Source organism: Flavobacterium cellulosilyticum, assembly GCF_004349355.1.
Lineage (GTDB): Bacteria > Bacteroidota > Bacteroidia > Flavobacteriales > Flavobacteriaceae > Flavobacterium > Flavobacterium cellulosilyticum.
On record NZ_SMFK01000016.1, the window covers coordinates 1 to 89,910 of the forward strand.

Here is an 89,910-nt window from a genome sequence, read left to right on the forward strand (position 1 = left end):
GCATCTTTGAGCTTTCTTTCAAGTTCCGAAATGCGTTCCTGTTCTGGCGTTTGCTTTAAATTGCCGTTCCCTGGAAAACTTCCTTGTCCGAACTCTTCATATTCTTTTCTCCATTTATACAACTGTGGAGCAGTAACTCCTAACTCTCTGGCCAGTTCTGAAATATTTGTTCTTTCAAAACTCAACTGGACTGCTTTCTCTTTAAAAGCTCGGTCATAAATTATTCGCGTTTTTTTCATAAATTAAAATTAAGGTTTTTATTCTTAACTTTTTATGCGGGTAAAGTTAGCATGTCCAAGTATAGGATTCAATGTATAACACTTAAGTTGCTTATTTTCAAATATACCTCTTTAAAAAAGGAATTAAAAGTCATTTCTACGTTTTGTGAAAGGTCTTAAACAAATGAAAACTTCATTTTACAATTCTTATTCTTCGTTTTTATATCTTTCACTTTCAATATAACGTCGGGTGAAGTGATCAGTAAGCAAATAGATTTTTCGATAGATAGATCTTACCTCCAATATGGGTCTTTATGCTTTTTTGAAAATGTAGCATATAAATAATTAAGAAAATTTAAATTAAAAAGAATGTTTTTAAACTTAATCTTAACGATTAGAACATATCCAAACTCGTAACTTTACATTTCTTAAATCGTTGAAACTAAAAACCAAATCATATAATTCCAATGTCAAAACATCATTTTAGAAAAGCCGAAATTTCTGAAGCTTCTACAATATGGGAAATTTTACAACAAGCCATAGTTCGAAGGAAAAAAGACGGCAGCAACCAATGGCAAGACGGATATCCCAATCTGGAAGTGGTGCAAAAAGATCTTGCAAAAGGAGTAGGATATGTTTTGACCCATGGAACTAGTATCATTGGTTATTGCGCTGTTGCAATCAATGACGAACCGGAATACACTAAAATTGAGGGAAAATGGGTAACGAATGAGGACTTTGTAGTATTTCATCGTTTGGCTATTTCTGAAAAATATTTAGGAACAGGTTTTGCTAAAATGATATTTCAATTTATTGAAGAATTCGCTATTGAGAACAACATCTACAGCATCAAAGCCGATACTAATTTTGACAACTTTGCTATGTTGGCTATCTTTAAACAATTAAGCTACTCGTATTGTGGGGAAGTCTATTTCAGAGGAAGTCCAAGAAAAGCTTTTGAAAAAATACTTGCAAAAGTTGAATAAGCAACTTTTTTGAAAAATAAAAGGACTGTTCTAAGCTAGAACAGTCCTTTCATAATTAACAAAGTAAACTCTTAAGCCATAAACAAGACCTTTTTATTATAATTATATAAAACCAAATCGTAAGGTGCTAATTTAGGCACTACTTTTTCTGATGAAGTCACAAAATCGATATGATTGTGTTTCCTGAACAAGTAGATTTCTTTTAAGCAATTGGACAAACTCTTGTGAATTGCAGATTTAAAAAGAGGTAATTTATTGTCACCAACATATAATGCAACTTGATAATTAGAACTCGTTCTTGATATGTTGTTATTAATAATTTTTATTGTAAATTTTGTCGATTTTCCTTTTTGTTTACCTTGATACTGTACTTCCATACTTCTATATTTAAATGGGTTTAACTTACTATTCTTATTTTCAACCACTATAACTGTTGAATTCTTTGATAAAGTTATGAAATAAAATGGATAATTTAAAATGAAACAGTATTTAAATTTATCAATAAAAAAACCAAATTCGATTAACAAACTGATTTAGAACCTTATTTAATGTATAAATCTTTCAAAATTTACAATAGAAAACTAGATGGATTACATTTGATATTCAAAATTGAGAATCTATCAATAACACAGTTATACATTTCTTTCTTACAACAAATAAACCGCTACTTTATCGCCTTTTTTCAACTCATAATTTCCCTCAGGAACAAATACCAAACCGTTAGAAACTGAAAAAGAATTCAACATCGAAGAAGCTTGGTGCGACAATACACTCACTTCGTCATTAACGAAAGTGGCTTTTAAAAACTGAGCACGGGTATTCAGAACCGAATAATCGTGAGCTATAGCAATTGTTTTTGACTGATTGTAATTGGCGGCTTCGCCCGAAATCACTTTTATGGTGGGCAACACATACACATAAAAACAGGACAATGCAGCTGCCGGATTTCCAGGTAAAGCAAAAATTATTTTATCTTCCCGTTTTCCTGCAAACAAAGGTTTTCCAGGTTTTTGATTGATTTTATGAAATAGTGTTTCCACTTGCAATTCTTCTAATGCATGAGCCACAAAATCATAATCTCCTACTGATATCCCTCCCGAAACCAAGACAACCTCATTCTCAGATAAGGCTGTTTGAAGTTTACTTTTAGTATTTTCAAAATCATCGTTTACTTCATACCTATTGATATTTTCAAAAAAAGCGTCTCTTAAAGCTGATTCAAGCATAATCCCATTACTCTCAAATACTTTTCCATACTCTAATGGCTGGCCAGGTTTTACCAATTCGTTTCCCGTTACGACAATTCCTAGTCGGGGTTTTTGAAATACTTTAGCTGTAGTTAATCCCAATCCTGCCAAAAAACCAATAGCAGCAGCATTGAGCAAAGTCCCTTTTTCTAGTGCCAATTCACCAACTTTAATTTGTTCGCCAAGTGGCCTCACATTAGTTTCTGGTTTTACAATTTCTTCTAAAACTAATTTTGCGTCTTTTACAGTAACTTTTTCGATTTGAATCACCGCTTGTGCAGAATCTGGAACTGCAGCACCTGTAAATATTTTTATGGCTTGACCTGGAGATAAATTCACTTGATGTGAATCGCCTGCTTTTATTTCGCCAATAATTTCATATTCTAAACCATCAAAAAGACAAAGTGCAAATCCATCCATCGCCGATTGTTGGAACGGAGGCATATTTACAGGAGAAAAAATATCCTGAGCCAAAATATGCTTTCGAGCTTGAATAAGCGGACAGTCAACTTGCTGGAGTGCAGGTAAATTATTTTGTAAAATCGTAAAGGCGTCTTGAACTGAAATCATAAGGTTCTTATTTTGAAATTCAAAAATACAACTCAAATGTGATTAATCCATATCCAAAATAAAAAAGACTGCGATATTAAATACCATAGCCTTTCGATTGAATTAATAAACCTTTTATTTTGCTAAACTACTCCCAATTCAATAATCATTTTTCACCTTCAATATTTTTAATATCCGTAATATCCTGCGACATTTCAATTGCACCTTTGTACTTTTTATAGGCATCCCAAACGGCAAAATAGCGAATGCAAATCAACCTTCCTTTAAAATTGATCCAAAACGAAGCTTCATTTTGCTGACCGTTTTTAAAACTATCGATTATTTTTATCTCTATTCCCACGCTTTTTGGTGGATGACAAAATTTCCCTTCACGACCAATGATTCCTGCACTTCTAGGAAAAACACGTTCTCAACCACGATTATAAAAAATCACTTTGTCATTTTCATCTACAAAAGTTAAATCGAGTGGCATGGTTCGTAACAACAAATTCACTTGCTCCACCGTCATATAACCCTCATCAAAATGAGAGGTGTTTTCGAGCGAAAAGATCATTTCGCTTTTAGTGATATCTTCACTTGGATGAATGTAAGCCACTTCTGGAAAAACAACAGGCGTTTCATTTAACATCCAGCCTATTTCTTATTCTCCTTGACGCATTGTAATCCAATCTTTTTCAGTTAGCAAATCCATTGCATTGGGAAACAAAACCATTTCTTCTATTTTCATCAATCGGTAAATTCCATCGACTAAAAAGGGTGTGTTTTTTTGCTAATTAGTCAAATTCGTTAGCATCAAGATGTTGGCGTAACAATCCAAATTGATCTCTTAAATTATCACGAAAAGACCACATTCATTGTGAAGGACCATTCCATCCTTTTTTTCTAAAAAAGGAAACAGTTGATTTACCTTGCGAGCAAATCGCTTCTCTATAGTTTGTAGTTGGTTGAAAATATTGGTGTATTTCTGGGTTTCTGCTTTTGAATCTATTGTTGAATTTTCGTCAAGAAGGCTAATTATTTATTCTTTTTCCTGAAAATAAACATTTACTGGATGTCCTTCCGGAAGTGTTGTTGTATCTGTCGTATCGTACATTGTATTTTATTTATTTATGAATACAAAGGACGTATAGAAATATTTTTTTAAATATGACTCAAATCATAAATTATAAAAACTGAAACTGAAATTAAAAATTTCATTTAATTCTAAAAAAAACCATTTTCAGTTCTCCTTTTTTATCAACAACTGTTAATAAAAAAAGCGAAGTATGATTTAAATCATATTCTACACTAATTATTATACTTAAAATTATACTCTTGAAAAAAACCAAAACAAAATAGCACAACATACTGATTATAAATCAATAATGATTTTATTATATATCTATTTTTAATTTCAGATAAACCTCTCTTTTATTAAAAACAGATAGAAATTTGCATTAGAAATTAAATTTAAAAACAACAAATTATGACACTATTAGAAACAAATACCATTGGAGAATATGTAGCTCAAGATTTTAGAACAGCAGCAATTTTCACAAAATACGGAATCGATTTTTGTTGTCGAGGAAACAGAACATTACAAGAAGTTTGTACAAAAAACGAACTTAATGAATCCCATTTATTAGCTGAGATCAATGCAGTTTTAACTTCAAAAAATGATACTGGAATAGATTTCAATTCTTGGTCGTTGGATTTATTGATTGATTATATTGAGAAAACGCACCACCGATATGTTGAAGAAAAAGCTCCAATTATAATTCAATTTCTAGATAAATTATGTAGTGTGCACGGAAGCAACCATCCTGAATTGTTTGAAGTTTACGAACTTTTTAAAGGAAGCGCAGGAGAATTGGCATTGCACATGAAAAAAGAGGAGTTGATTTTATTTCCTTTCATTAGAAAAATGATGGGTGCAACAAAATCACATGAAGCAATTAACCAACCTCAATTTGGAACAGTAGACAATCCTATTGCTACGATGATGGACGAACATGATAATGAAGGACTACGATTTAGAACCATAGCGGCTTTGACAAACAATTATACACTACCAGAAGATGCTTGTAACACTTTTAAAGTGACCTATGCCATGTTAGAAGAATTTGAACAAGACTTACACAAACACATTCACTTAGAAAACAATATTGTGTTTCCTAAATCAAAAGCATTAGAGAAATTTTTCTCTTTCGAGAAATAAAAAAACACTCAACCATTACAAACCAAATTAATAAATACTATGGAAAAATACGTTATCAAAAGGAATGGAGATTACAAACCGTTTGAAAGTTTTAAAATTGAAGATGCCATTGCACGAAGTTTTGAAAGTACTACTATAGTATTTGATAAGAGTGTTTTTGAAGATGTGATACAAGGATTGCAAGTAAAAGAAACTTGGGCTGTCGAAGAAATTCAAGATTTAATTGAAAAAAGTCTCTTCGAAAAACAGTATTTTGAAGTAATGCGATCATTTATGTTGTTTCGTCACACTCGAAAATTACAAAGGGAACATGTTGAAGGGTTAAATGATGACACCACTTATGTAGACAGTTCCCAAACTATTGCTGAATATATTGAGCAAACAGATTGGAGAATTAATGCCAATGCCAATACTTCTTATTCTAATGCTGGTTTGGTAAATAACGTTGCCGGAAAAATTATTGCTAATTATTGGCTTGATCGAGTTTACACAAAAGAAGAAGGATATGCTCACAGAAACGGAGATATTCACATTCACGATTTAGATTGTCTAACCGGTTATTGTGCTGGATGGAGTTTGCGAGTTTTGCTTAACGAAGGTTTTAATGGAATTCGTGGTCGTGTCGAAAGCAAACCTCCTTCCCATTTCAGGGAAGCTTTGGGACAAATGGCCAATTTCTTAGGAATATTACAAAGTGAATGGGCCGGTGCACAAGCGTTCAGCTCTTTCGACACTTATTTGGCACCTTATGTTTTCAAGGATGATTTATCTTTTCCAGATGTTTTGAAAGCCATTCGTACTTTTGTTTATAATTTGAATGTTCCAGCTCGTTGGGGGCAATCACCATTTACTAATATCACTTTGGATTGGGTAGTTCCTGAAGATTTAAAAACTCAAATTCCAACTAAGAATGACCATCATTTTTTCGAAAATAATAGCAATCCAAATTTATTGGTTCGAGCAAAAGAACGCGGGGTTTCAAAAGTAACGGATTTGCGTTACGAACATTTCCAGAAAGAAATGAATCTAATTAACAAAGCCTATTATACCGTAATGACCGAAGGCGATGCCAACGGCCAACCTTTCACCTTCCCAATTCCAACAGTGAATATTACCGAAGAATTTGATTGGGACGGTGAAAACACCGATTTACTATTCGAAAATACGGCAAAAATAGGTTCGTCTTACTTCCAAAATTTTATAGGAAGCCAATACAAATTAGACGAAGATGGAAAGAAAATAGAAAATGAAGAAGCCTATAAACCCAATGCTGTCCGGAGTATGTGTTGTCGTTTGCAATTGGATTTACGAGAATTATTAAAACGTGGAAACGGGCTTTTTGGAAGTGCTGAAATGACAGGAAGCATAGGCGTAGTAACGATAAACATGGCGCGTTTAGGATACTTATATAAAGGAAACCGCGGGGAATTATTCAAACAATTAGACAAACTTTTATATATTTCTAAATCTACATTAGAGAAAAAAAGAGTGTTCATACAGGAAATGTATGATCGTGGATTGTACCCATATACAAAACGTTATCTACAACATTTTAGAAATCACTTTTCGACCATTGGCGTTAATGGAATGAACGAAATGATTGTAAATTTTAGCGAAAACACAGACACCGTAACTTCATCAACTGGGATTGAATTTACTTCGGATATTTTGGAACATATTCGAAATAGGATGAAAGAATTCCAAGAAGAAACTGGCAATTTATACAATTTGGAAGCTACTCCGGCTGAAGGAACTACGTACCGTTTTGCCAAGGAAGATAAAAAACGCTTTCCTAATATTTTGCAAGCTGGACAAGATGAAAATATTTATTATACGAACAGTTCTCAAATTCCAGTTGACCATACCGAAGATCCTTATGAAGCTTTACTGTTGCAAGATGAATTGCAATGCAAATATACGGGAGGAACAGTTTTGCATTTGTATATGAGTGAAAAAATCAGCTCACCAGAAGCATGTAAGCAGTTTGTTAAAAAAGTGCTTACTAATTTCAGATTGCCTTATATAACTGTAACGCCCGTATTTAGTGTTTGTCCTGTTCATGGTTACTTGAATGGAGAACACGAATATTGTCCAAAATGTGATGATGTTATAATCGAAAAGTCTAGAAACACAGTAAACGACTTAGTCGTTTAACATATTTATAAAAAATGTAATCACATATAATCTTAAAAACTATTCCTTTATGAAAACAGAAAACAATCCTATTCTAGAAAAAAATGCGCATTTAAGAACCAAATGTCTTGTTTACACACGTGTAATGGGTTATCACAGACCCGTAGAAAGTTTTAACATTGGAAAAAAAGGAGAACACAAACAACGAACACATTTCAGCGAAGGCACCTATTAGTAGACCTATTTATAGTATAACCCCTTTCACTTTATTGGATTATCCGCATAACTCAGCTTGCATACTTTGGTTTGCAGGCTGCAATATGCGCTGTCTTTATTGCTATAACCCCGAAATTGTTCTTGGAAAAGGTCGTGTTTCAAATGAGGAAACGATACGCTTCTTGCAATCCAGACAAGGCTTACTCGACGCAGTAGTTTTTAGCGGAGGAGAATGTGTCTTGCATAAAAACATAATTCCGTTGATCGAAAAGGTCAAAGAAATGGGTTTAAAAGTAAAAATTGACACCAACGGAAGTTCCCCTGATATTCTAAAACAATTGCTGGATAAAAACCAAATTGATTATATTGCTTTAGATTATAAAGCTCCCCAATCAAAATTTCAAAACATTACACAATCTGATTTGTATGATTCTTTTGAAAAATCATTAGAATTGATTTTAGAATATCAAATTGATTTTGAAGTAAGAACCACCTATCACTCTGATTTAATAACAGAAGAGGATTTAATAGAGATGGTTGCTTTTTTAGAAAGCAAAAATTATGTTGGCAAGTATTACATTCAATTTTTCAAAAACAATGTCAACACAATTAGTAAACTGGAACGTTCAATAAATAAAATAGATCACGAAAAATTATCAACCCCAACTATTAAAGTCATTTTAAGAGAGTGAAAAAGACAGCAAAATTATAACAAATGTTTTCAAAAACCTGTGAATACGGAATACGTGTCTCTTTTATATAGCTGCAGAATCGCAGAAAGGCAATAGAGTGGGATTGTAAGATATTGCCAAAAAGATGGATTCTCTGGAGGCTTTTACGGCAAAATTTCTACAAATTCTTGCTCGAAACCAAATTATTCATTCCATTAAAGGTGTAGGTGGCGGATTTGAAATTCCAAAGGAAACATTGAGTCAAATCAAACTTGTTGAAATTGTATTGGCAATAGATGGAGATGTGGTTTTTACAGGTTGCGGACTTGGGCTTACTTATTGCTCCGGTGACCATCCATGTCCAGCTCACGAAAAGTTCAAAGCAATACGTAGTGAATTGGCTTTAATGCTAGAAAACACTACTTTAGAAGAACTCGCATTAGGAATAAAATCAGGTGAAAATTTTTTGAAGTATTAATAAAGGATTACCATTATATTTACGAGATGAAATTTGTATAAAACTTAGTTGCTTTATTCGAAATTCATCTTTTTTGCATTAAATACATTCGACTGCACGCTAAATTAAAAATAGAGAATTTAATTATAATAAAAATGACACAAACTGATCTTGTAGGATTTATTGGAGTGACCATTCTTCTGGTTGCGTTCTTTTTAAATTTAACTAACAAAATAAAAAAAGACAGCGCAACTTATTTAACAATGAATTTTATTGGAGCTGGAACAGCTTGTTTTGCTTCGATATTAATGAATTATTTGCCCTTTATTATTCTTGAAGGCTGTTGGGCTATCGTATCTGCCTTCGGCATTTTTATCTATTTTAAACACAAATAAAATGAGTGGTGAACTAAACTTAGAAAAATTACTAAAAACCATGAAACCCAAACAAAATTTGGGCGAATATGTGTTTTGTGTAATTGAAAATTTAGATATCGTTAAGTTTGAGGACATACTAATGACTTTCAAAGAAGAGGAAGGAATTACAATCATTTTAAGAAAAGAAATTGCAGATTCCTTGCTCCTAAATTATTCGTTTATTGCCTCTTGGATCACATTAACTGTTAATTCTTCCTTAGAGGCAGTTGGCCTTACCGCAGCATTTTCTAAAGCACTTTCTGATAATCAAATCAGCTGTAATGTAGTTGCAGGATTTTATCATGATCACATTTTTGTAGATATCAAAGACATCGAAAAAGCACTGCGTGTTTTGAATGCTTTTTCTCTATAGCTAATAGTTAAAAAATATTGAATCTAACCCTTCTAAAAGAATAAAAAAGGACATTTTACCGTATCTTTGATATAGAAAAAAAAAAGCGTTTTTATACATTAAATTCATAGTGGATCCATAAATATGTTAAGCGTTTTTTTAACTGTATTCATATAAAAAAAATTAAAATGAAAAACTTAAACGCAATTGGATTAGATTCCGTCAAATCAGAAGAATTATCAAACAAATTGAACGAGTTATTGGCTAATTACTCGATTTTTTATCAAAACACACGAGGATACCACTGGAATATTAAAGGACAAAAATTCTTTGAACTTCATGTTAAATTTGAAGAACTTTACAACGACCTTCTATTAAAAATAGACGAAGTAGCAGAACGTATTTTAACGCTGGGACATACACCAAAACACAATTACACGAAGTATTTAAAATCTTCAAAAATAGTAGAAAGCAATCAAGTTTCTGATGGAATAAAAGCAGTAGAAGACATTCTAAACTCATTCAAAACAACGATTTTACTTCAAAGGGAATTACTTGTATTATCCGCAGAAGCAGATGACGAGGGTACAAATGCATTAATGAGCGATTACATTAGAGAACAAGAAAAATTAGTTTGGATGTATTCTGCTTTTTTAAGCGAATAACAAACGTTAAAAATATATACAAAAAAAGCCCGCTCAAAAAAATTGAATCGGGCCTTCTCACTTTACAAATTGCGTTTTTTTTACACTAGTTTCAATTCTGGAATTTCTACTCGATTTAATTCGGAAATTGAATTTTCGAGCTGGTTTAAAATATCTTTTATATTGTTTTCAAAATAATTTGTGTTTGAAAAAAAAGTTTGATAAAATGAAATTCCTTCAAATAAATTCGATTTAAAAGCATTCCATTTTTTTATTTGACCTGCTGTTAGTTCATTCGAAAAATTGCGTATTTCATTTATCAAATAATCGATATACATTTTCAATTCCTTTATGAAAAAATTCGGACGGTTCATATCACACATAACAATTGCATGACCATATATATGTTTTACCATTTCAGAAAGCGAAACTTCCTTGTCAAAATAAGCCATATTAGGTCCAGGGCAAACAATAACTCCTTGAGATTGTCCTGATATTTTAATGTCATTTTCTAAATAAGCGGCATTAGCAAGACCTACACAAAGACATGATTTTTCTGTAATATCAAATTTCTTTTTATCGAAAACTTCTTTTGAAAGCAACTCTTTTTGAGCATATAAATCGGCTAGCTTAATATCCTGATATTTTTTCGAAGCAGTACAAATATTAGCTCCAAATTCTTTACTTAAAGCCAAAAACTTTTTCGGGCAAGAACTTCCTGCTTTATTATCATCAATACGTCGTTGTTTAAACATTTCATTTGTTGTTCCTCTCAAAGTATTAAATGGCACTCCCAAAGGCGAAATATGACTCAAATACAAATCTTTTTCATTGGCATTTATTAACAATTTTCTTGTTTCTGCATCTACAGAAGTCGCTTCTGGAACCAATAAAAATGGAGTTCCCCAACCTACAGAATCTACTTTGTAATAATCCAATAAGAAATTGTGTTCTTCAGCTGTTCCTACTCCTCCTTGAACAGTGATTTTCAAATCCATTGGCGTTGCTGGAACATGCATTTCTTTTTGCCCTAATGCTTTCACCATTAAGCCATGTGCTGACTCAACTAATTGTTCTTTTTTCTGCTTGAATTCTTCTAAAATCGGTCCTAATAAATAACCCTCAGTTGCAAAAGCATGTCCGCCACAATTTAATCCAGACTCAATTCGGTATTCAGAAACCCAAAGTCCTTTTTTAGCCAAGTAATTTCCTTGTATCATTGCTGAACGGAAATCGCTTACTTTCAAGATGATTTTTTTCTTCAAAACATCGTTACTATCCGGGAAAAAGGCTGTGAAGTTTTCGAAATAACTAAACAACCTTGGATTCATCCCAGCAGAAAGAACTACTGAAGAAGTCAAATCACTTTTTGCAAATCCACGAAGTGCAGCGTGAGCATCATTAAATTCAACTGGTAATTGCTCATTATTACTAAAGTTATCCTTATCAAGCTTGGTCATGATATTCACATCGATATCTCCGGGAGAAAGATTATTTTCAAGATATTTTTTGATGTTTTCCTTGAATTCAATCCCATCTTCTATTAAGCTTTCTAATCCTTGCTTAATTTCGGATTTATTAGGCAACATTGCAATAAAATTAGCTAATGCTAATTTGCTTTCCGCCAATTCTGTTTTGAAATTTTCAAACTTTTCATTTACTATTTTATTGACTAAATTCAAGTAAGACGTAATTCGTTCCGCACGATAATCGTGAAATTTTTGAGTAATTTCTTGATATGGAACGTCAAATTTTTTGCTATAAAAAGCCCTCATTTTTTCAATAAGATCATCATCTGCAATAGAAACAACTGATGATATACCATACTTTGCTACTCGGATAGGACTATCAATCGTGTAAGCCAATCCCATCACCGGAATATGAAAGTTATGTATTTGTTTTTTTGTGCTCATAATCTATTTTGGTTTATTTATAATAAGATACAAAGGTCGGGAATGACATTAGTAAAAAAACTGATATTTATCATACTATAAGTGTCTCTAAAAACCTTAAAAAAAACAACAAATTCGATATAAATTGAATTCTTTTATTTTTTTAAATATGTGTATCTTTGTGTAAATATTATTTTTATAAAAATAAAGATGATATTAAATTGAAAAATTAAAAATATTGACAATGAAAAGTCTAAAAGAAAGAATATTGGAATTAAAAAAAGAGAAGAATGCTGTTATTTTAGCACATTATTATCAGGAATCCGACATTCAAGATGTAGCAGATTATGTAGGAGATAGTTTAGGATTATCGCAAGAAGCCATGAAGGTTGATGCCGATATTATCCTTTTTGCAGGCGTGCATTTTATGGCTGAAACTGCAAAAATTCTGAACCCTAGCAAAAAGGTAATTCTTCCCGATTTAAAAGCTGGTTGTTCTCTTGCTGAATCTTGTCCTGCTGATTTATTTCAAAAGTTTACTGAAGCACATCCAGACCATGTCGTTATTAGTTATGTAAATTGTTCTGCCGAAGTAAAAGCCTTGACTGATATTGTAGTAACTTCATCAAATGCTGTTAAAATTGTAGAATCAATTCCAAAAGACAAACCTATTATTTTTGCTCCTGATAAAAATTTAGGAAAATATGTAATGGAACAAACTGGACGAGATATGTTACTTTGGGACGGTGCCTGTGTGGTGCACGAAGCTTTTTCCCTAGATAAGTTAATTGCGCTTTACAAAAAAAATCCAGATGCAAAAATTATTGCACATCCAGAATCTGAAACCCATATTCTAAATACAGCAGCTTATATTGGTTCCACCTCAGGAATGATAAATTTTGTAAAAACGGATCCTAGTCAGAAATTTATTGTTGCTACCGAAGCTGGTATTCTTCATAAAATGAAACAAGAAGTTCCTGATAAAATATTAATTCCTGCTCCTGCAAAAGAAGATAACACTTGTGCATGTAGCGAATGTGGCTATATGAAAATGAATACATTACAAAAAGTATACGATTGTTTACTGAACGAAACTCCAGAAATTCACGTTCCTGAAGCCATTATGAAAAAAGCATTAATTCCAATTCAAAGAATGCTTGAATTATCAAAATAATGATCCAAACAAATTTTTTAATCATAGGTTCAGGTGTAGCGGGATTGACTTTTGCAGTGAAAATTGCAGAACAATTTCCTAATAAAAAAGTAACCATTGTCACCAAGGCAAACGAAAACGAATCCAATACTAAATATGCCCAAGGCGGTATTGCTATCGTGACAGATAAATTAGAGGATTCATATCAAAAACACATTGAAGACACTATAATTTGTGGCGACGGATTGTGTGATGAGGCCGTTGTAGAAATGGTAATTACCGAAGGTCCAAAAAGATTAAAAGAACTAATTGAATGGGGGGCGAAATTTGATAAAAACAATCAAGGAACTTTAGATTTAGGCAAAGAAGGCGGCCATTCAGAAAACAGAGTGGTTCACCATAAAGACCAAACAGGTCAAGAGATTCAACGTGCCATTTTAACGCAAGTACATAGAAAAGAAAATATTTCTGTTCTAGATTATCACTTAGCATTGGACTTAATTACTGAAAACAATCGTTGCTTAGGGGCCTATGTTTTAGATCAAAAAACGAACGAAGTACTTACCTTTCAATCCGATTTTACCTTGCTAGCCACCGGAGGAATTGGTCATATTTATGGCCATACTACAAATCCAGTAATTGCTACAGGAGACGGAATTGCGATGGCACATAGAGCAAATGCAAGCATAAAGGAGATGGAATTCATTCAATTTCACCCTACTGCTTTATACGATTCTAGGACGGGAACTTCCTTTTTAATATCTGAAGCCGTTCGGGGATTTGGCGCTCATTTGCGTACTAAAAACGGGCATCAATTCATGCTTGATTATGATCCAAGAGGCGATTTGGCCTCAAGAGATATTGTCTCGCAATGTATCGATTTAGAATTGAAGAAAAGTGGCGAGGAATGCGTATATTTAGATTGCACTCACTTAGATTTAGAACCTTTTGTCAAACATTTTCCAATGATATATAATCATTGCAAAAACTTAGGAATTGACATTGCCAAAGATTGGATTCCTGTAGTTCCAGCCCAACATTATCTTTGTGGCGGTATTGAAGTAGACAAAACGGGACGAACAAGTGTTGAAAATTTATTTGCCTGCGGCGAATGTTCTCGAACTGGATTACATGGAGCGAATCGACTGGCTTCAAATTCCCTTTTGGAAGCCTTAGTGTATTCAGACAAAATTTATCATTTTCTAGCAGAAAACCCTTTTGAAAACAAACCATTGGAATCGAAAGTGACAGATTGGAAAATTAGTCAAAAACCCAAAATAAATCCGGATTACGTTAGTAATAGAAAAGCCGAATTACAACTTTTAATGCGTCAAAATGCTGGTATTGTTCGTAATGATATTGATTTACTAAAAGCCAAAGAAACACTCGTTGACTGGCAAAAAGAAATTAAAAACACAATCGAAAACCATCAAGTTAACGCAGAATTATACGAATTACACAATATGATTACTATTGGGCTTTTAATCGTCCAAATGTCTATTGATCGTAACTTTAACCGTGGCGGTTTTGTAAAATTGAGAATCGAAAATTAAATTTCTTAAAATCATTTTATTATATAGCCAAGTCAACTGCTTTTTTGTTGTAACTAATGGCGTAAAATTTGAATAGGCATACTATTCAATGAAATTTTATTACCAAATCAAGATTTGACTTCAATAAACTACCTACTATTTTCTTACATTAATAAATTCCAATTTGTTGCTGCAGTTGTTTCACTTTTTGGCATAAAAAGCACCTACATTTGTTTTCTAAAAAAAATTAAATACTGCTTTTCTATCATTTTAAGCACTACTTAAAGCCATTACTAAATGCAACTCAACTTCGTGAAATGTTAAATTTCATAATCAATGACTTCATAATCATTCTTTGTTTACTAGTTATCTATTTAACTAGCATGGACTAATTACAGATAACCATTAAAAAAAACGCATTCTGATTTAATTTGGAATAAATAAATTATTTTACACCTTGAATTTTCCCCCTTCGGAATCCATAGCTACATCTACTTTATCACCAAGTACTTCAACAGTAAATTTACCTAATCCACGATTTGAATCACAACTAGACAGATTTCCTGTTTCAGTTTTTTTTGCACCTATTGTTAAAAAGTCTTTCGCTTCTTATTCCTTCTTATCACATGAAATAAAAATGGTTAGTGCAAATTAAATAAAGATAATTTGTAGATATAATTTGTTTTTAAATTCCATTGACAAATTACCGAATAGAAAGCTTGAATAAATATGATTAATATCTTACTATCTAAATTTGAACTGGATCAAAATTATAATTACATAGTATAAAATTATGTTAATGATTAAACCTTTTTAAGCTGTAATCGTCTTACTACTATAATTTAAATACATAGAAAAATGAAAAAATTAGTTTTAGTAGTTTTCTTAATGGTTGGTACTATCATTGTAGCACAAGAAAGAAATAGAAGACATCAAGGTGAAGAAAGAACTCCCTTCACTTCAGAACAACGAAGCCAATTGATGTTAAAAAAAATGACTTTGGAATTGGATTTGAATGATACTCAACAAAAAGAGTTTAAATCTATTATTGCAGAAAAAATGGAAAAAATGGAAGCCAAAAAAACAGCAATGAAAACAATGAAAGAAAAAGGAGTTCGACCTACAAGTGACGAACGTTTTGCTATGGAATCTAAAATGTTAGATGAACAAATTGCAACTAAAAAAAGAATGGAAAAAATTCTTAATCCTAAGCAATATGAAAAATGGACTGCTATGAATGAAAAACTTCAAGAAGAACGTAAGGATAATTTTCGTGGTCAACACAAAGGCAATAGAAAAGGAAATCACCCAAGAAATTATCAATTTAACAAAGGGTAGTAAGAAAGAAAAGATTGAAAATTGTTTGTTTAGTTAGTTAAACTTCCGGCTGGTTACCGGAAGTTTTTTTTATGTCTACAAACAACTAGAATTTTTTTGAAATTGTATCTACTGCTTGAATGGTATAATCCAAGTCTTCATACGTTAAAGCATCAGTGATAAACCAAGTTTCGTAGGATGATGGCGCAATATAAATTCCTTCTTGTAGCATTCCATGAAAGAATTTTTTGAAGGTTTCGTTATCACCTTTTGCAGCACTTTGAAAATCGACAACAGGATTCGCATCAAAATGAATTGAAATCATAGAACCAATGCGATTAATGGTATAATCAACCTTATTTTCTTTTAAAACCTTGTTAAATCCAGACTCTAAATAAGCAGTTTTTTCTTCCAATCGTTTAAAAATTGCACGATCATTATCCAATGCCAGCAACATTGCCAATCCAGCTGCCATTGCTAGTGGATTTCCCGATAAAGTTCCACCTTGATACACTGGTCCAAGTGGAGCCAGATGATTCATAATCTCGTTTCTGGAAGCAAATGCACCAACAGGCAAACCACCACCAATTACTTTTCCGAAGCAAACAATATCCGCTTTGATGTTGAATAATTCTTGAACTCCACCTCTGGCCAATCTGAAACCAGTCATTACTTCATCAAAAATCAAAAGAATATCATTGTCAGTACACAATTGGCGTAGCCCTTCAAGAAAACCTTTTTTTGGTGGAATACAACCCATATTCCCTGCAACTGGCTCAATAATAATGGCAGCAATTTCGTTTTTGTTGGCTTCTATTAAAGCAGCAACATTATCTAAATCATTGTATTTTGCTAGTAAAGTATCTTTGGCAGTTCCAGCTGTAACCCCAGGACTATTGGGTGTACCAAAAGTTACTGCTCCACTTCCAGCTTGTATTAAAAATGAATCAGAATGTCCGTGATAACAGCCAGCAAATTTAATGAACTTGTCTTTTTTGGTAAATCCACGAGCCAAACGAATGGCACTCATACAGGCTTCGGTTCCTGAATTTACAAATCGTATTTTATCTATATTTGGCACCATAGAAACCGCTAGAGCGGCGATTTGCGTTTCTAATTCCGTTGGCATTCCAAAAGAGGTTCCTAATTTGGCTTTCTCAATAACTGCATCAACAACAGGCTGAAAAGCGTGCCCCAAAATCATTGGTCCCCAAGAATTAATATAATCTATAAATTTGTTTCCGTCTTCGTCATATAAATAAGCTCCTTTGGCACTTTTTACAAAAATTGGGGTTCCTCCTACTGCTTTAAAGGCACGAACTGGTGAATTTACTCCTCCTGGAATTACTTTTTCTGCTTCAGCGAAAAGCTGACTACTTCTTTGATATAGCATTTAAATGTATGTTTTCGATTTTATATTTGATTTTGAATTGGCTAAATAAATCATGCAAACTATTTGACTCGTATCGTTTGTCCGATAGCAATTGAATTGTCTTCAAAATTATTTTTTTGCTTCAATTCATCAACTGTAAGGTTGAATTTTTTTGAAATAGAATATAAAGTATCCCCTTGTTGCACTTTATAATCTCTATTATTGTTATATACTCTCGCATTTGAATTGTTTGCAAGTCGTTCACCTACAAATTCAACATTATCATAATTATACAATTCGTATCGTTCGATTAAAGTGATTAATTTTGAAGGATACTGAGAATCAGTCGCATATCCGGCAGCTTTTAGTCCTCTTGCCCACGCCTTATAATCTTTTATATCTAAACTAAAAAGTTGGGAATAACGGGATCCCGAAGTTAGAAAAACAGCATGATCACGAAAGGAATCAAAAGGATCATTGTACTTTCTAAAACACTCTCCTTTAGTGTCATCATCATATTGCACAGAGGATCCTGCCCAATCTTTGTGGCATTTTATTCCAAAATGATTGTTGGCTTGCAGGCATAAAGCTGCAGTTCCATAACCTGATTCTAATAAGGCTTGTCCTAAAATTATACTTGCTGGAATACCGTAAGTTCTCATATTAGACTGAGCAATAACACTGTATTTTTCGATATAATTCAAAATCAAGTCATTGGTTACTTTTACTCGAGGAGTCGATTCAATGGTTTTTGATCTTTTTGAGTAGTTTCGGGACACTGTATTTTTTGATCCTTTTCTAGTTGTTTGAATGACTGATTTATTCGTATTACAACTTACGAAAAGTACTGCCAGAATTAAAAGCACATTTATTTTTTTCATTAAAAATTTATTATGGGTATTTTTTTTGCACTCAATTTTAAATTCATCCCTTGAATTCCTTGAATTCCGCCAGTATGAATGAGTAAAATTTTTGAGTTTTCAGGAAAATAATTTTTATTAATCAAGTCTATAACGCCAAAAACCATCTTTCCTGTATAAATTGGATCCAAAGGAATTGTATTTTCTTTATAAAACTGATTTATAAAGGCAATTAATTCTGGATTTACTTTTCCGTATCCACCAAAATGGTAAGCTGTAATTAATTCCCAGTTTTGATCTTGGACAAATTTACGAATTTCATCTTTTAAAAAATCCCCTTTTAAAGAAGGAAATCCCAAAACTTTTTGATGAGGCAAAATACTACGTATAATCCCACTAATTGTACCACCCGTTCCTACGGAACAGCAAATAAAATCGTAATGAGCATCTTCTTTTGTTAAAATTTCCTCGCAACCTTTCACAGCATATTCATTAGTTCCTCCTTCGGGAACTAGATAGAAATTGCCGAATTCCTGTTTTAAATTTTCCAAAAAATCAGGTTCTGTTTTCTGACGATAGGATTCTCGACTGACAAATTTGAATTTCATACCACATTCCTGAGCAAATTGTAAGGTTGGATTTTCAGCAATCTTACTTTCTAATTCATCACCACGAATAATGCCGATGCTTTTGAAACCATGCTCTTTTCCGGCAAAAGCTGCTGCTGCAATGTGATTCGAGTAAGCGCCACCAAAAGTGAGCAACGTATCTTTATTTTCGGCTTTTGCCTGAAGAAGATTGTATTTTAACTTTCTAAACTTATTTCCTGAAATAAAGGGATGAATAAGATCTTCGCGCCGTATCGATAACGAGATATTCTTTGTGTTTAATTGTATTTCTTGTGTAATTATTTCTTGCAAACTAAATTGTATTTAATGCAAATATACAACACAAAATGATTTTAGTAATTATTGCTTAAAATCCCAATCAAAATACGATTATGTTTTTATTATCCGTATTTCAAAAATTCCCAAAATGGTCTTTGTTTTAAATAGTCCAAATTGCGCTCATTGCTGTAAGCTTCCTTTTCAAAACTGATGTTCCTATATGCCAAATCCTTGCTTTTAAATTGAATCAATCGTATAAAAAATGCTATAATATACCAGACATAAAAGGGAATAATAAGCAATTCTAGTTGTTGGCGAAGATGAATTCGTTCATGATTAATAAAAACCAAATTATCTATATCGAATCGATATTTTACAAATACAAAAGGAAAAAGGGTTAGTCCACGATATCCTTTAGGTATTAAATATTTGCTAACTATTAGAAACATTGCTATAAAGTGTATAAATTTGTTACTATGCACGAACAAAGTAATGAAAATAAATTAATAGAAGGCGAAGATTTTTATTATACACCTGAAGGGTATAAATGCTTCACTGAAAAATACCATCTTAAAAAAGGGTATTGCTGCAAAAACGGCTGTCGTCATTGTCCTTATGGATTTGACAAGCGAACTGGTACAATCAAAAAATAAGTCCTTTTGAAAATAGCATAACAAATATAAAAATGACTTTCAAAGAACAAATTCTAGCAGGAATTCCAAAAGTATTGCCACAGCCAAAACCTTTTGATGCATACATCAATCATGCTCCAAAACGAAAAGACATTCTTTCGGCAGCCGAAAAAAAGTTAGCATTGCGCAATGCACTTCGCTATTTCGAACCGCAACATCATGCGGAATTACTAAAGGAATTTACCCAAGAATTGACTACTTGTGGCCGAATCTACATGTACCGTTTTCGACCTGATTATACCATGTTTGCGCGCCCTATTACTGATTATCCTGGAAAATGCGAACAGGCAAAAGCGATCATGCTGATGATTCAAAATAATTTGGATGATGCAGTGGCACAACATCCTCATGAATTGATAACCTATGGCGGAAATGGTGCTGTTTTTCAAAATTGGGCGCAATATTTATTGACCATGCAGTATTTATCTGAAATGACCGAAGAACAAACTCTTACCATTTATTCTGGTCATCCAATGGGATTATTCCCTTCCCACAAAGAAGCGCCTAGAGTTGTAGTTACGAATGGAATGGTAATTCCCAACTATTCGAAACCCGATGATTGGGAGAGAATGAATGCACTTGGTGTTTCACAATATGGGCAAATGACAGCCGGAAGCTATATGTATATTGGTCCACAAGGCATTGTTCATGGCACTACAATTACAGTTTTGAATGCTTTTAGAAAAATAAATCGCAGTCCAAAAGGAGGATTATTTGTCACTTCGGGATTGGGTGGAATGAGTGGCGCTCAACCAAAAGCGGGAAACATTGCAGGCTGCATCACCGTTTGCGCTGATGTAAATCCAAAAATTACTCATATCCGTCTAAGTCAAGGTTGGGTAAATGAAGTCATAGAAGACATTGATTTATTAGTTGAAAGAGTTTCTTTGGCGAAAGCCAATAACGAAATTGTTTCCATCGCTTATTTAGGAAATGTGGTAGATGTTTGGGAAAAATTCGACGAAAAAAATATTTATATTGATTTAGGTTCCGACCAAACTTCGCTTCATAATCCATGGGCTGGTGGGTATTATCCCGACAATCTTTCGTTTGAAGAGTCTAATGAAATGATGAATACAAATCCCGATTTATTCAAAGAAAAAGTTCAGGAAAGTTTACGAAGACAAACAGCTGCTATTAATAAACACGCTGCTAAAGGAACGTACTTTTTTGATTATGGAAACGCCTTTTTATTGGAAGCTTCACGCGCTGGCGCAGCTGTAATGGCGGAGAACAAAATCGATTTCAGGTATCCTAGTTACGTACAGGATATTATGGGTCCTATGTGTTTTGATTATGGGTTTGGTCCTTTTCGTTGGGTATGTGCTTCAGGAAATCCAGACGATTTACACAAAACAGATGCAATTGCTTGTAAAGTGCTAGAAGAAATGGCAAAAACAGCTCCAAAGGAAATCCAGCAACAAATGCAGGATAATATTCGATGGATAAAAGGTGCGCAAGAAAACAAATTGGTTGTGGGCTCCCAAGCCCGAATATTGTATGCCGATGCCGAAGGAAGAATGAAAATCGCAGAAGCTTTTAATCAGGCTATTGCCAATGGAGCAATTGGAATTGTGGTTTTGGGTCGAGATCATCACGATGTTTCAGGAACCGATTCACCTTATAGAGAAACCTCAAACATCTATGATGGCTCCAGTTTTACTGCCGATATGGCAATACAAAACGTGATTGGTGATAGTTTTCGTGGTGCAACCTGGGTATCAATACATAATGGCGGCGGAGTTGGCTGGGGCGAAGCAATTAATGGAGGATTTGGTATGGTTCTTGATGGTTCTAAGGAGAGTTCAAAACGTATAGCATTAATGCTTTTTTGGGATGTTAACAATGGAATTTCAAGAAGAAGTTGGGCTCGAAATGAAGGTTCTATTTTTGCGATAAAAAGAGCAATGGAGACGCAACCTTTGTTACAAGTTACCTTGCCAAACTTGGTAGACGAAAATTTATTTTAAATTAAAATATAAAACAATTAGATATGAAAACCTTTAAATTAATCCCTGTTTTACTCCTTTTTATATTGAATTCTTGCAGTTCAGTAAATGTATTTTCTGATTTTGACAAAAATGTTGATTTTAGCCAATATAAAACATATGCCTTTCACAAGTCAGGAATTGATAAAGTTCAAATATCTGACTTTGACAAGAAACGAATTCTAAATGCAATTGACACCGAACTTTCAAAAAAAGGAATGATAAAAAGCGAAAACCCTGACTTACTAATTAATTTTTCAACTAAAGAAAAAGAACGTGTTGATGTAAACCAATTTTCATTTGGAATGGGATACGGTTGGGGATATGGCTGGAATCCATATTTATGGGGAGGACAACCTATTGTTAGCACTTCGACAGAAGGAACTCTTTTTATTGATTTAATCGATGCCCGAAAAAAAGAATTAATTTGGCAAGGTGAAGGTGTAGGTTATTTAACAAAAAGTCGCAACGATAAAGAAGCTCGAATAAATGAATTTGTCGCCAAAATATTATCCCAATATCCTCCAGTGAAAAAGTAGGTCCTGATTATAAATAGGTTAAACCGCAGCAGTATTGTTGCGGTTTTTTTATAACCATAATTTAATGCAAAAACTTATAAATATATAAGTATCCGTTCTACCTTTACACAAATTAAATTGTAGCACTTTCACTTTACATTATTTTAAAAAAAAACCAATTAATAAGCGAGAGAGCTACCCTATTTAATAATTATCTATGAACAAATTAGCATTCTTTGCCGTTATTCTTTTTTGTATTGTTTCTTGCTCAAGTATACAATCTACCGCAACTTCTTCTGCAACTCTTCAATTGAAATTCCTCAATTCAATTGAAATTCCCTCTGATCAGGAATTTAAAAACACCCTTGTTGGAGGTTTATCTGGCATTGATTATGATGCGAAAAACGATATATATTACCTCATAAGCGATGATCGGTCGGAGTATAATATAGCACGTTTTTACATTGCTAAAATTCTTTTGACCACCGATAAAATAAAAAGTATTAAGTTTGAAAATGTGGTTTCCTTCAAAAATAAAGCTAAGGAAAATTACAGCAATTGGCAGAAAAAACCTGCTACTTCTATTGATCCAGAAGACATTCGTTACAATCCAAAAACAAAAAATATTGTTTGGAGTAGTGAAGGTGCAAGAGTGATTTCGGACCAAACTACTATATTACAAAACCCAAGTATTCAAACCACTACATTAGAAGGAAACTTTGTCAATAATTATAATTTATCTTCTAATCTAAAAATGCAAAAAGAAGATAAAGGGCCTCGTAGTAATGCTGTTTTAGAAGGAATTACTTTTGATAAAAAATACCGCACACTATTTGCCAATATTGAATCGCCATTATTTGAAGATGATAAAGAAGCCACTACAACCAAAGGAGCCTTAATTCGTATGTATCAATATGAGGTAAAATCGAAAACGAATACTGCTCAATACGCCTATCTTTTAGACCCAGTTGCCCATTTTCCCATACCTGAAAACGGATTTTCAATTAATGGTGTTTCGGCGATACAGTATTATGACAAAAACCAACTTTTGGTAGTAGAACGTTCCTACTCTGTGGGGACTCAAAAATGCACTATAAAAATTTATTTATGCGATTTTACTAAAGCAACCAATGTGAAAGACTTTACCTCATTACAAAACCAAAAATTCATTTTAGCTTCCAAAAAATTAGTGCTAAACATGGATGATTTAAATGTGTTTGTAGACAATATCGAGGGAATCACTTTTGGTCCAAAACTCGCCAGCGGCAAACAGTCTTTGCTTTTTGTTACCGATAACAACTTCTCGAAACTTCAAAAAACACAAATTTTACTTTTCGAAGTGGAATAAGTAATCTCTCTTTAAAGCTTTATTTTTTGATTAAAATCAGTTTCTTTTTGAATTTCTAGTCCCTCGTATTGTAATTTCCAACCCATGGTGTTGGTGATGATAAGGATTTTTGACAACTCTGAAATCAATCTGTTTTGAGCATTGGATTTTAAGGAAGATTTTTCAATTTTCTTAGCCAAATTAGCTTTAACTATCTTATTGATTTTATTATAATCTTCAGCGGTAAACGGATTCATTTTGCTTTGTTGCACATCAAAATACTGCAAATCAGGACTAATTTTTATTTCTTCTTTTGGGATATTTTTAATCGTAATAGTTTTGTTTTTTTCATCGATATCATATTTTATAAGATGCAAATCGTAGGCAACGGTTACATCGGCATTAACGATTACAATGGCTTTCTTCTCGAAAGAAATCATATCCATTAAATATTTATCTTTATCCTTATAGGTGATCACCTCGGCAAAATGACCTTCTGTAACAACCAGCTTTCCTACGTTTAGAATTTGTTGCTGAATGAGATTGGTATTGTAATCTAAGGTGGAAGTGTCCTCTTTATTTGAATTATAATAGCGATATCCCAAAAATAAAAAAATTACTAAAAGGGCTAGCAATATTAGTTTCCTGTTTTTTGCTATAGTTCTAAAAAAGTTGGGTTTGTTATCCTTATTTTGTGTCATTTTAAAACTGTATTTGAGGGAATTTTGATTCTAAATCCCTTGTTTTTCTGCCTAATTTTTCCATAAATTGCATATGACTTTTTGAATCAGGATTAAAAGGTCTATGCGCTAATCCTTTCTTGATCATACCCACTTCCTCCATAATAGAATGAGTTTCCGGAGAAATATGAGTTTCAGCAAATTGTTCCCAAATATAATCTATCGCTATTTGACTCGGATGAATCATATCCTCAGCATAAAAACGATAATCGCGCAATTCGTCCATCATTATTTCGTAAGAAGGAAAATAATTTAGGTTTTGAGATTTAGGATTTAGAATTTGTTGGATCGCGGTAATTAAGTGTGCTTTACTAAGCTGATTTTCTACAAACCCATCTTTGAGGTGACGCACTGGCGAAATGGTGAAAATAATTTCACAATCGGGATTTATTTTTTGGATGCTTGCAATGGTGTTTTTTATCGATTGGGCAATCGTATCAACTCCTAAAATTTCTTTTTCAAATTCCTTTTGAGGTACTTTATGGCAATTGGCTACTATCGAATTACTGGATCGATTTCTATAAACCCAAGAGGTCCCATAAGTGATAATAAGATGTGTGGAATTTGAAATTTGCTTCAACATTGACGTAATTACCATATTCAAATTAGCAATTAATTCCTCTTTATTAGCATTACTTAAATCCGAATGAGCATCATAACAATGCCAGAGTTCATTTTGAAAAAAAATAGCTGACTCTGAAAATTGTTTTTGGGAAACTGCAAAATGAATTAATTTTTCGATAGCCAATGGGTGAAATAAAATCCCAAAAGGATTGCAGGTGTTTTGAAATTTAAAATAATCAAATTTCTCTGATATATTAACCGCAAAACAAGACCCCAAAGACATAATTTTAGAATTATAATCTATTGGATTTTTACTTTTTAATAAAGGAACTTTTGTGGTGAAATTCATAATTTAATTGCTAATAAAGCATCACAATTTCTTAATATGTTTTTTAATTTTATTCCGTTTTTTTTTACATTAAAAAAAAACAATATAAAAAACACATTTAAAAATTACAAATTTACATGATTTATTAGTTTTAAAACCTGCTTGAATATTTATCTTTCTTTTTAAAAGATTAATAATTTCGGAAAGTTAAACTTTAGATTATAATAATTTGCAATTATAAATTAACTTAAGCAGTAATTGTTCAACTGAAAACATACAAATGGTCAAAAGCAATAAACTCTTTCGACAGAAGAAAATTCAGCTGTAAAAGCTTTCAAAGGAGCTGATCTTTAAGATATTTTTCTAAACTGCACAAACTGCAGCCTAAATTAAAATTAGAACATCTCATAGACAATACTAATTCTTTAAAAAAATCTTAAAATTGATCCTTCCTTAAGTGAAGATGATTTTAAAGTCAAATCTGAAGAATATACCACATCTCAGGATGCTGAAATTAAAACAGCATAAAAGATGATGGGAGTATAAAACTCATTAAATGTCAGTCAAAATACACAAAAAGAAGCGCAATTATAGGCCAATTTAGAATGTATCCCAAATAAAAAACAATCGTGATTTAGCATCTGAACTTTGTTTTTTGTGCGATTTTATTCTATGAAATAGAAAAATAAGTAAATTAATCATAATACAGTTTTGTTTTTAAATGAATTGAACTTCCTCCGTTACCTAAAACTACCTTCTCTGAAATTATTTCTATTGGAAAACCTCCAGATTTATATTTGTATTCGCTTTTAAATAGTTTAATTGACGAAATGACTTGATTAGTATCTAAATTTTTAACTTCAGTTACTTCAGTACTGAGTATGCTATTATTTAATGAAATTGATTTATAATAATTTAGCAATTTATTGAACCCTAAAATATTCCGCAATGCATTGTTTTTATAATCATATTCTAGAGTACTAGATTTCCGACGTAACACTTTATCACTAGTATCGTCAAAAATCAAATCATCTTTAATAAGATTCGCGTCTAGAAAATATAAAATTCCGTGAAAAACTCTAACATCATTGTTGTTTGAATTTTTCATCAATTTTTCATAAGAAATAGAACCATCCGTATTATAGGTATAATTCATAACATCGTTATCAGAAGAAATTATTTTTACTAAATCATTATTAGAATAAATATATTTCAAAGTGTTTTCATGCTTATTTACTTTGTCAAACTCTTCGATTTTTGTTATTAAATCACCAGTATAAAAAAAGTCAGAACGTATAACATTATTATCTATACTTGAAATTTTATTTCCATCATAACTAAGTACTGTAGTAGTTGAAGAACCATCAACATTAACTTCAACTATTTGTTTAAGAAGCTGTAAGTGGTCATCTATATCATTAGTACAAGAACATAGTATCGTTAAAAAAAGGAAAACAATCCAATGGTAGGCTTGAAAGATTTTCATCATAAATATTGATTCAATAATATAACTGAATGGGGCAACTCAGATACAATATCAAAAATATATCAATTCAAAAAAACCCACAAAATTTTCCGCTATTTAGCCAATTTATCAGACCAACAGCGCATTAAAATGATTTTGAATTGAAAAAAAGAATAATATCGCAATAGAATTAAAAATCAAAAACCCCTTTTGTATTTGATTACAAAAAGGGTTTTTGATTTTTTTTTTAAATTGGATTATTTGATAAAGTCAATTGCATGGGTTAATGCTTCCTGAATTCCTTCTACTTTTTTTCCTCCAGCTGTTGCGAAAAAAGGTTGACCACCTCCGCCACCTTGAATGAACTTTCCTAATTCACGAACCACTTGACCTGCATTCAATCCTTTATCAGCAACCAATTCTTTGGAAATATAACAGGATAACATGGGTTTATTTTCATCGGCTGTCGCCAAAACCAAAAAAATATTAGTTCCTAAAGTTCCCAATTCATAAGCCAAATCTTTAGCTCCTTCTGGACTTAGATCAACCTGCGTAGCCAAGAACTGTACTCCGTTTACTTCCTGAAGTTCTTGTGCCAATTCCCCTTTCATATTCTTTGCCTTATCTTTCAATAGCGCTTCCAATTGCTTTTTCAATTTTGCATTATCCTCTTGCAAGGAATGAACTGCCTTTATCACATCTTGAGGATTCTTCAGCGCCACTTTAATTTCACCTAAAGTAGTTTCTTGACTTGCAAAAAAGGCTTTCACCGCATCCGACGTTATGGCTTCGATACGACGAATACCCGCCGCAACTGCCCCTTCAGACACAATTTTGAAATGCCAGATATCGGCAGTATTATTTACGTGAATTCCACCACACAATTCTATGCTTTCGCCAAATTTAATCGCACGAACTGAATCTCCATACTTTTCTCCAAACAAAGCCATTGCACCTTCGTCTAAAGCTTGTTGGATAGGAATGCTTCTTCGTTCTATTAAAGGTAATTGATCTTGGATTCTTGCATTGACAAACTGCTCTACTTCTTGCAATTCATTTTCCGTCATTTTTGCAAAATGCGAAAAATCAAAACGCAAATAATTTGGATTTACTAAAGAACCTTTTTGTTCTACATGAGTTCCCAAAATGCTGCGCAAAGCTTGGTGCATCAAGTGTGTTGCCGAGTGATTTCTAGAAGATAAACGTCGCAAATCCTGATTTACTTGAGCAACAAAACTACCATTGATATTCTCTGGCAACTTTTTGGCAAAGTGCAGAATTAAGTTATTTTCTTTTTTAGTATCTATAATTTCAATCGTTTCATTGGCTGAAACTAAACTTCCTTTATCTCCAACTTGTCCACCACCTTCTGGGTAAAATGGAGTCGCATCTAATACAATTTGGTATAAAACACCGTCTTTTTTAGAATCTACTTTGCGAATACGTGTGATTTTCACCTCATTTTCTGCTTGGTCATAACCTACAAATGTTTCCACATTTCCTGGAATTAAAACAGACCAATCTTCAGTCGAAACTTCTGAAGCGGCACGAGAACGCGTTTTTTGTGCTTGCATCGAAGCGTCAAACTCGGCTTCGTTGAAAGTCATTCCTTTTTCTTTTAGAATCAAAGCTGTTAAATCTTTTGGAAAACCAAAAGTATCATACAATTCAAAAGCTTTTACTCCCGAAACTTCATTTCCTTTTGTGGCTGCAATTACATTTTCGAGCAATTGTAATCCTTGGTCTAAGGTTCTTAAGAATGAAGCTTCTTCTTCACGTATTACATTGGTAACTAAATTTTGTTGTGATTTTATTTCTGGAAAAAAATCGCCCATTTGATCCGCCAAAACAGTTACTAGTTTATAAATAAACGCTTCTTTAGTATTCAAAAACGTAAATCCATAACGAATAGCACGACGCAAAATACGACGAATTACATAACCTGCTCCTGTATTGGATGGCAACTGACCATCGGCAATAGCGAAAGCAACAGCGCGCACATGATCTACGATTACACGAATGGCAATATTGGTTTTGTTTTGCTCTTCGCTAACGTCTATTATTTCGTTTGAACTGTATCTATATCCTGTGATTTCCTCGATTTTTTCAATAAGCGGTGTAAACACATCGGTATCATAATTGGAAGTCACGTCTTGCATAGCCATACACAAACGCTCAAATCCCATTCCGGTATCTACGTGTTGTGCTGGTAATTTTTCAAGTGATCCATCGGCTTTACGATTGAATTCCATAAATACGTTATTCCATATTTCGACAACTTGTGGATGATCTGCATTCACAAGGCTTCGTCCTGAAACAGCTGCTCTTTGGGCATCAGTACGCAAATCGATATGAATTTCTGAACAAGGTCCGCAAGGCCCTTGGTCTCCCATTTCCCAGAAATTATCTTTTTTGTTTCCTAATATGATTCGATCTTCGGGAACGAATTGTTTCCATATATCAAAAGCTTCTTGGTCGAATGGTACGTTCTCCTCTTCGTTTCCTTCAAAAACGGAAACATATAAACGGTCATTGTCTAATTTCAGCACATCGGTCAAGAATTCCCATGCCCATGGCAATGCTTCCTTCTTGAAATAATCTCCAAATGACCAATTACCCAGCATTTCGAACATAGTATGGTGATAAGTATCAAAACCTACATCTTCTAAATCATTGTGTTTTCCTGAAACACGAAGGCATTTTTGAGTATCAGCAATACGATTGCTTTTAGGGGTGGCGTTCCCTAAGAAGTATTCTTTGAACTGAGCCATTCCTGAGTTATTGAACATCAAGGTTGGATCGTCTTTTAGAACTATAGGAGCAGAAGGAACAATTAAATGTCCTTTACTTTCAAAGAATTGTAGATACGCTTTGCGAATGTCTTGTGATTTCATTTTTGTTGTTTAATCGGTTAATGGGTTAATTGTTTAATCGGCTGTCTCGTAAAAACGAATAACCAAATCATCGAAATAACTTTTTATGCCCCAGATAACAGTGGAAAGCTTAGAAGTTTTGAAATTTATTTTTTCTTGAGTTAGCAGAGCGACCGAAGGAAGCTCCTGCTGGCTCATTAGAAAAAAAGATTTCAGGACGAGAACTTGTAACGAATAGCTGGAAAAGGCACATTAAAATAATTATTCTTGAAAAAAGGGTGTAACAAATGAAACATTCATTAAATTTGTTCGACTAACTTTTTACAAGGTGCAAAAATAGGGTATTTTAAAATATGGCGAAAGTAAAATATTATTACGATTCCGAAAATCTAGCATATCGAAAAATTATAACAAAAAAGAGGAAAAAATTTGGATTTGCATTCCTGTTTTTATTGGCTTCGGCATTGTTTGGATTATTGAGTTTCTTAGTATTATTGAACACCCCTTATTTTGAAACTCCAAAAAACAGATCGCAAGCTCGAGAAATCGAAAATTTGAAATTGCGTTATGCTATTTTAGATAAAAAAATGGATGAAGTAGATAAGGTAATTTCATTTATTGAAGATCGCGACAATAATCTTTATAGAGTCTATTTTAATGCTTCTCCGATACCTGAAGTGGAAAGAAAATCTGGTTTCAAGGATATGAATCGATACAAAGATTTAGAGGGTTATAATAATTCGCAACTGGTTATCAATACAACAAAACGTATTGATATATTGCAAAAAGAATTGTCGGTCCAGTCAAAATCATTGGATGATATTTTGAAATTAGCAAAAGCAAAAGACAAATTACTTGCTGCAATTCCTGCCATTCAACCGGTGAGAAACGAAAACTTGAAAAGAATGGTTTCAGGTTTTGGATATCGAACAGATCCATTTACCAAGGCCAGAAAAATGCATGAAGGCATGGATTTTACATCTAAAACTGGAACACCTATATACGCAACGGGTGATGGCGTTATTGCAAAAGCAGATAATACTGCCTCTGGTTATGGGAATCACATCGTCATAAATCATGGATTTGGATATGAAACATTATACGCTCATTTAAGTCGATACAATTGCAAAGCTGGGCAAAGAATAAAACGCGGAGACGTGATAGGTTATGTAGGAACTACTGGTAGATCTGAAGGGCCACATTTACATTATGAAGTACATAAAAACGGAAAAGTGGTTAATCCGCTGAACTTTTATTACGGAAATATTTCGGCGGTGGAATATGTTGCCATTGCACAATTAGCAAACCAAGAGAATCAGTCATTTGATTAATACTGAAATAGTAGGCAGTGGTCAGATAGAAAAAAATAAAGTAAAGATATGCACATAGAACTTTCTCAAGACAAAAGATATTATAGTATTGGCGAAATTGCCAAAGCTTTCGACGTTAATGCTTCACTTATTCGATTTTGGGATAGTGAATTTGACATTCTTAAACCAAAGAAAAATGCCAAAGGCAATCGAATGTTCACGCCCGAAGATGTGAAAAATTTAAAATTGATTTATCATTTGGTCAAAGAAAGGGGTTTTACTCTCGAAGGGGCTAGAACACATTTGAAAGAAGGTCAAAAGAAAACTTTGGATAAATTTGACATTATAAGTAAACTGGAAACGATAAAAGCGCAGTTGATTGGGATTAAAAATGAAATCTGAAAAAAGCAATGATACTAGAAATATCAATGACAATGGCAATTAAAAAAATAAACAAAAACAAATACTAAACTTTAAATTAAACAAAAAAATGGATTTTAAAAAATTTTTACCTTGGATTATTGCAGCTGTTGTGATTTTTGGAATTTACGGCTGGGTTAAAGGAATTAACAATACTGCCGTAACTTTAAATCAAACTATAGAGCAAAGTTGGGGAAATGTACAAACAGCTTATCAAAGAAGGAATGACCTTATTGGCAACTTAGTTAACACCGTAAAAGGGGCAGCTGATTTTGAAAAAAGTACTTTGACAGCAGTAATCGAAGCTAGAGCAAAAGCTACTCAGGTAACCATTGACCCAACAAACATAACTCCTGAACAATTATCACAATTTAATGAAGCCCAAAGTGGAGTGAGTAGTTCATTATCAAGATTACTAGTTTCCGTTGAACGCTATCCTGAATTGAAAGCCAATGCTAATTTCCTGAAATTACAAGATGAATTAGCCAGTACTGAAAACCAAATTCTAACTGCCAGAACACGTTTTAACGAAGCTGTAATGCCTTACAACACCCACATTAAAACGTTCCCGAATTCTATATTCGCTGGAATGTTCGGTTTTAAAGAAAAAGCTTATTTCCAAGCGGTTGCAGGAGCTGAAAAACCAGTTGAAGTAAAATTCTAAAAAAAAATTAAAAATTCATGAGTACCGATTTTTGATTCCAGAATGTTAATTCTGAAATATTTTGCCAGTTCGCTGGCTCTCGAATCAAAAATTGTTACTCTACATTCAAACACAATTTACATGTCAAAAGTTGAAAATTTTTTAACCCAAGAAGAAGAACAAGCGATTGTTGCAGCTATTTGCGTGGCCGAAAAAGAAACTTCTGGCGAGATCCGAATTCACATAGAGAAAACAACTTCCTTAGCGCATTACGATAGAGCTTTGGAAGTTTTTCATTTATTAAAAATGGATGAAACCGACCTCAAAAATGGTGTTTTAATTTATATTGCTGTAAAAGATAAGGCTTTTATTATTTGTGGAGACAAAGGTATAAATGATGTCGTTCCCAGTGATTTTTGGGACTCAACGAAAGATGCTATGGCTACTCAATTTAAAATTGGAAATTTCAAACAAGGAATCATCGATGGTATCACCAAAGCTGGCCAACAATTACAGAAAAACTTTCCGTATCAAGAAGGTGACATTAATGAACTATCTAACGAAATATCAAAAGGATAACCAATGAAAATTTCCAAAAATAAAAATTCAAATTCTAAAGGACTTTTTCAATTCTCTTTTTTGTTAGTCATCTTTTTAACTTTCAATAGTCTTTTTGCCCAATATACCATTCCTGAAATTCCTAAACTTCAAACTTCGGTTTATGACTATGCCAACATTTTAAGTGCTAATGAAAAAGCCCAATTAGAAGAAAAACTCATTCGTTATTCCGATTCTACTACTACTCAAATTGTCGTTATCACAATCGAAAGTTTGAAAGGCGAAGATGTAAGTCAACTCGCGACAAAATGGGGACAAACTTGGGGAATAGGTGGAACTGCAAAAGACGATAACGGCGTTGTTATTTTGGTTGCCAAAGATGAAAGAAAAATTGCCATTAATCCCGGTTACGGACTTGAAGACCGATTGACTGCAGGAATTGGCGGTGAAATCATACGAAATATCATTGTCCCAGAATTCAAAGCCGGAAGTTATTATAATGGATTAGACAAAGGTGCTGATGCGCTGTTTGATGTTTTCAAAGGAAAATACAAAGGCGAAAGAAAAAAAAACAAACAAAAAGACTTTCCTGTTTTACCTATAATAATTATTGTAATTGTTATTCTTGTTATTCTTTCTAAAAACAAAAAAGGGGGTGGAAATTCTGGTAGCTCAGGTGGTGGACCAAGCTTGCTAGATGTAATAATCTTAAGTAGTTTAGGTAGAAACAGCGGCGGAGGCGGATTTGGAGGAGGTTCCTCTGGTGGTGGATTTGGCGGAGGCGGAGGTTTTGGTGGCGGGTTCGGTGGCGGAGGTTTCTCTGGCGGCGGAAGCAGCGGTGGATGGTAGATTAGTGAGCAGTGAGCAGTAAAAGTGGTCAGTGATGAGAAATTAATCAAAAAGCAACAAGATTATTTACATTCATTTTTATCCACAAATTACGCAGCCGAGTTTCGCGAACTTTTAATTAAATTAGCCCAAATAAATCTGAACTAATTTCTGAATAACTTTTTAATCTCTTAAATGAAATTATTCAAAAAAAATCAAATACTCCCCTGTCTCACGGCAGGGTTTTAAAATAAATTTTGAACCATAAATATGTTATCTCACAAAGCCAAATACGCACTTAAAGCATTGCTTTATTTAGCGCAGCAAGAGGAAGGATTCATTGCTAAAACAATGGATATTTCTCAAGGTGCAAATATTCCAAAAAAGTTTTTGGAACAAATTTTATTGGAACTAAAAAGAGGTCATTTTGTGAGTAGCAAACAAGGGAAACTGGGTGGATATTATCTTCTAAAATCTAAAAACGAGATAACATTAGCGGATATTCACCGATTATTTGATGGTGCAATTGCTTTACTTCCTTGCGCCTCTCTTAATTTTTACGAACCCTGTTCTGACTGCACAACCGAGTCTGAGTGCTCACTAAGACTCGGATTATTAACTATTCGAGATGAAACTTTAAAGGTGATGAAGAACATTACAATAGGTTCATTGATAAAAAAATAAAAAAATATTTCATTAACTCTACTAATTATATAGAATTAATTATATATTTGCACGGAAATTAATTTTTAATTCTACTAATTACATGTAATTGGTTATATAGTAAAACAAATAAAATGGGTATATCAATTTTTAAATCTAGGTATGAAAATATAATCATGTGCCCAAGGGCATAGTATAAAACAATTGGAACTTTTGTTCATGAACAAAACCCTACAGCTTAAAAAAACATAAACATATCTAGAATTAAAAAAACAAAAAATGAATTCAAAAAAACAATTCTTAATCATCCTTACCTTTTTTAGTATTGGAACAGCAATTGCACAATCTACAGATGATTTATTCAACATACTAATACAAAAAGGGCTAATTAAACAAACCGAAGCAGATTCCATAAGAGCTAATTACGCGATAAATCAACAAGCAAAACCAAAAGACAAAACGTTTCAGATTGATTTGCAAATTAAAAACCGATTTGAATACCGAGATGGATATGGATCTATTCCAACCGATGCAACTGTACCAGCTGCTTTTGTAAACCAACGTAGTAGGTTAAACTTTAGCTATCAACATGGAGACGCCTTTAACACCGTACTTTCATTACAAGACGCACGTGTTTGGGGTTCACATGATCCAAGAGGCTTAGATGGCACTATACAATTATTTGAAGGTTATGTAGAGCCTTTTATAACACCTAACTTCTCAATCCGTATAGGTCGACAACGTATCGTTCTTGACAATCAAAGGCTTTTTGCTGAAAATGAGTGGCGAGTAAATGCAAATGCACATGACGCAATAAATTTTAGATACTATAAAGGAAAAATAAGTTTAGAATTAATTGGAGCCTTTAATCAAACCTCCGAGCGTATTTTTGGGACTGACTATTCCCCTAATCAATTGAGTCTTACACCAGCAAATGCAACACCAAGTGCCTGGACAAATTACAAAACACTTGCTGTAAGTTATGTGAAATATGAATTTACACCAAAATTTACAGCAACGAGCATTGTAGCTGCAGATGGATATCAGAGTAAAACAAATTCAGAAAAAACAGTTTGGAGACTAACTTATGGAGGTCGTTTAGAATACACCTATGGAAACTGGTATGCAACAACTAGCGGGTATATTCAATCGGGTCGAAATAATACTGAAAAATCACTTAAAGCTTGGTATGTACAACCAGAAATTAAATTTAACAAAACAAACAGTATTTCAATCCGTTTAGGAGCCGAAATCATGAGTGGAGACAATGGAACTATCGGAAATGTAGATCATAATTTTGTGCCTTTATATGGTGTGGCACATCGATTCAATGGATTCTTGGATTTATTTACAAAATTCCCTGCAGATCTAAATAACGCAGGTTTAGTAAATCCATATTTATACCTAACAAAAGTCATTAGTCCAAAATGGGAGGTAAGTTCCAATAGTCATTTATTTTATACTCAAAAAACAGCTATTCTCACTCCAAATCAAAAACTTTCAAAATTCATGGGATATGAGCATGATTTAGTAATTGGCTACAAGCCGAATAACTATACACATGTTGAAACTGGATTTGCATTTGCTTTGCCAACCGAAACCATGACAGCAATCAAAAAGTCTGGGGATGCGGGCAAAATACCAACATGGTTTTACGTACAATTAAAATTCACTCCTCGAATATTCAAAACAGTATTTAACTAAATAAAACAACAGACTAAAGCAGAAAAAACACTGCTTGATTTAAAACCTAAAAAAAAATGAAAACATTTAAAATAGTAGCATTAGCCATTGCAATAGTAACAATAGTCCAAACTGCAAAATCACAAGAATTAAAAGGAAACATCACTATTTCTGGAGCATTTGCCTTATATCCTATAACTGTAAAATGGGCTGAAGAATTTAAAAAAATACATCCAAATGTAAAAATTGACATTCAAGCAGGTGGAGCTGGAAAAGGAATAACCGATGTATTATCTAAAGTAACAGATATTGGATTGGTGTCTCGTGAATTGAATAGTGCCGAATATAAAAAAGGAGCCTACGCAGTAGCGGTAACTAAAGATGCAGTTATTCCTGTAATTAGTGCTTCAAGCCCTTATAAAAAAGCATTGTATGAAAAAGGGGTGCGAAAAGAAACTTTCAACAATATTTTTATTACCGGAAAATATAAAACTTGGAATGCTTTAGGCCTGAAAAGTGATGCTCCAATTCATGTTTATACTCGTTCAGACGCTGCAGGAGCAGCAGAAACTTGGGCAAGCTATTTTGGCAAGAAACAAGAAGATTTACTGGGGGTTGCCGTTTTTGGAGATCCTGGACTGGCACAAGCTGTTAAAAGAGATCCAATTGGTATAGGTTTCAATAACATTGTATACATCTATGACATGAAAACGAATAAAGCTACTAATGGAGTTGTTCCTGTGCCAATTGACCTGAACAACAATGGAAAATTAGATCCAGATGAAAATTTTTATGGTGATATTGACCAATTAATTGCTGCAATTATTAGTGGAAAATACCCTTCGCCACCTGCAAGAGATTTATATTTTGTAACCTCAGGCAAACCAAATAATCCGATTGTTAAAGCATTTATAAAATATATTTTGACTAATGGCCAACAGTTTGTTAATGAAGCGGGATACATCAAATTTTCAAAGGAAAAACTAAGTAAAGAATTAGAGAAAGTGAAATAAGGAAATCTAATTCAAATATTAAACCTGCATCTCGTCATTACTAAAACAAACCAAAGGTTTTGAATAAATTCACGAGTTGTCCTTAATAACAAATAAATGAAAAACATACGATTAGTAAAAGACAATGTATTCGGAAAAATATTCTTTACGCTTACCATTCTTTCCATATCTACTGTAGTCTTTCTTGGAATAGGTTTGTATTATAAATCTATTCCTCTATTAAACAATAGTTCATTATGGAATTTGTTATCATCATCTGAATGGAAACCCTTTAAAGAAGCTTTTGGTTTTTACCCCTTTATTATGGGAACGCTATGGGTAACTGCGATTTCCATTGTGATAGCTTTACCATTATCGCTCTTTACAGCCATCTATTTATCGGAATATGCTTCTATTAGAATTCGAAAAACGGTGTTGCCATTGATCGAATTATTGTCAGGGATCCCACCTGTGTTATTTGGAGTTTGGGGAGTTTTAGTTATTATTCCAATAATCCAAGATCATTTAGCACCTCATTTTGTGGAATTTACAACAGGATATTCTGTTTTGGCAGGAGGAATTGTATTGGCAATTATGATTTTTCCTTTAATAATAAGCATCTTAATTGAGGTATTCGACAATGTTCCGCAAGAATTGAGAGATGCTTCATTATCGGTTGGAGCTACAAAATGGCAAACCGTTAAAAAGGTATTACTTCGAAAATCAGTTGATGGCATCGTTGCCGCCACAGTGTTGGCAATTTCGAGAGCATTTGGTGAAACCATCGCCGTTTTGATGGTTTGCGGAAACTTGGCACAAGTTCCCAATAGTATCTTTGATTCTGGTTATCCATTGCCTGCTTTAATAGCTAATAATTATGGAGAAATGATGTCAATCCCGATGTACGATTCAGCCTTAATGTTTGCTGCATTACTCCTATTTGTCATTATCTTTTTGTTTAATGCAATAGCGAGATTGATTTTATTTCGAATTGAAAAAAGCAACAATTAATAATTAAAGAAATGAGAAAATTAGAAGAAAATATATTTAAAATCATAATGATAGCGTGCACTTTAATAGTTAGCAGCACTTTATTTATGATAGTTTACACCATATTTTCAAAAGGCTTGGGATCTTTAAATTGGGACATGGTTTCAAAAATTCCCGAAGGAGGTTTTTATATTGGAAAAGGCGGAGGTATTCTAAATGCCATTATTGGATCCCTTTATATCTCAATTGGAGCGACTATATTGGGACTTGTGATTAGTATTCCAATAGTAATTTACATCAATATCTATGCAAAGAAAAATTCGATGTTAACTACCATAACTCGATTGAGTTATGACATATTATTTGGAATTCCATCTATTGTTTATGGAGCTTTTGGATTTACAATTATGGTATATATGGGTTTAAAAACCTCATTATTAGCGGGAATAATAACCGTAACATTACTTATAATTCCAATCTTGGTGCGAACAATGGACGAAGTTGTAAGAGTCGTTCCGGAAGACATGAAGAATTCTGTTTATTCATTAGGAGGCACACGATATGAAACTGCAAAAATTGTTTTGCGACAGTCAATTCCAGGGATTATAACCGCCATATTATTATCCTTTGGTAGAGCAATAGGTGATGCTGCTTGTGTATTATTTACAGCAGGTTTTACAGATAGTATACCAACTTCTTTAGACCAACCTGCAGCCACATTACCATTATCCATTTTTTTTCAATTGAGTAGTCCAATTCAAGAAGTACAAAACCGAGCCTATGCCTCAGCGGTAGTGCTTACAATAATTGTATTAATCGTTAGTATAACAGCAAAAACAGCAAGTAAAAACCTTTCAAAAAATAAAATATGATCCTACAACCTCATATCAGCATACAAAATTTAAATGTGCATATTGGTGACAACCATATCCTTAAAAATATTAATCTTGACTTTCCAGATAAAAAAGTCACAACACTAATCGGCCCTTCCGGCTGTGGGAAAACTACGTTATTAAAAACTATGAACCGATTACTAGACCATCAAACAGATGTTCGTGTAGAAGGAAAAGTATTGGTTGACGGTGAAAATATTTATGACCCAAAAGTGGAAGTCACTCACATCCGAAAAAAAATGGGTTTACTTTCTCAAAGACCTTTTCCTTTACCAATGAACATTTATGATAATGTTGCCTATGGTCATCGAATTCACGGAAAACATAAAAAAAACGAATTAGATGCAATAGTCGAAAAATATCTTCGAGGGGTTAACCTTTGGGACGAAGTAAAAGACCGACTTAAATCACCTGCCACTCGACTTTCTATAGGCCAACAACAAAGATTGTGTTTGGCTAGAGGGCTTGCAATTGAACCTGAAATTATCTTGGGTGATGAACCAACTTCAGCATTAGACCCGATTTCGACTCAAGCGATAGAAGAATTGTTTATGCAATTAAAAGACAAATATACCATTGTATTAGTAACACATATTCTACGCCAAGCCAGAAGAGTTTCTGATTACATCGGTTTTGTTTATATGGGTGAAATAATAGAATTTGGTCCGACTGAAGAAATTTTACTTAACCCTAAAGAAAAACTAACCAAAGAATATGTAAAAGGTTTTTTGAGTTAACCCAAAAACCACATAAATCTAAAAAAGTCTCAAATTTGAAATATTTTCAAAATTGAGACTTTTTAGTTTCATTAGCAAAAGAAAGACAAAAACCTATTCTCCACCCGCATTATTACCCATTCGTTCTTGCATTCTTTCTTGCATTTTTGCTCTATTGGCTTCCTCCATCGCTTTGTATTTTTCAAATTGCGTTGGGTTCAATACCGCTTTTATTCGATTATCCATTTCCGTTTTTTCTTCATTTCTTTTCGCTCTCATGGCTTCGCGATCTTCTTTAGAAGGTTTAGCATTGTCTTTATTAGCCATTCGTTCTGCTCTCATCGCTTCCATTTTACTGGTTTGCTCCGTAATAATTAATTTGATTTGAGCTTGTTGATTGGCATCTAAATTCAAATCGGCTGTCATTTTTTTTAATCGAGCTTCGTTTCTTTCTTCGGGTGACCTCATTTCACGAGAGCCATTATCCGATTTGTTTTTCATTCCAGTGCTTTCCTGTGCAAAAGTGGATACACTTACAACTAACAATGCAGCAATAATTAATTTTTTCATTTTATAAATTATTTAAGTTTGAACAAATAAGACAGTAGTTTTTAATAAAGGTTTAATCTTAGTTTATAAAATAAATCACTAAGCTTAAACGAATTAGAGGAAGACTTAAAATCAATCCTCTTCTCTGTCTCTTCCTCTTGACCCTCTTTCTTTTTTCATAAAATTCCCTAATTTATAAGATACGGAAAACATAGCATAACGCTTTAAAACAGTATTCTCTTCATCTCGAATCGATGTTGCAGAGATAGTCCTTGTAACACTTTGATTTTGATTTAAAATATCATAAACCTTTATTTTTAAATACATTTTTTTATCGAAAAAACCATAAGACAAACTGGTATTCCATAAATAAAAGTCTTTTTTGAAATCATTAGAAATTTTGGAATTGTAAGTATAACCAAAATCGTTACCAAAAATCCAGTTTTTAGGCCAATAGGATGTCGTTTGCAAATTAATTCTGTGAACTACATTTGAAGAAGCAGCTCTTGATGAATTTTCATATTTTGTTTCATTATAGGATAAACTATAAGCAGGTACAATGGTAAGTAACTCACCATAATCATAGGACAAATAAGCTCTAGGAGTAATTCCTATCGCTCTTGCATTAAATAAAACAGCATTTGTATATCCCTTGTCAAAAGAATAATTTCCGCTTAATCCCAATCCATATCTAAAAACATGAGCTTCTCTTTTGATGGTCTGATTCCAATTTGCTCCGATTGAAGCAGAATAGGTTCCTGAAATATTGACATAGGTAGTATTTCTAGCTCCATCGGCATCATAAACAGAGGTGGCAACAACTTCATTGTTACTATAATCTCCATTTATATACAAGGAATACCCAGATCGAGTTCGAAAATCATAATTTCTAAAATTAATGTTTGCGGTGTTTTTCTCACTAGGATTCAAATTTGGATTTCCTATGATAGTATTTAATGGATTAGACAAATTCAATACAGGCATTAATTGGGTTGGTGTTGGAAGACTATTAGAATAATCATACTTAAAAGTAATAAATTTAGATCTTTCAAATTTATATCTTAGCTGAAACCTAGCATAAGGCAACACATATTTTTTATTCAAATCCGTATTAGTATTCAAGTAAAAGGAATGATTGTCATAATCAATAATTGTTGTACTTGAATTTAAATTCACTGTGAATTTATTTTTTTCGAAAGAAATCCCCACTTTTGGACTTATCGAATTTTTACGTGAAGTAGTATAATTACTCAAAGATCCGTTTAAGTCTGAATACATTTGAGTACTTGTATCAAAATTATACGTCTTGTGGTCATTCTTTTCACTATTCCAATCAAAATCAGAACCAAATCGAATACGCAACGAATCCGTTATTGGTTCTGTGTATTCAATATCGGCTGAATAGGAATTATAAGAGTTGTCATTACTACTGTTTTGATTTCTTTCGTCATTGGGCTTCGTATTTTGGTAAAAAATAGTTTTTGAAAGATTGAATCCATTAGAATCCGTTTTTGAGTTGTTATTATTAAAAACCAAACTAACATTACGTGCTTTTCTTTCAAACGCCTTATTGAAGTTAATGGAATTTGAAAAATTAGTGTTTGAATTTTCATTGTTTGAATTAGAAGCACTTTCGTTTAATGATTGCCCATTTTCATCTTTTGAAAAACTGGAGGAATCCGAACTATTATTAGAACGAGATTGATTGAGTTTTGGCGAAACTACAAGTCTTGTTTTTGGATTTATATTATATTCCAATTCAAAATTAGCTTTATTTCCAGTATTATCATTTTTGGTTTTAGAACCTGATTCAGTCAAAATATTTCCTGTAGGCAAGAAACTCGTCTGACTTGATTTACTTTCGTTTTTGGTACTGGAATCATTAAAATTATAACTGCTTGAAGCTAATAATTTTTTAGTCCAATCGTCTGAATAGTTGACTCCAATTAAATTGGATTGGGTAATTCCTTTTCCGCTACCTGTATTTCTCCCTCCTCTACTATTCCTTCCACCGCTCATATTATCAAAAACCTCATCCATTGAAAATCCAGTAGCATTAATATTATTGGAGGAGGCCAAAACACTTATTTTTTGCTTTCCTTTAAAGAAATTTACTATCGCACTACTTTCATAATGATCATCGGTACCATAACCCGCAAGAAATTTACCAAAATAGCCTTTGTTTTTCTTTTCGTCAATGGTTAAATTAATACTAGAATAATCAGAAGTAGAATCTTGTTTCGATAATTCTTCTTTTTTAGTTTTAAAGTCAGAAACCTGGACTTTATTAATAATATCAGCTGGCAAATTTTTTAGAGCCATTGCTCCATCTTTATCAAAAAAAGCTTTTCCGTTTACCAAAAACTGCGTTACTTCTTTTCCGTTAACAGTGATTTTACCATCGTTATCCACTTCGAAACCAGGCAATTGCTTCAACATAATCTCAACATTAGCATCGGGTCGAACCTTAAAAGATTGCGCATTAAATTCTAAAGTGTCTTTTTTAATACGAATGGGGGGCGCTGTGGTAATTATTACATCTTCTAAAGTATTTACATTTTGAAGTAAGTATATTTTACCAAAATCCTTAGATTCAAAAAGTCCTTTTTGCTCCTCTATAAAGGTCTGGTATCCCATATAATTCACCTTTAAATAAAACGGTTTTTCATATTTTTTGGTGTTAAATATAAATTCACCATTTTTATCCGTATTAGAAAGTTCTAAAACTGTAGAATCTTTGACATTCATAAAATATACTGTAGCTAATTCTAACGGTAATTGGGTATTAATATCTAAAACTGTTCCCTTGATTCCAATGGTGTTCTGAGCATTTATAGAATTAAAAATAATAAAAGAAAAAAGGAACAAAAAAGAATGAAATTTTATCATAAGGTGCTTTATTAAACGATTAAGACTAGATAAAATACCAAAGGTTTAATTGTAGTACTAACACTTATTTAAATTGGGTTCAAATTGAGGGGTAAGAATTCAAACAATAATGTCGTAAAAATTATCTAAAAAAGCATTCCATAAAAAAATACCCCAAAAAGAAGTTAACTTTATGGGGTATTTATTTCTAATTAGGAGTGTGAATTTTATTTTTCTCTAATATAGATATCAATTGGCACACCTGATAAATCCCAATTCTCACGGATTTTATTTTCAAGGTAACGTTTGTAAGGTTCTTTTACATATTGTGGCATATTGGCAAAAAACACAAATTGAGGAGTTTTTGTTGGCAATTGCATGCAATATTTAATTTTTACATATTTCCCTTTTGTTGCCGGTGGCGGATAGGCTTCAATCACTTTCAACATGTATTCGTTGAATTTTGAAGTCGCAATACGCTGTTGTCTGTTTTCATAAACCTGAACTGTTGCTTCTAAAGCTTTCAACAAACGCTGTTTCGTTAATGCAGAAACAAAAAGAATAGGCACATCAGTAAATGGCATCAATTCTTCTCTAATTTTAGCTTCATAATCACGGGTTGACATCGTTTCTTTTTCGACCAAATCCCATTTGTTTACCAAAATCACAACTCCTTTACGGTTTTTTTCGGCCAACCAAAAAATACTTTGATCTTGACCTTCAAATCCACGAGTGGCATCAATGATCAAAATACATATATCGGCATGTTCTATCGCACGAACCGAACGCATAACCGAATAAAATTCTAAATCTTCTTTTACTTTCGCTTTACGACGAATTCCTGCTGTATCTACCAAGTTGAATTCAAAACCAAAACGGTCAAATTTAGTATCAATAGCATCACGAGTGGTACCAGCGATGTCTGTTACCATAAAGCGTTCTTTACCTATAAGTGCGTTTATGAAACTTGACTTTCCAGCATTAGGACGACCTACAACTGCAAAACGAGGCAAAGCAATTTCTTCTTGAGTTGGTTCTGGTTTTACAGGAAAAGCTTCAATCACAGCGTCTAATAAATCTCCCGTTCCACTTCCAGAAATACTGGCAAATGTATAATAATCACCTAAACCTAGGTTATAAAACTCGATAGCATCTTTTTCACGCATCGCATTATCCACCTTATTTACAGCTAAAAGTACTGGTTTTTTTACTTTACGCAAAAGTCTCGCAACGATATCATCCATTGGAGTAATGCCTTCTTCAACATCAACCACAAAAATAATTACATCCGCCTCATCAATGGCTAATTCCACTTGTTTACGGATTTCACCTTCAAAAACATCGTCAGATCCACGAACATATCCACCTGTATCTATTACAGAAAATTCCTTTCCGTTCCATTCGCTTTTTCCGTAGTTTCTATCACGGGTAACTCCCGATACTGAATCTACAATCGCTTCTCTTCTTTGTATCAATCGATTAAAAAGGGTCGATTTTCCTACGTTTGGTCTTCCTACTATGGCTACAATGTTGTTCATTTTTATTATTTTAGAGTGCAGATTTTAGATAGTAGATTCTGGAGATACCAAAACTATAATTCCTTAAAATGCAGGCAATATGATATTTTAATTTTTTGCAAAGGTAGTGTTAAATCCCGTACTATCAATTTTTTTACTATTTTGCAATATTAATAATACTTTCGAATTAAAAATTTCTATTATGGATGATAAAAATGACATCAGACTTCGCTTGCGTTTTTATAAAGATGTAGAAGAAAACATAGATACTGTTCGTGAAAAATTCGAGAATTACACTATAAATGGCACTTCTGATTGCCTTTTAAAGATAAAACACAATCATATTTGGATGGATATGCCAGAATCAAAAAAAGAATTTTGGTCTCCTCATTTGCATCTGGAATTGGATTCAAAAGAAAATAATGAAACACATATCAGTGGATTATTTGGTCCCGAACCCAACTTATGGACGTTTTTTATATTTCTGCACTTTATGATAGCCGGAATATTTATTATTTTTAGCGCTTTCGCCTACTCCAATTATGTGTTGGCGCTACCTAATTCCACTGATTTAATCGTGATGTTGCTCATGGTGATTGTTTGGTTATTACTCTATTTCATTGCCAGACAAATCCGATTTAAAGGCTATGGTCAAATGAATGAATTGGAATCAAAATTTATAGAGATTTTAGAATCGTAGTTATTTTAGGAGCTTTATACTGCTATTCGCTATATTCCCGATTAACAAAAACTACGACAAAAAAGCCCTGTTTTTCTAAAACGGGAGATGCCGCTACTATCAGGGCTCATTTGAACTCTAAAACACGTTTTACAACCCCTATTCATACGTGAAGGATAGCGGTCAATGTCATTTAGTTAAGGACTTTTTTGTCATTACTGACCACTAAACACTGAATACTGACCACTAATTATTACTGATTATACCCAAAACGTTTCAACATATTGGCGTTACTTCTCCAGTTTTTGTTGACTTTCACATACAATTCAATATGAATTTGTTTACCGAAAAATTTCTCTAAATCGGCACGAGCTTCCATTCCTACTTGTTTCAAAGCAGCTCCTTTATGACCAATAATAATTCCTTTTTGGGTTTCACGTTCTACCATAATAAGGGAACGAATTCGGATAATGGTATCCGTTTCATTAAATTCTTCAGTTACAATTTCGACAGCATAAGGAATTTCTTTGCTGTAATTCAACAAGATTTTTTCACGAATAGTTTCGTTTACAAAGAAACGTTCCGGTTTGTCCGTCAATTGATCTTTTGGATAATACGCTGGAGATTCTGGTAACAATGAAATTATTCTTTGAAAAACTTCAGGAACATTGAAATTCTGCAAAGCGGATATTGGATAAATTTCAGCATTCGGCACTTTCTCTGTCCAAAAGGCCACTTGGGTTTCTAATTGCTCTTGATTAGAATTATCGATTTTGTTTAGCAATAACAAAACCGGAATTTTTGAATGGATAATTTTATTGAAAAACGCTTCGTCTTTAAGTTCTTGTTCGCCAATTTCAACCATATAAATCAAAATATCAGCATCTTCAAAAGCGGATTTCACGAAATTCATCATTGATTCCTGCATTTCATAGGCAGGTTTGATGATTCCAGGAGTATCAGATAAGATCAATTGAAAATCTTCACCGTTTACAATTCCAAGAATTCTGTGACGGGTAGTTTGCGCTTTTGAAGTAATGATGGACAATCTTTCGCCAACAAAAGCATTCATCAAAGTCGACTTCCCTACGTTTGGATTTCCGATTATATTTACAAAACCTGCTTTATGTGTCATATTGTATGTTCGTTTCACTTATTTAAAGCCAAAGGATTTTAATAAGTATTGCTATTTATTTATTTTTGCAAAGGTAGGTAAATTAACGATTCTATTGAACTTTTCAGTAAATCCATACAGGAGATAAAAAATAGAATTTAAAAAAATTGTCTTTATTATCATCTTGAATCTAAAAATACGTATATTTGCATAAGTATTTTTACTTAGTTTTGTATAAAATATCCGAATATGAAAAATTTCATTCAACCAAGATTAACAATTGTAGGCGCTGGACCTGGTGATATTGAATTAATTACCATTAAAGCGATTAAAGCATTAGAAAATGCCGATGTCGTTTTGTATGATGCCCTGGTAAACGAGGAATTATTGCAGTATGCAACGAAAGCGGAATGTGTTTTTGTTGGAAAACGAATCGGTTGTCATGCTTACAGTCAAGACCAGATTAACGACCTTATCGTTTCAAAAGCGAAAAAAATGGGTCATGTGGTGCGACTAAAAGGAGGTGATCCTTTTGTATTTGGAAGAGGGAGCGAAGAAATTGAATTTGCACAACAATTTGGAATAGAAACTGCGATTGTCCCAGGAATATCCTCCGCATTAGGGGTTCCTGCTTCGAATGGAATTAGCCTTACGCAACGTGGAATATCTGAGAGTTTTTGGGTAATTACGGGCACAACATCCAACCATAAAATATCAAAAGATGTTCATCTTGCGTCACAATCATCGGCAACCGTAGTGATTTTGATGGGAATGAATAAACTAGCTGAAATTGTTTCAATTTATCAAAATAATAGAACAGACGATTTAGCAATTGCCATTATTCAAAATGGAACACAAAGCACCGAAAAAAAGGTAGTTGGAACCATAAGTAGCATTTCTAAATTAGTTGAAGAACATCAAATTTCGTCACCTGCCATTATTGTTATTGGCGAAGTAGTAAAACATTCTTCTCAACTGACTACTTTTAGTCAGGAAGATTTTTCGAATGATGAGTTTGTTCTTCAGAATTTGGATATAATGGTATAATTAAAAAAACTGCCAATTCGTAAATTAAACACATTGGTACTGTATTACTAATTTCCGAATTTGCAGTTAATACTTATGATTTAAATTGAAGTCTTTTATTAATTTAATCCTTTCTCCATTTTTTAGTTTCCTCAAAAACGTGTTCCAAAATAGCAGCTTCTTTTTCGTCAAAATCAATGTTTCTGCGACTCATTACTAATCGTGCCGTTTCAAAAGCTTTCTTTGTAATATAAGTTGAAAAACCTGAAGCACCACCCCAAGAGAAACTCGGAACAAAATTACGAGGAAATCCAGTTCCAAAAATATTAGCACTCACACCTACAACAGTTCCTGTATTAAACATGGTATTAATTCCGCATTTACTGTGATCTCCCATCATTAAACCACAAAATTGAAGTCCTGTTTTTGCAAAACCTTCTGTTTCATAACTCCATAACTTCACCTCTTCATAATTATTTTTAAGGTTCGAATTGTTACTATCAGCTCCAATATTACACCATTCGCCAAGAACAGAATTCCCTAAGAAACCATCGTGACCTTTATTTGAACAAGCGGATATTACCGAGTTATTTACTTCACCACCAATTTTTGAATACGGGCCAACAGTCGTTGCGCCATATATTTTTGCAGCCATTTTTACTACTGCTCCTTCGCATAAAGCAAATGGCCCACGAATAACAGAGCCTTCCATAATCTCAGTATTTTTGCCAATGTAAATTGGACCTGTAGCAGCATTCAAGGTGACAAATTCCAACTTTGCGCCTTCTTCGATAAAGATGTTTTCTTTTGCAATGGTATTGACACTTTTAGGAATCGGTTGTGATTTTCTATCTTGAGTCAATAGTTCAAAATCTTCACGAATAGCGGCATCATTTTTAGAAAAAATATCCCAAGTATTTTCAACTCGGATACATTCTCCTTCAAATTCAATGATATCATAGGTGTCAAAATTTACTTCTTCTTGATTTTCATTGGTATAAAATGCAATTACATCATCCCCTTTAAAAATAGCCTGATTCACGTTCAAATCACTTACCATTTCTGCTAAAATTTCATTTGGAAGAAAGGAAGCATTGATCATCACATTGTCCTCCATTTCAACCATTGGAAACTTATCTGATAAATAATCCTCGGTCAGCGTTGTTGTTGTAGAACCCAATCGCATTTCCCATTTTTGACGAATCGTCATTATTCCAATAAGAATATCAGCAACTGGTTTTGTAAAAGTAAAAGGCAATAGAGCGTTTCTTGATGGTCCGTCGAAAAGTATATAATTCATTTGAGATTTCAGATTTTAGTTTTAGATTTCAGATTTCAGCTGTTATTCGACTGAAAAATGAAATTAAAATCACTATTTAATTTTGTCAAAGTTACAAAGTTAATTCCATAAAAAAACTCCCCAAAAATGGAGAGTTTCATATAATTGATAAACTGATAAATATTATTTACCGTGTTTAGCGTATTTAGTTTTGAATTTATCGATACGTCCCGCAGTATCAATAAGTTTAGATTTCCCTGTGTAAAAAGGGTGAGAAGTTCTTGAAATCTCCATTTTTACAACTGGATATTCAACACCATCAACTGTAAGTGTTTCTCTTGTATCTGCAGTAGATTTAGTAATAAAAACGTCTTCGTTAGACATGTCTTTAAATGCAACTAATCTGTAATTTTCTGGGTGAATTCCTTTTTTCATCTTTATTTTTATTTATTTTTTGAGCGTTTTAATTTTGAAGCTTTCTCACTTTACGAAAAAGGTGTAAATGCAACTACTCTTTTTGTTTAAAACTATTTATTATTTTGAGTGTGCAAATTTACACTAATTTTTTAATAAACAATTCTTTGTATCGCTTTTTTTATATAATTGTAAAAAACGATTTTTATGGGTGAATAAATTGGGAATTACTATATTTGTCAATTAATAAATGAACACTTTCAATAATGAATGAAATTATAAAGAAAAACGGGATTTCTTTTGGGATAATTACAGGTGTTGTTGCCGCATTAATCACAGCAACAATATACGCTATTGATTTAAATCTCTTTACGGCTTGGTGGGTAACAGTTATTAGTATCACCATTTCTATCACAATCGCAATAGTGCTATTATCTAAAACCAAGAATGAATTAAATGGTGTTTTTACTTTTAAAGATGCTTTTACAACTTATTTTATTTCTGCAGTTATAGGAATTATGATTTCCGTATCCTTTAGTATTATCTTATTCAACGTAATTGACCCGTCAGCTAAAGATGCAGTTAAAGAAATCTCCATAAAATATGCCGTTGGAATGATGGAAAAATTCAACACACCAACAGCTGCAATTAACGAAGCTGTGAAAAAATTACAAGAAAATGACCAGTTTTCAATTATTGAGCAATTAAAAGGATCTGTATTTAGTATTGTATTTAGTGCTCTTTTCGGATTATTATTAGCTTTAGTTTTTAAAAGCAAACCTTCTCAAGAATAAAATTATAAATGAATTTATCCCTACTTATTCCACTTCTTAACGAAGACGAATCATTAAGAGAGCTTTACACTTGGATTGTTTCAGTGATGAAGTCAAAAAACTATTCCTATGAAATCATCTTTTTAGATGATGGAAGCACGGATAAATCTTGGGCTATAATTGAAGAGCTAGCTGCCGAAAATCCAAATGTAAAGGGCATCCGTTTTATGAGGAATTATGGAAAATCACAAGCCTTACACGCTGGTTTTGCAAAAGCACAAGGAGACGTGGTGATTACAATGGATGCAGACTTGCAAGATAGTCCTGAGGAAATTCCTGGATTATACGAGATGATTGTAACTCAAAATTATGATTTGGTTTCAGGATGGAAAAAGAAACGCTATGATTCTATTATGGCAAAAAACCTGCCTTCAAAATTATTCAATTGGGCTGCTAGAAAAACTTCTGGTGTTCAATTAAATGATTTTAATTGTGGTTTAAAAGCATATAAAAACGTAGTGATCAAAAATATTGAAGTTTCAGGTGAAATGCACCGATACATTCCTGTTCTTGCAAAAAACGCAGGTTTTGGCAAAATAGGAGAACAAATAGTCCAACATCAAGCCAGAAAGTACGGAGAAACAAAATTTGGAATGGAACGTTTCATTAATGGGTTTCTCGATTTAATAACGATTTGGTTTATTTCTAAATTTGGAAAAAGACCCATGCATCTCTTTGGGGCTTTAGGTTCTTTGATGTTTATCATAGGTTTTGTTTCAGCTGGATATATAGGGTTTTCAAAATTGTACCACATGTATAATGGCATGCGATATAGCTTAGTAACAGATAATCCTTGGTTTTACATTGCACTAACCACAATGATATTAGGCACTCAATTGTTTTTGGCAGGTTTTCTAGGTGAAATCATTCTAAGAACAAAAAACAATGAGAAACGCTATAAAGTTTCAATGGAATTAAATTAAAGAAACTTGAGGATACAATTTGTGATTTCAATTATTAATAACAATGGAGATAGATGTTATTCAAAATAAAATATTTGAAATAAGAGGAATCAAAGTAATGTTTGATTTTGACTTGGCTTCTTTATATAATATCGAAACACGTGTTTTAAAACAAGCTGTAAAAAGAAACAGCAACCGGTTCCCCGAAGATTTCATGTTTAGACTTACTGAGCCTGAGATAAATCAAATGGTACCACAATCTGTGATACCATCAAAAAGCAATCGAGGTGGCGCTTTACCTTTCGCATTTACAGAACAAGGGATCGCAATCTTATCTAGCGTATTAAATAGTGAAAAAGCAATTGAACTAACTATTTCAATTATTAGAGCATTTGTAACTTTTAGACAATTTTCATTGACTTACAGTGAATTAAAAGAAAGATTTACAGCTATAGAAAGCCAATTCCCGGATATTTACAAAGCCATAAATTACCTAGTTGACAAAGAGGATGTTTCATAAACTAACAAGGAAAGAACCCAAATAGGATATAAAAAATAATAAAAAATAACTTTCAAAACGAACCAAGATGGAAATTAAACAAAACATTTTAGACGCAGTAAACGAATGGCTTACTCCTACTTTTGACGCAGCAACACAAAAAGCAATTGAAGAAATGATGACTTCTTCACCAAAAGATCTTGAAGAAAGTTTTTATAAAAACTTAGAATTCGGAACTGGCGGAATGCGAGGTATCATGGGAGCTGGAAATAATCGAATTAATAAATACACGCTTGGAAAAAGCACACAAGGACTTTCGGATTATTTGCACATTGCATTCCCTAAGCAACCTTTAAAAGCAGTAATTGCCTTTGACTGTCGCCATAACAGTAAATCATTAGCAAAAGTGGTTGCCGATGTTTTCTCGGCAAATGGAATAGAAGTGTATTTGTTTTCTGATTTGAGACCCACACCAGAATTGTCTTTTGCACTTAAATATTTAGGTTGCCAATGTGGAATAGTTTTAACAGCTTCTCACAATCCACCGGAATACAATGGTTACAAAGTATACTGGGAAGATGGCGGACAAATCGTTCCTCCGCAAGACGGAGCCATTATTGACACTATTGAAAACCTAAATTACAACCAAATCAAGTTTGACGCAAACGAAGATTTGATACATTACATCGACACTGATGTTGATCAAGCTTTCATAAAATCAACAATCGAAAATGCAAGTTTTGGAACTTCGCAAGAAGCCAAAGACAATCTTAATATAGTATTCACTTCATTACACGGAACTTCAATTACATTAGTTCCCGATACTTTTGCTCAAGCTGGATATAAAAACGTGAACATTGTTGAAGAACAAAGAGTTCCAAATGGCGATTTCCCAACGGTAAAATCTCCAAATCCAGAAGAACCAGAAGCATTAGCTATGGCAATGGCATTGGCAGACAAAACCAATTCTGATATCGTTATTGGAACCGACCCTGATTGCGATCGTTTAGGTGTAGCTGTTCGCAATAATGAAGGAAAAATGACTTTGTTAAACGGAAATCAAACTATGATTTTAATGACTGCATTTTTATTAAAAGAATGGAAAAAAGCGGGAAAAATCAATGGCAATCAATTTGTAGGATCTACAATTGTTTCTACTCCTATGATTGCTGAATTGGCATCTGCTTATGGAGTTGGTTTCAAAGTAGGTTTAACTGGTTTCAAATGGATTGCCAAAATGATTAAAGATTTCCCAGAACAAGAATTCATTGGCGGAGGTGAAGAAAGTTTTGGATACATGGTTGGAGACGCTGTTCGTGATAAGGATGCTGTGGCAGCTACTTTATTGATTTGCGAAATGGCGGCTCAAGCAAAAGCACAAGGCAGCACTGTGTACAAAGAATTATTACAATTATATGTAGAGCATGGTTTTTATAAAGAACACTTGATTTCTATTACTAAAAAAGGAATGGAAGGATTAGCTGAAATCAATCAAATGATGGTTACCATGCGTAACAATCCTGTGAAAGAAATTAATGGCCAACGTGTAATTATGTTAGAAGATTACAAATCATCTGTAGCTAAAAATTTACTTACTGGCGAGGAAGAAACGATGGACATGCCAAAAGCAGATGTATTGATTTATTATACTGAAGATGGTTCTAAAATTTGTGCAAGACCAAGCGGAACTGAGCCAAAAATTAAATTCTACATTAGTGTTAATGCTGAATTGGATAGTGTTGAAAATTTCACTAAAGTAGAAAATCAATTAAATGAAAAAATTAAAAATATTATTGCTTCAATGCAATTGAACTAATGGATAAAAACTTAATAAAATTACTTCCCTATACTAAACCGTATAAATCACATATTATTTGGAATGTGATTTATAATATTTTATATGCCTTATTTAGCACTATTTCAATGTTAACTATTTTCCCAGTTCTTGAAGTTCTTTTTGGCAAAACCAAAACAATACTAAAAGAACCGATATATACGGGAATAGGAAATTTAAAGGAATTTGGTTCCGATTTTTTTTATTATAAAATTTCAGAATTAACAAAAGAAAATAACATTCAAGTAGTTCTTATGTTTGTTGTTTTAATGGTAATCATTACTTTTTTATTCAAAAACTTGTTTAACTATCTCGCTTCACACCATATCATGCATTTAAAAAATGGTGTTTTAAGAGATTTGAGAAAATCAATGTATGATAAAATTGTAGAGTTACCTATCTCCTATTATTCCGAAAAAAGAAAAGGAGATATTATGGCGCGAATGCTTGGTGATGTCAATGAAGTACAAAACTCCTTTTTCTCTATATTAGAATTAGTTGTAAAAGAACCATTGACAATTATTTTCGCATTAGTAACCATGTTTATAATAAGCACAAAACTCACTTTATTTGTTTTGATTTTTATGCCAATATCGGGATATATCATTTCAAAAGTAGCCAAAAACCTAAGAGCGAAATCGCTACAGGCTCAAAATGAAAGTGGCTTCCTGATATCTATCGTAGACGAAACTTTAGGAGGTTTGAAAGTCATTAAAAGCTATAATGCTGAAACAAATTTCAAAGGCAGGTTTAACAATTCAGTAACCCGATTATTGAATTTAACCAATAGCATAGGGAGTAAAAATAATTTGGCAACTCCTCTAAGTGAATTTTTAGGTGTCACCACAATTGCAATCTTACTTTTTTATGGAGGAAACTTAGTTTTAGTAGATAAAACGCTAGAGGGTGCAGCCTTTATTGTGTATCTGACTTTAGCTTTCAATATTCTTACTCCAGCAAAAGCGATTTCTAAAGCTTCCTATTCCGTAAAAAACGGACTTGCCGCTGCAGAACGTGTTTTTGAAGTTCTAGAAGTTGAAAATGAAATTACTTCAAAAGAAAATGCTATTAAAAAAAATACTTTTGAAGATACTATTTCCATAAAAAACATCAATTTTAAATACGAGAAAGAAGCTGTTTTAAAAGATTTTTCTCTTGAAGTTAAAAAAGGCCAAACTGTGGCACTTGTAGGTCAGTCCGGAAGTGGAAAAAGTACCATTGCCAACTTATTAACTCGTTTTTATGATGTAAACGAAGGCACTATCACTATTGATTCTGTCAATATTAAAGATATGAACTTACAATCGCTTCGAGGATTGATGGGATTAGTAACACAAGACAGCATCTTATTTAACGACTCGATAAAAGCCAATATTTCATTAGGAAAAGACGACGCAACCGATGATGAAATTATTGAAGCTTTAAAAATAGCCAATGCTTATGAATTTGTAAAAGATTTACCTTTAGGAATTCACACTAATATTGGCGATAGTGGAAACAAGCTTTCAGGTGGTCAAAAACAAAGATTATCAATTGCAAGAGCAGTTTTGAAAAATCCACCAATAATGATTTTGGACGAAGCCACATCAGCATTGGACACTGAAAGCGAAAAATTTGTGCAAGTGGCCTTGGAAAACATGATGCAAAACAGAACTTCGATTGTAATTGCACACCGTCTTTCGACCATTCAAAAAGCGGACCTGATTGTGGTAATGCAAAAAGGTAAAATTGTAGAACAAGGAACTCACGACGAATTAATTACTTTAAATGGCACTTATAATAAATTAGTGACTTTACAATCTTTTGAATAAAAATAAAAACCCCCAAACCCCTTGGGGGAATTTAGGGATAAAAACAATTTTTTGATAAATGTACCTCAAAAACCCAAGCATAAAGCTTCCTCAAGATCCAGATACCATTGTTTGGAAATACTTAGACTTGTCAAAGTTTCTCGAATTGTTACTGTCTAAAAAACTATTTATGTCACGTTCGGACAAATTTGAGGACCAATACGAGGGTACTTTTAGTGAACCAACTTTTGAAGAAATCAAAAAATTATCCATAAACAATCCTAAATTTCTCTCATACTATAAATCCCATCGTGAAAAAGTGGTTATAAGTAGTTGGCACATCAATGAATATGAATCGTTCGCCATGTGGCAAATCTTTACTGGAAATAGCGAAGGTTTAGCCATTCAATCCACAATTGGCAGACTAGAAAATGCCTTAATTCCCGACAAAAAATTCAAACAATATATTGGAGAAGTCAATTACATCGACTACAAAAAAGAATACATTCCGTTTGACGATATGTTTTTTCCTTTTTTATTCAAGCGAAAAAGTTTCCAATATGAACGTGAAGTGCGTATCATTTCAGATATTTCCGATAGCAATATCAAAATTAATGATGGGATGAAAATTGACGTGGATATCGACCAATTAATCGAAAAGATCTACATTCACCCAAAATCAGAAAACTGGTACAAAAACCTCGTTATCGAACTAGTTTCAAAATTAGGATTTGATTTTACGATTGAAAAATCGGATTTGGAAAGTGATATTTTGATTTAGATTAAAACCTTGCATTGACCTTAATATTAAAAACCCTGGTGGTCATATAATTTGGAATCGCATATTGATTTTTGGTGTACACATCGCGAACCCAAGTATTGGTAATTGCATTTTGATTGTCGAAAAGATTAAAAATTTCAAATCCAATAGCCAATTCCTTGAAGCTTCGTAACCATCTTTTAGTAGTAGGATTTTGATTATCTATTAAAACCTTAGAAAAACCAACATCGGCACGACGATAATCTCTCAATCTATTTTGATACAAATAAGGATCTGAATAAGAAGGCGAACCTCCTGGCAATCCAGTGTTATACACCAAATTTAAATACAATTTTAAACTTGGAATATTAGGCATATAATCTTGAAACAAAAGTGCAAATTTCAACCGTTGGTCCGTTGGTCTAGAAATATATCCTTTGTTATCAATATTCTCTTCCGTTTTTAGGTAACCAAAACTAAACCATGATTCGGTTCCAGGCACAAACTCACCATTTAGCCTATAATCGAATCCTTGGGCATAAGCAACGGCATTATTAGCAGCAGCATAACGAATGCGAACATTGTCTAATGTATATGGATTAACATCTGTTAACGATTTATAATAGATTTCCGAAACCATTTTGAATGGACGGTTCCACATTTTGAAACTATAATCATTACTCAGAACTATATGAATGGATTGTTGGGCTTTGACATCCGAATGTACTACCCCATCTGCATCCCTAAGTTCCCTAAAAGTTGGCGGTTGATGATACATGCCTCCTGAAAGTCTAAAAAACATATCCATTCTCCAATCCGGTTTCAATGAAATTTGACCTCTTGGACTAAATGTAAATTGTGTTGTACTAACGATATTTTCTCCAGAAACGGTCCAGTTTTGCGAACGCACCCCAGCATTAAACCATATTTCATTATTTCCTATATATCCTTTTCGACTCCATTGCGCATAGCCTGAAAAACGATTAATATCAACAAAATTGGTCGCTCTCACATTAGTATATGGAACTAATGGTCCGGTGTAAGAGACATAAGGTTGGTCGTTTTTGGGCAGAATTTTAGGTGGATTTATGGAAAAACCTGCAGAATCAATTACTTCCCATTCAATTACTCTATCTCGAATGGATTCTCTGGTAAATTTTACACCCCATTCCAATTGGTTCTTTTTTAAATTATGAATCCCTTTTAATTCGGTATTTATAATTAATGCGTCTAAATCATTTCTAGCGTGATTAATTTCTGAACCGATTCCTCTTGAAAAAGTAACATTGCCAAAAGTCTGAGAACCAAAATTAGAATCCACTTCTCCTAATCGATATTGAGCCAAAATATCAAAATATTCTTTTTCTTGCGTATGATAGGCAGATGTTATCAGTTTGTAGGTTGAATTTTTAGAAGCGGTATAAGTAGATTTTACTGCACCAAAAACAGTAGTGTATTTATCTTTTTCTTGTCCTTCATAATATATCAGCAAAGCCTTTGGTTCATCAATAGTTCCAAATTTTGTTTGTCTGGTCAATGGTTGGTATTGATAATCGTTTTGTGAAACATTCCCCAGAAAACTAAACTCCCATTTATCTGAAGGATTGAAATTTATATTTGTTTGCAAATCAACAAATGTCGGTGTGTAATTGGTTTGGGTTTCCTGACTATTTACTAACAAGGAATTGTTTCTATATCTTACACCTGTTATTCCTGACCATTTTTTATTTTTAGAAACGGCATCAACAGCTAGACTTGTCCCTAGAAAACTAGCTTCGGCGACAGCTCCAAATTTTGTGGGTTTTCGATAGGTAATATCCAATACAGACGATAATTTATCACCAAATTTAGCTTGAAAACCTCCAGCAGAAAAATCAACATTTTGAACCAAATCGGTATTGGTAAAACTTAATCCTTCTTGTTGACCAGAACGAATTAGGAATGGACGATATACTTCTATTTCATTTACATAAACTAAATTCTCGTCGTAATTTCCACCACGTACGGCATATTGTGTACTTAATTCATTATTTGAATTTACACCAGGCAAAGATTTCAATATATTCTCGACACCAGCATTGGCGCCAGGAATTTTGCGGATAAGTGCCGGTTCAATTATTGTAATTCCCTGAACTCTTTTCTTATTATTTACAGTGATAACAACTTCTCCTATTTGCTCATCTTTGTCATTCATCACTAAGTTGAACTCATACTCTTCGTTTGGTTGAAGTGTAAAGGATACCGTGGCTTTTTTTAGGGATATATGTGAAAAGACAAGTACAATCTTTTGATTTGAGGGCACATTTATTTCGTAAAAACCATTTTTATTTGATTGAGTATTAGTACCATTATAGGATACATTTACATGATCAATAATTTGATTATCCTTATCAAGAATAACTCCTTTTATATGGGCAGATTGAGCAAAAGAAACAAACCCAAAACAGAAAAAAAAGACAGCAAGTAATAATTTATTTGTGCTCAAAGAAATTGATTTATATTATTTTTGGCTTCTAAAAAAATGCGTTTCAAAGATAGTGGAATTTCCTAAATTATCTGTTACTATTAATTTTAAATCATTGGCACCTTCAGCTACAATTCCGTCACTAAAAGCATGCGTTATTTTTCTTGTTTTATTGTCATATTCAAATAAAACCCATTTCCCATTGAGATAACCATTGTAAGATTTTATTCCTGACAATGCATCACTTATTGTAAATTGAATGGAATTTACATTACTTAACCATTGACCCTCTATTGATTTAGCAATCGAAACTATAGGCGGACTTGTATCTAAAACCAAAGCAAATTTCCCTAGTGTTTTTGTTTTAGCAGTTAACATTTTTTCTTTTCTAGTTGTCGGTATATAATTAATTTTAGTTCCGTTAATGGACCCAATGAATACTTTGTCTCTTTGTGACTCTGAGAATTTTATATCTTCAATTGAAATAGTAAAATTAGAATGAACTGGAACAGTGTCGTCATGAAGAAACAAGGTGTCATTGTTTACATCAAAATTCATGTTGAAATTATCATAAAATGTTCCAGCAGGAAAGAAAACTGACATGTTATCTTTAGTAAAATTACAGTCATTATTCGCTTTTATATAATATTTTGAAATAACAGGTTCTGACGGAACGATTGTCGTTAAATTATCATACTTAATTGGAATAGTAACTGTCGTTTTATTTCCATAAAAATCAGCCACTTCTATGCGATATTGCGAACTCAAATTTGGAACAACAGAAACAATTCCGTTAGAAGCTGCGGCCTTTATTATACTTAATTTATAGGGATTAATCATAAATAATTTCATTATTCTTTGTCCCGTTTTCTTATATCTAGGATAATCAATTAATGCATTAATATACCGCATTTCATCAAAGGAATAAGTATTGAATTGAAATCCAAAACTTGGCGTTCCATTTTCAAAACTTTGCACATTGAACACCCCATTTCTGTTAAATGAAACATCATCATAATCATAAGTATTGATACCAAAACCTATTTTCCCATTTGAAACAACTTTGTCTGAAATATAGGTTCCGTCTTTTTGTAACGCTAAGTTTAACAATAATGGTCGTTTGGATTGATTCACAACTGTTTTATCATCTATTGGATAAACATAAATGGTTGAAATAATTGGTTTTTTAGTATCTTTAAAAAACTGATCAAAACCAAAAAACATTGGATTAATAATATTTTCAGTTAAATTATCACGAAATTCAAAATGCAAATGCGGCCCTTCTGAACCACCTGTATTGCCGGAAAGTCCTATTATTTGACCCTTTTTAACCTCCAAATCACCCGGTTTCAAATACATTTCAATTTCAAAAGATTGTTCTGTATAATGTGTTTTTTTAATGAAATCTTCAATAACACCTACCGCTTTTTGTAAATGTCCATAAACTGAGGTGTACCCATTTGCATGTGTAATATATATGGCTTTTCCGTTTCCAAAAGTTGAAATTTTTATTCGTGACACATAACCATCTGCAACAGCATAAACATTTAAACCTTCTTTTTGAAGTGTTTTTATATCAAAACCAGCATGAAAATGATTAGGCCTAAGCTCACCAAAATTTCCTGATAATTGCAAAGGGATATCAAGTGGTGATCTAAAATAATCTTTTGGATAATCCTTTTGAGAAAAAAGCGAACTACTAAATAATAAAATAAACAAGTAAAATCTCATCGTATACATTTTTGCTAAGATAAAAAAAGTGTTTTAGAAAACTAAATATAACTTCACAATTTTCAAACTTCTGTCATACTGTAGATTACGTTTTTTAAAATAAAAAAGGCAATAAAATATTGTATTAATAAAAAGGAATACTAACTTTGTAAGATTAAGTAATACGTAGGATATATTATGAGTGTAATTACAGAAATAATTGATGCTCTTGAAATTAAAATTGAAAAACTTTTTATTAAATCAAAAAGTTTAGAGAAAAAAAATCAAGATTTAAAAATTGAATTATTAAAATCTGAAACTATCATACAAACTCAATCTAAAGAGATTGAAGCCTTAAAAGCACAGTATGAAACACTTAAAATTGCCAACTCGTTACTAGGCAGTGAAGACAACAAAAGAGATACAAAGCTTAAAATAAATTCATTAATTCGTGAAATTGATTACTGTATAGCACAGCTTTCAGATTAGTAAAAAACATGGACGAGAAGCTTAAAATTAAAATATCAATTGCAGATAGAGTATATCCACTAACAGTAGATTTATCTCAAGAAGAAGGTCTTAGAAGCGCTTCTAAAAAAATTGACGTAATGATAAAGCAATTTGAAGAAAATTATGCTGTACGTGACAAGCAAGATGTATTAGCCATGTGCGCTTTGCAATTTGCATCACAATCTGAACAAAAACAAATTGATAACGCAATTGATGGAAATGACACCATTGAAAGAATTAAAAAAATTAATTTGCTTTTAGATCAATATCTCAATGAATAAACACGTTCTTTAAAAAGACTAAGATACTGCCTACATTAGTTCATATTTGGTAAACTCAACACTAACAATTTAGAATGAGCAAATCATCGTTACTATAGCAAGCCAATTCAGTTTGGAAGCTTGAACAACGAGTTAGCTCAAAACTTGTCTTTCAGAGTTTATACAAGCAATCTAATGTAGGCTTTTTTTATATATTAATTTTAAATAAACTATGGACATTATAACAATAATTATTCTAGGCATTGCGGGCATTGCAGGTGGATTTGGCATAGCCAAAATTATAGAGAAAAGCAACATTTCTAATTTGATTAAAAGCGCAAAAAAAGAAGCAGCTTCTATTTTAAAAGATGCCAATTTAGAAGCCGAAAACATTAAAAAAGATAAAATTCTTCAAGCAAAGGAAAAGTTTATCGAATTGAAATCAGAACACGAGCAAGTTATTCTTTCTCGAGATCAAAAAATGGCTGAAGTTGAAAAACGAATTCGTGATAAAGAATCGCAAATTTCAAACGAACTTTCTAAAGCCAAAAAAATAAATGATGATTTTGAATCAAAAACAGTGGAGTTTTCAACTAAAGTTGAAATCCTAGAGAAAAAACAGGCAGAAGTAGACAAACTACACAAAAGTCAACTGCAACAATTAGAAGTTATTTCAGGATTATCTACTGAGGATGCAAAAAATCAATTGATTGAGGGCCTTAGAGCAGAAGCCAAAACACAAGCGATGTCTCACATTCAAGACACGATTGAAGAAGCTAAACTTACCGCACAACAAGAAGCCAAGAAAATCATTATTAACACTATTCAAAGAGTTGGTACAGAAGAAGCGGTAGAAAACTGCGTATCTGTTTTCAACATTGAATCGGATGATGTAAAAGGTAGAATTATTGGTCGTGAAGGAAGAAACATTAGAGCTATCGAAGCTGCAACTGGTGTAGAAATCATTGTAGACGACACTCCAGAAGCAATCATACTTTCTTGTTTTGACCCAGTTCGTAGAGAAATTGCTAGACTAGCTTTGCATAAATTAGTTACTGATGGTCGAATTCACCCAGCTCGAATTGAAGAAGTAGTAGCTAAAACTACCAAACAAATTGACGATGAAATCATAGAAGTTGGTAAACGTACTGTAATCGATTTAGGAATTCACGGTTTGCATCCTGAATTAATAAAAGTTGTGGGTCGAATGAAATACCGTTCTTCTTATGGACAAAACTTATTGCAACACTCTCGCGAAGTTTCAAAACTTTGTGGAATTATGGCTGCCGAATTAGGGTTGAACGTAAAACTTGCCAAAAGAGCTGGTTTGCTACATGATATTGGTAAAGTTCCAGATGCCGAAAGTGATTTACCTCACGCTTTATTAGGAATGCAATGGGCCGAAAAATATGGTGAAAAAGAAGAAGTTTGCAACGCTATTGGGGCGCATCACGATGAAATCGAAATGAAATCATTGTTATCACCTATTATTCAAGTTTGCGATGCAATTTCAGGAGCTAGACCAGGTGCAAGAAGACAAGTTTTGGATTCTTATATTCAACGTTTAAAAGACCTAGAAGAAGTGGCTTATGGTTTTAATGGAGTGAAAAACGCTTATGCTATTCAAGCAGGTAGAGAACTTCGTGTAATTGTTGAAAGCGAAAAAGTTTCTGATGAACATGCTGCTACTTTATCATTTGATATTTCACAAAAAATACAAACAGAAATGACGTATCCAGGTCAGGTCAAAGTAACTGTAATTAGAGAAACGAGAGCGGTGAATATCGCGAAATAATAGTTTGCAGTAATCAGTTTCAGTTTACAGTCGCGGTATTGAATCATTAATGGTGATTTAATACCGCGATTTATTTTTAACTGCAATGCCAATTTTTATATTAACTATCAGTACTCCAACATCTGCCAACTGAATACCAAACACTGACCACTGACCACTATTTCCTAGGGTGAAAAGAATTAATAACTTGTGTTAAAAACTTTCGATCCAGATGAACATAAATTTCGGTTGTAGTAATCGATTCATGCCCGAGCATTAATTGAATTGACCTTAAATCGGCACCATTTTCAAGTAGATGAGTGGCAAAAGAATGTCGGAAAGTATGCGGGCTTATTTTTTTATTCAAATCAATTTGGGTGGCCAAATCTTTTATTATTGTAAATATCATAGCTCTTGTAAGCTGGCTACCTCTCCTATTTAAAAACAAAGTATCTTCATGACCTTTCTTTATATTTAAATTAGTTCTAATCGAATTTTTGTAAATTAGAATGTATTTTTGAGTTAAACTTCCAATTGGAACAAAACGTTGTTTATTCCCTTTTCCCGTGATTTTTACAAACCCTTCCTCGAAAAATAAATCAGAAATTTTAAGAGAAACCAATTCCGAAACACGAAGTCCACAACCATAAAGCGTTTCTAACATCGCTCGATTGCGCTCTCCTTCCTTTGAACTTAAGTCTACAGCCGCAATAAGAGCATCTATTTCACCAACAGACAAAGTATCTGGAAGCTTCCTACCAGTTTTAGGTGTTTCAATTAATTCCATTGGATTGTCAATTCGATAATCTTCAAATATCAAATAACTAAAAAAACTTTTAAGTCCTGAAATCATCCTGGCTTGGGAACGAGGATTTACTTCTTGAGAAACACTATATATAAATTGTTGAATCGTTTCTTCACTTATTGTTAATGGAGAAACTGAAATGTGGTTGTTTTTTAAAAAAAGGCATAATCTTTCAATATCAAAAGAATAATTAGTGATCGTGTTTTTAGACAAACCTCTTTCGATTCTAAGATACGATTGATAATTTTTGACATAAGTGCTCCAACTCATAACACAAAGTAAAGCTATTTTTAGACATAAAAAAACCACGCGTTTTGAGTGGTTTGAAAAAAAAGTAGCTTTGTTGTTTTTTTAAAATAATTGAGCAATTTCTTCAATTAAAAATAATTGATTTTCAATATTTTGACAATTTTTTAACTGTATTTTTTATATTATTTCCAATCATTATTCATGTTAAATTATAAATATTTGTAATACTATTATCAATTTAATTTGCATTTTAAAAGAAATCGTACAATAATTATTATATATGAGAGTTTATATATACTCCTAAACTCAACAAATTAATTTAAAAAATAACCTTATGAAAAATTCAAATTTTGCTTTAATTTTATTGACATTAATTTCTTTTTCTATTCAAGCACAGTCATTACGTTTTGGATTAAAAGGAGGATTAAATTACGCCAATCAAACAGGTTCTGATATTACAATAAACAGTACTAATTACAATACTGATGCAATTACAAGCTACCATGTAGGATTAGTAGCTGAAATCAAATTATTAGATAAATTCGGTATTCAACCCGAACTATTATATTCAACAAAAGGTGCTACTTATAAAAATGCCGTTGAAGAATTTAAAAATGAATTGGGCTACATTTCTATTCCGGTACTGTTAAAGCTAGGTCTGAGTAAGAGTTTAAGTTTAGAATTAGGCCCTCAAGCTTCATTTTTGTTAAGTGAAAGAAATAAATTTGATTATAAAAATGCAGAAACATTCGAATTTTCAGCAGTAGGTGGCTTAGGTTTAAATTTAACCAAAAATATTTTCATACAAGCCCGTTATGGCCTTGGATTAACCAATGCTTCAAAGGATGCAGAAATAAAAAACTCCGTAGTACAAATATCGGCTGGATTACTGTTTTAAGAAAAATAACATATATTAATAGAAACCGTTCTTTAATTAGAACGGTTTTTTTATTTTTACAAAAATATAATTTATGAAAATCATCATCATCAATGGGCCAAACCTTAACTTATTAGGAAAAAGAGAACCCGAAGTATACGGCACACAAACTTTTGAAGATTATTTAGAAATTTTGAGAAGCAAATTTCAATCAATTGAATTGAATTATTTTCAAAGCAACATTGAAGGCGAATTAATCGATAAAATTCAAGAATTTGGCTTCTCTTATGATGGGATAATTTTAAATGCTGGCGCTTACACCCACACTTCCATTGGTATCGGTGATGCCATAAAAGCCATAACAACTCCAGTAATTGAAGTACATATTTCGAATACTTTTTCACGCGAAAGTTTCCGTCATCAATCCTATATTTCCGGTAATGCAAAAGGCGTTATTTTGGGTTTTGGAATGAAAAGCTATGAATTAGCCATTCAGTCGTTTTTGTAGAGCAGCTATATTATACTATTAAACCATACCAATTTAACTGTTTTTTTATTCAACACTTTCTTTCTTTTTGTACACTTGTAAAAAAAAAGAGAATGAAAAGATTTCCCTTGATTCTTATTCTGATAATTTTTCAATCGAATTATGCTCAAATTATTGGTAAAGTAACCGACGATAAAAGCGTAGCGCTTTCACTCGTCACAATTTTAGAAGAGAATACTTATAATGGTACTTCATCAAATGAGCAAGGAAATTATGAATTGAATATTAAAACAATGGGAAACCATACATTAGTTTTCCAATATTTAGGATTCAAAACTAAAAAAATAACAATTACAGTTGACAGGCTCCCTTTTACTCAAAATATTAAATTAGTTGAAGAAAACGTATCGCTTTCCGAGATTGTAATTAATACAAAAGAGAATCCTGCCAATGCAATAATTAGGGAAGCAATTGCCTACAAAAAAGAAAATTCAGATAAAACAGCTCGTTTCAAAGCAGATTTTTATTCTCGTGGCATTTTTAAAGTCAAAGATTTACCTAAGAAAATATTGGGGCAAAAACTGGGCGATTTAGACGGCGCAGTAGACTCGACAGGAACAGGAATCATCTATTTATCGGAAACGGTTTCAAAAATTATTTTTGAAAAACCAGATCATTTAAAAGAACGAATTATTGCTTCAAAAGTAAGTGGCAACGACAATGGTTTTAGTTTCAATACAGCAAGAGCAACAACTTATGATTTTTATGATAACACTTTAACCTTTAACAGCAACATGATTTCTCCAATTGCTGATAATGCATTCAACTACTATAAATACAAATTAGTAGGTACTTTTCAAGATGAAAACAACTTGATGATTAATAAAATAAAAGTAATTGCAAAACGTGATGCCGAACCAGTTTTTGAAGGATATATTTATATTGTTGAAAATTCTTGGGCAATTTACGCTGTAGATTTAGAAATAAAAGGCTACCGAATGCATCAGGAATTTGTAGACGTAATGCATTTAAAACAAAACTTCAATTACAACAAAACCAACCAAATTTGGGCTAAAAACACACAAAGTCTTGAATTTTCGGCAGGCATTTTTGGAATAAAATTCAACGGAAAATTCTCTTATGTTTACAGTAATTATCAGTTTGAAAAAGTGTTTACCAAAAAAACGTTTACCAATGAAATTGTAAGTTTTGAAGACAATTCCAATAAAAAAGACACGCTGTTTTGGAGTGAAATTCGCCCCATTCCACTTACAAGAGAAGAAAATACTGATTACATAAAAAAAGACAGCATTCACATCGTTAGAAATTCTAAAACCTATTTAGATTCTATTGATAAAAAAGAAAATAAGTTCAAATTCCTTAATCCGATTTCGGGTTATAAGTGGAAAAATAGTTTTGAAAAAAAATCCTTTTCTTATGATGGATTGTTCCATTTATCTTCTTTGAACTTCAATACTGTTCAAGGTTGGAATATGGATTCTGCTTTTTCCTTTAGAAATTGGAAAAACGAAGAAGAAAAAGGTAGCACCACTTCGATAAAAACGAAATTTAATTATGGTTTTGCCGAAGATAGACTTCGGATAACCGCAGATTATCAACAAAAATTCAATAATCAAAATTATGCAACTCTTACGGTTTCTGGCGGAACACAAATAACACAGTTTAATGCTAATGAACCCATATCAAAATTTTTAAACTCAGTGAGTACTTTATTCTTTAAGGATAATTATATGAAATTGTACAACAATGAATTTGTGAATATTACTTACGGTCAAAATGTGGGAACGAATTTTTATTTAAAAGGAAAATTAGAATACCAACAACGAAATCCTTTGTACAATACAAGCGATTACACGTTTTTTAAAAATGAAGATCAATATAGTTCAAACAATCCTTTGCTTCCTTATGATTATACGACACCCTCTTTTGAAGAACATCATCTTACCAAACTTTCTATTTCTACAAGAATAAATTTTGGAAACAAATACATTTCAAGGCCAGATAGAAAAATAAACATTCCAAATCTTAAATATCCCTCTCTATTTTTAAATTATGAAAACGCGTTTGCGTCCAATGAAAAGAAATACGAATACCAATCTTTTTTTGCACAAATAAAATATGATTTAAATGCCGGTATCAAAGGGACATTAGGCATTAATCTGAAAGCGGGAACGTTTATTCAAGGTAAAAAAATCTCCTTTATAGACTACAATCATTTCAATGGAAATCAAACCCATATTGGAACCAGCGACCGCTATTTGAATGTTTTTAATTTATTGCCTTATTATTCGAATAGTACCAACAAATCGTATTTTGAAGCCCATTTAGAGCATAACGACAAAGGATATATTATGAATAAAATTCCTTTTTTGAACAAATTAAACTCCTCATTAGTCGTAGGATTTCATTCCCTTGTAGTTGCTAATTCAAAACCATATTCTGAGTTCACAATTGGTTTGGATAATTTAGGTTTTGGGAAATTAAAAATTTTCCGTTTCGATTATATTCGTTCTTATCAAAGTGGGTTTAAAGAAGGGGGAGTGATTTTTGGGCTTAAAATTTTGAATTTTTTAGAGAACTGATATAAGTAAAATCAAGAATATGTTGGTTCAATATGAATCAAAACGTGTCCTAAAGCTGGAATTTGTTCCTGTAAAGTATCTTTAAGCAGATGCGAAATTTCGTGACCTTCCTTCACAGATATATTGGCATTGACAATGGCGTGCAAATCTACGTGGTATTTCATACCTGCTTTTCGAATAAAACATTTCTCAGTATTTACTACTCCATCTACTTGTTGGGCCACTTTTCTAATTTCTACAATCAAGTCTTCATTCAATTGTTCATCCATTATTTCACCTAAAGCAGGTCTAAATATCATGTAGCTATTATAAATTATAAATCCCGAAGCAAATAGCGCTGCCCAATCATCAGCCGATTCGTATCCTTTTCCTAAAACTATGGCAATCGAAATTCCGATAAATGCCGCTATTGATGTTATTGCATCACTTCTATGATGCCAAGCGTCCGCTTTTAGGGAAGAACTGTTGGATTCTATACTTCGTTTCATTACCAACCGATACGAATATTCTTTCCATAGAATTATAGCGCCAAGAACAAAAAGTGTCCATGATTTTGGCAATTCGTGAGCGGTTCCAATATTAATAATACTTTTATACGCAATAATAGCAGCAGATGTAATTAAAAAAACTACCACTAAAAAAGTAATTAAAGGTTCAGCTCTCCCATGTCCATAGGGATGATTTTCATCAGGAGGTCTATTGGAATATTTGATCCCAAACAAGACTAATAATGAAGAAAAAATATCAGTAGTGGATTCTATTGCATCCGCTATCAACGCATACGAATTACCAAAAAAGCCAGCCAAGCCTTTAATAAAGGCTAAACAAATATTGCCAATTATACTAAAATAAGTGGCTTTTATGGCTGTTTGTTCATTTGTCATTTTGATAGTTTATTTTTTAAATAACAGGAGTATTTTATGATATAAAAAAACACTGATTCCACCTCGAAAATTGTAGTTGAGGAATCAGTGTTTCATTTTTTACTTTTAAGTATTCTTATGCTCTAACGATCTTTGCACCTATGGCTCTCAATCGTTCGTCTATATTTTCGTATCCACGGTCTATTTGTTCTATATTCTGAATCGTACTTGTTCCTTTCGCAGAAAGTGCTGCAATTAATAAGGAAATCCCAGCTCTAATATCAGGAGAAGACATGGTAGTTGCCTTGAGTGTTGATTTAAAATCATGACCAATTACAACCGCTCTGTGCGGATCACATAAAATAATTTTAGCTCCCATGTCAATTAATTTATCCACAAAGAACAAACGGCTTTCGAACATTTTTTGATGAATAAGAACATCCCCTTTGCATTGCGTTGCCACAACAAGAACAATACTCAACAAATCCGGAGTAAATCCTGGCCAAGGCGCATCTGAAATAGTTAATATTGAACCGTCAATATCTGTTCTTACTTGATAACCCTCTTTATGTTCTGGAATATAAATATCATCGCCTCTTTTTTCTAAAGTAATCCCAAGTTTTCTAAATACATTTGGTATCAATCCAAGGTTTTCCCAGCTTACATCTTTTATAGTGATTTCACTTCGAGTCATTGCAGCTAGACCAATCCAACTCCCTATCTCGATCATATCAGGAAGAATTCTATGAGTACAGCCGCCTAATTTATCCACACCTTCGATAGTAAGTAAATTGGATCCAATACCAGAAACTTTCGCTCCCATAGCATTCATCATTTTACATAATTGTTGCAAATAAGGCTCACATGCAGCATTGTAAATTGTCGTTGTCCCTTTTGCCAAAACGGCTGCCATTACAATATTTGCTGTTCCAGTCACAGAAGCTTCATCTAATAACATATCAGTTCCAGTTAGACCATCAGGTGCTTCAACACCATAAAAATGGTCTTCTCTATTGTAACGGAATTTAGCTCCAAGATTAATGAATCCTTCAAAATGGGTATCCAATCGTCGTCTTCCTATTTTGTCACCCCCAGGTTTTGGAATATATCCTTTTCCGAAGCGTGCCAAAAGTGGTCCAACGATCATAATAGAACCACGAAGTGAACCGCCTTCTTTCTTAAAAGCTTCCGTTTCTAAGTAGCTTATATTTACTTCATCAGCTTGAAAAGTATAGGAACCTGAGCCTACTTTTTGGATTTTTACTCCTAAATTCCCTAATAAAGTTATCAATTTATTGATATCAATTATATCTGGGATATTGTTGATTGTTATCTTTTCTTCGGTCAATAATACAGCGCACAATATTTGCAACGCTTCGTTTTTAGCTCCTTGCGGTGTAATATCACCTTTTAATCTTACGCCACCTTCAATTTTGAAAATTCCCATTTTTTATGATTATGAGTTATTAATTTTAGCTGTAAAATATGAATTGTGAAAAAATGAATTTTTTACTATTAATTCATTTATTCACAATTCATTACAGTATTACTATGGTTTTCTATTCTGGTTTTTATGAGTCGGATTTGACTTACCCGTTTTTGTGTTTTTATTACTTTGAATCTTTGGTTGACCTGCAGGAGTTATTTTATTAGAAACTCGTTTGTTCGTTCGCATCAAGTCTGTAGTAGTCAATAGTTCTTCGGTGCTTTCCCGTAAATCAAATTTTCCATCGGATAATTCATAAAGATGCTCAAAAATCACATCGTCTTTTACGGTGTCTTTATTCCAACTTAAATATGATTTTTTCATATGGTTGGCAATAACTTTCACCAAAGCATTTTTCATTTCGCCTTCTTCCCATTTATTGGCAACATCAATCATATATTTGATATTGTTCCCATAATACCTGTATTTTGGAAAATTCTGAGGGTAATTTAAAACATCTGGTTTCAATTGGAGTACCTCGCGAGTAGGAACAGGATATGGAGATTCGACATCCAATTTAAAATCAGACATAATGAACAATTGATCCCATAATTTATGCTGAAAATCGGGTACGTCACGCAAATGAGGATTCAAAGTTCCCATTACCTGAATAATGTATTTTGCAGCCTTATTACGCTCAACACTGTCATCAATTGCAGTAGCTTGATCTATCAATTTTTGCAAATGCCGTCCGTATTCGGGAATAATTAAATGTATTCTTTCAGAATTATATTCTAAATTAAAAACAACATCATTTGCTATTTCTTTTATATATTTTGTCATCGTATTAAAGTGAAATTATACCTTCTATTGTTGAAAGTTCAAGGTATTTATCGATTATTTCTTGAGGATTTTTCATCTGTACATCAACAGATATACTGGTAAATTTACCAGTTTTAGATTTGGTGGTTTTGATCACTGCTCCCATGCAATCAAAAGCCAGTTCTACCTGTTCTATATTTTCTTGTAATGATGGAACAATAAATTTAAACAAATACAAAGCCGGCCAAGTGGAACTATTTTCCAACTCAACTTTCAGCCTTTCATAAAATTCTTGGGTGTTCTTATCCATTATATACTTAAAATAATAGCAAATATACAGTTTTGATTTTAGTTTTAGGATTTAGGATTTAGGATTTTTATAAATAAGAAAAAGCAAACTAAACTATTTTGTATAAATCCCACTTAGATTAATTAATTTCACATACTTATTTACATATCGTGAACAAGGAAATTGGATTCATTATTGGCGGACCAAGAACTAGAAAAAGCACAATTATTAATGTTCATTTATAAAATTCGTATTGTTGATATCCAGAAATTTCCAGACAAAATATAGAAAATATTGAATCGAAAGTCTACTTACTTTTTGTAAATTATTATTAAATAAAAAATTGATGATGCAGAAAAATAATCTCAACAAATTATTTCTATAAATCGTGGAATTCCAGTTGTTTTTTTGTTGATGGTATTGCAAAGGCAACCGTTATCTTACTCATTTGATATGGCTTGCCGTCAAAATTTTTATCTAAAAATAGTTACTCTAACGTCATGTGAAGAAATATACCCAATCAAATATAAAAACTATGAGATCCTCAAAACAACTACTCCAATTCACAATCATCTCGCAGAAACCGATTAAAATCACAGCTTTTAAAATATCGAAGTTCAAAGAGAATAGCCGACATAATAGAATTTTATTTACCTTAGGGCGAATTTAACTGATTGTTTAAAGCTTAAACTTACAAATGCAAACAGCATTAGAAATTCTTCAGAAATACTGGAAACACGACAAATTTAGGTCTCCTCAGGACGAAATAATAAATTCAGTGTTGGAAGGAAAAGACACTTTTGGTTTGATGCCAACGGGTGGCGGGAAATCAATTTGTTTTCAAGTTCCTGCTTTAATGCTAGACGGAATTTGTTTAGTCATTTCACCATTGGTAGCTTTAATGAAAGACCAAGTGCAACGTCTACAAAAACTCGATATCAAAGCAATAGCTCTAACTGGCGGAATCAAATCGGACGAGATGATCACGCTTTTAGATAATTGTGAATTTGGTAATTATAAATTCTTGTATTTATCGCCCGAACGATTGCAATCTGATTGGATTTTAGAGCGAATAAAAAACTTACCCATAAACCTAATTGCCATCGATGAAGCCCATTGTGTCTCGCAATGGGGGCATGATTTTAGACCCGCTTATTTAAAGATTAGTAACTTAAAAACTTATTTTCCAAGAGTTCCTTTTCTGGCACTTACTGCATCGGCTACAAAAACAGTTCTTGAAGATGTAATTATTCAATTAGGATTAGAGCAACCGATACTGTTTAAAAAATCATTCGCTCGAAAAAACATTGCTTATATGGTTTTCGAAGTAGAGGATAAATTGTATCGAATGGAGCAAATCTTGAAAAAAAATCCACAGTCCTCTATTATTTACGTTCGAAACAGAAAATCCTGTTACGACATTGCTTCACAATTACAAACCTTAGGATTCAAAACCACATTTTATCACGGAGGTTTATCCGCTAAGGAGAAAGAAAAAAACATGAATCTTTGGATAAATGAAGAGATTCAAATTATAGTTGCCACCAATGCTTTTGGAATGGGGATTGATAAATCGAATGTAAAAACGATAATTCACATTCATCTTCCGGAAAGCATCGAAAGCTATTATCAGGAAGCAGGTCGTGCCGGAAGAGATGGTAATAAAGCTTTTGCTGTACTACTTACCAGTCCTTCTGATAAGGCTCAAGCCCAAAGTCAATTTATAAACGTCCTTCCAGACAAAAAAATCCTGACTCAGATTTACATTAAAATGTGCGCCTATTTTCAAATTGCTTATGGCGAAGGAATTAACGAACAGTATTCCTTTAATTTAAACCACTTTTGTCATAAATATGGGTTTCCAACCTTGAAAACCTACAATGCTATTCAGTTCTTAGACAGACAAGGTATTCTCAGTTTATCACAGGAATATTCCGAAAAAATCACCATACAATTCATAATTCCGTCTAAAGAGGTGATTCGGTATATGAGTTTGAATCCAAAAGAGGAAAATGTAATAGTTACATTATTACGAACATATCCCGGTATTTATGAAACTCAAACATCAATAAACGCAACTCTAATAGCTAAGAAATCAAATAATGAAGAAAATATGATTCTTTCTATTTTAGAAAAGTTAAAAAATAATGAAATAATAGATTACCACAAAAAGAACAATGATGCTTCTATTACGTTCCTTGAAATTAGAGAAGATGAAAGAACAATTAATCGTGTTTCTAAATACCTAGAAAAACAAAATTTACAAAAAGTCGCCCAATTTGAATCGGTTTTAAATTATGTCAATGAAAAGAAGGTGTGCAAAAGCAAATTAATTTTGGGCTATTTTGGAGAAAAAACCAATGTCGATTGCGGAATTTGTTCTTATTGTATTTCAAAGAAAACAAAACCCGAGAGCACTACTTTAATTGCAAATCAAATTATTGAAATATTAAAAACCCAGGATTTAAGTTCAAGAGAAATTCAAAAATTAACTAAAAAGACAGAAGACGATGTTATCTTTGCCTTACAAAACTTATTGGATAAAGATAAAATAGCGGTAAAACCGAATAATAAATATACTTTAAAACGATAAAAATCCAATCTCCACCACTCCCAGAAGGGAAAGGAGCCGAAACTTAAAAAAAGTTATTTATCCTACTATGTATATTTCATAGTTATAAAAAATAAAACATAATGAATCAATTAAGAATCGTATTTATGGGAACGCCAGAATTTGCAGTTGGTATTCTGGATACTATAATCAAAAACAATTACAATGTTGTAGGAATCATCACCGCAGCAGACAAACCAGCAGGTCGAGGACAAAAAATAAAATATTCGGCGGTAAAAGAATATGCTTTGGCCAATAAGTTGACTTTACTTCAACCGACAAGTTTAAAAGACGAAGGGTTTTTAGCGGAATTGAAAGCTTTAAACGCCAATTTACAAATTGTCGTTGCTTTTAGAATGTTGCCAGAAGTAGTTTGGAAAATGCCTGAATTAGGAACTTTTAATCTTCATGCTTCCTTATTACCTAATTATAGAGGTGCAGCCCCGATAAATTGGGCAATAATTAATGGAGATACAAAAACTGGGGTAAGCACATTCTTTATCGATGATAAGATAGATACAGGAGCAATTATTTTAAGTGCGGAAACTGATATTGTATCAGATGAAAATGTGGGCCATTTGCACGATAGATTAATGGTTTTAGGAAGTGAAACAGTTTTAGACACATTGAAACTAATCGAAAAAGGAAATTTTAATACCATTATTCAAAAAGACAATCCCGAAATAAAAACAGCCTACAAGTTAAATAAGGAAAATTGTAAAATTGATTGGTCAAAATCAGCCTTTGAAATATATAATCTAATACGCGGACTGAATCCCTATCCTTCAGCTTGGTGCTATTTCAATGATAAAAACGAGGAATGGAATGTCAAGATTCACGATGCAAAAATAATCACGGAAAACCATAATTATCAAATAGGCAGCTTGATTTGCAGTAAAAAAGAAATGAAAATCGCAGTAAAAAACGCGTTTATTGAGGTGCTTAGTTTACAATTTCCAGGAAAAAAGAAGATGAATACTACAGAATTTTTGAATGGGATCACATTTTCTGTTGATGCAAAAGTACATTAACTCCAATAAAATAGGAGTTATTTGATGTTTTTTAATGGATTCACATCTCTTTATGAACAAAAAAAATAAGTTATTAACAAATCGAGCTAAATTTATGAAAAACGCTTGTGAGGTAAGTAATTCCTGCTAAATTTGTTCTATTAACAAAGTTTTTTTAACCAACATTTAATAACTAAATATTATGAACAAATCAGAATTAATTGACGCTATCGCTGCTGATGCAGGAATTACAAAAGCTGCTGCAAAACTAGCTTTAGAATCATTTTTAGGTAACGTAGGTGGTACTTTGAAAAAAGGTGGAAGAGTATCTTTAGTAGGTTTCGGATCTTGGTCAGTATCTGCAAGAGCTGCAAGAGATGGAAGAAATCCTCAAACAGGAAATACAATTAAAATTGCTGCTAAAAATGTAGTGAAATTTAAAGCAGGTGCAGACTTAGAAGGAGCTGTAAACTAATCTAAGATTTCTAAAATATAACAAAAACCTTCCTTTGGAAGGTTTTTTTATGCACTTCAACGACTTTTTTAGGTAGTTTTTTAAAAAAAATCTTAACTTTAATTAAAAATGTAAAGCTATGATTTCCGATAAAATAGAGAAAGGACATTTGCTTATTGCAGAACCTTCAATAAGTGGTGATTTATCATTTAATAGATCCGTAATCCTTCTAGCTGACCATAATAAAAATGGCTCCGTAGGTTTTATAATTAACAAACCCTTAAAATATACTATACAAGATTTGATTCCTGATATCAAAGCAACTTTCAAGATTTATAACGGAGGCCCTGTAGAGCAAGACAATCTTTATTTTATACATAATATACCCGATTTAATACCAAATAGTATTGAAATATCAAATGGAATATATTGGGGAGGTGAATATGAAACTACGAAAGAATTGATCAACAAAGGTAAAATTAACAAAAATAATATTCGTTTCTTTTTAGGCTATACTGGCTGGGAAGAAGACCAACTTGAAACCGAAATGGAAGAATGTTCTTGGATTCTTACTAAGAATAATTATCGTAATAAAATAATTGGTAAATCAGCCTCTCATTTTTGGAAAAAACAAATTATGGAGCTCGGAGGAACTTATCAAATTTGGTCTAATTCACCCGAAAATCCAGGATTTAATTAGCTATAAATTCGTTTAGTTTTTGAACTAATAAAGTTGAAAAATTAGCTGTAAAATCCTTTTTACGATACCTACTAATAGGCTGTACACCCATAATTACATTGGTAATAAACAATTCGTCCGCTTTTTGAAGTTCAAATGGAGAAATTACCTCTTCTACAACTTCAATGTTTTCAATACTTCGAGCAATCGCTACTATTTGTTTTCTCATTACACCATTCAAACAACCCTCAGAAACTGGTGGTGTAATTAGAGTATTTCCTTTCAACATAAAAATATTGCCTTGCAATGCTTCAATTACATTTTTGCTGTCATTTAACAACAAACAATTGTCAAGACCGTTCTCATTTGCAAAAATACTTGCTGTAATATTTATAATTTTGTTTGTTGATTTTATGGATGATAACAATTGTTTGGCTACATAGAAATCCGTATACAAATCAACTATATACTCTTTTTGATTACCTAGATACAGTTTGTTTTCTAATGATTCTGCTGTAATCAAAAAAGAAACTGTATTTGTCTTAGGCAAATAATACCCACCGTCATTTCTATAAACAGTAATTCGGGCTCTAGCAGAATTTATAGTATTTTTTGTACTTGCCAACATCAATATTTGTTCTTCTAAATATTCCATTGTAAAATTCATAGGAATTTCCATACGAAGAATACGCATAGATGACATCAACCTGAAATAATGATCCTCTAAAAAAAGAATTTTAGAATCTACTAATTTAACTGTTTCAAAAACAGCATCACCATACAAAAAGGCACGATTACAAGTCAATAAATTAGAATCTTGTGAAACTATAGAACCATTAAAATTAATCATAAAAAAACCCTGAATTTAATTCAGGGCAAATATATGTTTAAAAATGCAATTTTACTATACAGAACCAATCACATGTTTAAGGTCCGAAATTTGATTTTCCCATAACAAGGTTGCTTCACTGATTTCGTCTTTAAATGCAAAGTCAATTACCATTAATGAAACGTCTTTAGTAATTTCGTCTACCAAAATATTTAACTCAAAAAAATACTCTGTATCTTTACTATTTCCGTCAACCCATTTGAATCGCACCTTTTCTCCTGATTTTTTAGAACAAAGTCTTGCTTTTTCTTCGGAATCATCCCATATAAATGTGAAAAACTCACCACGAGAATTAACATTATCCGCAAACCATTCTGATAATCCAGAAGGAGTTGAAATATATTGATATAATAATTGAGGAGAAGAATTTATTGGAAATTCTATTTCATATTTTATTTTTGGATCCATGGGCTAAAACTAATTTTGTCGAAATGTATAGAATATAAAGCCAAAAAAAAAGCCTTTTTAAAAATATTTTTATTTAATGCAATTATACTTGCAAGCTGCAATTTAATTTTTATATTTGCACCCGCATTGAAAGATGGTTTGCATCTGAAAATATGGCGAGGTAGCTCAGTCGGTTAGAGCGCAGGATTCATAACCCTGAGGTCACGAGTTCAAATCTCGTTCTCGCTACAAACTTAAAGTTTTGAAAATCACGGATTAGCACCAACTGATCCGTTTTTTTATGCCTAAACTTTTAATGCTCACACACAATTGATCAAGTCGAAAAGCTGTGGGGAAATATAAAATTTGATTTGATCCCAATTATTTTACATATAAATGTTACTATTCCTTAAATCAAAGTCAAAAACATCCTTTTTTAAATTTTGCAAATAATTTATGTGCTAGCAATTTTAAAACCGGACTATATATTCATTAATCTGGAATCCAATTTTCTATTTTAACTTCTTTACCTACCACATATATTCTGCATTCCCCCTACTTATTATTTTTTTAAACCCAATATTTACTCAAAAAACAATCTTTTGATTTAGAAAATAAATAATTTCCAAAAAATGAAGGATTTATTTTAAATGTAGATTCTAGTAACAGGCACCATAAACAAGCTTTATTAGGCTTTTAAATGAAAAATCTACCGACGATATGAAGTATAGGCATGATCAGATTCATATTGATGTTTTACCAAATGACATTTATTTTTTAAATAAAGGAAAACAATTTATGCAATACTGTACAAATCAAACATCTTCAAAAAGGTAATTTACTTTTAATTGAAAGCAACTTAGTAAATAATACTTTAAAAAAATTGCCTTTATTTAACATGCTACGGCAAACTTTAGCAACTTGTAAAATTGTCAATCAGGATCATCAAAATTATCAAATTTCCATTAAAATTGATGTCTTGACATATACATTATTATACTTAAATACTCTGATGGAGAAATAAATAAAACATCCATAACAAATAAACAAGTCAAATAGAAAATAAACTAAAAGTGTCTATTTAAAAAAGCCTTCTGTTTTCCTTATAGAGCAGAAGGCTTTTTGCAATAAAATTAAAATTTTAAATTAACTGTTTGATCTATTTCTTACTTTTAATAAGTAAATAATGTATTTTATCGTTGTTTTATGTATTTAAACGTTATATTTCAATTATTATTAAATAATTATTTCTATTTTTATTGCCTGATAGAGCTACTTAATTTAAAAAACATATAAATAGTAATTTACTGAACCATAATATTTTAGAATATTATAGATAATCGAAAATGTAATTTATAGATTGATCCGATTTTTTTTAAATTATTTATAAAACGTGCTGCATTAATTCAAATAAAAACAATAGTAAAAAAAAGGAATTAAAGAATAACATTTATCATATAATCTGACGAAACAGACATAAAACGATTAATGACAACTAATAATCTAAAATTGTAAATAAATTATAGATTATCCTCATTTTTAAAAATGAGGCATTTAGTAAGATACAATTGTAAGTAAAAAATAATAACGATTCCCCAAATCTAAATTATATGGAAAATAATTACCTACCTCTAAAAAGGACCTACACCTTTTTAAATTTATTAATGCTATCCTATATTGGGTTTACACAAACAACTCATGAAGCGACTTTTTTACAAAGCGTTTTTGCAGTTACACCTTAAAATAATCCAAAATATACCAACGGAGATTTTAATATCAATTATTTAAATAATTCTGTTCATGTAGGCACTAAAGTAAAACATGCCTTTAAGAATAATTCTTTAGCCAAAACCTTCCATATTAAAATAATATAATTTAAATACAAATTAAATTATGAAGACAACTGTAAATAATATTTCAAAAAAGTTTATTTTAATCTTCTTTCTTCTTTCAACATTAGTTGGATCGGGACAAACTATATTTAAAGAAAATATAGGAGTTTGTTGCGGATCAACAGTAACATCGATTGCAAGTACCACTTTTTTAAATACTGGTTTATCCTTTTCAGGAACTGCTGATACTAGAACTGACACTCCATCATCTGGATACAATAGTGTTTCAGGCGGTAGAAATGTCTATTTTTCTAATAACACTTCTAAAAATTTTATTATTTCTGGAATTAACACTTCAAGGTTTTTAAATCTTAGTCTCCGTTTTGCCCTATGGAAATCGTCTGATGCGGCAAGCAACCAAATAGTTGTAGAGGTTAGTACTAATGGAACAACATACACAGCTCTTTCATACGATAGAGCAACTTCAGGTGGATCTTCTGGCTGGGCATTAGTTGATACAAACGGCACAATTCCAACTGCAACAAACTTGTATATTAGATTTAGACAAACTTCTACATCCTACACATTTCGTGTTGATGATATTGAATTAATTGGTTTTTTTGATAGTGATGGAGATGGGGTCAATGATAATGTAGATACAGATGATGACAATGATGGCATCAAAGATGATGTAGAATGTCCCAATTTCGCAAAACCAAGAATTTATAATGCAGATTTTGAAGACTTAAATATAATAACTTCAGGACTTGATGGAGGTTCAACAGATGTTGTGCCAACTGTTGGTATTTGGAAAGGACCTGGTGCCAATTTTCCAAATTGGCAAAGTGCAGAGCCTTTTCCTAATAATCATTTAGAAATCTGGCACAATTCACAAGCTGCTTCAAACGATTCTGGTGGGAAAGCCTTTTCAGGGGTACAATGGGCAGAAATCAATGCAAGTACTAATGATGGATTTTTCCAAGATATTGTAACAACTCCCGGAGATATTTTGCAATGGTCATTTGCACATCGCAAAAGAACGGGTTACGCTGGCGGTGGTGAAGACATTGCACGATTAATGATTGGAAATCCAAGTGGTACAATGATTAGTCAGGGTGATTTCACTTCTGCAAATGATTCTTCTTGGACTGAACATTGGGGCACTTATACGGTTCCTGCAGGGCAAACAACAACTCGATTAACATTTACAGCAATCAAAGCAGCATCAGGATCTACTAGTACCGGAAATTTTGTTGATAAAGTACAGTTATTTGTAATTCCGAATTGTAAAGATACTGATGGAGATGGCGTACCCAATTATTTTGATTTAGACAGTGACAATGACGGAATACCGGATGTAGTAGAAGCTGGACTAGGAAATTTGAGTAATGGAAAAGGAAAAATAAGTATTGCTTGGGCAGACGCAAATGGAAATGGTTTACACGATAGTGCTGAGTCGACTGCCAATTTACCGCCATTAGATGCTGATGGAGATGGCGTACCCAATTATATCGATTTAGATAGTGATAATGATAGCGTTTTTGACATTGACGAATCGGGAGCTGGTAATACAAATGCTGCTGTTGGTTATGTTAATGGTGATGGTGATATTAATGGTGATGGTGTAGGAGACGGAATAGATTCAGAATCTTTTAGAATAAGAGACACCAATAATAATGGTATTTTAGAACAATTTGGCGATGGTATATTAGATGTTTTTGATTATTTCGTTGGAAATACTTCCTATGCTGATTCCTTTGGAAACACAAATCAAGGTTCAACAGGAGCTGGATGGGTTAATTATGTAAAAGACACCGATGGTGAAGGAATCCCAGATTATATTGACATTAGAAACATCACAACAGGAATTTTTGATATTGCCAATAATAAATTAATTTATAGTAATAAAGTATTGGATGCCAATAATGACGGGATTCTAGATGGAAATACGGATATTGATAAAGATGGAATTTTAGATTCTTTTGACACAAATACTTCAATATTTGGATCACCCAGAGATTTAAACAATAAATTATTGCTTGACTTTGATGGTCGAAACGATTATGGTCAAAGTACAAACGTACTGAGCAGCTTTAATAAAGGGTCTCTTATGGCTTGGATCGATCTTAATTCTAGCTTTTCAACCACTGGAGTTATTGTAGGGCAAACTAAATTCCTCATCCGAATTACAAGTACTCGAAAATTAGAAGCAGTGGTCAACGGAACACTAATTACAGACACTACAATTCTAAATAAATCCCAGTGGTACAATTTGGGCGCTACTTATGATGGAACAAATGTGAAATTGTATATTAATGGTGTATTGGTAAAAACTCAGTCTAGAACAGGAACCTTTTCTGATACTTCCTTGCTGACATTAGGAAAAAACCCTGCAACAAATACGGAGTATTTTAAAGGAAAAATAGATGAAGTTCGGGTTTTTGATTGTGCTTTAACCGACTCTCAATTACAACGAATGGTGTACCAAGAGATAAAAAATGTAGGATCTGAAATTTATGGCGAAATAGTTCCTAAAAATATCGCTACTTCTCCATCCTCATTACCATTTGCCAGTTTATTGCGATATTATCGAATGGACACTTATAAAGATGATGTTATTGATGATTTAACTACTCCTGCAATAGATATTACTGGTGCAAGAATTTACAATCATAAAAACATTTATGTACAACAAGCACCTTTGCCTTTTGTAACTGTGGCATCAGGTAATTTTGCAACAGCTGTAAATAGTTCGACAACTGATGTGAGAGGACAAGATATTATGGAAAACAACTATTCAATCGTAAAAATAAAACATGATATAACCGAAACACTAGATGTTAATGCCTTAGGTATGATTGTAGATCCAGGTAAAAACATCTACATGAATAATAATACTAAAATACAAAATGATTGGTATTTAAAATTGGATGGGAAAATTGACTTAGTGGGTAATTCTCAATTATTACAAACAACAGAAAGCGATTTAGATGTCACTAGTACTGGATCAATTGAAAGAGACCAACAAGGACAAGCTAACAAATACAATTATAATTATTGGTGTTCGCCTGTTAGCCCAATCAATTCTACTCAAAACAATAAAGACTATACAATCTCCGCTGTTATGAAAGATGGATTTAATGCTGTCCCAAGGCCAATTACTTGGATTGCAGGTTTTGATGGAGTTGCTGGAAATTCAACTACACCCATGAGTATTGCGCGATATTGGTTGAATAAATTTGATAATTATGCCAATGCCTATTCATGTTGGGTCAAAATCACAGAAAATAGTACATTAAGAGTAGGCCAAGGATTTACAATGAAAGGAAGTGGTACTTCAGGAACACAGAATTATACTTTTGTTGGAAAACCCAATAATGGTACTATTGCAACAAATACTGTTGGTTCAGATCAGTTATTATTGACTGGAAATCCATATCCTTCGGCATTAGACGCAACAGCTTTCATTACTGACAATACAAATTCAAATTCAATTGATGGCTCTTTGTATTTCTGGGAACATTACCCTGCAAACAACTCCCATGTACTAGCTAATTATCAGGGCGGATATGGTGTACGAAATTTAGTAGACGGTTTAGCACCCGTTTCAACAGGTATAGATTTCATTAGTCAGACCGGAATTAGTACTAGATGTGCCCCTAACCAATACATCCCTGTAGGACAAGGATTTTTTGTAAACGGTAAAATTGGGGCAGGAGGAACGGTTACTTTTAAAAACAGTCAAAGGGCTTTTGTAAAAGAAAATGATGCTCAATCTAATATCATCTACAAAAAACGCTCAGGAACAAAACTAAATCAAGCGAACGATAGTTCTGAGTTATTTGTTGAAAAAGACACAATAAAGAAAATCCGTCTAGGTTTTAATTCGAATAATGGTTATCACAGGCAAATTTTGTTAGGTTTTATGAATGAAAAAGCTACTGATGGAATGGATTATGGGTACGATGCAATTAATTTTGATGATTTTCCAAATGACATGTATTTTTTAACTGAAGAAAACCAATTAGTAATTCAAGGTGTAGGATTTTTTGATCCAGCTGCATCCTATCCTATTGGGGTAAAAACAGATATTGAAGGAAAAGTTTCGTTTACTATTGATGCTTTAGTAAACTTTAGTCCAAAACAATCAATATATATTTATGACAATGAGACCAAAACATATAACGATATCCATAATACACCTTATGAAGTTAATTTACCTGTTGGCGTGAATGACACTCGTTTTTCATTGCGATTTAGTGATAAAAGTAAGAATGCAGAAAAAACATTAATTGTTGTTGATGAAACTGAAAGAAAAGAAGGAATTCTTGTTTTATATTCCAAAAACTACAAAACTTTAGTTATTGATAATAACAATCTGGATTCTTATATTAATTCGGTTGTCTTATATAATATAAATGGTCAATCTGTTGCCAATTGGGATCTTAAAATGTCTGAACAAACCAATATACAAATCCCACTAAAAGACATGAGCTCTGGAATTTATATTGTAAAATTAACAACTACTACAGGAGAAATCAGTAAAAAAATAATGTTCTAAGTAGAGAAGTAAGAAAATTTAAAAATATTCTATCAAAAAAAACACCCCCTTGACCTTGTTAACTGCCCCCAAAAAGTAAGACACTATTTGGGGGCAGTTTATTATTAGAATTGTTTTTATAGTTCATTTGAATTTACGCAACCGTCTAACCCTAGCCGATAATTTTAAGATAAAGAAATGTTAATCTCATAAAAAAGAAAGATGTGGCTATTTACATTGAGATTTAACAATACCTATTCAGCGTCTATTAATTCTATTAGTACCATTTCTTATACAGTGAAAAACAACTCTTTCTGTATATTCTGAAACTCAATTTAACTTCTTGAGGCACTTCAATATACATACTTAATACAATCCGTAAATTCAAATTAAGGATTACGATTACACTTGTAACTTTCATCAATTCTTGTTAAGTTAGAAAAAAAGATTTAAGTAGTGACTGGAATAAAGTCTTCCGCAATTTCTCTTTTCAGTTGAAGTTTTAATACATGCTATAATCTAGTTGGTATCAAAAACTTTAAACCTAAATTAATTTCTAAACAAAATTATTTGCGGATCATTATTGAAAGATGATTCAAAAAAACAAATTAAGCAAGGCTGTTCTTTTTTAGACAGTTTCTTCTATTTAGGGCAACTATTTACTATCCAAATACTCTTATTTCCCATTTTAAAAAACAATAAAAATTAAAAGCGTTTTTCAAAAGTAAAGTTTTTCAAAACATTAAAAACTTAGGCGAATTAATTAGCAAAACGAGTTGAGGATCATTGTCAAAACGTCTTCCAATTTTTTTTATGAAGTAATAAACTACAATTCATATTGAAATTAGTTTTCACAAAATTTTTCTTATCTCTATAAAAATTTTAACTGATTTAAACTGATTAATTTGATCATTATCGGTTTTTATAAAAACAGATTCTATATTCTAAAAACTAAAGTAAATTATTTCTTAAAAAAAAGAGAAATCCATGAGAATAATTCATTTTTAATGTAAAAATACTATTAATATAAATTAAAAAAAAACAGAAAAATAAAATTAAACTGTTAATAAAACCTTTTTGTCGATAAAAAATATCTGTTTATCGAAAATAAAATTCATTTCAATAAAAATACCCCTTAATTACCTAACTTTGAGACTAGTACGCATTTTATTTTGACCAAATAAAGTTAATCATTCTAACTATTATTTAAAAAAATGTTGTTACCATGAAAAAAATCTACCTATTTTTAATTCTTTTATTTTTCAATTATTATTTTGGAATCAGCCAAAATTTTGATCAGTTTGCCTCTGGAATAAAAATAAACAACATCATCTATAATACAACTGGAATTGATCCAAATAAAATCAACTCAGATTCTGGAGCACCAAATTTTGAAAGGGCAAATTTGGGTGTTTTTGGTCAAAATTCTTCCTGCGCAAAAATTACGGCTAGCGAAATTAAAACATGGAAAACTAGCTCAGGAAATGTGTGTACTGCAACATTGTATTGGCGCACATATCCAAATGGTTCACCATCGGGAATATTTAACGCTATTCCTTTATCAATGGTAACTAATTGTGCGGGTTCTGTATTTGCAGATGGTATTGGACCATGTACTGGAAATGATCAAAAATGGAAAGATTATTCATTAAACACTAATTTCATAACAGGATTATCACCGGGCAGTTATATCCTTGAAATTAATTTTGGATATACAGGTTCCGACACAAGCATTTCTACTTGCGAAACTACAAAATACATCAGTAATTTAGGCGCTAATTATAAGGCTAGTTTTACTATAACTAATCCTATAACAACACCAAGTGTTTCATCTACTACATTATGTGAAGGGAGTAGCCTGACACTTACTTCAAATCCAAGTGGTGGAAGTGCTCCATACACATTTAATTGGACTGGTCCAAATGGATATACTTCTACTGTTGAGAATCCAATTATTAATACTGTTACTACGTCTAATTCTGGTGTTTATTCAGTCATTGTCACTGATGCATGTGGAGCTATTTCAACAATTCAGAGTACAAATTCTGTTACAGTAAATACACTTTCAGTAGCACCCACTACAATTTCGGGGACAACTACAATTTGTAACGGGCAATCTACAACTTTAACAGTAAGTGGAGGAACTTTAGGCACAGCTGGTATTGCAGAATGGTTTTCGGGTTCCTGCGGTGGAACTTCCGTTGGAACAGGAAACAGTATTAGTGTTTCTCCAACAGCGAATACAACTTATTATGTTCGCTATGCTGGAACTTGCAATAGTACCACTTGTACGACAGCTACAGTAATTGTGAATCCAATTTTAGTACCTTCAGCATCAATTTTAGCAAATCCGACAAGCCCTATTTGCTCAGGAACTTCAGTAACTTTTACAGCCACATCTAAAAACGGAGGTAGCACTCCTTCTTACCAATGGTTCATTAATAATGTTGCAATAAATGGCCAAACTGCTTCAACATTTACAACAAGCACATTGAACAATAGCAACCAAGTAAAAGTAGAAATGACATCTAATGCAATATGTCCAGTTCCTGCAACTGTAACATCAAATATTCTAACGATCACTGTAAATCCAGTACTGACTCCATCTGTTAATATTTTAGCCTCACAAACTACATTCTGTACAGGTACATCAGTAACATTTAGCATTAATTCAATAACTAATGGAGGTCTTACGCCAACTTACCAATGGAAACGGAATGGCAATCCAATATCCGGAGAAAATAGTTCCACTTATACATCAAATTCACTAGTGGATAATGACATTATTACACTGGATCTTACCTCATCAGCAACTTGTGCAATACCTGCAATGGTTAGTAGCAATCCTATTCAAGTCAAAGTAAATCCTAACTTGCCTGTAAGTGTAAGTGTTGGAGCATCAGCTACCACTATTTGTGCTGGGACCAATGTAACATTTACAGCTACCGCTACAAACGGTGGTACAACACCCGCTTATCAATGGAAACTTAATGCCAGCAATGTTGGGATAAATAGTGCCACATATACCAATTCAGCATTGGTAAATGGTGATGTTGTTTCAGTGCAATTAACATCAAATGCTACCTGTGCAACAGGCAATCTCGCCACAAGTAGTCCAATTACTATGACGGTAAATCCAAATTTACCTGTTAGTGTAAGTGTTGGCGCTTCAGCCACAACAATTTGTCCAGGAACCAATGTAATATTTACTGCAACCCCAACAAATGGAGGAACCACACCTGCGTATCAGTGGAAAATTAACGGTAATAATGTTGGAACAAATAGTGCTACATATACCTCAACAACTCTATCAAATAATGATGTTATTACTGCTGTTATATCATCAAATGCGACTCCTTGTGCAACAGGCAACCCCGCCACAAGTAGCCCAATTACCATGACGGTAAATCCAAATTTACCCGTTAGTGTAAGTGTTGGCGCTTCAGCCACAACAATTTGTTCCGGAACCAATGTAACATTTACTGCAACCCCAACAAATGGAGGATCAACACCTACTTATCAATGGAAACTTAATGGTAGTAATGTTGGGTCAAATAATACTACATATGCCTCAACGAATTTATCAAATAATGATGTAGTTACCGTTGTATTAACATCAAATGCGACTCCCTGTGCAACAGGCAACCCCGCCACAAGTAGCCCAATTACTATGACGGTAAATCCAAATTTACCCGTTAGTGTAAGTGTTGGCGCTTCAGCCACAACAATTTGTTCCGGAACCAATGTAACATTTACTGCAACCCCAACAAATGGAGGAACCACACCTGCGTATCAGTGGAAAATTAACGGTAATAATGTTGGAACAAATAGTGCTACATATGCCTCAACAACTCTATCAAATAATGATGTTATTACTGCTGTTATAACATCAAATGCGACTCCTTGTGCAACAGGGAGCCCCGCCACAAGTAGCCCAATTACTATGACGGTAAATCCAAATTTACCTGTTAGTGTAAGTGTTGGCGCTTCAGCCACAACAATTTGTTCCGGAACAAATGTAACATTTACTGCAACCCCAACAAATGGAGGATCAACACCTACTTATCAATGGAAACTTAATGGTAGTAATGTTGGGTCAAATAATACTACATATGCCTCAACGAATTTATCAAATAATGATGTAGTTACCGTTGTTTTAACATCAAATGCGACTCCTTGTGCAACAGGCAACCCCGCCACAAGTAGCCCAATTACTATGACGGTAAATCCAAATTTACCCGTTAGTGTAAGTGTTGGCGCTTCAGCCACAACAATTTGTTCCGGAACCAATGTAACATTTACTGCAACCCCAACAAATGGAGGATCAACACCTTCTTATCAATGGAAACTTAATGGTAGTAATGTTGGGTCAAATAATACTACATATGCCTCAACGACTTTATCAAATAATGATGTAGTTACCGTTGTTTTAACATCAAATGCGACTCCTTGTGCTACAGGTAACCCCGCTACAAGTAGCCCAATTACTATGACGGTAAATCCAAATATACCTGTTAGTGTAAGTGTTGGTGCATCAACTACAACAATTTGTCCAGGAACCAATGTTACATTTACTGCAACTCCGACAAATGGGGGTACTACACCTGTGTATCAGTGGAAAATTAATGGTAGTAATGTTGGAACAAATAGTACTACATATGCCTCAACAACCTTATCAAATAATGATGTTGTAACTGCTGTTATAACATCAAATGCGACTCCTTGTGCAACAGGCAACCCCGCCACAAGTAGCCCAATTACTATGACTGTAAATCCAAATTTACCCGTTAGTGTAAGTGTTGGCGCATCAGCTACAACAATTTGTTCCGGAACAAATGTGACATTTACTGCAACCCCAACAAATGGAGGATCAACACCTACTTATCAATGGAAACTTAATGGTAGTAATGTTGGGTCAAATAATACTACATACGCCTCAACGACTTTATCAAATAATGATGTAGTTACCGTTGTTTTAACATCAAATGCGACTCCTTGTGCGACAGGTAACCCCGCTACAAGTAGCCCAATCACATTGACGGTTAATCCAAATGCAGCTATCAGCTTAACTTCAGCAGCAGGAACTAACAATCAAACAAGATGTATCAATATAGCTATAGCTAATATTACATATGCAGTAAGCGGAGGAGGAACAGGAGCTGGTGTTTCTGGATTACCGCTTGGTGTAACTGGAACATTTAGTGGAAGCACCTTTACTATTAGCGGAACTCCCTCTGTAGCTGGTATTTTTAATTATACTGTTACAACAACTGGGAATTGTTCGCAAACAACAGCAACAGGAACAATAACAGTAAATCCAAATGCAGCAATAACACTAACATCAGCACCAGCTACAACCTTACAAAATATATGTAGACTTTCGGCTATTACAAATATTACTTATAATGTTACTGGTGCAAGCACAATAAATGCAGCAGGTTTGCCTTCAGGTGTAAATGCTGTTCTTTCTGGTGGCATTGTCACTATTAGTGGTACGCCAGCTGCGGCAGGAACTTATAATTATACCATAAACACTACTGGCCCTTGCGTTAATACATCAGCTTCAGGAACCATTGTTGTTTGGAATGGAAATCCTAGTGGTTGGAATGGAAGTTCATCAATTACCATTTCTAATAACTCCATATGTCCACCAGCAGCAAATATTACTATTAGCGCTCCAAATGGAGCAAGTAATGTGCAGTATTACAAGTGGATTTTGCCTACAGGATGGTCAATAATTTCAGGTGACTTAACTAGTTCCATTTCTGTTTCTGTAACTACAGCAGCCCAAACAGGTAACCAAGTTGTAACAGTACAGGCTGTAAATTCATGTGGAAATATTGGTATATCTTCTCCTGCAAGCGGTAATAAAGCAATAAGCGTAGATACTTTTACAGGAGTAACTGTTACTCCAATACCTCAATCCGTTTGTTCTGGTAGTTCTATTTCGGTTATAGGAACTTTAACAGGGAATGCCACTTCAGGTACATGGACAGCACCTAGTGGCACATTTAGCCCAATGGTTATATCAGGAACTAATCCTATTACAGTATCTAGTACATATACCCCATCAATATCTTCAGGAAATGTTGCTTTAACAATAACAACAAATACGCCGACAGGTTGTTCAACTCAGCCCGGAACTGCAACTTTAAATGTAACCGTCAATCAAATTGTAACAATCACCGCACATCCAACCACAACCCAAACGATTTGTTCTGGCACCAATGCCAGTTTCAGTGTAACAGCAACAGGAACTGGTTTAACGTATCAATGGAGAAAAGGAACTACCAATCTTAGTAATACAGGAAATATCACAGGAGCAACCACAGCCACATTAAATTTATCTAATGTAGCCACTTCCGATGCTGGAAGTTATAATGTCATTGTTAGTGGCGCAAGTCCTTGTTCCTCTGTAACATCAAATACTGCTACATTAGTAGTCAACCAAGCAGTAGCAATCAGTACTCAGCCTATATTAACACAAACTCTTTGTACTGGAAACTCCGTAAGCTTTAGCACAACTGCAACGGGAACAGGTTTATCCTATCAATGGAGAAAAGGCACAACAGTTTTAAATAATACAGGAAATATTACAGGTGCAACCACTAGTACTTTAACTATCAATCCAGTTGTTTCAGCAGATGCAGCTTCGGATTATAACGTTGTTATAACTGGAACTGCACCTTGTACACCAGTAACTTCAAATAATGCAGCATTGGTAATCAATGATGCTGTGGTGATTTCCACACAACCAGCCGCAACCCAAACGATTTGTTCAGGTACCAATGCTAGTTTTAGTATAATAGCTACAGGAACTGGTTTAACGTATCAATGGAGAAAAGGAACTACCAATCTTAGCAATACAGGAAATATCACAGGAGCAACCACAGCCACATTAAATTTATCTAATGTAGCCACTTCCGATGCTGGAAGTTATAATGTCATAGTTAGTGGCGCAAGTCCTTGTTCATCTGTAACATCAAATGCTGCT

74 protein-coding genes, 1 tRNA gene and 2 pseudogenes are annotated in these 89,910 nt (G+C 32.9%); 49 read left to right on the top strand and 28 right to left on the bottom strand.

What is annotated here, in order from left to right; translation table 11 throughout:
- Positions 1 to 239, bottom strand: a 239-nt coding sequence (locus E0F76_RS16440) for a transposase (protein ID WP_132004782.1), incomplete at its 3' end; no start/stop codon positions are given.
- Between the two features lie 446 nt (positions 240 to 685).
- On the opposite strand from E0F76_RS16440, the gene E0F76_RS16445 reads away from it, so the two are divergent.
- A complete protein-coding gene (locus tag E0F76_RS16445; protein WP_132008681.1) occupies positions 686 to 1,204 on the top strand; it encodes a GNAT family N-acetyltransferase in 519 nt (172 codons plus the stop codon).
- 71 nt (positions 1,205 to 1,275) lie between these two features.
- Here E0F76_RS16445 and E0F76_RS16450 read toward each other — a convergent pair whose 3' ends face one another.
- The 3 genes and pseudogenes from E0F76_RS16450 to E0F76_RS16460 form a co-directional block, all read right to left on the bottom strand.
- Positions 1,276 to 1,581: a hypothetical protein gene (locus E0F76_RS16450; protein ID WP_132008684.1), complete on the bottom strand. Its 306-nt coding sequence runs from the start codon at positions 1,579 to 1,581 to the stop codon at positions 1,276 to 1,278.
- 270 nt (positions 1,582 to 1,851) lie between these two features.
- On the bottom strand, positions 1,852 to 3,021 hold the full coding sequence (locus E0F76_RS16455; protein ID WP_132008687.1) for a molybdopterin molybdotransferase MoeA: 1,170 nt from the start codon (positions 3,019 to 3,021) through the stop codon (positions 1,852 to 1,854).
- Positions 3,022 to 3,166: 145 nt separating this feature from the next.
- Positions 3,167 to 4,039 (bottom strand): annotated as a pseudogene (locus E0F76_RS16460) (PAS domain-containing protein).
- Positions 4,040 to 4,486: 447 nt separating this feature from the next.
- On the opposite strand from E0F76_RS16460, the gene ric reads away from it, so the two are divergent.
- From ric to E0F76_RS16500, 8 genes and pseudogenes are all read left to right on the top strand, one after another.
- Positions 4,487 to 5,218, top strand: coding sequence for an iron-sulfur cluster repair di-iron protein (ric, locus tag E0F76_RS16465; protein ID WP_132008690.1), 732 nt, complete (start codon positions 4,487 to 4,489; stop codon positions 5,216 to 5,218).
- 39 nt (positions 5,219 to 5,257) lie between these two features.
- Entirely contained in the window at positions 5,258 to 7,372 is a 2,115-nt protein-coding gene (locus E0F76_RS16470; RefSeq protein ID WP_132008693.1) for a ribonucleoside triphosphate reductase, read from the top strand.
- A gap of 49 nt (positions 7,373 to 7,421) precedes the next feature.
- Complete coding sequence (gene nrdD / locus E0F76_RS19930) at positions 7,422 to 7,586, top strand: anaerobic ribonucleoside-triphosphate reductase (RefSeq protein ID WP_132008696.1); 165 nt, start codon at positions 7,422 to 7,424, stop codon at positions 7,584 to 7,586.
- Complete coding sequence (locus E0F76_RS16480; RefSeq protein WP_246022092.1) at positions 7,531 to 8,259, top strand: anaerobic ribonucleoside-triphosphate reductase activating protein; 729 nt, start codon at positions 7,531 to 7,533, stop codon at positions 8,257 to 8,259. Before nrdD ends, E0F76_RS16480 begins: the two co-directional genes overlap by 56 nt.
- Positions 8,260 to 8,282: 23 nt before the next feature.
- A pseudogene (locus tag E0F76_RS16485) lies at positions 8,283 to 8,716 on the top strand (RrF2 family transcriptional regulator).
- Positions 8,717 to 8,850: 134 nt separating this feature from the next.
- Complete coding sequence (locus E0F76_RS16490) at positions 8,851 to 9,090, top strand: CBU_0592 family membrane protein (RefSeq protein WP_132008698.1); 240 nt, start codon at positions 8,851 to 8,853, stop codon at positions 9,088 to 9,090.
- Between the two features lies 1 nt (position 9,091).
- Complete coding sequence (locus E0F76_RS16495; RefSeq protein ID WP_132008701.1) at positions 9,092 to 9,484, top strand: ACT domain-containing protein; 393 nt, start codon at positions 9,092 to 9,094, stop codon at positions 9,482 to 9,484.
- A 167-nt stretch (positions 9,485 to 9,651) separates the two neighbouring features.
- Complete coding sequence (locus E0F76_RS16500; RefSeq protein WP_132008704.1) at positions 9,652 to 10,128, top strand: Dps family protein; 477 nt, start codon at positions 9,652 to 9,654, stop codon at positions 10,126 to 10,128.
- A gap of 80 nt (positions 10,129 to 10,208) precedes the next feature.
- On the opposite strand, the gene E0F76_RS16505 is transcribed toward E0F76_RS16500, so the two are convergent.
- The gene (locus tag E0F76_RS16505) at positions 10,209 to 12,020 is read right to left on the bottom strand and encodes a hypothetical protein (RefSeq protein ID WP_132008706.1); all 1,812 of its coding nucleotides are present in this window, start codon (positions 12,018 to 12,020) and stop codon (positions 10,209 to 10,211) included.
- Between the two features lie 223 nt (positions 12,021 to 12,243).
- On the opposite strand from E0F76_RS16505, the gene nadA reads away from it, so the two are divergent.
- From nadA to E0F76_RS16520, 3 genes are all read left to right on the top strand, one after another.
- Complete coding sequence (gene nadA / locus E0F76_RS16510; RefSeq protein ID WP_132008709.1) at positions 12,244 to 13,173, top strand: quinolinate synthase NadA; 930 nt, start codon at positions 12,244 to 12,246, stop codon at positions 13,171 to 13,173.
- On the top strand, positions 13,173 to 14,705 hold the full coding sequence (nadB, locus tag E0F76_RS16515; RefSeq protein ID WP_132008712.1) for an L-aspartate oxidase: 1,533 nt from the start codon (positions 13,173 to 13,175) through the stop codon (positions 14,703 to 14,705). Before nadA ends, nadB begins: the two co-directional genes overlap by 1 nt.
- An 837-nt stretch (positions 14,706 to 15,542) precedes the next feature.
- Positions 15,543 to 16,022 (top strand): hypothetical protein, encoded by a 480-nt coding sequence (locus E0F76_RS16520; RefSeq protein ID WP_132008714.1) that lies wholly within the window; start codon positions 15,543 to 15,545, stop codon positions 16,020 to 16,022.
- Between the two features lie 85 nt (positions 16,023 to 16,107).
- Here the strand turns inward: E0F76_RS16520 and hemL are convergent, their stop codons facing one another.
- From hemL to E0F76_RS16540, 4 genes are all read right to left on the bottom strand, one after another.
- Positions 16,108 to 17,394: a glutamate-1-semialdehyde 2,1-aminomutase gene (gene hemL, locus E0F76_RS16525; protein ID WP_132008717.1), complete on the bottom strand. Its 1,287-nt coding sequence runs from the start codon at positions 17,392 to 17,394 to the stop codon at positions 16,108 to 16,110.
- Positions 17,395 to 17,453: 59 nt separating this feature from the next.
- Positions 17,454 to 18,254 carry a glucosaminidase domain-containing protein gene (locus E0F76_RS16530; RefSeq protein ID WP_132008720.1) on the bottom strand — a complete coding sequence of 267 codons (801 nt, stop codon included), beginning with the start codon at positions 18,252 to 18,254 and terminating at the stop codon, positions 17,454 to 17,456.
- Positions 18,254 to 19,153, bottom strand: a complete 900-nt coding sequence (locus tag E0F76_RS16535) for a 1-aminocyclopropane-1-carboxylate deaminase/D-cysteine desulfhydrase (protein ID WP_246022093.1) — start codon at positions 19,151 to 19,153, stop codon at positions 18,254 to 18,256. The genes E0F76_RS16530 and E0F76_RS16535 overlap by 1 nt, the downstream gene beginning before the upstream one ends.
- 89 nt (positions 19,154 to 19,242) lie before the next feature.
- Positions 19,243 to 19,569: a hypothetical protein gene (locus tag E0F76_RS16540; protein WP_132008723.1), complete on the bottom strand. Its 327-nt coding sequence runs from the start codon at positions 19,567 to 19,569 to the stop codon at positions 19,243 to 19,245.
- Between the two features lie 27 nt (positions 19,570 to 19,596).
- On the opposite strand from E0F76_RS16540, the gene E0F76_RS19390 reads away from it, so the two are divergent.
- The 4 genes from E0F76_RS19390 to E0F76_RS16555 all read left to right on the top strand — a co-directional run bounded on the left by E0F76_RS19390 (position 19,597) and on the right by E0F76_RS16555 (position 23,666).
- Entirely contained in the window at positions 19,597 to 19,773 is a 177-nt protein-coding gene (locus E0F76_RS19390; RefSeq protein WP_165932730.1) for a DUF5522 domain-containing protein, read from the top strand.
- A 32-nt stretch (positions 19,774 to 19,805) separates the two neighbouring features.
- Complete coding sequence (locus E0F76_RS16545) at positions 19,806 to 21,782, top strand: urocanate hydratase (RefSeq protein WP_132008726.1); 1,977 nt, start codon at positions 19,806 to 19,808, stop codon at positions 21,780 to 21,782.
- Positions 21,783 to 21,805: 23 nt separating this feature from the next.
- Positions 21,806 to 22,339, top strand: a complete 534-nt coding sequence (locus E0F76_RS16550) for a DUF4136 domain-containing protein (RefSeq protein WP_132008729.1) — start codon at positions 21,806 to 21,808, stop codon at positions 22,337 to 22,339.
- Between the two features lie 196 nt (positions 22,340 to 22,535).
- Positions 22,536 to 23,666 carry an esterase-like activity of phytase family protein gene (locus E0F76_RS16555; protein ID WP_132008732.1) on the top strand — a complete coding sequence of 377 codons (1,131 nt, stop codon included), beginning with the start codon at positions 22,536 to 22,538 and terminating at the stop codon, positions 23,664 to 23,666.
- An 11-nt stretch (positions 23,667 to 23,677) separates the two neighbouring features.
- Here E0F76_RS16555 and E0F76_RS16560 read toward each other — a convergent pair whose 3' ends face one another.
- From E0F76_RS16560 to alaS, 4 genes are all read right to left on the bottom strand, one after another.
- The gene (locus E0F76_RS16560) at positions 23,678 to 24,346 is read right to left on the bottom strand and encodes a DUF4230 domain-containing protein (RefSeq protein ID WP_132008735.1); all 669 of its coding nucleotides are present in this window, start codon (positions 24,344 to 24,346) and stop codon (positions 23,678 to 23,680) included.
- Between the two features lies 1 nt (position 24,347).
- Positions 24,348 to 25,298 carry a GSCFA domain-containing protein gene (locus tag E0F76_RS16565; RefSeq protein WP_132008738.1) on the bottom strand — a complete coding sequence of 317 codons (951 nt, stop codon included), beginning with the start codon at positions 25,296 to 25,298 and terminating at the stop codon, positions 24,348 to 24,350.
- 673 nt (positions 25,299 to 25,971) lie between these two features.
- The gene (locus E0F76_RS16570; RefSeq protein ID WP_132008741.1) at positions 25,972 to 26,766 is read right to left on the bottom strand and encodes a hypothetical protein; all 795 of its coding nucleotides are present in this window, start codon (positions 26,764 to 26,766) and stop codon (positions 25,972 to 25,974) included.
- A 233-nt stretch (positions 26,767 to 26,999) separates the two neighbouring features.
- A complete protein-coding gene (gene alaS, locus E0F76_RS16575; RefSeq protein ID WP_132008744.1) occupies positions 27,000 to 29,636 on the bottom strand; it encodes an alanine--tRNA ligase in 2,637 nt (878 codons plus the stop codon).
- A 332-nt stretch (positions 29,637 to 29,968) separates the two neighbouring features.
- Here alaS and E0F76_RS16580 point away from each other — a divergent pair, with 332 nt between their 5' ends.
- From E0F76_RS16580 to pstB, 11 genes are all read left to right on the top strand, one after another.
- Positions 29,969 to 30,946, top strand: a complete 978-nt coding sequence (locus E0F76_RS16580; RefSeq protein WP_132008747.1) for a M23 family metallopeptidase — start codon at positions 29,969 to 29,971, stop codon at positions 30,944 to 30,946.
- 48 nt (positions 30,947 to 30,994) lie between these two features.
- Positions 30,995 to 31,327, top strand: a complete 333-nt coding sequence (locus E0F76_RS16585; protein ID WP_132008750.1) for a MerR family transcriptional regulator — start codon at positions 30,995 to 30,997, stop codon at positions 31,325 to 31,327.
- 88 nt (positions 31,328 to 31,415) lie between these two features.
- Positions 31,416 to 32,009, top strand: a complete 594-nt coding sequence (locus tag E0F76_RS16590; protein WP_132008753.1) for a LemA family protein — start codon at positions 31,416 to 31,418, stop codon at positions 32,007 to 32,009.
- Positions 32,010 to 32,129: 120 nt separating this feature from the next.
- The gene (locus E0F76_RS16595; RefSeq protein WP_132008756.1) at positions 32,130 to 32,567 is read left to right on the top strand and encodes a TPM domain-containing protein; all 438 of its coding nucleotides are present in this window, start codon (positions 32,130 to 32,132) and stop codon (positions 32,565 to 32,567) included.
- A 3-nt stretch (positions 32,568 to 32,570) separates the two neighbouring features.
- Positions 32,571 to 33,395, top strand: coding sequence for a TPM domain-containing protein (locus E0F76_RS16600; RefSeq protein ID WP_132008759.1), 825 nt, complete (start codon positions 32,571 to 32,573; stop codon positions 33,393 to 33,395).
- A gap of 249 nt (positions 33,396 to 33,644) precedes the next feature.
- Positions 33,645 to 34,058 carry an RrF2 family transcriptional regulator gene (locus tag E0F76_RS16605; protein WP_132008762.1) on the top strand — a complete coding sequence of 138 codons (414 nt, stop codon included), beginning with the start codon at positions 33,645 to 33,647 and terminating at the stop codon, positions 34,056 to 34,058.
- 258 nt (positions 34,059 to 34,316) lie between these two features.
- Positions 34,317 to 35,741, top strand: a complete 1,425-nt coding sequence (locus tag E0F76_RS16610; protein WP_132008765.1) for an alginate export family protein — start codon at positions 34,317 to 34,319, stop codon at positions 35,739 to 35,741.
- A gap of 56 nt (positions 35,742 to 35,797) precedes the next feature.
- Positions 35,798 to 36,733 (top strand): PstS family phosphate ABC transporter substrate-binding protein, encoded by a 936-nt coding sequence (locus tag E0F76_RS16615; RefSeq protein WP_132008768.1) that lies wholly within the window; start codon positions 35,798 to 35,800, stop codon positions 36,731 to 36,733.
- A gap of 96 nt (positions 36,734 to 36,829) precedes the next feature.
- Entirely contained in the window at positions 36,830 to 37,723 is an 894-nt protein-coding gene (gene pstC, locus E0F76_RS16620) for a phosphate ABC transporter permease subunit PstC (RefSeq protein ID WP_132008771.1), read from the top strand.
- An 11-nt stretch (positions 37,724 to 37,734) separates the two neighbouring features.
- Positions 37,735 to 38,574 carry a phosphate ABC transporter permease PstA gene (pstA, locus tag E0F76_RS16625; protein ID WP_132008774.1) on the top strand — a complete coding sequence of 280 codons (840 nt, stop codon included), beginning with the start codon at positions 37,735 to 37,737 and terminating at the stop codon, positions 38,572 to 38,574.
- Positions 38,571 to 39,332: a phosphate ABC transporter ATP-binding protein PstB gene (gene pstB / locus E0F76_RS16630; RefSeq protein WP_132008777.1), complete on the top strand. Its 762-nt coding sequence runs from the start codon at positions 38,571 to 38,573 to the stop codon at positions 39,330 to 39,332. Before pstA ends, pstB begins: the two co-directional genes overlap by 4 nt.
- A 93-nt stretch (positions 39,333 to 39,425) precedes the next feature.
- Here the strand turns inward: pstB and E0F76_RS16635 are convergent, their stop codons facing one another.
- The 3 genes from E0F76_RS16635 to der all read right to left on the bottom strand — a co-directional run bounded on the left by E0F76_RS16635 (position 39,426) and on the right by der (position 44,266).
- A complete protein-coding gene (locus E0F76_RS16635) occupies positions 39,426 to 39,881 on the bottom strand; it encodes a hypothetical protein (protein WP_132008780.1) in 456 nt (151 codons plus the stop codon).
- Positions 39,882 to 39,992: 111 nt separating this feature from the next.
- Complete coding sequence (locus tag E0F76_RS16640; protein WP_132008783.1) at positions 39,993 to 42,749, bottom strand: outer membrane beta-barrel protein; 2,757 nt, start codon at positions 42,747 to 42,749, stop codon at positions 39,993 to 39,995.
- Between the two features lie 206 nt (positions 42,750 to 42,955).
- The gene (gene der / locus E0F76_RS16645) at positions 42,956 to 44,266 is read right to left on the bottom strand and encodes a ribosome biogenesis GTPase Der (protein WP_132008786.1); all 1,311 of its coding nucleotides are present in this window, start codon (positions 44,264 to 44,266) and stop codon (positions 42,956 to 42,958) included.
- 181 nt (positions 44,267 to 44,447) lie between these two features.
- On the opposite strand from der, the gene E0F76_RS16650 reads away from it, so the two are divergent.
- Positions 44,448 to 44,945, top strand: a complete 498-nt coding sequence (locus tag E0F76_RS16650) for a hypothetical protein (RefSeq protein WP_132008789.1) — start codon at positions 44,448 to 44,450, stop codon at positions 44,943 to 44,945.
- 232 nt (positions 44,946 to 45,177) lie between these two features.
- On the opposite strand, the gene era is transcribed toward E0F76_RS16650, so the two are convergent.
- On the bottom strand, positions 45,178 to 46,059 hold the full coding sequence (gene era / locus E0F76_RS16655) for a GTPase Era (RefSeq protein WP_132008885.1): 882 nt from the start codon (positions 46,057 to 46,059) through the stop codon (positions 45,178 to 45,180).
- 228 nt (positions 46,060 to 46,287) lie between these two features.
- Here era and cobA point away from each other — a divergent pair, with 228 nt between their 5' ends.
- Positions 46,288 to 47,085: a uroporphyrinogen-III C-methyltransferase gene (cobA, locus tag E0F76_RS16660; RefSeq protein WP_132008792.1), complete on the top strand. Its 798-nt coding sequence runs from the start codon at positions 46,288 to 46,290 to the stop codon at positions 47,083 to 47,085.
- Between the two features lie 103 nt (positions 47,086 to 47,188).
- Here cobA and E0F76_RS16665 read toward each other — a convergent pair whose 3' ends face one another.
- A complete protein-coding gene (locus tag E0F76_RS16665; RefSeq protein ID WP_132008795.1) occupies positions 47,189 to 48,364 on the bottom strand; it encodes a GlmU family protein in 1,176 nt (391 codons plus the stop codon).
- Between the two features lie 162 nt (positions 48,365 to 48,526).
- Positions 48,527 to 48,778 carry a type B 50S ribosomal protein L31 gene (locus tag E0F76_RS16670; RefSeq protein WP_132008798.1) on the bottom strand — a complete coding sequence of 84 codons (252 nt, stop codon included), beginning with the start codon at positions 48,776 to 48,778 and terminating at the stop codon, positions 48,527 to 48,529.
- A 245-nt stretch (positions 48,779 to 49,023) separates the two neighbouring features.
- On the opposite strand from E0F76_RS16670, the gene E0F76_RS16675 reads away from it, so the two are divergent.
- The 6 genes from E0F76_RS16675 to E0F76_RS16700 all read left to right on the top strand — a co-directional run bounded on the left by E0F76_RS16675 (position 49,024) and on the right by E0F76_RS16700 (position 55,396).
- Positions 49,024 to 49,551: a DUF4199 domain-containing protein gene (locus tag E0F76_RS16675; RefSeq protein ID WP_132008801.1), complete on the top strand. Its 528-nt coding sequence runs from the start codon at positions 49,024 to 49,026 to the stop codon at positions 49,549 to 49,551.
- An 8-nt stretch (positions 49,552 to 49,559) separates the two neighbouring features.
- Entirely contained in the window at positions 49,560 to 50,513 is a 954-nt protein-coding gene (locus tag E0F76_RS16680; protein WP_132008804.1) for a glycosyltransferase family 2 protein, read from the top strand.
- 43 nt (positions 50,514 to 50,556) lie between these two features.
- Positions 50,557 to 51,012 (top strand): ORF6N domain-containing protein, encoded by a 456-nt coding sequence (locus E0F76_RS16685; protein ID WP_132008807.1) that lies wholly within the window; start codon positions 50,557 to 50,559, stop codon positions 51,010 to 51,012.
- 67 nt (positions 51,013 to 51,079) lie between these two features.
- A complete protein-coding gene (locus tag E0F76_RS16690) occupies positions 51,080 to 52,807 on the top strand; it encodes a phospho-sugar mutase (RefSeq protein WP_132008810.1) in 1,728 nt (575 codons plus the stop codon).
- The gene (locus E0F76_RS16695) at positions 52,807 to 54,636 is read left to right on the top strand and encodes an ABC transporter ATP-binding protein (protein ID WP_132008813.1); all 1,830 of its coding nucleotides are present in this window, start codon (positions 52,807 to 52,809) and stop codon (positions 54,634 to 54,636) included. The genes E0F76_RS16690 and E0F76_RS16695 overlap by 1 nt, the downstream gene beginning before the upstream one ends.
- A gap of 58 nt (positions 54,637 to 54,694) precedes the next feature.
- Entirely contained in the window at positions 54,695 to 55,396 is a 702-nt protein-coding gene (locus E0F76_RS16700) for a hypothetical protein (protein ID WP_132008816.1), read from the top strand.
- 1 nt (position 55,397) lies between these two features.
- On the opposite strand, the gene E0F76_RS16705 is transcribed toward E0F76_RS16700, so the two are convergent.
- Both E0F76_RS16705 and E0F76_RS16710 read right to left on the bottom strand, forming a co-directional pair.
- Positions 55,398 to 57,860, bottom strand: a complete 2,463-nt coding sequence (locus E0F76_RS16705) for a TonB-dependent receptor (RefSeq protein WP_132008819.1) — start codon at positions 57,858 to 57,860, stop codon at positions 55,398 to 55,400.
- Between the two features lie 15 nt (positions 57,861 to 57,875).
- Positions 57,876 to 59,570 carry a M23 family metallopeptidase gene (locus tag E0F76_RS16710; protein WP_132008822.1) on the bottom strand — a complete coding sequence of 565 codons (1,695 nt, stop codon included), beginning with the start codon at positions 59,568 to 59,570 and terminating at the stop codon, positions 57,876 to 57,878.
- Positions 59,571 to 59,747: 177 nt separating this feature from the next.
- Between E0F76_RS16710 and E0F76_RS16715 the strand changes: the two genes are divergently transcribed.
- The 3 genes from E0F76_RS16715 to rny all read left to right on the top strand — a co-directional run bounded on the left by E0F76_RS16715 (position 59,748) and on the right by rny (position 62,114).
- Positions 59,748 to 60,038 carry a hypothetical protein gene (locus E0F76_RS16715; protein ID WP_132008825.1) on the top strand — a complete coding sequence of 97 codons (291 nt, stop codon included), beginning with the start codon at positions 59,748 to 59,750 and terminating at the stop codon, positions 60,036 to 60,038.
- An 8-nt stretch (positions 60,039 to 60,046) separates the two neighbouring features.
- Positions 60,047 to 60,340 (top strand): cell division protein ZapA, encoded by a 294-nt coding sequence (locus E0F76_RS16720; RefSeq protein WP_132008828.1) that lies wholly within the window; start codon positions 60,047 to 60,049, stop codon positions 60,338 to 60,340.
- Positions 60,341 to 60,551: 211 nt separating this feature from the next.
- Positions 60,552 to 62,114 (top strand): ribonuclease Y, encoded by a 1,563-nt coding sequence (rny, locus tag E0F76_RS16730; RefSeq protein WP_132008831.1) that lies wholly within the window; start codon positions 60,552 to 60,554, stop codon positions 62,112 to 62,114.
- 157 nt (positions 62,115 to 62,271) lie between these two features.
- Here rny and xerD read toward each other — a convergent pair whose 3' ends face one another.
- A complete protein-coding gene (gene xerD / locus E0F76_RS16735) occupies positions 62,272 to 63,168 on the bottom strand; it encodes a site-specific tyrosine recombinase XerD (RefSeq protein WP_132008834.1) in 897 nt (298 codons plus the stop codon).
- Between the two features lie 313 nt (positions 63,169 to 63,481).
- Between xerD and E0F76_RS16740 the strand changes: the two genes are divergently transcribed.
- From E0F76_RS16740 to E0F76_RS16750, 3 genes are all read left to right on the top strand, one after another.
- On the top strand, positions 63,482 to 64,045 hold the full coding sequence (locus E0F76_RS16740; protein WP_132008837.1) for a porin family protein: 564 nt from the start codon (positions 63,482 to 63,484) through the stop codon (positions 64,043 to 64,045).
- A 73-nt stretch (positions 64,046 to 64,118) separates the two neighbouring features.
- The gene (gene aroQ / locus E0F76_RS16745; protein ID WP_132008840.1) at positions 64,119 to 64,532 is read left to right on the top strand and encodes a type II 3-dehydroquinate dehydratase; all 414 of its coding nucleotides are present in this window, start codon (positions 64,119 to 64,121) and stop codon (positions 64,530 to 64,532) included.
- A gap of 92 nt (positions 64,533 to 64,624) precedes the next feature.
- A complete protein-coding gene (locus E0F76_RS16750) occupies positions 64,625 to 67,114 on the top strand; it encodes a DUF5686 and carboxypeptidase regulatory-like domain-containing protein (RefSeq protein ID WP_132008843.1) in 2,490 nt (829 codons plus the stop codon).
- An 11-nt stretch (positions 67,115 to 67,125) separates the two neighbouring features.
- On the opposite strand, the gene E0F76_RS16755 is transcribed toward E0F76_RS16750, so the two are convergent.
- The 4 genes from E0F76_RS16755 to E0F76_RS16770 form a co-directional block, all read right to left on the bottom strand.
- Entirely contained in the window at positions 67,126 to 67,998 is an 873-nt protein-coding gene (locus E0F76_RS16755) for a cation diffusion facilitator family transporter (RefSeq protein ID WP_132008846.1), read from the bottom strand.
- Between the two features lie 115 nt (positions 67,999 to 68,113).
- Positions 68,114 to 69,424, bottom strand: a complete 1,311-nt coding sequence (gene murA, locus E0F76_RS16760) for a UDP-N-acetylglucosamine 1-carboxyvinyltransferase (RefSeq protein ID WP_132008849.1) — start codon at positions 69,422 to 69,424, stop codon at positions 68,114 to 68,116.
- 102 nt (positions 69,425 to 69,526) lie between these two features.
- On the bottom strand, positions 69,527 to 70,246 hold the full coding sequence (locus E0F76_RS16765) for a DUF4290 domain-containing protein (protein ID WP_132008853.1): 720 nt from the start codon (positions 70,244 to 70,246) through the stop codon (positions 69,527 to 69,529).
- A gap of 4 nt (positions 70,247 to 70,250) precedes the next feature.
- Positions 70,251 to 70,535: a DUF493 family protein gene (locus E0F76_RS16770; protein ID WP_132008856.1), complete on the bottom strand. Its 285-nt coding sequence runs from the start codon at positions 70,533 to 70,535 to the stop codon at positions 70,251 to 70,253.
- 676 nt (positions 70,536 to 71,211) lie between these two features.
- Between E0F76_RS16770 and E0F76_RS16775 the strand changes: the two genes are divergently transcribed.
- The 4 genes from E0F76_RS16775 (at position 71,212) to E0F76_RS16790 (ending at position 75,289) form a co-directional block, all read left to right on the top strand.
- Positions 71,212 to 73,107, top strand: coding sequence for a RecQ family ATP-dependent DNA helicase (locus E0F76_RS16775; protein WP_132008859.1), 1,896 nt, complete (start codon positions 71,212 to 71,214; stop codon positions 73,105 to 73,107).
- Between the two features lie 101 nt (positions 73,108 to 73,208).
- Positions 73,209 to 74,156, top strand: a complete 948-nt coding sequence (fmt, locus tag E0F76_RS16780) for a methionyl-tRNA formyltransferase (protein ID WP_132008861.1) — start codon at positions 73,209 to 73,211, stop codon at positions 74,154 to 74,156.
- Positions 74,157 to 74,337: 181 nt separating this feature from the next.
- Entirely contained in the window at positions 74,338 to 74,610 is a 273-nt protein-coding gene (locus tag E0F76_RS16785) for an HU family DNA-binding protein (protein ID WP_132008864.1), read from the top strand.
- A 118-nt stretch (positions 74,611 to 74,728) separates the two neighbouring features.
- Complete coding sequence (locus E0F76_RS16790) at positions 74,729 to 75,289, top strand: YqgE/AlgH family protein (RefSeq protein WP_132008867.1); 561 nt, start codon at positions 74,729 to 74,731, stop codon at positions 75,287 to 75,289.
- On the opposite strand, the gene E0F76_RS16795 is transcribed toward E0F76_RS16790, so the two are convergent.
- Both E0F76_RS16795 and E0F76_RS16800 read right to left on the bottom strand, forming a co-directional pair.
- Positions 75,282 to 76,118 carry an aminotransferase class IV gene (locus tag E0F76_RS16795; protein ID WP_132008870.1) on the bottom strand — a complete coding sequence of 279 codons (837 nt, stop codon included), beginning with the start codon at positions 76,116 to 76,118 and terminating at the stop codon, positions 75,282 to 75,284. The two genes, E0F76_RS16790 and E0F76_RS16795, sit on opposite strands and share 8 nt — an antisense overlap.
- Before the next feature lie 54 nt (positions 76,119 to 76,172).
- Positions 76,173 to 76,565, bottom strand: a complete 393-nt coding sequence (locus tag E0F76_RS16800) for an START-like domain-containing protein (RefSeq protein ID WP_132008873.1) — start codon at positions 76,563 to 76,565, stop codon at positions 76,173 to 76,175.
- Between the two features lie 154 nt (positions 76,566 to 76,719).
- Between E0F76_RS16800 and E0F76_RS16805 the strand changes: the two genes are divergently transcribed.
- The 4 genes from E0F76_RS16805 to E0F76_RS16815 all read left to right on the top strand — a co-directional run.
- A tRNA-Met gene (locus E0F76_RS16805) sits at positions 76,720 to 76,793 on the top strand.
- Positions 76,794 to 78,154: 1,361 nt separating this feature from the next.
- On the top strand, positions 78,155 to 78,286 hold the full coding sequence (locus tag E0F76_RS19935; protein WP_281275294.1) for a hypothetical protein: 132 nt from the start codon (positions 78,155 to 78,157) through the stop codon (positions 78,284 to 78,286).
- A 151-nt stretch (positions 78,287 to 78,437) separates the two neighbouring features.
- Positions 78,438 to 82,937 carry a LamG-like jellyroll fold domain-containing protein gene (locus E0F76_RS16810; RefSeq protein ID WP_132008876.1) on the top strand — a complete coding sequence of 1,500 codons (4,500 nt, stop codon included), beginning with the start codon at positions 78,438 to 78,440 and terminating at the stop codon, positions 82,935 to 82,937.
- Positions 82,938 to 84,141: 1,204 nt separating this feature from the next.
- On the top strand, positions 84,142 to 89,910 hold a 5,769-nt coding region (locus E0F76_RS16815), incomplete at its 3' end, for a beta strand repeat-containing protein (RefSeq protein WP_220398941.1).

What these genes read in the sequence shown, in the direction of transcription:
- hemL (WP_132008717.1), bottom strand. Translation starts at nt 17,394, where the DNA reads ATGCTATATCAAAGAAGTAGTCAGCTTTTCGCTGAAGCAGAAAAAGTA.
- E0F76_RS16740 (WP_132008837.1), top strand. Translation starts at nt 63,482, where the DNA reads ATGAAAAATTCAAATTTTGCTTTAATTTTATTGACATTAATTTCTTTT.
- E0F76_RS16470 (WP_132008693.1), top strand. Translation starts at nt 5,258, where the DNA reads ATGGAAAAATACGTTATCAAAAGGAATGGAGATTACAAACCGTTTGAA.
- E0F76_RS16590 (WP_132008753.1), top strand. Translation starts at nt 31,416, where the DNA reads ATGGATTTTAAAAAATTTTTACCTTGGATTATTGCAGCTGTTGTGATT.
- ric (WP_132008690.1), top strand. Translation starts at nt 4,487, where the DNA reads ATGACACTATTAGAAACAAATACCATTGGAGAATATGTAGCTCAAGAT.
- E0F76_RS16450 (WP_132008684.1), bottom strand. Translation starts at nt 1,581, where the DNA reads ATGGAAGTACAGTATCAAGGTAAACAAAAAGGAAAATCGACAAAATTT.
- E0F76_RS16665 (WP_132008795.1), bottom strand. Translation starts at nt 48,364, where the DNA reads ATGAATTATATACTTTTCGACGGACCATCAAGAAACGCTCTATTGCCT.
- E0F76_RS16490 (WP_132008698.1), top strand. Translation starts at nt 8,851, where the DNA reads ATGACACAAACTGATCTTGTAGGATTTATTGGAGTGACCATTCTTCTG.
- E0F76_RS16540 (WP_132008723.1), bottom strand. Translation starts at nt 19,569, where the DNA reads ATGTTTCTAATAGTTAGCAAATATTTAATACCTAAAGGATATCGTGGA.
- E0F76_RS16615 (WP_132008768.1), top strand. Translation starts at nt 35,798, where the DNA reads ATGAAAACATTTAAAATAGTAGCATTAGCCATTGCAATAGTAACAATA.
- E0F76_RS16720 (WP_132008828.1), top strand. Translation starts at nt 60,047, where the DNA reads ATGGACGAGAAGCTTAAAATTAAAATATCAATTGCAGATAGAGTATAT.
- E0F76_RS16545 (WP_132008726.1), top strand. Translation starts at nt 19,806, where the DNA reads ATGACTTTCAAAGAACAAATTCTAGCAGGAATTCCAAAAGTATTGCCA.
- E0F76_RS16795 (WP_132008870.1), bottom strand. Translation starts at nt 76,118, where the DNA reads ATGATTAATTTTAATGGTTCTATAGTTTCACAAGATTCTAATTTATTG.
- E0F76_RS16635 (WP_132008780.1), bottom strand. Translation starts at nt 39,881, where the DNA reads ATGAAAAAATTAATTATTGCTGCATTGTTAGTTGTAAGTGTATCCACT.
- nrdD (WP_132008696.1), top strand. Translation starts at nt 7,422, where the DNA reads ATGAAAACAGAAAACAATCCTATTCTAGAAAAAAATGCGCATTTAAGA.
- E0F76_RS16585 (WP_132008750.1), top strand. Translation starts at nt 30,995, where the DNA reads ATGCACATAGAACTTTCTCAAGACAAAAGATATTATAGTATTGGCGAA.
- E0F76_RS16715 (WP_132008825.1), top strand. Translation starts at nt 59,748, where the DNA reads ATGAGTGTAATTACAGAAATAATTGATGCTCTTGAAATTAAAATTGAA.
- E0F76_RS19390 (WP_165932730.1), top strand. Translation starts at nt 19,597, where the DNA reads ATGCACGAACAAAGTAATGAAAATAAATTAATAGAAGGCGAAGATTTT.
- E0F76_RS16445 (WP_132008681.1), top strand. Translation starts at nt 686, where the DNA reads ATGTCAAAACATCATTTTAGAAAAGCCGAAATTTCTGAAGCTTCTACA.
- pstA (WP_132008774.1), top strand. Translation starts at nt 37,735, where the DNA reads ATGAGAAAATTAGAAGAAAATATATTTAAAATCATAATGATAGCGTGC.
- E0F76_RS16770 (WP_132008856.1), bottom strand. Translation starts at nt 70,535, where the DNA reads ATGGATAAGAACACCCAAGAATTTTATGAAAGGCTGAAAGTTGAGTTG.
- E0F76_RS16650 (WP_132008789.1), top strand. Translation starts at nt 44,448, where the DNA reads ATGGATGATAAAAATGACATCAGACTTCGCTTGCGTTTTTATAAAGAT.
- E0F76_RS16600 (WP_132008759.1), top strand. Translation starts at nt 32,571, where the DNA reads ATGAAAATTTCCAAAAATAAAAATTCAAATTCTAAAGGACTTTTTCAA.
- E0F76_RS16640 (WP_132008783.1), bottom strand. Translation starts at nt 42,749, where the DNA reads ATGATAAAATTTCATTCTTTTTTGTTCCTTTTTTCTTTTATTATTTTT.
- E0F76_RS16455 (WP_132008687.1), bottom strand. Translation starts at nt 3,021, where the DNA reads ATGATTTCAGTTCAAGACGCCTTTACGATTTTACAAAATAATTTACCT.
- E0F76_RS16595 (WP_132008756.1), top strand. Translation starts at nt 32,130, where the DNA reads ATGTCAAAAGTTGAAAATTTTTTAACCCAAGAAGAAGAACAAGCGATT.
- E0F76_RS16810 (WP_132008876.1), top strand. Translation starts at nt 78,438, where the DNA reads ATGAAGACAACTGTAAATAATATTTCAAAAAAGTTTATTTTAATCTTC.
- E0F76_RS16520 (WP_132008714.1), top strand. Translation starts at nt 15,543, where the DNA reads ATGAAAAAATTAGTTTTAGTAGTTTTCTTAATGGTTGGTACTATCATT.
- E0F76_RS16495 (WP_132008701.1), top strand. Translation starts at nt 9,092, where the DNA reads ATGAGTGGTGAACTAAACTTAGAAAAATTACTAAAAACCATGAAACCC.
- E0F76_RS16610 (WP_132008765.1), top strand. Translation starts at nt 34,317, where the DNA reads ATGAATTCAAAAAAACAATTCTTAATCATCCTTACCTTTTTTAGTATT.
- E0F76_RS16790 (WP_132008867.1), top strand. Translation starts at nt 74,729, where the DNA reads ATGATTTCCGATAAAATAGAGAAAGGACATTTGCTTATTGCAGAACCT.
- E0F76_RS16500 (WP_132008704.1), top strand. Translation starts at nt 9,652, where the DNA reads ATGAAAAACTTAAACGCAATTGGATTAGATTCCGTCAAATCAGAAGAA.
- E0F76_RS16580 (WP_132008747.1), top strand. Translation starts at nt 29,969, where the DNA reads ATGGCGAAAGTAAAATATTATTACGATTCCGAAAATCTAGCATATCGA.
- der (WP_132008786.1), bottom strand. Translation starts at nt 44,266, where the DNA reads ATGAACAACATTGTAGCCATAGTAGGAAGACCAAACGTAGGAAAATCG.
- E0F76_RS16605 (WP_132008762.1), top strand. Translation starts at nt 33,645, where the DNA reads ATGTTATCTCACAAAGCCAAATACGCACTTAAAGCATTGCTTTATTTA.
- E0F76_RS16685 (WP_132008807.1), top strand. Translation starts at nt 50,557, where the DNA reads ATGGAGATAGATGTTATTCAAAATAAAATATTTGAAATAAGAGGAATC.
- rny (WP_132008831.1), top strand. Translation starts at nt 60,552, where the DNA reads ATGGACATTATAACAATAATTATTCTAGGCATTGCGGGCATTGCAGGT.
- E0F76_RS16530 (WP_132008720.1), bottom strand. Translation starts at nt 18,254, where the DNA reads ATGAAAAAAATAAATGTGCTTTTAATTCTGGCAGTACTTTTCGTAAGT.
- aroQ (WP_132008840.1), top strand. Translation starts at nt 64,119, where the DNA reads ATGAAAATCATCATCATCAATGGGCCAAACCTTAACTTATTAGGAAAA.
- E0F76_RS16765 (WP_132008853.1), bottom strand. Translation starts at nt 70,246, where the DNA reads ATGACAAAATATATAAAAGAAATAGCAAATGATGTTGTTTTTAATTTA.
- xerD (WP_132008834.1), bottom strand. Translation starts at nt 63,168, where the DNA reads ATGAGTTGGAGCACTTATGTCAAAAATTATCAATCGTATCTTAGAATC.
- E0F76_RS16555 (WP_132008732.1), top strand. Translation starts at nt 22,536, where the DNA reads ATGAACAAATTAGCATTCTTTGCCGTTATTCTTTTTTGTATTGTTTCT.
- E0F76_RS16750 (WP_132008843.1), top strand. Translation starts at nt 64,625, where the DNA reads ATGAAAAGATTTCCCTTGATTCTTATTCTGATAATTTTTCAATCGAAT.
- E0F76_RS16505 (WP_132008706.1), bottom strand. Translation starts at nt 12,020, where the DNA reads ATGAGCACAAAAAAACAAATACATAACTTTCATATTCCGGTGATGGGA.
- alaS (WP_132008744.1), bottom strand. Translation starts at nt 29,636, where the DNA reads ATGAAATCACAAGACATTCGCAAAGCGTATCTACAATTCTTTGAAAGT.
- pstC (WP_132008771.1), top strand. Translation starts at nt 36,830, where the DNA reads ATGAAAAACATACGATTAGTAAAAGACAATGTATTCGGAAAAATATTC.
- E0F76_RS16775 (WP_132008859.1), top strand. Translation starts at nt 71,212, where the DNA reads ATGCAAACAGCATTAGAAATTCTTCAGAAATACTGGAAACACGACAAA.
- nadB (WP_132008712.1), top strand. Translation starts at nt 13,173, where the DNA reads ATGATCCAAACAAATTTTTTAATCATAGGTTCAGGTGTAGCGGGATTG.
- E0F76_RS16710 (WP_132008822.1), bottom strand. Translation starts at nt 59,570, where the DNA reads ATGAGATTTTACTTGTTTATTTTATTATTTAGTAGTTCGCTTTTTTCT.
- fmt (WP_132008861.1), top strand. Translation starts at nt 73,209, where the DNA reads ATGAATCAATTAAGAATCGTATTTATGGGAACGCCAGAATTTGCAGTT.
- E0F76_RS16700 (WP_132008816.1), top strand. Translation starts at nt 54,695, where the DNA reads ATGTACCTCAAAAACCCAAGCATAAAGCTTCCTCAAGATCCAGATACC.
- cobA (WP_132008792.1), top strand. Translation starts at nt 46,288, where the DNA reads ATGAAAAATTTCATTCAACCAAGATTAACAATTGTAGGCGCTGGACCT.
- E0F76_RS16690 (WP_132008810.1), top strand. Translation starts at nt 51,080, where the DNA reads ATGGAAATTAAACAAAACATTTTAGACGCAGTAAACGAATGGCTTACT.
- murA (WP_132008849.1), bottom strand. Translation starts at nt 69,424, where the DNA reads ATGGGAATTTTCAAAATTGAAGGTGGCGTAAGATTAAAAGGTGATATT.
- E0F76_RS16675 (WP_132008801.1), top strand. Translation starts at nt 49,024, where the DNA reads ATGAATGAAATTATAAAGAAAAACGGGATTTCTTTTGGGATAATTACA.
- E0F76_RS16550 (WP_132008729.1), top strand. Translation starts at nt 21,806, where the DNA reads ATGAAAACCTTTAAATTAATCCCTGTTTTACTCCTTTTTATATTGAAT.
- E0F76_RS16800 (WP_132008873.1), bottom strand. Translation starts at nt 76,565, where the DNA reads ATGGATCCAAAAATAAAATATGAAATAGAATTTCCAATAAATTCTTCT.
- nadA (WP_132008709.1), top strand. Translation starts at nt 12,244, where the DNA reads ATGAAAAGTCTAAAAGAAAGAATATTGGAATTAAAAAAAGAGAAGAAT.
- E0F76_RS16680 (WP_132008804.1), top strand. Translation starts at nt 49,560, where the DNA reads ATGAATTTATCCCTACTTATTCCACTTCTTAACGAAGACGAATCATTA.
- E0F76_RS16755 (WP_132008846.1), bottom strand. Translation starts at nt 67,998, where the DNA reads ATGACAAATGAACAAACAGCCATAAAAGCCACTTATTTTAGTATAATT.
- E0F76_RS16570 (WP_132008741.1), bottom strand. Translation starts at nt 26,766, where the DNA reads ATGATGAAAATCTTTCAAGCCTACCATTGGATTGTTTTCCTTTTTTTA.
- E0F76_RS16695 (WP_132008813.1), top strand. Translation starts at nt 52,807, where the DNA reads ATGGATAAAAACTTAATAAAATTACTTCCCTATACTAAACCGTATAAA.
- pstB (WP_132008777.1), top strand. Translation starts at nt 38,571, where the DNA reads ATGATCCTACAACCTCATATCAGCATACAAAATTTAAATGTGCATATT.
- E0F76_RS16785 (WP_132008864.1), top strand. Translation starts at nt 74,338, where the DNA reads ATGAACAAATCAGAATTAATTGACGCTATCGCTGCTGATGCAGGAATT.
- E0F76_RS16670 (WP_132008798.1), bottom strand. Translation starts at nt 48,778, where the DNA reads ATGAAAAAAGGAATTCACCCAGAAAATTACAGATTAGTTGCATTTAAA.
- E0F76_RS16565 (WP_132008738.1), bottom strand. Translation starts at nt 25,298, where the DNA reads ATGAATTTCACCACAAAAGTTCCTTTATTAAAAAGTAAAAATCCAATA.
- E0F76_RS19935 (WP_281275294.1), top strand. Translation starts at nt 78,155, where the DNA reads ATGGAAAATAATTACCTACCTCTAAAAAGGACCTACACCTTTTTAAAT.
- era (WP_132008885.1), bottom strand. Translation starts at nt 46,059, where the DNA reads ATGACACATAAAGCAGGTTTTGTAAATATAATCGGAAATCCAAACGTA.
- E0F76_RS16560 (WP_132008735.1), bottom strand. Translation starts at nt 24,346, where the DNA reads ATGACACAAAATAAGGATAACAAACCCAACTTTTTTAGAACTATAGCA.